Annotated in this window: 91 protein-coding genes and 1 pseudogene (2 of these 92 only partly in view); 49 read left to right on the top strand and 43 right to left on the bottom strand. The window is 71.5% G+C overall.

All coding sequences use genetic code 11. The annotated features are described in order from the left end of the window. A protein-coding gene (locus ACFC09_RS03165) for an FAD binding domain-containing protein (RefSeq protein ID WP_376523382.1) crosses the window boundary here: on the top strand, positions 1-328 show its 3' end. 398 nt of this gene lie to the left of the window's left edge; only the last 328 of its 726 coding nucleotides appear in the window; the start codon falls outside the window, past its left edge; its stop codon occupies positions 326-328. A 22-nt stretch (positions 329-350) separates the two neighbouring features. On the opposite strand, the gene ACFC09_RS03160 is transcribed toward ACFC09_RS03165, so the two are convergent. Further along, positions 351-560 (bottom strand): DUF397 domain-containing protein, encoded by a 210-nt coding sequence (locus tag ACFC09_RS03160; RefSeq protein ID WP_376523379.1) that lies wholly within the window; start codon positions 558-560, stop codon positions 351-353. Continuing rightward, the gene (locus ACFC09_RS03155; RefSeq protein ID WP_376523377.1) at positions 548-1,384 is read right to left on the bottom strand and encodes a helix-turn-helix domain-containing protein; all 837 of its coding nucleotides are present in this window, start codon (positions 1,382-1,384) and stop codon (positions 548-550) included. Before ACFC09_RS03155 ends, ACFC09_RS03160 begins: the two co-directional genes overlap by 13 nt. Before the next feature lie 195 nt (positions 1,385-1,579). Here ACFC09_RS03155 and ACFC09_RS03150 point away from each other — a divergent pair, with 195 nt between their 5' ends. Together ACFC09_RS03150 and ACFC09_RS03145 are read left to right on the top strand one after the other, a co-directional pair. Beyond that, the gene (locus tag ACFC09_RS03150; RefSeq protein ID WP_376523374.1) at positions 1,580-1,873 is read left to right on the top strand and encodes a hypothetical protein; all 294 of its coding nucleotides are present in this window, start codon (positions 1,580-1,582) and stop codon (positions 1,871-1,873) included. Continuing rightward, a complete protein-coding gene (locus ACFC09_RS03145; protein WP_376523371.1) occupies positions 1,870-2,094 on the top strand; it encodes a hypothetical protein in 225 nt (74 codons plus the stop codon). The genes ACFC09_RS03150 and ACFC09_RS03145 overlap by 4 nt, the downstream gene beginning before the upstream one ends. A 24-nt stretch (positions 2,095-2,118) precedes the next feature. On the opposite strand, the gene ACFC09_RS03140 is transcribed toward ACFC09_RS03145, so the two are convergent. Next, a complete protein-coding gene (locus tag ACFC09_RS03140) occupies positions 2,119-3,249 on the bottom strand; it encodes a fatty acid desaturase family protein (RefSeq protein ID WP_376523369.1) in 1,131 nt (376 codons plus the stop codon). A 476-nt stretch (positions 3,250-3,725) separates the two neighbouring features. Beyond that, positions 3,726-4,382: pseudogene (locus ACFC09_RS03135) on the bottom strand (HAMP domain-containing sensor histidine kinase); the annotation flags it as partial. Between the two features lie 277 nt (positions 4,383-4,659). On the opposite strand from ACFC09_RS03135, the gene ACFC09_RS03130 reads away from it, so the two are divergent. From ACFC09_RS03130 to ACFC09_RS03120, 3 genes are all read left to right on the top strand, one after another. After that, positions 4,660-4,962, top strand: coding sequence for a DUF3040 domain-containing protein (locus tag ACFC09_RS03130; protein WP_376523368.1), 303 nt, complete (start codon positions 4,660-4,662; stop codon positions 4,960-4,962). Between the two features lie 729 nt (positions 4,963-5,691). Further along, positions 5,692-6,906: a cation:proton antiporter gene (locus tag ACFC09_RS03125; protein WP_376523365.1), complete on the top strand. Its 1,215-nt coding sequence runs from the start codon at positions 5,692-5,694 to the stop codon at positions 6,904-6,906. A gap of 133 nt (positions 6,907-7,039) precedes the next feature. After that, positions 7,040-8,095 carry a PucR family transcriptional regulator gene (locus ACFC09_RS03120; RefSeq protein ID WP_376523631.1) on the top strand — a complete coding sequence of 352 codons (1,056 nt, stop codon included), beginning with the start codon at positions 7,040-7,042 and terminating at the stop codon, positions 8,093-8,095. A gap of 28 nt (positions 8,096-8,123) precedes the next feature. On the opposite strand, the gene ACFC09_RS03115 is transcribed toward ACFC09_RS03120, so the two are convergent. Next, a complete protein-coding gene (locus ACFC09_RS03115; protein WP_376523363.1) occupies positions 8,124-9,455 on the bottom strand; it encodes a cation:proton antiporter in 1,332 nt (443 codons plus the stop codon). Positions 9,456-9,461: 6 nt separating this feature from the next. Beyond that, complete coding sequence (locus ACFC09_RS03110) at positions 9,462-9,932, bottom strand: cation:proton antiporter regulatory subunit (RefSeq protein ID WP_376523362.1); 471 nt, start codon at positions 9,930-9,932, stop codon at positions 9,462-9,464. A gap of 146 nt (positions 9,933-10,078) precedes the next feature. Between ACFC09_RS03110 and ACFC09_RS03105 the strand changes: the two genes are divergently transcribed. After that, positions 10,079-10,558 (top strand): hypothetical protein, encoded by a 480-nt coding sequence (locus ACFC09_RS03105; protein ID WP_376523359.1) that lies wholly within the window; start codon positions 10,079-10,081, stop codon positions 10,556-10,558. Positions 10,559-10,890: 332 nt separating this feature from the next. Here the strand turns inward: ACFC09_RS03105 and meaB are convergent, their stop codons facing one another. The 4 genes from meaB to ACFC09_RS03085 form a co-directional block, all read right to left on the bottom strand. Then, positions 10,891-11,880 carry a methylmalonyl Co-A mutase-associated GTPase MeaB gene (gene meaB, locus ACFC09_RS03100; protein ID WP_376523357.1) on the bottom strand — a complete coding sequence of 330 codons (990 nt, stop codon included), beginning with the start codon at positions 11,878-11,880 and terminating at the stop codon, positions 10,891-10,893. 6 nt (positions 11,881-11,886) lie between these two features. Then, the gene (gene scpA, locus ACFC09_RS03095; protein ID WP_376523355.1) at positions 11,887-14,070 is read right to left on the bottom strand and encodes a methylmalonyl-CoA mutase; all 2,184 of its coding nucleotides are present in this window, start codon (positions 14,068-14,070) and stop codon (positions 11,887-11,889) included. Then, positions 14,070-15,878: a methylmalonyl-CoA mutase family protein gene (locus tag ACFC09_RS03090; RefSeq protein ID WP_376523353.1), complete on the bottom strand. Its 1,809-nt coding sequence runs from the start codon at positions 15,876-15,878 to the stop codon at positions 14,070-14,072. The genes scpA and ACFC09_RS03090 overlap by 1 nt, the downstream gene beginning before the upstream one ends. A gap of 503 nt (positions 15,879-16,381) precedes the next feature. Further along, complete coding sequence (locus ACFC09_RS03085) at positions 16,382-18,079, bottom strand: hypothetical protein (protein WP_376523628.1); 1,698 nt, start codon at positions 18,077-18,079, stop codon at positions 16,382-16,384. Positions 18,080-18,328: 249 nt separating this feature from the next. Here ACFC09_RS03085 and ACFC09_RS03080 point away from each other — a divergent pair, with 249 nt between their 5' ends. The 4 genes from ACFC09_RS03080 (at position 18,329) to ACFC09_RS03065 (ending at position 21,385) form a co-directional block, all read left to right on the top strand. Further along, on the top strand, positions 18,329-18,748 hold the full coding sequence (locus ACFC09_RS03080) for a cell division protein SepF (RefSeq protein ID WP_376523350.1): 420 nt from the start codon (positions 18,329-18,331) through the stop codon (positions 18,746-18,748). 74 nt (positions 18,749-18,822) lie between these two features. Next, a complete protein-coding gene (locus ACFC09_RS03075; protein WP_376523347.1) occupies positions 18,823-20,184 on the top strand; it encodes an AAA family ATPase in 1,362 nt (453 codons plus the stop codon). Then, positions 20,181-20,549, top strand: coding sequence for a nucleotide pyrophosphohydrolase (locus ACFC09_RS03070; RefSeq protein ID WP_376523344.1), 369 nt, complete (start codon positions 20,181-20,183; stop codon positions 20,547-20,549). Before ACFC09_RS03075 ends, ACFC09_RS03070 begins: the two co-directional genes overlap by 4 nt. A 365-nt stretch (positions 20,550-20,914) precedes the next feature. Then, positions 20,915-21,385, top strand: coding sequence for a DUF6099 family protein (locus ACFC09_RS03065; protein WP_376523342.1), 471 nt, complete (start codon positions 20,915-20,917; stop codon positions 21,383-21,385). Positions 21,386-21,417: 32 nt separating this feature from the next. On the opposite strand, the gene ACFC09_RS03060 is transcribed toward ACFC09_RS03065, so the two are convergent. After that, a complete protein-coding gene (locus ACFC09_RS03060) occupies positions 21,418-21,594 on the bottom strand; it encodes a hypothetical protein (protein ID WP_376523340.1) in 177 nt (58 codons plus the stop codon). 181 nt (positions 21,595-21,775) lie between these two features. On the opposite strand from ACFC09_RS03060, the gene ACFC09_RS03055 reads away from it, so the two are divergent. The 5 genes from ACFC09_RS03055 (at position 21,776) to argF (ending at position 29,851) form a co-directional block, all read left to right on the top strand. After that, positions 21,776-22,699 (top strand): LLM class F420-dependent oxidoreductase, encoded by a 924-nt coding sequence (locus ACFC09_RS03055; protein WP_376523338.1) that lies wholly within the window; start codon positions 21,776-21,778, stop codon positions 22,697-22,699. A gap of 309 nt (positions 22,700-23,008) precedes the next feature. Beyond that, positions 23,009-24,679: a 3' terminal RNA ribose 2'-O-methyltransferase Hen1 gene (locus ACFC09_RS03050; protein WP_376523335.1), complete on the top strand. Its 1,671-nt coding sequence runs from the start codon at positions 23,009-23,011 to the stop codon at positions 24,677-24,679. Further along, the gene (locus ACFC09_RS03045; RefSeq protein WP_376523333.1) at positions 24,676-27,267 is read left to right on the top strand and encodes a polynucleotide kinase-phosphatase; all 2,592 of its coding nucleotides are present in this window, start codon (positions 24,676-24,678) and stop codon (positions 27,265-27,267) included. Before ACFC09_RS03050 ends, ACFC09_RS03045 begins: the two co-directional genes overlap by 4 nt. A 245-nt stretch (positions 27,268-27,512) precedes the next feature. Next, the gene (locus tag ACFC09_RS03040; RefSeq protein ID WP_376523330.1) at positions 27,513-28,736 is read left to right on the top strand and encodes an arginine deiminase; all 1,224 of its coding nucleotides are present in this window, start codon (positions 27,513-27,515) and stop codon (positions 28,734-28,736) included. A 107-nt stretch (positions 28,737-28,843) separates the two neighbouring features. Further along, complete coding sequence (gene argF / locus ACFC09_RS03035; protein ID WP_376523327.1) at positions 28,844-29,851, top strand: ornithine carbamoyltransferase; 1,008 nt, start codon at positions 28,844-28,846, stop codon at positions 29,849-29,851. Positions 29,852-29,893: 42 nt separating this feature from the next. Here argF and ACFC09_RS03030 read toward each other — a convergent pair whose 3' ends face one another. Further along, on the bottom strand, positions 29,894-30,343 hold the full coding sequence (locus tag ACFC09_RS03030; RefSeq protein ID WP_376523325.1) for an ATP-binding protein: 450 nt from the start codon (positions 30,341-30,343) through the stop codon (positions 29,894-29,896). Positions 30,344-30,652: 309 nt separating this feature from the next. Here ACFC09_RS03030 and ACFC09_RS03025 point away from each other — a divergent pair, with 309 nt between their 5' ends. Together ACFC09_RS03025 and ACFC09_RS03020 are read left to right on the top strand one after the other, a co-directional pair. Further along, entirely contained in the window at positions 30,653-31,480 is an 828-nt protein-coding gene (locus tag ACFC09_RS03025) for an enoyl-CoA hydratase family protein (protein WP_376523322.1), read from the top strand. 2 nt (positions 31,481-31,482) lie between these two features. Further along, positions 31,483-33,864 (top strand): oxidoreductase, encoded by a 2,382-nt coding sequence (locus ACFC09_RS03020; RefSeq protein WP_376523320.1) that lies wholly within the window; start codon positions 31,483-31,485, stop codon positions 33,862-33,864. On the opposite strand, the gene ACFC09_RS03015 is transcribed toward ACFC09_RS03020, so the two are convergent. The 5 genes from ACFC09_RS03015 to ACFC09_RS02995 form a co-directional block, all read right to left on the bottom strand. Then, positions 33,848-35,065 carry a sulfate adenylyltransferase subunit 1 gene (locus ACFC09_RS03015; RefSeq protein WP_376523317.1) on the bottom strand — a complete coding sequence of 406 codons (1,218 nt, stop codon included), beginning with the start codon at positions 35,063-35,065 and terminating at the stop codon, positions 33,848-33,850. The genes ACFC09_RS03020 and ACFC09_RS03015 overlap by 17 nt on opposite strands. 2 nt (positions 35,066-35,067) lie before the next feature. Beyond that, positions 35,068-35,967: a sulfate adenylyltransferase subunit CysD gene (cysD, locus tag ACFC09_RS03010; RefSeq protein WP_376523314.1), complete on the bottom strand. Its 900-nt coding sequence runs from the start codon at positions 35,965-35,967 to the stop codon at positions 35,068-35,070. Further along, positions 35,964-36,515, bottom strand: coding sequence for an adenylyl-sulfate kinase (gene cysC, locus ACFC09_RS03005; protein WP_376523311.1), 552 nt, complete (start codon positions 36,513-36,515; stop codon positions 35,964-35,966). The genes cysD and cysC overlap by 4 nt, the downstream gene beginning before the upstream one ends. A gap of 361 nt (positions 36,516-36,876) precedes the next feature. Next, complete coding sequence (locus tag ACFC09_RS03000; RefSeq protein ID WP_376523309.1) at positions 36,877-37,689, bottom strand: PaaX family transcriptional regulator C-terminal domain-containing protein; 813 nt, start codon at positions 37,687-37,689, stop codon at positions 36,877-36,879. Positions 37,690-37,704: 15 nt separating this feature from the next. After that, positions 37,705-39,297 (bottom strand): AMP-binding protein, encoded by a 1,593-nt coding sequence (locus tag ACFC09_RS02995; protein WP_376523306.1) that lies wholly within the window; start codon positions 39,295-39,297, stop codon positions 37,705-37,707. Positions 39,298-39,430: 133 nt separating this feature from the next. Between ACFC09_RS02995 and ACFC09_RS02990 the strand changes: the two genes are divergently transcribed. Continuing rightward, positions 39,431-40,792 (top strand): acyl-CoA dehydrogenase family protein, encoded by a 1,362-nt coding sequence (locus ACFC09_RS02990; RefSeq protein ID WP_376523305.1) that lies wholly within the window; start codon positions 39,431-39,433, stop codon positions 40,790-40,792. Beyond that, on the top strand, positions 40,789-41,184 hold the full coding sequence (locus ACFC09_RS02985) for a RidA family protein (RefSeq protein ID WP_376523302.1): 396 nt from the start codon (positions 40,789-40,791) through the stop codon (positions 41,182-41,184). The genes ACFC09_RS02990 and ACFC09_RS02985 overlap by 4 nt, the downstream gene beginning before the upstream one ends. Before the next feature lie 170 nt (positions 41,185-41,354). Here the strand turns inward: ACFC09_RS02985 and ACFC09_RS02980 are convergent, their stop codons facing one another. Continuing rightward, complete coding sequence (locus tag ACFC09_RS02980) at positions 41,355-41,543, bottom strand: DUF5999 family protein (RefSeq protein WP_376523299.1); 189 nt, start codon at positions 41,541-41,543, stop codon at positions 41,355-41,357. Positions 41,544-41,796: 253 nt separating this feature from the next. On the opposite strand from ACFC09_RS02980, the gene ACFC09_RS02975 reads away from it, so the two are divergent. The 4 genes from ACFC09_RS02975 to ACFC09_RS02960 all read left to right on the top strand — a co-directional run bounded on the left by ACFC09_RS02975 (position 41,797) and on the right by ACFC09_RS02960 (position 47,805). Further along, a complete protein-coding gene (locus ACFC09_RS02975) occupies positions 41,797-42,228 on the top strand; it encodes a DUF6299 family protein (protein ID WP_376523296.1) in 432 nt (143 codons plus the stop codon). Between the two features lie 1,210 nt (positions 42,229-43,438). Continuing rightward, positions 43,439-44,896, top strand: a complete 1,458-nt coding sequence (locus tag ACFC09_RS02970; protein ID WP_376523293.1) for an FAD-binding oxidoreductase — start codon at positions 43,439-43,441, stop codon at positions 44,894-44,896. Beyond that, on the top strand, positions 44,893-46,137 hold the full coding sequence (locus ACFC09_RS02965; RefSeq protein ID WP_376523291.1) for an FAD-dependent oxidoreductase: 1,245 nt from the start codon (positions 44,893-44,895) through the stop codon (positions 46,135-46,137). The genes ACFC09_RS02970 and ACFC09_RS02965 overlap by 4 nt, the downstream gene beginning before the upstream one ends. A 153-nt stretch (positions 46,138-46,290) precedes the next feature. Beyond that, the gene (locus ACFC09_RS02960; protein ID WP_376523289.1) at positions 46,291-47,805 is read left to right on the top strand and encodes an MFS transporter; all 1,515 of its coding nucleotides are present in this window, start codon (positions 46,291-46,293) and stop codon (positions 47,803-47,805) included. A 295-nt stretch (positions 47,806-48,100) separates the two neighbouring features. Here ACFC09_RS02960 and ACFC09_RS02955 read toward each other — a convergent pair whose 3' ends face one another. The 4 genes from ACFC09_RS02955 to ACFC09_RS02940 form a co-directional block, all read right to left on the bottom strand. Beyond that, entirely contained in the window at positions 48,101-48,754 is a 654-nt protein-coding gene (locus tag ACFC09_RS02955; protein WP_376523287.1) for a response regulator, read from the bottom strand. Between the two features lie 4 nt (positions 48,755-48,758). After that, on the bottom strand, positions 48,759-50,243 hold the full coding sequence (locus tag ACFC09_RS02950; protein ID WP_376523284.1) for a sensor histidine kinase: 1,485 nt from the start codon (positions 50,241-50,243) through the stop codon (positions 48,759-48,761). Continuing rightward, complete coding sequence (locus ACFC09_RS02945; RefSeq protein ID WP_376523281.1) at positions 50,240-51,574, bottom strand: Clp protease N-terminal domain-containing protein; 1,335 nt, start codon at positions 51,572-51,574, stop codon at positions 50,240-50,242. The genes ACFC09_RS02950 and ACFC09_RS02945 overlap by 4 nt, the downstream gene beginning before the upstream one ends. 354 nt (positions 51,575-51,928) lie before the next feature. Then, on the bottom strand, positions 51,929-53,995 hold the full coding sequence (locus tag ACFC09_RS02940) for an acetoacetate--CoA ligase (protein ID WP_376523278.1): 2,067 nt from the start codon (positions 53,993-53,995) through the stop codon (positions 51,929-51,931). Positions 53,996-54,700: 705 nt separating this feature from the next. Here ACFC09_RS02940 and ACFC09_RS02935 point away from each other — a divergent pair. Next, positions 54,701-55,516 carry an IclR family transcriptional regulator gene (locus ACFC09_RS02935; RefSeq protein WP_376523276.1) on the top strand — a complete coding sequence of 272 codons (816 nt, stop codon included), beginning with the start codon at positions 54,701-54,703 and terminating at the stop codon, positions 55,514-55,516. Then, a complete protein-coding gene (locus ACFC09_RS02930) occupies positions 55,513-56,313 on the top strand; it encodes an IclR family transcriptional regulator (RefSeq protein WP_376523273.1) in 801 nt (266 codons plus the stop codon). Before ACFC09_RS02935 ends, ACFC09_RS02930 begins: the two co-directional genes overlap by 4 nt. 189 nt (positions 56,314-56,502) lie before the next feature. Here ACFC09_RS02930 and ACFC09_RS02925 read toward each other — a convergent pair whose 3' ends face one another. Beyond that, entirely contained in the window at positions 56,503-57,345 is an 843-nt protein-coding gene (locus tag ACFC09_RS02925; RefSeq protein ID WP_376523270.1) for a PaaX family transcriptional regulator C-terminal domain-containing protein, read from the bottom strand. Between the two features lie 298 nt (positions 57,346-57,643). Here ACFC09_RS02925 and ACFC09_RS02920 point away from each other — a divergent pair, with 298 nt between their 5' ends. After that, positions 57,644-59,065: an MFS transporter gene (locus ACFC09_RS02920; protein WP_376523269.1), complete on the top strand. Its 1,422-nt coding sequence runs from the start codon at positions 57,644-57,646 to the stop codon at positions 59,063-59,065. A 350-nt stretch (positions 59,066-59,415) separates the two neighbouring features. Here the strand turns inward: ACFC09_RS02920 and ACFC09_RS02915 are convergent, their stop codons facing one another. The 7 genes from ACFC09_RS02915 to ACFC09_RS02885 all read right to left on the bottom strand — a co-directional run bounded on the left by ACFC09_RS02915 (position 59,416) and on the right by ACFC09_RS02885 (position 66,614). After that, positions 59,416-60,423, bottom strand: a complete 1,008-nt coding sequence (locus tag ACFC09_RS02915; RefSeq protein ID WP_376523266.1) for a zinc-dependent alcohol dehydrogenase family protein — start codon at positions 60,421-60,423, stop codon at positions 59,416-59,418. 151 nt (positions 60,424-60,574) lie between these two features. Continuing rightward, complete coding sequence (locus ACFC09_RS02910) at positions 60,575-60,880, bottom strand: ArsR/SmtB family transcription factor (protein ID WP_376523626.1); 306 nt, start codon at positions 60,878-60,880, stop codon at positions 60,575-60,577. Positions 60,881-61,074: 194 nt separating this feature from the next. After that, a complete protein-coding gene (locus ACFC09_RS02905) occupies positions 61,075-61,539 on the bottom strand; it encodes a MaoC family dehydratase (protein ID WP_376523265.1) in 465 nt (154 codons plus the stop codon). A gap of 51 nt (positions 61,540-61,590) precedes the next feature. Continuing rightward, positions 61,591-63,075, bottom strand: coding sequence for an o-succinylbenzoate--CoA ligase (gene menE, locus ACFC09_RS02900; protein ID WP_376523263.1), 1,485 nt, complete (start codon positions 63,073-63,075; stop codon positions 61,591-61,593). Between the two features lie 241 nt (positions 63,076-63,316). Next, positions 63,317-64,189, bottom strand: a complete 873-nt coding sequence (locus ACFC09_RS02895) for an amidohydrolase family protein (protein ID WP_376523624.1) — start codon at positions 64,187-64,189, stop codon at positions 63,317-63,319. Positions 64,190-64,208: 19 nt separating this feature from the next. Further along, positions 64,209-65,123 (bottom strand): SDR family oxidoreductase, encoded by a 915-nt coding sequence (locus ACFC09_RS02890; RefSeq protein WP_376523260.1) that lies wholly within the window; start codon positions 65,121-65,123, stop codon positions 64,209-64,211. Between the two features lie 126 nt (positions 65,124-65,249). Further along, on the bottom strand, positions 65,250-66,614 hold the full coding sequence (locus ACFC09_RS02885) for an alpha/beta hydrolase family protein (protein WP_376523257.1): 1,365 nt from the start codon (positions 66,612-66,614) through the stop codon (positions 65,250-65,252). A gap of 375 nt (positions 66,615-66,989) precedes the next feature. On the opposite strand from ACFC09_RS02885, the gene ACFC09_RS02880 reads away from it, so the two are divergent. Further along, positions 66,990-67,409 carry a MarR family winged helix-turn-helix transcriptional regulator gene (locus ACFC09_RS02880; RefSeq protein ID WP_376523255.1) on the top strand — a complete coding sequence of 140 codons (420 nt, stop codon included), beginning with the start codon at positions 66,990-66,992 and terminating at the stop codon, positions 67,407-67,409. Between the two features lie 103 nt (positions 67,410-67,512). Here ACFC09_RS02880 and ACFC09_RS02875 read toward each other — a convergent pair whose 3' ends face one another. Then, positions 67,513-68,121, bottom strand: a complete 609-nt coding sequence (locus ACFC09_RS02875) for an alpha/beta hydrolase (protein ID WP_376523252.1) — start codon at positions 68,119-68,121, stop codon at positions 67,513-67,515. Between the two features lie 43 nt (positions 68,122-68,164). Beyond that, a complete protein-coding gene (locus ACFC09_RS02870) occupies positions 68,165-68,653 on the bottom strand; it encodes an ADP-ribosylglycohydrolase family protein (protein ID WP_376523250.1) in 489 nt (162 codons plus the stop codon). A 291-nt stretch (positions 68,654-68,944) separates the two neighbouring features. On the opposite strand from ACFC09_RS02870, the gene ACFC09_RS02865 reads away from it, so the two are divergent. Next, complete coding sequence (locus tag ACFC09_RS02865) at positions 68,945-69,094, top strand: hypothetical protein (protein ID WP_376523248.1); 150 nt, start codon at positions 68,945-68,947, stop codon at positions 69,092-69,094. Further along, positions 69,094-69,528, top strand: a complete 435-nt coding sequence (locus tag ACFC09_RS02860) for a heme-binding protein (RefSeq protein ID WP_376523246.1) — start codon at positions 69,094-69,096, stop codon at positions 69,526-69,528. The genes ACFC09_RS02865 and ACFC09_RS02860 overlap by 1 nt, the downstream gene beginning before the upstream one ends. 182 nt (positions 69,529-69,710) lie before the next feature. Here ACFC09_RS02860 and ACFC09_RS02855 read toward each other — a convergent pair whose 3' ends face one another. Continuing rightward, positions 69,711-71,240, bottom strand: a complete 1,530-nt coding sequence (locus ACFC09_RS02855; RefSeq protein WP_376523243.1) for a helix-turn-helix domain-containing protein — start codon at positions 71,238-71,240, stop codon at positions 69,711-69,713. 565 nt (positions 71,241-71,805) lie between these two features. On the opposite strand from ACFC09_RS02855, the gene acnA reads away from it, so the two are divergent. Together acnA and ACFC09_RS02845 are read left to right on the top strand one after the other, a co-directional pair. Further along, on the top strand, positions 71,806-74,523 hold the full coding sequence (gene acnA / locus ACFC09_RS02850) for an aconitate hydratase AcnA (RefSeq protein ID WP_376523240.1): 2,718 nt from the start codon (positions 71,806-71,808) through the stop codon (positions 74,521-74,523). Between the two features lie 282 nt (positions 74,524-74,805). Beyond that, entirely contained in the window at positions 74,806-76,515 is a 1,710-nt protein-coding gene (locus ACFC09_RS02845; RefSeq protein ID WP_376523238.1) for a sensor histidine kinase, read from the top strand. A 449-nt stretch (positions 76,516-76,964) separates the two neighbouring features. Here the strand turns inward: ACFC09_RS02845 and ACFC09_RS02840 are convergent, their stop codons facing one another. The 4 genes from ACFC09_RS02840 to ACFC09_RS02825 all read right to left on the bottom strand — a co-directional run bounded on the left by ACFC09_RS02840 (position 76,965) and on the right by ACFC09_RS02825 (position 80,335). After that, a complete protein-coding gene (locus ACFC09_RS02840) occupies positions 76,965-78,026 on the bottom strand; it encodes an aldo/keto reductase (RefSeq protein WP_376523233.1) in 1,062 nt (353 codons plus the stop codon). After that, positions 78,023-78,856 (bottom strand): amidohydrolase family protein, encoded by an 834-nt coding sequence (locus ACFC09_RS02835; protein WP_376523230.1) that lies wholly within the window; start codon positions 78,854-78,856, stop codon positions 78,023-78,025. Before ACFC09_RS02835 ends, ACFC09_RS02840 begins: the two co-directional genes overlap by 4 nt. Positions 78,857-79,018: 162 nt before the next feature. Next, positions 79,019-79,342: an L-rhamnose mutarotase gene (locus tag ACFC09_RS02830; protein WP_376523227.1), complete on the bottom strand. Its 324-nt coding sequence runs from the start codon at positions 79,340-79,342 to the stop codon at positions 79,019-79,021. A gap of 243 nt (positions 79,343-79,585) precedes the next feature. Further along, positions 79,586-80,335 (bottom strand): SDR family NAD(P)-dependent oxidoreductase, encoded by a 750-nt coding sequence (locus tag ACFC09_RS02825; RefSeq protein WP_376523225.1) that lies wholly within the window; start codon positions 80,333-80,335, stop codon positions 79,586-79,588. Between the two features lie 461 nt (positions 80,336-80,796). On the opposite strand from ACFC09_RS02825, the gene ACFC09_RS02820 reads away from it, so the two are divergent. The 6 genes from ACFC09_RS02820 to ACFC09_RS02795 all read left to right on the top strand — a co-directional run bounded on the left by ACFC09_RS02820 (position 80,797) and on the right by ACFC09_RS02795 (position 89,530). Then, complete coding sequence (locus ACFC09_RS02820) at positions 80,797-81,639, top strand: FadR/GntR family transcriptional regulator (RefSeq protein WP_376523222.1); 843 nt, start codon at positions 80,797-80,799, stop codon at positions 81,637-81,639. Between the two features lie 107 nt (positions 81,640-81,746). Beyond that, entirely contained in the window at positions 81,747-85,040 is a 3,294-nt protein-coding gene (locus tag ACFC09_RS02815; RefSeq protein ID WP_376523219.1) for a discoidin domain-containing protein, read from the top strand. Between the two features lie 92 nt (positions 85,041-85,132). Further along, on the top strand, positions 85,133-86,230 hold the full coding sequence (locus tag ACFC09_RS02810) for an enolase C-terminal domain-like protein (RefSeq protein ID WP_376523217.1): 1,098 nt from the start codon (positions 85,133-85,135) through the stop codon (positions 86,228-86,230). Between the two features lie 77 nt (positions 86,231-86,307). Next, positions 86,308-87,699, top strand: coding sequence for an ABC transporter substrate-binding protein (locus ACFC09_RS02805; protein WP_376523215.1), 1,392 nt, complete (start codon positions 86,308-86,310; stop codon positions 87,697-87,699). After that, positions 87,696-88,628: a carbohydrate ABC transporter permease gene (locus ACFC09_RS02800; protein WP_376523212.1), complete on the top strand. Its 933-nt coding sequence runs from the start codon at positions 87,696-87,698 to the stop codon at positions 88,626-88,628. Before ACFC09_RS02805 ends, ACFC09_RS02800 begins: the two co-directional genes overlap by 4 nt. Continuing rightward, positions 88,625-89,530: a carbohydrate ABC transporter permease gene (locus ACFC09_RS02795; protein ID WP_376523208.1), complete on the top strand. Its 906-nt coding sequence runs from the start codon at positions 88,625-88,627 to the stop codon at positions 89,528-89,530. The genes ACFC09_RS02800 and ACFC09_RS02795 overlap by 4 nt, the downstream gene beginning before the upstream one ends. Before the next feature lie 171 nt (positions 89,531-89,701). Here ACFC09_RS02795 and ACFC09_RS02790 read toward each other — a convergent pair whose 3' ends face one another. Next, positions 89,702-93,505 carry a GH92 family glycosyl hydrolase gene (locus ACFC09_RS02790; protein WP_376523205.1) on the bottom strand — a complete coding sequence of 1,268 codons (3,804 nt, stop codon included), beginning with the start codon at positions 93,503-93,505 and terminating at the stop codon, positions 89,702-89,704. Between the two features lie 338 nt (positions 93,506-93,843). Between ACFC09_RS02790 and ngcE the strand changes: the two genes are divergently transcribed. From ngcE to ACFC09_RS02740, 10 genes are all read left to right on the top strand, one after another. Continuing rightward, entirely contained in the window at positions 93,844-95,295 is a 1,452-nt protein-coding gene (gene ngcE, locus ACFC09_RS02785; protein ID WP_376523203.1) for an N-acetylglucosamine/diacetylchitobiose ABC transporter substrate-binding protein, read from the top strand. An 84-nt stretch (positions 95,296-95,379) separates the two neighbouring features. Beyond that, positions 95,380-96,306, top strand: a complete 927-nt coding sequence (locus ACFC09_RS02780) for a carbohydrate ABC transporter permease (RefSeq protein WP_376523200.1) — start codon at positions 95,380-95,382, stop codon at positions 96,304-96,306. A gap of 4 nt (positions 96,307-96,310) precedes the next feature. Further along, positions 96,311-97,234 (top strand): carbohydrate ABC transporter permease, encoded by a 924-nt coding sequence (locus ACFC09_RS02775; protein ID WP_376523198.1) that lies wholly within the window; start codon positions 96,311-96,313, stop codon positions 97,232-97,234. A gap of 675 nt (positions 97,235-97,909) precedes the next feature. Continuing rightward, on the top strand, positions 97,910-99,109 hold the full coding sequence (locus ACFC09_RS02770) for an ROK family protein (RefSeq protein WP_376523195.1): 1,200 nt from the start codon (positions 97,910-97,912) through the stop codon (positions 99,107-99,109). A 133-nt stretch (positions 99,110-99,242) separates the two neighbouring features. After that, on the top strand, positions 99,243-100,343 hold the full coding sequence (locus tag ACFC09_RS02765; RefSeq protein ID WP_376523621.1) for a substrate-binding domain-containing protein: 1,101 nt from the start codon (positions 99,243-99,245) through the stop codon (positions 100,341-100,343). A gap of 177 nt (positions 100,344-100,520) precedes the next feature. Next, positions 100,521-101,312, top strand: coding sequence for an ATP-binding cassette domain-containing protein (locus ACFC09_RS02760; RefSeq protein WP_376523619.1), 792 nt, complete (start codon positions 100,521-100,523; stop codon positions 101,310-101,312). After that, the gene (locus ACFC09_RS02755) at positions 101,309-102,604 is read left to right on the top strand and encodes a sugar ABC transporter permease (protein WP_376523192.1); all 1,296 of its coding nucleotides are present in this window, start codon (positions 101,309-101,311) and stop codon (positions 102,602-102,604) included. The genes ACFC09_RS02760 and ACFC09_RS02755 overlap by 4 nt, the downstream gene beginning before the upstream one ends. Before the next feature lie 246 nt (positions 102,605-102,850). Beyond that, positions 102,851-104,779, top strand: coding sequence for a 1-deoxy-D-xylulose-5-phosphate synthase (dxs, locus tag ACFC09_RS02750; RefSeq protein WP_376523189.1), 1,929 nt, complete (start codon positions 102,851-102,853; stop codon positions 104,777-104,779). Between the two features lie 136 nt (positions 104,780-104,915). Then, positions 104,916-106,430, top strand: a complete 1,515-nt coding sequence (locus ACFC09_RS02745) for an amino acid permease (protein ID WP_376523184.1) — start codon at positions 104,916-104,918, stop codon at positions 106,428-106,430. A gap of 132 nt (positions 106,431-106,562) precedes the next feature. After that, entirely contained in the window at positions 106,563-108,011 is a 1,449-nt protein-coding gene (locus ACFC09_RS02740; RefSeq protein WP_376523182.1) for an ArnT family glycosyltransferase, read from the top strand. 189 nt (positions 108,012-108,200) lie between these two features. Here ACFC09_RS02740 and ACFC09_RS02735 read toward each other — a convergent pair whose 3' ends face one another. Further along, complete coding sequence (locus ACFC09_RS02735) at positions 108,201-108,572, bottom strand: NTP pyrophosphohydrolase (RefSeq protein WP_376523179.1); 372 nt, start codon at positions 108,570-108,572, stop codon at positions 108,201-108,203. Between the two features lie 73 nt (positions 108,573-108,645). Here ACFC09_RS02735 and ACFC09_RS02730 point away from each other — a divergent pair, with 73 nt between their 5' ends. Continuing rightward, complete coding sequence (locus ACFC09_RS02730; protein ID WP_376523177.1) at positions 108,646-109,662, top strand: hypothetical protein; 1,017 nt, start codon at positions 108,646-108,648, stop codon at positions 109,660-109,662. A gap of 132 nt (positions 109,663-109,794) precedes the next feature. On the opposite strand, the gene ACFC09_RS02725 is transcribed toward ACFC09_RS02730, so the two are convergent. The 4 genes from ACFC09_RS02725 to ACFC09_RS02710 form a co-directional block, all read right to left on the bottom strand. Beyond that, positions 109,795-111,924 carry a 3-hydroxyacyl-CoA dehydrogenase NAD-binding domain-containing protein gene (locus tag ACFC09_RS02725; RefSeq protein WP_376523174.1) on the bottom strand — a complete coding sequence of 710 codons (2,130 nt, stop codon included), beginning with the start codon at positions 111,922-111,924 and terminating at the stop codon, positions 109,795-109,797. Continuing rightward, positions 111,921-113,138: a thiolase family protein gene (locus ACFC09_RS02720; RefSeq protein ID WP_376523172.1), complete on the bottom strand. Its 1,218-nt coding sequence runs from the start codon at positions 113,136-113,138 to the stop codon at positions 111,921-111,923. The genes ACFC09_RS02725 and ACFC09_RS02720 overlap by 4 nt, the downstream gene beginning before the upstream one ends. 519 nt (positions 113,139-113,657) lie before the next feature. Next, positions 113,658-114,971 (bottom strand): HRDC domain-containing protein, encoded by a 1,314-nt coding sequence (locus tag ACFC09_RS02715; RefSeq protein WP_376523169.1) that lies wholly within the window; start codon positions 114,969-114,971, stop codon positions 113,658-113,660. Positions 114,972-115,165: 194 nt separating this feature from the next. After that, positions 115,166-115,343: the 3' end of a response regulator transcription factor gene (locus tag ACFC09_RS02710; RefSeq protein WP_250401061.1), read on the bottom strand. Its footprint extends 482 nt past the window's final position; only the last 178 of its 660 coding nucleotides appear in the window; the start codon falls outside the window, past its right edge; it ends in the stop codon at positions 115,166-115,168.

The raw sequence follows: 115,343 nt of genomic DNA, 5'->3' as shown, positions 1-115,343 counted from the left end.
CACCGCCAAGCGCCCGCTGCTGCTCAGCCTGCACTGGCGCGAACCGGTCGCCAGCGCGTACCGCAAACTGCCGGGTGAGCCGGGCGGCCCGCCGCCGCTGGTCGTCGCCACGGCACTGCACGCCGACACCGGTACCGGCAGGCGGCTCCGGGTCGCCGTCCGTGACGGTTACGACGTGCTCGGCGGCAGCGCGGCGTGCGCCACCGACACCGACACGGCGGAGGTGCTGCGCGCACTGCGGAGGCAGCACTTCGGCGACCTTCCGGCCGACGCCTGGACGGCGATCGGCGACCAGGTCTCCGACCTCCTGAGCCGCCCGGCCGACTGAGCCCGCGTCGCCGCTCAGTCGCTCAGCCGCTCAACTCGCCACTTTTCACTGCCGTGATGAAGGCGGACCAACTGTCGTTGGGGATGACGAGCACCGGGCTGCGGGGGGTTTTGCTGTCGCGTACGGGGACGGCGGTGGCGTGGGCGTCGGAGATCTCGACGCACTCGCCGCCGTCAGAGTTGCTGTAGGAACTCTTACGCCAGCCAGCGGCAGTCGGGTCTATGCCTCGCACGGTGCTTCCTCCAAGAGGTCCAGGATGAACTTCCGCGACTCGGTCGGGGACAGTGCCAGGTCACGCATCGCATCGTACTTGCGCTGCAATCGCTCGACCGGCCCGTCCGCCTCGATGAGTTCGCCACGATGTGCATTTTCCGTATAGGCCACCGTAAGCCCGCCGGGTAGCCGCAGGAACATCAACGTGGTGCTGTCCAAGCCATGCATGCCCGCGCTCAGCGGAAGCACTTGCATCGTCACCTTCGGTCGCTCGGCCACCTCCATCACGTACTCCACCTGCTCACGCCAGTTTCCCGCGTCCCGCAATGGAGTGCGCAGCACCGCCTCCGACAGGATCGTCCGGAACGGCGGTGCGTCCTTCCCCTCCAGCAGTTCCCGCCGCCCCATCCGCGCATCGACCTGCTGCTCAAGTTCCTTGCCCAGCAGTCCGCCTGCCGCCAGTACCTCTCGCGCGTAGCCCGGTGTCTGCAACAACCCCGGCAGTACGCTCACCGCGAAGTGCCACAGGCTCACCGCCTCCGCCTCCAGCGTCATGTACCGCCGATACCGCTCCCGGAACTGCGTATGGTCCCCGGCGGCCAGTTCCCACAGGGCCAGTAGCAGGCCCGGTGTTCCGTAGTGCTGGTCGAGGGCCTGGGCGACCTCGGGGCTGCCCAGCGTCTCGCCCTTCTCCATCTTGCCGAACAGGGACCAGTCCCAGCCCAGCCGTTCGCCGAGTTGCCGCAGGCTCATCCCGCCGGCCGCCCGGAGGGTGCGCAGTTCTTCCGCGAACCGTTGGCGTGGTTCCTGGCTGCGTCCGGTGATGGCGCGTCGTTGCGGCATACCGCGTCCTCCGAGATGTGCGTTCGACCCTGTGGAAGATGTGGCACCTGCTCCGGGGGGCCGGGAAAGAGGGCCCGGCCACGGCGTGAGCCGGTCCTGTACGGGCGCATTCTCGTAACACCCGGACTACGCAGCGTAATCCAGGCCGCGTAGCCGCTTCAGGGATTCGCCGGAACCGTACCGACAAGGACGCTCATGACCCCCACACCTCGACGCACCGACGCAGCGACCACCCCGGAGCACACCACCATCGTCACCGGGCCCCCGGAACCCCGTGTGCCCAAGGTCCAGGAGGCGCTCGACGCCCGGGACACCCTCGCCTCGGCCCTGAGCCGGGCCGGTATCCAACTGCCCGCCATGGACATCCGTACCCCGTGGGCCGACGACCGCGAGGGCGAGGCCCGGTACGCGCTCGTCCACCTCGGGGTCTGCTCCGCCCCCGTGGCGCTGATGATCGCGGACGTGATCCTCAGGGGGGTCGCCTCATGACGGAGGAAGAGGTTCCCGGCGTCGGAGAGGCGGTTCACGACCGGGAGCACGGCCGTTCCGGGAGGGTCACGGGGCGGACGGGGCCGTATCTCCGGGTGTCCCCGTTCGGCGGTGGCCGGGCCTGGGACGCCGACCCGGAGCTGATCCGGCGGCTGACTCAGGACGAACTGCTGCGGGAACTGGTCGCCGAGGCAAACGCCCGTAGCAGGCACGTCACTTGACGCTCAGGGGCCAGGGCAGCGTCGTCAGGACGTCCGGCGCTGCCGCCTGATCGGTTCCCCGATGCGGTGCATGTGGGTGAGCGCTTCGCGGTAGGACCGCAACAGCCCGGTCTCGTGGTACGGGACGCCGATCTCCGCGCAGTACTCGCGCACGACGACCTGGGCCCGCCGCAGGTGGGGCGTGGGCATGCTGGGGAAGAGGTGGTGCTCGATCTGGTAGTTGAGGCCGCCGAGCATCACATCCGTGAGGAGGCCGCCGCGCACGTTGCGGGAAGTGAGGACCTGGCGGCGCAGGAAGTCGGGCCGCTCGTCACCCGTGAACGTGGGCATGCCCTTGTGGTTGGGGGCGAAGGTGCAGCCGAGGTAGACACCGAAGAGGCACTGGTGCACCGCGAGGAACGCCACCGCCTTGCCGGGCGAGAGCACCAGGAACAGCGCGGACAGATAGGCCGCGAGGTGCAGGAAGAGCAGGACGCCCTCCAGCAGCCGGTTCTTCATGGACGGCGAGCGCAGCGCCCGCGCGCTCGCCACATGCAGGTTGAAGCCCTCAAGCGTCAGCAGCGGGAAGAACAGGAACGCCTGGTGGCCGCCGATGATCCGGGCGATGCCCCGGCTGTTGCGGGCCTGCTCGGTGGACCACACCAGGATGTCCGGGGCCACGTCGGGGTCCAGTTCCTCGTGGTTGGGGTTGGCGTGGTGGCGGGTGTGCTTGTTCATCCACCAGCCGTAGCTCATGCCGATGCCGAGGTTGCCGAAGAGGCGGCCCCAGGTCTCGCTCGGCCGGCGCCGCCGGAACACCTGCCGGTGCGCCAGGTCGTGGGCGACCAGCGCGACCTGGCCGAATATCAGGGCCAGGAAGGCGGCGACCGCCAACTGCCACCAGGTGTCACCGAGTGCGAAGAAGGTTCCCCAGCCCGTCGCGAGCAGCGCGATCACCAGGCCGAGCCGCGCCGTGTAGTAGCCGGGGCGCCGCTTCAGCAGGCCCGCGTCGGTGATGCGCTGGGAGAGCCTGGCGAAGTCGCTGCCCGGCCCGGCGGCGGAGCCGGAGGCAGCCGTGCGGGGGCGGGCCACGGAAGCAGGCGCCGCGGCTGTCGCGGCTGTCGCGGGTGCTGCGGATCCTGCGGGTGCGACGGAGGAATCGGTCGAGATCGTCATGCTGTCGAGTCTCGGGACGGCGGTCCGGCCGAGACAGCCTGCCAGGCACCCGAAGCGGCCGGGGGCTGTCCCCAGCAACCTCAGGGGGCTGCCACCACCCCGGGCCTCTGACCTGGTCTTTCCCTGCTCGGACGGGTGTGGCGTGGGGGCGGGATGGGGGTCGGCCCGGGGGTGAAATGGGGGTCGGCACCGATGGCGGTCCGGGGCATCGGCGGGTGAGGGTGGGGGGTGTGCCGCTGGACGCGTGCGGGGACGACGAAAGACCGCCGCGGCAGTCCGTTTCCGGTCGGCGTTCCGGTCGGCGTTCTCGTCGTCGTCTCCGCCGTCGTCTCAGCCGTCGTTTCCGTCGTCGTTTCCGTCGTCGTTTTCAGTCGTCCCTAGCCCGTGGTGCGGAAGGCGGTGGCCTGTGGGACATGCCGGCACGCTGCTCGCCATGGGCGGTGCCTTCGTGGCCGCCGCGCTGCTCGTGCGCGGGGCAGGGGCGGCAGTTCGGCGTCGAGCCGGCACCGGACGGACAGGGCGGGCCCGGTGAACTCGGCGGCGAGCGCCTTCAGGGCGCGGGTCAGGCCGAGTTCCTCCAGGACACCGGGGCGCAGCCGGCGGGCGATGCGGCGTATCTCGTCCAGACTGCCGCGGGTGGTCTCCCGTACCTCGCGCAGTTCCGCGCGCAGACCGGGCGGGGCGTGCCGGGCGACGCTCTCCAGTTCCAGCAGGACCGCGGTGAGGGTCTGCCCCACCTCGTCGTGGAGTTCCCGGGCGATGCGCTGGCGTTCGGCCTCCTGGGCGGAGAGCGCTCGGGCGCTGCTGGCCGCCCGCTCCTCCTCCAGGCGGTCGAGCATGGTGTTGAACGCCGTGATCAGCTCGGCCACCTCGCCGTGCCCGTCGGCCGGCGGACGGCGGCCCGGGTGCAGCAGGTCGGCCGTGGTCATGGCGCGGGTGAGGCGTTGCAGCGGGGCCAGGCCGACGCGCAGCAGGAGTGCGTTGGCGACGAGCATGGCGGCCAGGCCGACGGCGAGGATCGCGGCCTCGGTGAGCAGGACGGGCGTGGACACGGTCACCGGGCCCAGCAGCAGAGCGGTGGCCACGACGAGTACGACGGCGTTCAGCAGAAAGATCCGCCAGAACAGGGGCACCGCGTTCCGCCTCCTCGACGTGGACTGCGCTGCCTTCAGGGTGGTCGTGTTCCGGCCCGGCCGCCATCCGTGGCGGCACCCATCTTCCGGTCCGGACGCCCGGTATGCGTGAGGGCTCCTGTGCGGGGCAACCACCAGGAAGATGAGGGCCGAACCTGATGGCGGCAGGCCGCGGGCGGGGGAGAGCCTGGAGGTCCGGACGGGCCGGTCGGGTCGGGAGTGACGGGCCGGCTCGCCGACCGTGTCGGGTTCGGGAGGGTTCGGGAGGGATGGAGCCGTGACCCAGTTCGACGAGGAACGTCTGCTCGACCTCGCCGCACGGCTGGAGCGTGATGACCCCCGCTTCGCCCGCGGGCTCGGGGCCGGGCGCCCCGCGCGGCCCCGCGAGTACCGGCGCACCGGCGCCTGGTGGGGGCTCGCGACCGGCGGCGCCGCGCTCGCCGCGGGCGTCTTCCTGCCCCACGGGCTGCTGATCGCCGCCGGGCTCGTGGTCATGGGCATCGCCGTGCAACTGCTCGACCCCGACCGGGCCCGCGGCGCGGACCGGGCCCGGGGCGGACACCGAGGGCCGCCGCGGTGAGGCCGTGCGCCTCACCGGTGACGTTCTCGGGTGGTCGGCGGTTGGGTGTGGCTGATGTCTTTGTGTGGTGGTCGGCGGTTGGGTGCGGCTGACGTCTCCGTGCGGTGGACGACGTCTGCGCGCGGAGGGCGGTGCGTTCGGGTGCCGACGCCGGAGTTCTCCTGAGGGCTCGTTCTGCCGTGCGATAGACTTCTTTACCGAGCCCTTACATTCTGTTGGGCGTTCGTGTGCTCGGTCGTTGGTGGTCGCCGGTTTCCGGCCGACGTGATGGGGGGCGTGAGATGGACCGAGCCGTCCGTGCGCGTGCCGCCGTTCCGGTCCGCGTCGACAACACCGCCCGCGACAGCGTTCCCGATACCGACAGCGCCGCCCTCAGCGACCACCGCTCGCGCTGACGCCCGTATCCGCAGCCCACCCGGATCCCCTTCCGCCCCGACGGGCCGCACCGCGGCTCGTACACCGCACCGCCCCGCACCACCTGCACCGGCCCGCCCGCCTCCGGCCCTCGCCAGGAGACGGCAACAGGCCGCGGGGTCGGCCGACGGACACGAGCACGCGCAACGGAACCGGAAGTGAGCACGCGCAACGGCACCGGACACGAGAACGCGCAACGGAACCCCGGTCACGCGACACGCGCATGCGCGACGGAACCGGCGCCCGCGTCCGGCGCCCGGTACCCGCGAAGGCACAGACGCCGCCACCGAACCGATCGACGGAGGTCAGACGCCCGTGCACGACACCACCGCCATGCTCATCGAACTCGGGGCGATCATCCTGGTCCTGGGCCTGCTGGGCCGTATCGCCGGGCGGGTGGGCTTCTCGCCCATACCCCTCTACCTGCTCGCCGGACTCGCCTTCGGGCAGGGCGGCATCCTGCCCCTGACGGCCAGTGAGGAGTTCGTCGCCACCGGCGCCGAGATCGGCGTGATCCTGCTGCTGCTCCTGCTCGGCCTGGAGTACAGCGCCTCCGAACTCGTCACCACCCTCCAGACCCAATTCCCCTCCGGGGCGGTCGACTTCGTCCTCAACGCGCTGCCCGGCGCGGCGATGGCGCTGCTGCTGGGCTGGGGCCCGGTCGCCGCAGTGGCGCTCGCCGGGGTCACCTGGATCTCCTCCTCCGGAGTGATCGCCAAGGTCCTCAGCGACCTGCGCCGGATCGGCAACCGGGAGACCCCCGTCATCCTCGGAGTACTCGTCCTGGAGGACCTGGCCATGGCGGTCTACCTGCCGATCCTCACCGCCCTGCTGGCCGGGGTGAGCCTGGCCCGCGGCACCCTCACCCTGCTGATCTCGCTGGCCACGGTCGGCGCCGTACTCTACGTCGCGCTGCGGCACGGCCGTACGGTCAGCCGCGCGGTCTCCTCCGACAACGCCGAGATGCTGCTGCTGGTGGTGTTGGGTCTGACGTTGCTGGTGGCCGGTCTCGCCCAGCAGCTCCAGGTCTCCGCGGCGGTCGGCGCGTTCCTGGTCGGGATCGCCCTGTCCGGAGAGGTCGCCGAGGGCGCGCACAATCTCCTGGCACCATTGCGGGATCTGTTCGCGGCGGTGTTCTTCGTGTTCTTCGGACTGCACACCAATCCGGCGGACATCCCGCCGGTACTGCTGCCCGCGCTCGCGCTGGCCGTGGTGACCTCGCTCACGAAGATCGCCACGGGGTACTGGGCCGCCCGGCGGGCCGGGATCTCCGTGAAGGGCCGCTGGCGGGCCGGCGGCACCCTCGTCGCCCGCGGCGAGTTCTCCATCGTCATCGCCGGACTCGCCGTCGCCGCCGAGCCGCGCGTGGGTCCCCTCGCCACCGCCTACGTGCTGATCCTGGTCGTCCTGGGACCGCTCGCGGCCCGCTGGACCGAACCCCTCGGCCGTCGGCTGTCCCCAGGATCACGGCGTGCGCTCGCCGGTGCCGCCACGACCGAGCAGGCGGAGGTGGCCCGTGCGAACGGCTGACCACGGCGGGCCCGGCGGGCCCGTGGACGCCAAGGGGAACAGTGCGCTTGGCTGGGGCGTGGACGTCGACGGGAACGGCGCGCCTGGCCGGGGCCGGGACGACGCCGGTGGCGCCGGAGCGCCGCGGCCCGCGCTGGTCGACGGCGCCACCCCGGACGTGTTCCTCGACGGCTTCGCGCGGATCCTGGCGGACGCCGCCGTCACCGGGCGTCGGCTGACCCGCGACGAGATCGAGTCCCGGCGGGCCCTCGGCGCCCGCGCGGCTCAGGCCGGGCACGGCTGGCGGGCGCTGGTGCGCGCGCACCTCGCGGCGAGCCGCGCCGGGCGGCCCGCCGGGGTCGACCCGGACAGTGTCCTCGCCGTGGTGGAGCAGGCGGTCGACGCCTTCGCCGACGGGTACGAGCGCGCGCAGCGGCACGTCGTACGCAGGGAGGAAGCCGCCCGCCGCGAGTTCATCGACGACCTGCTGCACGGACGCGGCGACCCGGGCCAACTCGCCTCGCGCTGCGAACGGTTCGGGCTGCGCCTGTCCCGTACCCACGCCGTCGCGGTGGCCGGCGGGCCCGAGGGCTACGACGAGTCCGACCCCGTGCCCCGGCAGGTCGCCGACGAGTTGTTCGCCCGCTTCGAGAACCGCCGCATCCTGTTCACCACCAAGGACGGGCGGATGGTGTGCATCGCCCCCGGCGACCAGGACGACGTACTGACCTGGTTCGGCAAGCTCGTCCACGCCCGGGTCGAAGGCAGCCAGGTCTCCGTGGGCCGGCCCCGGCCGGGCGCGGTCGGCATCGGGCACAGCTACGAGGAGGCGCTCAACGCCCTCGACGTCGCCCAGCGGATGGGCTTCGACGATCCGCTGCTGCGCGCCGCCGACCTGCTCGTCTTCCCGGTCCTGGCCCGGGACCGGCCGGCCCTGGTGGACCTGGTACGGCACACGCTGGGCCCGCTGGAGCACGCCCGGGGCGGTGCGCAGCCGCTGCTCGACACCCTCACGGCGTACTTCGACACCGGCTGTGTGGCCACCGCGGCGGCCCGTGAACTGTCGCTCAGCGTGCGCGCGCTGACCTACCGGCTGGCCCGGATCCACGACCTGACCGGCATCGATCCCGCCGATCCGAGCGACCGCTACACCCTACAGACCGCGGTCCTGGGCGCCCGGCTGCTGGCCTGGCCGGGCCGGCCCCTGTGACCGGGGCCGGCCGCCCGCCCGCGACGGCTCATGGCCGGCCGAACGCGTCCTGGTCCTCCGCGGCGTCCCGCGGTGTCACCACCGTGTCATCGGCCGGCGCCGCCACCGTGTCATCGGCCGGTGCCGCCGCTGTGCCCTTGGTCAGCGCCACCGCTGTCCCCTCGGCCGGTGCCTCCCCGGAAGCCGCGGGCGCCGGCTTGCCGAACCGCCGTACGAGGCCCCGGACGGCGGGTTCGGTCCAGCGGGCGCTGAGCGGCCCGAGGACGACCAGGATCAGCACGTAGGCCGTGGCGAGCGGGCCGAGGGAGGGCTCGATCCCGGAGGTCACGGCGAGTCCGGCGATGACGATGGAGAACTCGCCGCGGGCGACGAGGGTGCCGCCGGCCCGCCAGCGGCCCTTCACGGAGATCCCGGCCCGCCGGGCGGCCCAGTACCCCGTGGCGATCTTCGTGAGCGAGGTCACCACGGCCAGCGCGAGCGCGGGCAGCAGTACCGGCGGGATGTCCGCCGGATTGGTGTGCAGTCCGAAGAACACGAAGAACACCGCCGCGAACAGATCCCGCAATGGTGCCAGGAGATTGTGCGCGCCCTCGGCGACCTCTCCGGACAGGGCGATCCCGACCAGGAACGCGCCGACCGCCGCGGAGACCTGGAGCTGCTGGGCGAGACCGGCCACCAGCAACGTCAGACCCAACACCACCAGCAGCAGTTTCTCCGGGTCGTCGCTGGAGACGAAGCGGGAGATGTGCCGGCCGTAGCGCAGCGCGAGGAGCAGCACCAGACCGGCGACCCCGAGGGCGATGGCCAGCGTGACACTGCCCGCCGCCAGCCCGGTGCCGGCCAGCAGGGCGGTGAGGATCGGCAGGTAGACCGCCATGGAGAGGTCTTCGAGGACCAGGATGCTCAGGATCACCGGGGTCTCCCGGTTGCCCAGCCGTCCCAGGTCGCCGAGGACCTTGGCGATCACTCCGGAGGAGGAGATCCAGGTGACCCCGGCGAGCACCACGGCGGCGACCGGGCCCCAGCCCAGCAGCAGCGCCATCGCCGCGCCGGGCAGCGCGTTCAGCGCCGCGTCCACGAGGCCCGCCGGGTACTGGGTCTTGAGGTTGGAGACCAGATCGCTCGCCGTGTACTCCAGGCCCAGCATGAGCAGGAGCAGGATCACGCCGATCTCGGCGCCGGTGGCGACGAACTCCTCACTGGCGTCCAGCGGCAGCAGCCCGCCCTCGCCGAAGGCCAGTCCGGCCAGCAGATAGAGGGGAATCGGCGAGAACCGCAGCCGTCCGGCGAAACGGCCCAGCAGTCCGAGGCCCAGCAGGACCGCGCCGAACTCGATCAGAAAGGTTGCGTAGGAGTGCACAGGCGGTCACTCCCGGCCGAGGATCTCGGCTGCCGCGTCCACGCCCTCATGCGTACCGATCACGATCAGGGTGTCGCCGCCGGCCAGCCGGAAATCCGGGCCGGGGGAAGGTATCGCCTCGGCCCGCCGCATCACGGCCACGATCGAGACGCCGGTCTCCGTCCGCATCCTGGTCTCGCCCAGCAGCCGCCCGTTCCAGTGCGACGTGGCCGACAGCTCGACCCGCTCGGCCACCAGGCCCAGCTCGGTCGTCGACAGCAGGCTCGGACTGTGGTGCTTGGGCATCAGCGCGTCGATGAGCGCGTCCGCCTCCCCGGCGGCCAGCCGCACCGACAGCGCGCAGGCGTCCGGGTCGTCCGCGCGGTACGCGCTGAGCGTGCGGGAGCCGTCCCGGTGGGCCACCACCGAAAGACGGCGTTGCTCCCGTGTGGTCAAGTCGTAGCGCACCCCGATCCCTGGCAGCGGAGTCCTACTCATGCGTGCGGCGCCCACAGCGATCCCCTGTCTTGTTTGACTGTTCCTTTACAAAAGGGTTGGTGACACTCTAACCAGCACCCCGGAATCGCCGACGGAGCCCGGTACCACCTCTCGGCGCCGGGCCGGACCGGAAGGAAACGTTCAGCATGATCGAGTGGGTGTCATTCCGCTCAGGGGCCCGACCGGTGCCCCAGCCCGTCGCGACGCCGTTCGTGTGGGCCGGCGCTTTCGGCGGGGCGTTGGTGCTGGTGACCCTCCTCAACCACGTAGTGGGCCCCTACCGGCCCACGCTCGCGCTGACCGTGCTGTCCCTGCTCGCCGCCCTGCTGGGGCTGTGCGCCCGCTTCACGGCGGCACCCGGTACGGCCCTGCTGTGCTGGCTGCTCCTCAACGGCTTCGGGATACCGCCGGAGGGGACACTCACCTGGGCCGCTCCGCGTGACGCGTTCTGGCTGTCCTGTCTGTTCGGCGCCACGCTCGTCGGCACGGTGCTCGCCCGCCTGGTGAACGCCCACGGGGCCTACCGACGGTTGACCGCGTCGGGCCCCGTACCGCCCCGGCACGACGACGGCCGCTACGACGGCCGCTACGACGGCCGCTACGACGGTCCCTACGGCGGCGGCTGAGGACGGCGGCTGAGACCGACCGCCGCTACGGCTACCGGCCCTCCTCGGCGCGGCCCTGGTGCGAGGCGGTCCTGCCGCTGTGGTGAGTGATTCTTGTCACACATGGCTGGTTCCCGGCCCGCCACGGCCCCGTGGGTTGAGGGAGGGGGTGGGTGATGTGTCGTTGTCGGGTGCGGCTGCGTCGTGGCTGGTCGCGCAGTTCCCCGCGCCCCTTTGGGGGCGTTGCCGAGACGGTGTTGTCGGGGCGCTGTGGGGGTGGGTGGGGTGTGTTGCCGGGTGCGGCCTGTGTCGTGGCTGGTCGCGCAGTTCCCCGCGCCCCTTTGGGGGCGTTGTCAGGGGGCGGGGTTCTCGAAGGTCCTCAGGATTTCTTCCGCGGCCAGCGTTGCCGTCAGGGAGCCGTCCCTGACCCGCTGTTCCAGGGCGGGGGCCGCGGCGCGGACGGACGGGTCGGCGTGCAGGCGGCCGAGGAGTTCGTCGCGGACCATGGACCAGGTCCAGCCGACCTGCTGGTCGCGCCGCTTGGCGGTGAGCCGCCCGGTGGACTCCAGCAGCGTCCGGTGCTGTTCGAGCCGTTCCCACACCGTGTCGAGCCCGGTCGAGTCGCGGGCGCTGCAACTGAGCACGGGCGGCGTCCAGAACGCGTCCCTGCCGTGCATCAGCCGCAGCGCGCCCGCCAGTTCCCGCGCCGCCGTCCGGGCGTCCCGCTCGTGCGGGCCGTCCGCCTTGTTCACGGCGATCACGTCGGCCAGCTCCAGGACGCCCTTCTTGATGCCCTGCAACTGGTCGCCGGTGCGGGCCAGGGTGAGCAGCAGGAAGGAGTCGACCATGTCGGCCACCGCGGTCTCCGACTGGCCGACGCCCACCGTCTCCACGAGGACCACGTCGTAGCCCGCCGCCTCCATCACCACGATCGACTCGCGGGTGGCCTTCGCGACCCCGCCCAGCGTGCCCGCGCTGGGGGAGGGCCGTACGAACGCCGCCGGGTCCACCGCCAGCCGTTCCATCCGGGTCTTGTCACCCAGGATGGAACCGCCGGTACGGGTCGAGGACGGGTCGACGGCGAGCACCGCCACCCGGTGCCCGAGTGAGGTCAGCAGCGTGCCGAACGCGTCGATGAACGTCGACTTGCCGACACCCGGCACCCCGCTCACCCCGATCCGCCGGGCCCGGCCGCTGTGCGGGAGCAGCTCGGTGAGCACCTCCTGTGCCAGCGCCCGGTGCTGCGGCCGGGTGGATTCGACGAGCGTGATGGCGCGGGCCACGACGGCCCGCTTCCCGTCGAGCACACCCTTTACATACGTGTCGAGATCGATAGCCGCCATGGGGCCCTACAGGTCGTGGCCGAGGCCGGCCGAAAGCCGCCGCACCAGGTCGTACGCCGCGTCCGGGATCACCGTCCCCGGTGGGAAGACGGCCGTGGCGCCCATCTCCAGCAGGGTCGGCACGTCCTGCGGCGGGATCACCCCGCCGACCACGATCATGATGTCCTCCCGGCCCTCCGCGGCCAGCTGTTCGCGCAGCGCCGGTACGAGGGTGAGGTGCCCCGCGGCCAGCGAGGACACCCCGACCACGTGCACGTCGGCCTCGACGGCCTGCCGGGCGACCTCGTCCGGGGTCTGGAACAGGGGGCCGACGTCCACGTCGAAGCCGAGGTCGGCGAAGGCGGTGGCGATCACCTTCTGGCCGCGGTCGTGGCCGTCCTGGCCCATCTTGGCGACCAGGATGCGCGGCCGGCGCCCCTCGGCCTCCTCGAAGGCGTCCACCAGGGCGCGGGTGCGGTCCACGGAGGGGGACTCGCCGGTCTCGTTGCGGTACACGCCGGAGATCGTACGGATCTGGCCCGCGTGCCGGCCGTAGACCTTCTCCAGGGCGTCGGAGATCTCGCCGACGGTGGCCTTCGCGCGGGCCGCGCGCACGGCCAGCTCCAGCAGGTTGCCGTCGCCGTCCGCGGCCCGGGTGAGCGCGTCCAGCGCGTCCCGGCAGACGGTCTCGTCCCGCTCCTCCCGCAGCCTGCGCAGCTTCTCGATCTGCTGGGCCCGCACGGCGGAGTTGTCGACCTTCAGGACCTCGATCTGCTCGTCGCCATTGTCGTTGTACGCCCGGTACTTGTTCACGCCGATCACCGGCTGGCGGCCGGAGTCGATCCGGGCCTGGGTGCGGGCCGCCGCCTCCTCCACCCGCAGCTTCGGGATGCCGGCGTCGATGGCCCGCGCCATGCCGCCCGCCCGCTCGACCTCCTCGATGTGCTGCCAGGTCCTGCGAGCGAGGTCGTACGTCAGCCGCTCGACGTAGGCGCTGCCGCCCCACGGGTCGATGACCCGGGTGGTGCCGGACTCCTGCTGGATGAGCAACTGGGTGTTGCGGGCGATGCGCGCCGAGAAGTCGGTGGGCAGCGCCAGCGCCTCGTCGAGGGCGTTGGTGTGCAGGGACTGGGTGTGGCCCTGGGTGGCCGCCATCGCCTCCACACAGGTCCGCGTCACGTTGTTGAACACGTCCTGCGCGGTCAGCGACCAGCCGGAGGTCTGCGAATGCGTGCGCAGGGAGAGCGACTTGGTGTTCTTCGGCTCGAACTGCGCGACCAGCTTCGCCCACAGCAGACGCGCGGCGCGCAGCTTGGCGATCTCCATGAAGAAGTTCATGCCGATCGCCCAGAAGAAGGACAGCCGGGGCGCGAACGCGTCCACGTCCAGGCCCGCCTCCCGCCCGGCCCGGAGGTACTCCACGCCGTCCGCGAGCGTGTACGCCAGCTCCAGGTCGGCCGTGGCACCCGCCTCCTGGATGTGGTAGCCGGAGATCGAGATGGAGTTGTAGCGGGGCATCCGCTGCGAGGTGTACGCGAAGATGTCGGAGATGATCCGCATCGACGGCTTCGGCGGATAGATGTACGTGTTGCGGACCATGAACTCCTTGAGGATGTCGTTCTGGATGGTCCCGGCCAGCTTCTCGGGCGGTACGCCCTGTTCCTCGGCCGCCACGATGTACAGCGCGAGCACCGGCAGCACGGCGCCGTTCATCGTCATCGACACCGTCATCCGGTCCAGCGGGATGCCGTCGAACAGCTGCCGCATGTCGTAGATCGAGTCGATGGCCACGCCCGCCATGCCGACGTCACCGGTCACCCGCGGGTGGTCGCTGTCGTAGCCGCGGTGCGTCGGCAGGTCGAAGGCGACCGACAGGCCCTTCTGACCGGCCGCCAGATTGCGCCGGTAGAACGCGTTGGACTCCTCGGCGGTGGAGAAGCCGGCGTACTGGCGGATCGTCCAGGGCTGGTTGACGTACATCGTCGGGTACGGGCCGCGCAGATACGGCGCGATGCCCGGGTAGGTGTCCAGGAAGTCCAGGCCCTCCAGGTCACGGCCGGTGTACAGCGGTCTGACGCCGATGCCCTCGGGTGTCTCCCACACCGGTGCCTCGCCGCCGGTGGCCCACCGCACGGCCGTACCCCAGTCCGCGGCGGTGCCCGCCGGGTCCGGGGTGCCCAGTTCGATGCCGGAGAAGTCGGGGATTCCCATCAGGCCACTCCCATGCGGTCGAGGGTCGCGGACAGCACGGCGACGGCGTCGCAGCCCGCGAAGACGTACGAGTCGACGCCCGGACGGTCGGCCGGGCGGCCCGCCAGGGACACGTGCCGGGCGCCGGCCGCCCGCAGGTCCGCCGCGGCCTGTACGGCCTGTTCGGCGTAGAGCGCGTCGCTGGAACACAGCACGGCCTCCGGCGCGCCGCTGTCCGCGAAGCGGCCCTCGGTGACCGGCTCGACGCCGCCCGCCCGGAAGAGGTTGGCGGCGAACGTGGCGCGTGCGCTGTGCGCGGCGGCCGGGCCGAGCACGGCCAGGAAGATCCGCGGCCGGGCGCCGGTCGCCGCGAGGTGGGCGTCGGAACGGGCGCGCAGTGCCTCGAACGCCTCGTCGCGGCGGACCCGGGGCAGCCCGCCGGAGCGCGGCTCGGGGGCGGGCTCGCGCTCCAGGGGCCGCTCGGCCGGATCCGGGAACTCGCTGACCCCGGTGACGGGTTCGCGCCGGGTGGCGAGCCGCGCCGAGCGCTGCCGCCAGGTCCGCGCCAGATCGTCGCGGATCCGGCCCGAGCGCAGCACCGCCGCCTGGCCGCCGTCCCGCTCGATCGACCGGAAGAACTCCCAGCCCGCGTGGGCGAGTTCGTCGGTCAGCCGTTCCACGTACCAGGAGCCGCCCGCCGGGTCGATCACCCGGGCCAGCTGCGACTCCTCCAGCAGGATCGTGGACGTGTTGCGGGCGATGCGGCGGGCGAACGCGTCCGGCAGGCCGAGCGCGTGGTCGAACGGCAGCACCGTCACCGCGTCGGCGCCGCCGACCCCGGCGGCCAGCGTCGCCACCGTCGCCCGCAGCATGTTCACCCAGGGGTCGCGGCGGGTCGCCATCACCGGTGAGGTCACGGCGTGCTGGATCTGCGCGCCCGCGTCGGGCGCCCCGCACACCTCGGCGACCCGCGCCCACAGCCGGCGCGCCGCGCGCAGCTTGGCGACGGTCAGGAACTGGTCGGCGGTGGCCGCGTAGCGGAACTCCAGTTGCGCACAGCCCTGCTCGACCGTCAGTCCGGCCTCGGTCAGCTCCCGCAGGTAGGCGACGCCGGTGGCGAGGGAGGCGCCGAGTTCCTGCCCGGCGCTGCCGCCGGCCTCGTGGTACGGCAGTGCGTCCACGGTCAGCGCCCGCAGCGCCGGATACCCGCCGGCGCAGCGTTCGGCGAGCGCCGCGACCGGGGTGAAGTCCTGCCGTTCGCCGGTGCGGGCCTCGTACCCGAGCGGGTCAGCGCCCAGGTTGCCGCGCGTCGCCTCAGGCGCGACGCCCCGCTCCGCGTACAGCCGCAGCAACTCCTGTGCGGCGGCCGTCACGTCCCGGCCCGCGTCCAGGACCACCGGTGCCAGGTCGAGGTACACGCCGTCGAGCGCACGGCGCAGCTCCGGCACCGGGATCCCGCCCTCGCCCATGAGCAGCCAGAGCGAGGTCGCGCCGTTCTCCAGGTCGGTGAGGACCGCGCCGTCGGTGAGCGCCGCGTGCCGCTGCCGTACGTCCCAGCCGCCCACGGTGTTGCCCTGCGGGCGGCTGCCGCGGACGAAGGGGGCGAAGCCGGGCAGGCCGGGCTCGGGCGCGGTGTCGCGCGCGGTGTAGAGAGGGCGGGTGCGCAGCCCGTCCTCCAGTGTCGTGGACAGGGCTTCCTCAGCTGCGGCGCCCGAGACTTCCTTGCCCGACTTGCGCAGCACGCCCTCGACCAGGCGTTGCCACTGCTCGTGCGTCGCGTCAGGGAACTCGGCGGCCAGTGAGAGCCCGTCGTCAGGCAGGACCGTCATGGTCGGATGCTAGGACAGCCTGCTCACCCGGCAGCAGAGCACGCGCTGTGACGTTGCCCTCGCGGAGATTGTGACCTGCGCCTCTTCGGGGCGGCCCAGGTTTCTTCAGGGGTTCTTCAGGGGTTTCTCCCGGGCGAGTCGGGGCTCCGCAGGGGCTGCTGCGGGCTCGTCGGGCCCCTTCGGAGGGACGGCCCGGCGGCCGGCGGCCCGGCGCCCGCGACCGCCGCGCACACCCCGGTTCACCCGCACGGCGGTTCGCGTCGGCCGCGATCCCGCGTCGGCCGCGATCCCGCGTCGGCCGCGATCCCGCGTCGGCCGCGATCCCGCGTCGGCCACGACCCCGTGCCGGCCGCGAGACCGCGCCGGGGCGGTGCGCGTCGCGGCACCGTGCCGTGCGGGCGGGGCGCCCGCGAGCCGCCCGCGGGTCGTGTCCTCGGGGAGGCCGTGTCGCCCTGCGGACCCCTCGACGGCCGACGATGTCGAAGGTAACACCGCGTCGGCGGTCAGCCGGTGCCTCCGGGGACCCGCCGCAGATGGACGTCCTGACTCGACAGCGTCTGCGGCGTGGCCGTGAACGCGCGCAGCCGCACCCGTGCCTTCGCCTCGGGGAGGCCGTAGTGGCCGTCCGGCGGCCGTAGTTCCAGGGTCGTCGTGCTGTGCGCGGGCAGTGTCGCCGGACCCCGCACCAGGGACCAGTACTTGCTCATGCCCTGGCCCTGGGTGAGCGTGAAGTGCGGGGTGAGCGCGTCGCCCGCCGTGTTCGTCACCCGCAGGGTGAGCGCCGAGACGACGTTCGCCGAGGCGCGCCGCACCGCGGTGACCCGCATCCGCAGCGGCGGCGAGCCGGTCACCGCGAGGACCGCGCTCAGCAGCGCGGGCAGGACGAGCAGCGCGCTCACGGCGGCCAGCGCCGGCCGGCGGCGCACCCCGGCCAGCGGTCCGGGCCGCGGCTGCCAGGCGTGCTCGAACTCCGCCGCCGGAGCGGTGATCACGCCCACCAGCCACAGTGGCGTCATCAGCAGGTAGTAGCCGTCCTGGGAACGGGTCGCCAGGTAGAAGGCGCACCAGGGCAGCACCGTCGCCGCCGGGCCGAGCCGCCGCACGAACAGCACGAACAGCGCGAGCAGTCCTGCCGCCAGGAGCATGCTCGCGTGCGAGTACCAGTCGAGCCGGTCGCTGCCGTCGGTGAAGTACAGCGAGACGTCGTCCAGGCCCTGGCCGTGCAGCACCGCCCCCTGGGTGAGCGGCAGCGCGACCCCGTCCAGCCACGGTCCCGGTTCCTGCACCACGAAATAGGTGTTGATCAGCAGCCAGGTGGCGACCGCGATCCCCACCAGCCGCAGCACCACCAGCCCGGCCGCCCGGCCGCCCAGCTCACCACGGCGTACGGCGTAGATGCCGGCCAGCAGGAACGGTGCCACGAACCACGGCAGTTGCTGCGCCGCGCAGGCCGCCCCCAGGCAGACGGCTCGGGCGATCCCCGCGGCGCCCAGCCGTCCGCCGAGCCCGATCCGCGGCCAGCACACCACCACCGGCATCAGCAGGGCCAGGCCGAGGATCGCCGGATAGCCGAGCCGCGCGTACGTCGGCAGGAAGCCGAAGCCCAGGCAGGCCATGGTGACCGCCGGCCGCCAGGGCGCGGGCAGCATCCGCCACAGCACGACCGTGCCGACGAGCAGCGCGCCGGTGGTCACCGCCGTGGCGGGCGCGGCGCCGTGACCGAGCCACAGCAGCGCCGCGGTCAGCATCGGGGCGAGCGGCGGATAGCCGTACGTCAGGTCGTAGCCGCCGTTCGTCGTCGGCGTGAGGGCCACGCCCTTGCCGTGGAACAGCCAGGGCCAGGGCTGCCCGTAGACGGTGTGTCCGGCGGCGAGTTCCCGGGCGGCCTGGGCGGTGAGGGCGCCCTCGTCGCCGCCGCCGTGGTTCATCGCCCAGTTGCACAGGACCAGCGTCACCGCCGTCACCAGCACCACCAGATCGAGCCGGGCCAGCGATCCGGCCCGGTGGACCGTCAGGGCCAGCACGCCGGTGACCAGGATGGCGGCGTAGCACAGGGAGATGACGGCCGCGAGGACCAGGTGGTGCGTGGCCGCCTGGGTCCAGACCGACCGGGTGCCGATGAAGAGGCTCACGTCGGCGAGGACCGTGAGAACGCGATGCCACTGCGCGGGGGAGCCGGGGTTTCCCCGGGCGGCGGACACCACCGACTGTGTCCGCCACCGGGGTGTCACCAGCTGTGTGTCTGCCAAGTGCACGATTCGGCAAGGTAATAGCGGCCGGTGAGCGGGGTGTCGCAGGAGGTGAAGAGTCCGGTGTGAGGGCAGTAAGAAGCGGGCGTATTCGGACAAGTGCCTAGAGATCCACCCGGGGGTGAGCGGCCGTAACGGTGGCGCTTCGTGTCGCTGTTGGGCCGAACGGGTGACTTGGCGTAAGAATTGGCCGGTGAAGGCATGGAGAGCGAGTCAGATCGGGGGGAGCCGGTGAACCGTTACGACGCCACCGACGAACAGTGGGAGGGGCTCGCCCAGGTCGTGCCGTTGCGGGGCCGGGACGCCTGGCCGTCCGCGGTGGACCACCGCGCGCTGCCGGAGGCCGCGACCGAGGCGCGGCGCCGGTTGGTCGTCCTGCGGGTCAACGTGTTCGCGGACGCCCGCGAGGTCGCCGAGACCCTGATGGCCGGCATCCCCGTGCTGCTCGACCTCACCGGGGCCGAGACCGAGGTGGCCAAGCGCGTGCTCGACTTCAGTACGGGCGTGGTCTTCGGCCTGGCCAGCGGAATGCACCGCGTCGACCGCAATGTGTTCCTGCTCACACCGCCCGGCATAGAAGTCAGCGAGCTGATGGCCCAGGCGGGGGCGTCCGGCGGCTGAGGACGGTCCCCCGATCGTAGGAAAGCATGGGGGCGGAACGGTTCGCCTCGGCACCGCGGTCCTACGGTCCCGACATGGCCGAGCACCGCGCGTCCGCCGCGCCCGTCCCGCCCCCCGTGAGCCCCGCAGCCGACCGGCCGCCGTCGGTTCCACCGGCGGCATGCGTGCCGGCGGCGCGGTCCGCCCCACCGGCCCCACTGTCGCCCCGGACCCCACCGACGCCGACGGCCTCCCGGGACCGGTCGGACCCGCCGGACCGGTCGGACCCGCCGGACCTGCCCGGCCGATCGGACCTGCTCGGCCGATCGGACCGGCCGGAGGGGGTGGTGCGGCCGGGCCTGACCGAGTTACGGCTGTCCGCCTTCGCCGGGCACCGCCGGACCGGGTTCCCGCTCGGCCCGGTCACCCTCTTCGCGGGCCCCAGCGGGTCCGGGAAGACGACCGCGCTGCGGGCCTACGAGGCACTGGCCCGGCTCGCCGCCGGCGCCCCGCTCGCCGAGGTCTTCCCGGACCCCGCCGCCTGCGTGCCCGAGCGGGCCAGGCCCGACGCCCAACGCCGCCGCGGCTTCCGCATCGGCTGCACGGCGGACGGCCCCGAGGGCCCGGTCCGGCTCGACGTCGCCGTACAGGCCGAGCCGGAACTGCGCATCGTGGGCGAGCGGTTGACGGCGGGCGGCCGGGCCCTCCTGGAGACCGCGCTGCGCGATCCGGGCCGGCGCACCGTGCAGGCCGCCTGGCACACGGCCGGGTCGGCGCCGGTGACCCGCGCCCCGCTCCCGGACGACCGGCTCGGCACCGCGCTCCTGCCGCTGCGGGTGGCCGGCAAGACGGACGGACAGCGCCGGGTGCTCGCCGCCGCCGAGCAGACCGTGCTCGCCCTGCGCTCCGTCTTCGCCTGCGACCCGCGGCCCGACCGGATGCGGGCGCCGGTCCGCAGGGGCTCCGGACGGCTGCTGTCCGGCTGCGACAACCTTGCCGACGTCCTGTTGCGCACCAGGTCGGAGTGCGGACGCCGGTACGCGCACCTGGTCGCCGCGGTGCGCGACGGATGCCGCGGTCCGGTGACCGACGTGCTCGCCGAACCGCTGGGCGACGGCACCGTCCGCTCGATGCTCGACCGGGGCGACGGCATCCGCACCGACGCCGGCCGGCTCGGCGACGGCGAACTGCGCTACCTCGCGCTGGCCCTGGTGCTGCTCACCGGGCCGGGCGTGCTCGACGTCGACGCGCCCGGGGAGGTGCCCGACGCCATGCGGGGCCTGACCGTCCTCGCCGACGGCTTCGACCGCGCCCTGGACCCCCGCCAGCGCGGCGGACTGCTGCGGCTCGCGGCGCGGATGTGCGCGCTCGGGCACATCCGGTTCGTCGGGGCGGTCGCCGACGCCTCATGGGCCGCCGGGGCGGCCGGAGTCACAGTGGTAGACCTGGACCCGTGACGGAACACCTGGACGTGGCGAAACTACAGCGCCGACTGGCCGACTTCGCGGCCGCCCGGAACTGGCAGCCCTACCACAACCCGAAGAACCTGGCGACCGCCCTCAGCGTGGAGGCGTCGGAACTGGTCGAGATCTTCCAGTGGTTGACACCCGAGGAGTCGGCCCGCGTCATGGACGCGCCGGACTCGGCGCACCGGGTCGAGGACGAGATCGCCGACGTCCTCGCCTATCTGCTCCAGTTGTGCGAGGTGCTGGGCGTCGACCCGCTGTCCGCACTGGACGCGAAGATCGACCGGAACGAACGGCGGTTCCCGGCGCCGGGCGCCGCCGCGGGGGAGGGCACCGGGGATCCGGCCGGGGGATGACACCGCCGTGGGCCCGGGGGAGCGTGCGGGGCGGAGCGCGGGACGGGGCGGCACGGGCGGTGCATGGGGCGGGGCACTGCGGAGAGAGCCGCAGGTGAAGGTCCTGGGAGAGGGCGCGCGGTGGCCCGCGGCGGGGCGTCGGGGGCGGTGCGGCGCGGGGCAGCGCGGACGGCGCGCGGGGCGGAGCCACGAAACCTCACGCTCCATTTTTACTCTCCGTAGTCAAAATAGCTGTCGAATCCGAATTGTTGTCCGCAGATTTCCGTCTTCCTCTGGCTTTTCGTCCCACGGACCTTCACTCTGGGTAGTGGACAGTGGAGTCAGGCCGGACGTGCGGAGAGCACGTCGGAGGGACGGGGCAGCGCATGGATGCTGTGCGGCTCATCGTGACGAGCAGACGCGCCCTCGCCGCGAGCGGGGACGCGCCTGGGACCCTGACCGAGGTGTGGCAGGCCCAGGCCCTGGCCCAGGCGATCGGCAGCCGTCTGGCGGTCTCCGGACCACCGGAGTTGCGCGGCGAGGCGCTGGGCCTGACCGAGCTGGCCGGCCGGGGCTGTGGTGTCCTGGCCGCCCCGGACCTCGACACCTCGGACCTGCGCGCGGCCCAGCTCACCGAACTGGACGACGCCCGCCACACCCTCCTCTGCCTGGGCGGTCTGCTCGCCGAGGTCGGTATCGCCCTGATCGGCATGGCCAGCGCCGCCGACGAGACGACGTACTGGCAGTGCATGGAGGCGATCGACGCGGCGGACGAGTCCCGTGACCGGGTGCGGGAAATGCTGCGCAAGCTGGCCGCCAGAGAGGAGGCGGCGATGCCGGAGACGGAGGTGGGCTAGCCCCACCCGGTCAGGCTTCCGGCGGCCTGGCCTCAGGCGGCGTCGCCCCCGTCGGCGGGCCCGCGCCCCAGCCCCCCGGCCGACTGAAGATCCGCGCCCAAAGCGGACAGGTCCGCGTTCAGCGCGGCCATCAACTCCTCCATCTGCTCCAGCAACCCCTTCGGCTGCCCGGTCCCCGCTGGGAGCGGCACGGAATCTTCTTCGGACACGACGGCCTCCTCGCGGACACCGGACGGTCCGGCCCCGCCCGCCCAACGATCACCACGGGGACCGGTCACTGCTCCGGCGGCATCCCGTGTGCGCGGTTGACGTGATTTCACCCGACCGGGGACGGCTGTGACAGGGGGTGCCGGTGGGGTCGAAGGGGCACGCGGCGTGCAGGATGGATGTATGGACCTGCGCATCTTCACCGAGCCCCAGCAAGGGGCGACCTATGACACCCTGCTCGCCGTGGCGAAGGCCACGGAGGACCTCGGCTTCGACGCCTTCTTCCGTTCGGACCACTACCTCCACATGGGCAACGTGGACGGGCTGCCCGGCCCCACCGACGCCTGGATCACCCTCGCCGGCCTGGCCCGCGAGACCAAGCGCATCCGGCTCGGCACACTGATGACCGCGGCCACCTTCCGACTGCCCGGCGTCCTCGCCATCCAGGTCGCCCAGGTCGACCAGATGTCCGGCGGCCGGATCGAACTGGGCCTGGGCTCGGGCTGGTTCGAGGAGGAGCACAAGGCGTACGGGATTCCGTTCCCGAAGGAGAAGTTCGGCCGCCTGGAGGAACAGCTGGCCATCGTCACCGGCCTGTGGCAGACCAAGATCGGTGACACCTTCGACTTCCACGGCACCTACTACGACCTGACCGGCTCGCCCGCGCTGCCCAAGCCCGCCCAGGCGAAGATCCCGGTGCTGATCGGCGGTTACGGCGCCACCCGCACGCCGCGACTGACCGCGCGCTACGCCGACGAGTTCAACATCCCGTTCGCCTCGGTCGAGGACAGCGAGCGGCAGTTCGGCCGGGTCCGCGCCGCGGCCGAGGCGGTGGGTCGCCCCGCGGACGAGATCACGTACTCCAACGCCCTCGTCGTCTGCGTGGGCAGCGACGAGAAGGAGGTCGCCCGCCGGGCCGCCGCGATCGGCCGCGACGTCGACGACCTGAAGGCCAACGGCCTGGCCGGCTCCCCGGCGGAGGTCGTCGACAAGATCGGCAAGTACGCGGAGACCGGCTCCGAGCGGATCTACCTCCAGGTCCTCGACCTCTCCGACCTGGACCACCTGGAACTGATCTCCTCCCAGGTCCAGACCCAGCTGTCGTAACACCCTGGCCCTGCCGCGCCCGGCCCTGTCGCGCTCGGCCCTGCCGCGCTCGGCCCCACCGCGCCAGGACCCTGCCGAACCCGCCCCGGCCGCTCCCGCCGCCCGCTCGCGCCCCGCGCACCCGCTTCTGCGGCCGGTACCCGCCGGAGAAGGGCGGCCGGTACCCGCCGGAGAAGGACGGTCGGTCTCCGCCCGTGGCCGCCGGGCGGGCGCGGCGGCCCGGCGGGCCCGGCGCACGGGACCCGGAGCCTCCCGGGCCCGCGGGAAAACCGCTGGTCGTCGTGGGGTGTCGGCGGGGAGACTCGGGGCATGTTCCTGACCCTCACGACCACCGGCACCCCGGAGCGCCCGGCCACCGATCTCGGGTTCCTGCTGCACAAGCATCCCGACCGGGCACAGGCGTTCTCCACCTCCTACGGCACCGCCCACGTCTTCTACCCCGAGGCGGACGTCCCGCGCTGCACGGCGGCGCTGCTGCTTGAGGTGGATACGGTGGCGCTGGTGCGGCGCGGAAAGGGGAAGGGCCGCGGGGGTGCGCCGGACGCGGCGCTCGCGCAGTACGTCAACGACCGCCCGTACGCGGCCTCCTCGCTGCTCGCCGTGGCACTCGGCAACGTCTTCTCCAGCGCCATGCGGGGCGTCTGCAACGCTCGGCCGGGGCGGGCCGCGGAACCGCTGCCGCTGCGCGTCGAGGTGCCCGCGCTGCCCGCCCGCGGCGGCGCGCGCAGCGGCCCCGACCTGGTCCGGGACCTGTTCGAGCCGCTCGGCTGGACGGTGGCCGCCGAACCCGTACCGCTCGACGCCGAGTTCCCCGAGTGGGGCGACTCGCGCTACGTGCGGCTCGTCCTGGAGTCGGAGCGGCTCACCCTCGCGCAGGCGCTGCGGCACCTGTACGTACTGCTGCCGGTCCTCGACGACGCCAAGCACTACTGGGTGGCGCCCGACGAGGTCGACAAGCTGCTGCGGGTCGGCGAGGGCTGGCTGGCCGACCACCCCGAGCAGCGGCTCATCACCAGCCGGTACCTGTCCCGCCGCTGGTCCCTGACCCGGCAGGCGAGCGAGCGGCTGGAACTGGTGCGGCTCGCCGAGACCGACGACAGCGAGGTCGAGGAGATCGACAACGCAGTCGAGGACGAGACCGGGACCGAGACCGGGAGCGAGGACGGGAGCGACGAGGGGAACGGGAGCGAGGACGGGACCGGGAACGGGACCGGGAGCGAGGACGGGACCGGGGCCGGGAAGGGGGCCGCGGTCGAGACCGGGAACGAGGGGGAGGCGAGGGCCGGGAACCAGGCCGGGGCCGGGAATCAGGCAGAGGCCGGTACCGGGGCCGAGGAGAAGCCGACGCCGCTCGCCGTGCGGCGCCGTGACGCGCTCGTCGACGCGCTCAAGCGGGCCGGCGCCGGCCGGGTGCTCGACCTCGGCTGCGGCCAGGGACAGCTGGTGCAGACCCTCCTGAAGGACCCCGCGTTCACCGAGATCGTCGGCGTCGACGTGTCCGTGCGGGCGCTCGCCGTCGCCGCCCGGCGGCTCAGGCTGGACCGCATGGGCGAGCGGCAGGCCGCGCGCGTCAAGCTCCTCCAGGGCTCGCTCGCCTACACCGACGACCGGTTGCGGGGCTACGACGCCGCCGTGCTCTGCGAGGTCGTCGAGCACATCGACCCACCGCGGCTGCCCGCCCTGGAGTACGCGGTGTTCGGCGCCGCCCGCCCGCGCACCGTCCTGGTGACGACACCGAACGCCGAGTACAACGTCCGCTGGGAGACCCTGCCGGCCGGACGGCTGCGCCACCGGGACCACCGGTTCGAGTGGACGCGGGAGGAGTTCCGGGCCTGGGCCCGGACGGTGGCCGAACGGCACGGGTACGACGTGGAGTTCGTGCCCGTCGGACCGGACGACCCCGAGGTGGGGCCGCCCACGCAGCTGGCCGTGTTCGGCCTCGTACCCACTGGCGAGAAGAAGGAGGCGAAGGCCGCATGACCGCGATACCGGGACAGGCACAGGAACCGGGCACGGCTCCGGCGCGGGCACGGACACCGCGCGCGGAGCGGGTGCTGCCGGTCACCGATCTCTCCCTCGTGGTGCTGGTCGGTGCCTCCGGCTCCGGCAAGTCGACCTTCGCCCGCAGGCACTTCAAGCCCACCGAGATCATCTCCTCGGACTTCTGCCGCGGCCTGGTCAGCGACGACGAGAACGACCAGAGCGCCACCCGGGACGCCTTCGACGTCCTGCACTACATCGCCGGGAAGCGGCTGGCCGCCGGCCGCCGCACCGTCGTCGACGCCACCAGCGTGCAGGAGGACAGCAGGCGGCAGCTGATCGAGCTGGCCAGGAAGCACGACGTACTGCCGATCGCCATCGTGCTCGACGTGCCCGAGGAGGTGTGCGCCGAACGCAACGCCGCCCGCCCCGACCGGGCCGACATGCCGCGCCGGGTGATCCGCCGGCACACCCGCGAACTCCGCCGCTCCCTCCGGCACCTGGAGCGCGAGGGCTTCCGCAAGGTGCACGTCCTGCGCGGGACGGACGAGATCGAGCGGGCGAGCGTCGTCACGGAGAAGCGGTTCAACGACCTCACCCACCTCACCGGCCCCTTCGACATCATCGGCGACGTGCACGGCTGCTCGGCCGAACTCGAAGCGCTGCTCGGCAAGTTGGGCTACCAGGACGGGGCGCACCCGGACGGCCGTACCGCCGTCTTCGTCGGCGACCTGGTCGACCGCGGGCCGGACAGCCCCGGTGTGCTGCGCCGGGTGATGTCGATGGCCGCCGCGGGCCACGCGCTGTGCGTGCCCGGCAACCACGAGAACAAGTACGGCCGGTACCTCAAGGGCCGCAAGGTCCAGCTCACCCATGGGCTCGCCGAGACCGTCGAGCAGATGGCGAAGGAGAGCGAGGAGTTCAGGGAGCGGGTGGGGGAGTTCATCGACGGACTCGTCAGCCACTACGTGCTGGACGGCGGCCGGCTCGTCGTCTGCCACGCGGGACTGCCCGAGAAGTACCACGGGCGGACGTCGGGGCGGGTCCGCTCGCACGCGCTGTACGGCGACACCACCGGCGAGACCGACGAGTTCGGGCTGCCGGTGCGCTACCCGTGGGCGGAGGACTACCGGGGCCGGGCGGCCGTGGTCTACGGGCACACGCCGGTCCCCGCGGCGAGCTGGCTGAACAACACCATCTGCCTGGACACCGGCGCCGTCTTCGGCGGCAGGCTGACCGCGCTGCGCTGGCCGGAGCGCGAACTGGTCGACGTACCCGCCGAGCGGATGTGGTACGAGCCGGTGAAACCGCTGCGCGACGAGGCGCCCGGCGGCCGGGAGGGACGGCCGCTCGACCTCGGCGACGTGCACGGCCGCCGGGTCGTCGAGACCCGGCACGCGGGCCGGGTCGCGGTGCGCGAGGCGAACGCCGCGGCGGCGCTGGAGGTCATGAGCCGGTTCGCGATCGACCCGCGGCTGCTGCCGTACCTCCCGCCGACCATGGCGCCGACGGCCACGAGCCGGGTCGAGGGCTATCTGGAGCACCCGGCCGAAGCCTTCGCGCAGTACGCCGAGGACGGTGTCGCGCGGGTCGTGTGCGAGGAGAAGCACATGGGCTCGCGGGCCGTGGCCCTGGTGTGCCGGGACGCGGCGGCGGCCCGCGAGCGGTTCGGGGCGGACCGGGTGACCGGGGCGCTGTACACCCGCACGGGGCGGCCGTTCTTCGACGACGAGGCCGTGACCGAGGAGATCCTCGGGCGGCTGCGGTCGGCGGCCGGTGCGGCCGGGCTGTGGGACGAGCTGGACACCGACTGGCTGCTGCTGGACGCGGAGCTGATGCCGTGGTCGCTGAAGGCGTCGGGGCTGCTGCGCAGCCAGTACGCGGCCGTGGGCGCCGCGGCCGGGGCGGTGTTCCCGGACGTGCTGACGGCGGTGGAGGGCGCGGCGGCGCGCGGGGCCGACGTGGCCGGGCTCCTCGCCCGGCAGCGTGAACGGTCCGTCGACGCCGCCGCGTTCACGGAGGCGTACCGGCGCTACTGCTGGCCCACCGAGGGCCTGGCCGGGGTACGGCTGGCCCCGTTCCAGCTGCTCGCCGTGGGCGGGCGCAGCCTGGCCGGGTTGCCGCACGACGAGCAGCTGGCCCTGATCGACCGGCTCGTCGAGCACGACGAGAGCGGGCTGCTGCACACCACGCGCCGGCTGTACGTCGACACCGGGGACCCGGAGTCGGTCCAGGCCGGTGTCCAGTGGTGGCTGGAGCTGACCGGGCGGGGCGGTGAGGGCATGGTCGTCAAGCCGCTGACCGCGCAGGCCCGCGACCCGCAGGGCCGGCTGGTCCAGCCCGGCATCAAGTGCCGGGGCCGCGAGTACCTGCGGATCATCTACGGCCCCGAGTACACCCGCCCGGACAACCTCGCCCGGCTGCGGCAGCGGTTCCTGAACCACAAGCGGTCGCTGGCGCTGCGCGAGTACGCGCTCGGTCTGGAGGCCCTGGACCGGCTGGCGGAGTCGGAGCCGCTGTGGCGGGTGCACGAGGCGGTGTTCGCGGTACTGGCCCTGGAGTCGGAGCCGGTCGACCCGCGCCTGTGAGCCGTGTCACGAGAGCTACGGTCGCCGGCCCTGCCCCGTCCTGCCCCGCCCCGCCCCGCGCCCGGCCGGGGGGCGGGGCGGGGCGGGGCAGGGCGCTGCCGCCCAGGTGGCGGGGGCCGGCGGCCGGTGCGGCGTGCCCGGCCGGTCCGTCCGGTCGGCCCACTCCGTCGGTCCGCCGGGGGCGAGAACGGGCGGAAAGCGCGGGGGCGAGGATGAACGCGGTCCACTGCGGCGAGGATGGAGGCATGGGATTCCACGTCGACTCCGAGGCCGGGCGGCTGCGCCGCGTCATCCTGCACCGGCCTGATCTGGAGCTCAAAAGGCTCACCCCCAGCAACAAGGACGCCCTCCTCTTCGACGACGTGCTGTGGGTGCGTCGGGCGCGCGCCGAGCACGACGGGTTCGCCGACGTGCTGCGCGACCGCGGGGTCACCGTTCACCTCTTCGGCGACCTGCTCACCGAGACCCTGGAGATCCCCGAGGCCAGGGCCCTCGTCCTGGACCGGGTCTTCGACGAGAAGGAGTACGGTCCGCTCGCCACCGACCACCTGCGGGCCGCCTTCGAGACCCTGCCCGCGTACGACCTGGCAGAGGTCCTGGTCGGCGGCATGACCAAGCGGGAGTTCCTGGACGCGCACGCGGAGCCCGCCTCCGTCCGCTTCCATGTGATGGACCTCGACGAGTTCCTGCTCGACCCGCTGCCCAACCACCTCTTCACCCGTGACACCTCCGCCTGGATCTACGACGGCGTCTCCATCAACGCCATGCGCTGGCCGGCGCGGCAGCGGGAGACCGTGCACTTCGAGGCGATCTACCGGCACCACCCCCTCTTCAAGGGCGAGGGGTTCCACATCTGGTCCGAGGGGCAGGCCGACTACCCGTCCACCATCGAGGGCGGCGACGTCCTGGTCATCGGCAACGGCGCCGTCCTCATCGGCATGAGCGAGCGCACCACCCCGCAGGCCGTGGAGATGCTCGCGCACAAGATCTTCGCCGCCGGGTCGGCCCGGACCATCGTGGCCCTCGACATGCCCAAGCGGCGTGCCCTGATGCACCTCGACACCGTGATGACGATGGTCGACGGCGACGTCTTCACCCAGTACGGCGGGCTCGGCATGCTCCGTTCGTACACCATCGAACCGGGCGCCGCCGACCGGGAACTCAAGGTCACCGACCATCCGCCGGAGCACATGCACCGGGCGATCGCCGCCGCACTCGGCCTCAGCGAGATCCGGGTGCTGACCGCCACCCAGGACGTGCACGCGGCCGAGCGGGAGCAGTGGGACGACGGCTGCAACGTCCTCGCCGTCGAACCCGGCGTCGTCGTCGCCTACGAGCGGAACTCGACCACCAACACACATCTGCGCAAACAGGGCATCGAGGTGATCGAGATCCCGGGCAGCGAACTGGGCCGCGGCCGGGGCGGGCCCCGCTGCATGAGCTGCCCGGTGGAGCGGTCCGCCGTGTGACGACCGGACAGGAACACCCGGGTCTTGTATAGAAATGCTGTCTATCGTATAGACTTCCATGGTCTTTCCGTAGCGTCCCCGTTCTCGCGATCCCTGGAGCGCCCCCCATGGCGACAGTCCCGACCGCCCTCGCCGGCCGTCACTTCCTCAAGGAGCTGGACTTCACCGAGGAGGAGTTCCGCGGTCTGATCGAGCTGGCCGCCGAACTGAAGGCGGCCAAGCGGGCCGGGACCGAGACACGGCACCTGAGCGGCAAGAACATCGCCCTGGTCTTCGAGAAGACCTCGACGCGCACACGCTGCGCCTTCGAGGTCGCGGCGGCCGACCAGGGGGCGCACACCACCTACCTGGACCCGGCCGGCTCGCAGATCGGGCACAAGGAGTCCGTCAAGGACACCGCCCGGGTGCTCGGCCGGATGTACGACGCCATCGAGTACCGCGGCCACGGCCAGGGCGTCGTCGAGGAACTGGCCGCGTACGCCGGGGTCCCCGTCTACAACGGCCTCACCGACGAGTGGCACCCCACCCAGATGCTCGCCGACGTGCTCACCATGACCGAGCACAGCGACAAGCCGCTGACCGGGATCGCCTTCGCCTACCTCGGCGACGCCCGCTACAACATGGGCAACTCCTACCTGGTCACCGGCGCCCTGCTCGGCATGGACGTCCGCATCGTCGCGCCGCGGCTGCTGTGGCCGGACGAGACGATCGTCGAGCTGGCCCGGCAGCTGGCCGGGACCTCCGGCGCCCGGATCACGCTCACCGAGGACGTGGAACAGGGCGTGCGCGGCGCCGACTTCGTCGCCACCGACGTATGGGTGTCGATGGGCGAGCCCAAGCAGGTCTGGGACGAGCGCATAGCGCTGCTCGGCCCGTACGCCGTGACCATGGACGTGCTGCGCGCCACCGGCAATCCCGGCGTGAAGTTCCTGCACTGCCTGCCGGCCTTCCACGACCTCGGCACCGATGTCGGCCGGGAGATCCACGAGCGGCACGGGCTGACCGAGCTGGAGGTCACCGACGAGGTCTTCGAGTCCGAGCACTCCGTCGTCTTCGACGAGGCGGAGAACCGGATGCACACCATCAAGGCGGTCCTGGTCGCGACCCTGGCCTGAGCCCCGCTGCGCGGTCCGGCCCAGAACGGCCCTGAGCCGAGGTCAGGCCGGGCGGCACTGACGGGGCGCCGGGAGGCGGAACCACACCGCCTTGCCCGACTCGGTGGGCCGGTGGCCGCAGGACGAACTGAGGGTCCGGATCAGCAGCAGCCCGCGCCCGCCCTCCTGCCAGACGTCCGGCTGCTCGACGGCCGGGTGCGTGAGGTCGCCCGGCGGCTCCGGATCCGAGTCGTGCACCTCCACCTGACAGCCGGTCGGCCGCACGTCCACCACCAGCTCGATCGGCCCGCGCCCGGCGGTGTGCTCCACCGCGTTGGCGACCAGCTCCGCCGTGAGCAGCTCCGCGGTGTCGCGGTCGGCCGCGTGCCCCAGCGCGGTCAGGGCCGTTCGGACCAGGGCGCGGGCCACCGGCACCGCCGCGGTGGTGTGCGGCAGCGCGATGCGCCAAGAGGCCGATGCCGGCGGGCGTTCGTACACGGCGGTTCCGTTCATGGAGCAGGATGTCCTGCTTTCAACCGTAGAAAGGGTACGGGGCCCGCCGGACGAGGTTCCGCACGGGTACCGCTCGGGGTCTTCGGCCCCGGTACGAGGCGGCATACCCGGGCCGGCCGCCCCCCTCGCACCTCCGGCCACGTTGTTACCGCGCTATTGACGAGTCGTGACCGTCGTGACCGTTGTGACCGGATCCGTCCTTCTTCTGCGGCCCGCGATGTTGCGCCATCCTGACGACAGTCAGAATTCAGTGATAGCTTCGAGGGTAGAGATACGTGAGGAACCGCCCGCCCGAGGAGGCCGCACCTCATGAGTCCCTTCACCGGCTCCGCCGCCCGCACCCCGACCTGGGACCACCTCCGGGTCGAGCGCGCCGAGGGCGTCGCCACCGTCACCCTCGCCCGCCCCGAGAAGCTGAACGCGCTCACCTTCGGCGCCTACGCCGACCTGCGCGACCTGCTCGCCGAGCTGTCCCGCGAACGGTCCGTGCGGGCCCTGGTACTGGCCGGCGCGGGACGCGGCTTCTGCTCCGGCGGCGACGTCGACGAGATCATCGGTGCGACCCTCGCCCTGGACACCGCCCAACTCCTCGACTTCAACCGGATGACCGGCCAGGTCGTGCGAGCCGTACGGGAGTGCCCGTTCCCGGTGATCGCGGCGGTGCACGGGGTCGCGGCGGGCGCCGGGGCCGTCCTGGCGCTCGCGGCCGACTTCCGCGTGGCCGACCCGAGCGCCCGCTTCGCCTTCCTGTTCACCCGCGTCGGGCTGTCCGGCGGCGACATGGGCGCCGCCTATCTGCTGCCCCGGGTCGTCGGCCTCGGCCACGCCACCCGGCTGCTCATGCTCGGCGAACCGGTGCGCGCCGCCGAGGCCGAGCGGATCGGGCTGATCAGCGAACTGACCGAGGAGGGCCGCGCCGACGAGGCGGCCGAGGCCCTCGCCCGGCGGCTCGCCGACGGCCCGGCCCTGGCCCACGCACAGACCAAGGCGCTGCTCACCGCCGAACTGGACATGCCGCTGGCGGCATCGGTGGAACTGGACGCGTCGACCCAGGCGCTGCTGATGAACAGCGCGGACTACGCCGAGTTCCACGCGGCCTTCACCGAGAAGCGCCCCCCGAAATGGCAGGGACGGTGACCATGCGGACCGAAGGCGCGCGGGGAACCGCGGGCCACCCCCGACGCATCGCGGTCATCGGCGGCGGCCCCGGTGGCCTCTACTCCGCCGCCCTGCTCAAACGCCTCGACCCGACCCGCGAGATCACCGTCTGGGAACGCAACGCCCCCGACGACACCTTCGGCTTCGGCGTCGTCCTCTCCGACGAGACCCTCGGCGGCATCGAACACGCCGACCCGGTGGTCTACGAGGCCCTGCAACAGGAGTTCGTCCGCTGGGACGACATCGACATCGTCCACCGAAACAACCGCCACACCTCCTCGGGACACGGCTTCGCCGCCCTCGGCAGACGACGGCTCCTGGAGATCCTGCACCAACGGTGCCGCTGCCTCGGCATCGACCTGCGCTTCGGCAGCGAGGCACCGTACCCGGCCTGGCTCGCCGAGACCTACGACCTGGTCATCGCCGCCGACGGTGTGCACAGCACCACCCGCGAGGCGTACGCCCATGTGTTCCGCCCCCGGGTGACCGCCCACCGGTGCCGCTACATCTGGCTCGCCGCCGACTTCGCCTTCGACGCCTTCCGCTTCGAGATCGCCGAGACCGAACACGGCGTGATGCAACTGCACGGCTACCCCTATGCCCGCCCCGGGCAGAACCGCCCTGATCCGTCATCCGGCCACGACGCTTCGACGGAACCCTCCGCGTCGCAGGACCGCTCCGGTGCCTCCACCGTGATCGTCGAGATGCGCGAGGAGGTGTGGGAGGCCGCCGGATTCGCTGAACTCGGCGAGCAGGAGTCCGTCGCACGCTGCGCCAAGATCTTCGCGGACGCGCTCGGCGGACGGCCGCTGCGCTCCAACAAGTCCGCCTGGACCACCTTCCGCACGGTCGTCAACGAACGCTGGTCGCACGAGAACGTCGTCCTCCTCGGCGACGCCGCCCACACCGCCCACTTCTCCATCGGTTCCGGCACCAAGCTCGCCGTCGAGGACGCCCTGGCCCTGGCCGCCTGCCTGACCGAACACCCCACGACGGCCGGGGCGCTCGCGGCCTACGAGGCGGAGCGCAGACCCGTCGTCGCCTCCACCCAGCGGGCCGCTCGGGCCAGCCTGGAGTGGTTCGAGGACCTCGGCCGCTACCTCGACCAGCGGCCCCGGCAGTTCGCCTTCAACCTGCTCACCCGCAGTCGCCGCGTCACCCACGACAACCTGCGGCTGCGCGACGCACGCTTCACCGAGTCCGTGGAGCGCGAGTTCGGCTGCCCGCCGGGCACGCCCCCGATGTTCACCCCGTTCCGGCTGCGCGGGCTGACCCTGCGCAACCGGGTCGTCGTCTCACCCATGGACATGTACTCGGCCACCGACGGCGTCCCCGGCGACTTCCACCTCGTCCACCTGGGCGCCCGTGCCCTCGGCGGCGCCGGCCTGCTGATGACCGAGATGGTGTGCGTCAGCGCCGAAGGGCGGATCACCCCCGGCTGCACCGGCCTCTACACCGGCAGACAGGCCGAGAGCTGGCGCCGGATCACCGACTTCGTGCACACACAGGCACCGGGCACCGCGATCGGCCTACAACTCGGCCACAGCGGACGCAAGGGCTCCACCAAGCTGATGTGGCAGGGCATCGACGAGCCGCTGCCCACCGGGAACTGGCCGCTCGTGGCCGCCTCCCCACTGCCGTACAAGCCGGGCAGCCAGACGCCGCACCGGCTCACCCGTGCCCAGCTCACCGACCTCCGCGAGCAGTTCACGGCCGCCGCCCGGCGGGCCGCCCGGGCCGGCTTCGACCTGCTCGAACTGCACTGCGCGCACGGCTACCTGCTCTCCGGTTTCCTCTCCCCGCTCACCAACCGGCGCACCGACGCCTACGGCGGCTCGCTCCCCGACCGGCTGCGCTTCCCGCTGGAGGTCTTCGACGCCGTCCGCGCGGCGTGGCCCGAGGAGCGGCCGATGACCGTACGGATCTCCGCCACCGACTGGGCGGAGGGCGGGACCACGGCCGAGGAGGCGGTGGAGATCGCCCGTGCCTTCGCCGCGCACGGCGTCGACGCGATCGACGTGTCGACCGGACAGGTGGTGGCCGAGGAGCAGCCCGAGTTCGGACGGTCCTACCAGACGCCGTTCGCCGACCGGATCCGGCACGAGACCGGCGTACCGGTGATCGCGGTCGGCGCGATCACCTCCTGGGACGACGTCAACTCGCTGATCCTGGCCGGGCGCACCGACCTGTGCGCGCTGGGCCGCCCGCACCTCTACGACCCGCACTGGACCCTGCACGCGGCGGCCGAGCAGGAGTACGAGGGGCCGGGCACCGGCTGGCCCGTCCCCTACCGCGCGGGCAGCAGGCGCCCGCGGACCGGACGCACCGACGCCCCCAAGCCCCGGCTCACACTGGAGCGCTGACCCGCGCCATGCCCGCGGTCAGCGTGGCGCCGTCCGCCGGGTCGATCAGGATGAACGCGCCGGTGCGCCGGGAGACGGCGTAGTCGTCGAGGGCGACCGGCTCCGCCGTGCGCAGGGTGATCCGGCCCAGGTCGTTCGCCGTCAGCTCGGCCGTCTCCCCGAGGGACCTGACGATCGCCCGTACGGTCCTGGTGGTGTGCTTGAGCAGTACGCGGTCGCCGGGGCGCAGCGGACGGTCGGCGAGGTGGCAGACGTCCGCCGTGACGTCCTGGGTGAGCACGGGTGCGGCGGCACCCGCGGTGATCATGTCGCCGCGGGAGACGTCCCGCTGGTCGGCCAGGCGCAGCGCGATGGACCGCGGGGCGTGGGCCGCGGACACCGGCTCGCCCAGCGCGTCGATCCCGGCGATCTCGGAGGTGGCGCCCGAGGGATGGACCGTCACGCGGTCGCCCACCCGCAGCGCGCCGGAGACCAGTTGCCCGGCGTAGTGGCGGACGTCGCCGTGCCGGATGACGTACTGGACGGGGAAGCGGGCCGGGGCGTCGGCGGGGTCCGCGGCCACCGGGACGCCCTCCAGGAACTCCAGCAGCGCCGGACCGGCGTACCAGTCCATGGCGGCGGAGCGCTCCACCACGTTGTCGCCGGCCAGCGCCGACACCGGGATCGCGGTGAACGACCCGAGGCCCAGCCCGGCCGCGTGGCCCGCGAAGTCCGCGACGATGCGGTCGAACTCCTCCTCCGCGTAGCCGACGAGGTCCATCTTGTTGACGGCGAGGACGACGTGGGGGACGCGGAGGAGGGCGGCGATGGCGGCGTGGCGGCGGGTCTGTTCGACGACTCCGTTGCGGGCGTCGACGAGGACGACGGTGAGTTCGGCGGTGGAGGCGCCGGTGACCATGTTGCGGGTGTACTGCACGTGGCCGGGGGTGTCGGCGAGGATGAAGCGGCGGCGGGGGGTGGCGAAGTAGCGGTAGGCGACGTCGATGGTGATGCCCTGTTCGCGTTCGGCGCGTAGTCCGTCGGTGAGGAGGGCGAGGTCGGGGGTGTCCTTGCCGCGGCTGAGGGAGGCGTGTTCGACGGCTTCGAGCTGGTCGGTGAGGACCGATTTGGAGTCGTGGAGGAGGCGTCCGACCAGGGTGGACTTGCCGTCGTCGACCGAACCGGCCGTCGCGAAGCGCAGGGTGTCGATGGTCGTGCTCATGTCTAGAAGTACCCCTCGCGCTTGCGGTCTTCCATCGCGGCTTCGGAGAGTTTGTCGTCGGCGCGGGTGGCGCCGCGTTCGGTGAGCCGGGAGGCGGTGATCTCGGCGATGACCTTGTCGATGGTGTCGGCGTCGGAGTCGACGGCGCCGGTGCAGGACATGTCGCCGACGGTGCGGTAGCGGACCTGGCGCTTCTCGACCGTCTCGTCGTCCCTCGGGCCGCCCCAGTCGCCGGCGGTCAGCCACATCCCGTCCCGCCGGAACACCTCGCGGTGGTGGGCGTAGTAGATGGCCGGCAACTCGATCTCCTCGCGGGCGATGTACTGCCAGACGTCGAGTTCGGTCCAGTTGGAGAGGGGGAAGACGCGGACGTGTTCGCCGGGGGCGTGGCGGCCGTTGTAGAGGTTCCAGAGTTCGGGGCGTTGGCGGCGGGGGTCCCATTGGGAGAATTCGTCGCGGAGGGAGAAGACGCGTTCTTTGGCGCGGGCTTTTTCTTCGTCGCGGCGTCCGCCGCCGAAGACGGCGTCGAATTTCTCGTGCTGGATCTTTTCGGTGAGGGGGAGGGTCTGGAGGGGGTTGCGGGTGCCGTCGGGGCGTTCTTTGAGGGTGCCGCGGTCGATGTAGTCCTGGACGGAGGCGATGTGCAGGCGCAGGTTGTGGGTGTGGGCGGTGTGGTCGCGGTGGTGGAGGACTTCGGGGAAGTTGTGGCCGGTGTCGACGTGGAGGAGGGCGAAGGGTACGGGGGCGGGGGTGAAGGCTTTGAGGGCGAGGTGGAGCATGACGATGGAGTCCTTGCCGCCGGAGAAGAGGATCACCGGTCGTTCGAACTCGCCCGCGACCTCGCGGACGATGTGCACCGCCTCCGACTCCAGCGCGTCCAGATGCGAGAGCGTGCCGCTCACACCAGCCCCCGCTCCGTCAGCAGCGCGTGCACCGCGTCCGCCGACTCCCGGGGGGTCTGCTCCTCGGTCCGCAGCACCAGCGCCGGTTCGGCCGGCGGCTCGTACGGGTCGTCGACCCCCGTCAGACCGGACAGCTCGCCCGCCGCCTGCCTGGCGTACAGGCCCTTCACGTCCCGCTCGGTGCACACCTCGACCGGGGTGGCGACATGCACTTCGAGATAGGGCGTCGCACTCTTCTCGTGCCGGGCCCGCACCGCGTCACGGCTGTCGGCGTACGGGGCGATCACCGGGACCAGGGACAGCACGCCGTTGCGCGCGAGCACCTCGGAGACCAGCCCGATGCGCTGCACGTTGGTGTTGCGGTCCGCCCGGGAGAAACCGAGGCCGGAGGAGAGGAAGCGGCGTATCTCGTCGCCGTCGAGGACCTCCACCCTGCGTCCCTCGCCGGCCAGCCGGTCAGCGAGGAGACGGGCGATGGTGGTCTTGCCCGCGCTCGGCAGCCCCGTGAGCCAGACGGTGGCTCCCTGGGCCCTTGCCGTGGTGGTCATGCGTAACAGTCCTCTTCTTCTAACCAAGGCGTACCGGACGATCAGACTGTAGGTAAGAAACCTGAGAAGAGGTAAGGAGGGGGCTGAGGGTTCCATGAGTGGCGCAAGATGTGTGTGGGATCACACAAAGGGGCGGTCGCCGGGCCGGTGCGCCGGGTCCGCCGGGCGACGGACACCGGCGCCGGGACGGCATGCGGTGCGGTGGTGTCCGTCCGCGGTGGCGGCGTGGTGCCCCGCCCGGTTCCCGCCGCCGCTTGCGGGGCGCCCCCTCCCCGGGGCGCCGTCGCGGTCCGCGGTCCGTGCGGTCCGTGCGGTCTGCGTGGTCCGCGTGGTCCGCGTGGTCCGCGTGGTCCGCCCAGGATCACTCCCCGACGAACTCGGCCCCCGCGTCCCGCAGTCGCGCGTGCAGCGCGCGGAAGACCTCCGCCGAACGGGCGCCCGGCCAGTTCGCGGGCAGCAGGTGCGGCGGCAGCCCGGGGTCGGCGTACGGCAGGTGGCGCCAGGAGTCCAGGGCCAGCAGGTAGTCGTGGTACGCCTGCTCGGGCGCGGTGTCCGCCCGCCGCTGCCAGGCGTGCAGCACGGGCGCGTGCGCGTCCAGGAACACCTCGTGCTGCTTGGCGATGGCGGCCAGGTCCCACCAGCGCGCTACCGCCTCGGCGGTGGGCGCGAAACCGAGGTGCTCACCGCGGAAGAAGTCCACGTACGGGTCGAGCGCCAGCCGCTGGAGGGTGTGCCGGGTCTCCTCGTGCAGCCGCGCCGGAGCGATCCACACCCCGGGTGCGGCCGTGCCGAAGCCCAGCCCCGCGAGCCGGGAGCGCAGCACGTGCCGCTTCTGCCGCTCCGATTCCGGCACCGAGAACACGGCGAGCACCCAGCCCTCGTCCTCGGGCGGCACGGACGCGTAGATGCGCAGATCGCCGTCGTCGAGCAACTGCCGGGCGTCCGAGGACAGTCCGTATCCGGCCGCGCCCCGCTCCGTGCGGGCGGGCAGCAGCAGTCCGCGCCGCTTCAGACGGGACACCGACGACCGCACGGACGGCGCGTCCACGCCGACCGCGGCCAGGAGCCGGATCAGTTCCGCGACGGGTACCGGACCGGGCATGAAGCGGCCGTACGCGCCGTAGAGAGTGATGATGAGGGACCGGGGGGCGTGCTGCTCGGACACGTTGATCATCTTAGGTCTTCGTGATCATGGCTGGTCACCTCGGGTGCGGAGGCGAAAACGCTGGAGCTTGCCGGTCGCCGTGCGTGGCAGCGCGTCCAGGAAGACGATCTCCCGCGGGCACTTGTACGGCGCCAGTTCGGACTTGACGAAGTCGCGCAGGGCGTCGGCGTCCCGCTCGGCGCCCTCCGCCAGCACCGCGTACGCCACCACGATCTGGCCGCGCGCCTCGTCGGGCCGTCCGATCACCGCGGCCTCGATCACGTCCGGATGGCGCAGCAGCGCGTCCTCGACCTCGGGGCCCGCGATGTTGTACCCGGCCGAGATGATCATGTCGTCGGCGCGTGCGACGTACCGGAAGTAGCCGTCGGCCTCGCGGACATAGGTGTCGCCGGTGACGTTCCAGCCGCCGCGCACGTAGACCTGCTGCCGCGGGTCGGCGAGGTAGCGGCAGCCGACCGGGCCGCGCACGGCCAGCAGGCCCGGTTCGCCGTCGGGCACGGGATCCCCGTTCTCGTCCTGCACGCGCGCGTGCCACCCCGGTACGGGAACGCCCGTGGTGCCGGGTCTGATGTGCTCGTCGGCGGCGGAGATGAAGATGTGCAGCAGTTCGGTGGCGCCGATCCCGTTGATGATGCGCAGCCCGGTGCGCTCCCGCCAGGCCCGCCAGGTCGCGGCGGGCAGGTTCTCGCCCGCGGAGACACAGCGCCGCAGCGACGAGGTGTCGTGTCCGTCCAGGTGGTCGAGCATCGTGCGGTAGGCGGTCGGCGCGGTGAACAGCACGGAGACCCCGTGCCGGGCGATGGCAGGCAGCAACTGCCGGGGCCCGGCCTGTTCGAGCAGGAGCGCGCTGGCGCCGGCGCGCATCGGGAAGACCACGAGACCGCCCAGGCCGAAGGTGAAGCCGAGCGGGGGACTGCCCGCGAAGACATCGCCGGGACGGGGCCCGAGCACATGTCTGGAGAAGGTGTCCGCGATGGCGAGCACGTCCCGGTGGAAGTGCATGCACCCCTTCGGACGACCGGTGGTGCCGGAGGTGAACGCGATCAGCGCGATGTCGTCGGCCGCGGTCCGCACCGCCGGGTACGGGGTGCCCGGCGCGGGGCGGCCGAGCAGGTCGTCCGGCGCGTCACCGCCGTACGTCGTGACGCGCAGCCCGGGGATCCGGGCCTTCGTGAGATCGCCGACGGACCGCGCGTCGCACAGGGCGTGGCTCACCCGGGCGATCTCGCAGATGGTGGCCAGTTCGTGCGGGCGCTGCTGGGCCAGCACGGTGACGGCGACGGCGCCCGCCTTCAGCACCGCGAGCCAACAGGCCGCCAGCCACGGTGTGGTCGGGCCGCGCAGCAGGACCCGGTTGCCGGGCACCACGCCGAGGTCACCGGTGAGGACGTGGGCGAGGCGGTCGACGAGCATGCGCAACTCGCCGTAGGTCCAGGAACCGCCGGTGGGCGTGTGGAACACCGGGCGCGCCGGGTCGGCGTGGTCCAGGAGTTCGGCCGCGCAGTTCAGCCGGTCGGGGTAGCGCAGCTCCGGCAGGTCGAAGTGGAGTTCGGGCCACTGGTCGGGCGGCGGGAGGTGGTCGCGCGCGAAGGTGTCGACGTGCGCCGAGACGTTCAAGCCGGTTCGCCCCCTTGCCGGTCGGCTCGTGGTGGGCTCGCGCAACGAGCGTATCGTGTTGATGACGACAGTCAATGGTCCGCGATACCGTCGGGTGGGGTCCTGACGACCCGCCATGGAGGGAGGAACGGCAGTGCCCGCATTCTCACTCGAACCCGAGCAAATCGCCTGGAGCGCCCAGGTGCGTTCACTCGCCGCGCAGCGGCTGCGCCCACTCGCCGAAAAGGGTGAGCCCGGTCGGGTCAATCGCCCGCTCGTCGCCGAACTCGGCCGACTGGGCCTGCTCACCCGACTGTTCGACTCCGGCGCCCTCGACCTCTGTCTGATGCGGGAGTCCCTGGCCCAGGCATGTACGGAGGCGGAGACGGCCCTCGCCCTCCAGGGCCTGGGCGCCCACCCGGTGCACGCCTACGGCACCCCGGCCCAGCGCGACCGCTGGTTGCCCCGCGTCGTCGACGGCACGGCGGTCGCGGCCTTCGCGCTGAGCGAGCCGGGGGCGGGTTCGGACGCCGCGGCGCTGGCCCTGCGGGCGGATGCGGAGCGGGACGCGGTCGCGCGCGGTGGTGACCTGGCAGCCGCTTCCGCCGCCGCTGCCGGGTCGGGGAGCCTGGCGGACGCCGGGGACGGGGGCAGCGGGGACGGTTTCGGGGGTGAGGGCCGCGGGGGTGTGGCGGGCGACGGCCGGGTGCGACGTGGCGTGCGGGGCGTCGGTCCGGATGCCGTGCTCGGTGCCGCGCCGGCGGCCGAACGGGACGGCCCGCGCCGCTGGCGGCTCACCGGCGAGAAGTGCTGGATCTCCAACGCCCCCGAAGCCGACTTCTACACGGTGTTCGCCCGCACCACCCCGGGCGCGGGCGCCCGCGGCGTGACCGCCTTCCTCGTGCCCGCCGACCGGCCGGGCCTCACCGGAAGCGCCCTGGACATGCTCTCCCCGCACCCCGTCGGCGCCCTGCGGTTCGATGCCGTACCCGTCACCGCGGACGACGTGCTCGGCGAGATCGACCGCGGCTTCCGCGTCGCGATGGGCACCCTGAACCTGTTCCGCCCGAGCGTCGGCGCCTTCGCGGTCGGCATGGCGCAGGCCGCGCTCGACGCCACCCTCCACCACACCTGCGGACGGGACGCCTTCGGCGGCAAGCTGATGGACCTGCAGACCGTCGCCCACCAGGTCGCCGAGATGGCCCTGCGGACGGACGCGGCCCGGCTGATGGTGTACGCGGCGGCGACGGCCCACGACGAGTCCGCGCCGGACGTCCCCATGCGCGCCGCGATGGCCAAGCTGCTCGCCACCGAGACCGCCCAGTACGTCGTCGACACCGCCGTCCAACTGCACGGTGCCCGTGCGCTGCGCCGCGGCCATCTGCTCGAACACCTCTACCGCGAGGTGCGCGCCCCGCGCATCTACGAGGGTGCGAGCGAGGTCCAGCGCGGCATCATCGCCAAGGAGCTGTACGCCACGTACGCCGCACCGCACACTCCGCAGGAGGCCCCGTGACGGCCGAGCGCGTCAACCCGCCCGATCTCTCCCCGCCCGTCGGCTTCTCCCACGCCGTGGTCGCCACCGGCACCCGGTTGGTCTTCCTGGCGGGCCAGACCGCCCTCGACGCCGACGGCAAGATCACCGGCGACACCCTGCCCGAGCAGTTCGAGCGGGCCCTCGGCAACCTGCTCGCCGCCCTGCACGCGGCCGGCGGCGCCCCCGGTGACCTCGCACGGGTCACCGTCTACGCCACGGATGTCTCCGACTATCGCGACCGTGCTCGTGAACTCGGCCGTATCTGGCGGAGGCTGACCGGGCGGACGTATCCGGCGATGGCGGTCGTCGGGGTCGTACGGCTCTGGGACGAGCGGGCGATGGTGGAGCTGGACGGGTTTGCCGTGCTTTAGCGCTCCGCTTGAGGGGCAGGGGCAGGGGCAGGGGCTGGGGCTGTGGGTGGGGGTGTGGGTGGGGGGTGTCGGATGCTGGGTGAGTGCGGGTGCGTTGGGGTTGGTCGCGCAGTTCCCCGCGCCCCTGGGTGGGTGGGGGGTGTTGGTTGTTGGGTGGGTGCGGGTGGGGTTCAGGCGGCTGGGGTCAGGTGGGCGGTCGGGGGGCGGTGGGGTGGGACGACGCTGCCGTCGGGGTGCAGTTCGCCTGTGTCGTCGAAGTGGATCGTGCCGTCGCACAGCAGGTTCCAGCCCTGTTCGGGGCGGGCGGCGACGACGTGCGGGGCGCCGCCGGGGTGGCACGGGGAGAGCTGGGGACACATGGCGGACCTCCGCGACGGACGGGACGACTGCCCCGCGGCCTGGCTGCCGCACGGCATACCCAGACCATGCGCCGTCCGTGAACGCCCCGGAACGGCTCGTCGCGAGATGTGACAACACGCGGACAACTCCCCGACCGCTCCATGACGGTCATGACGCGCCACCGATGGGGTGACGGTCACGGACCGGGCTCGGGCCAGCCGGTAAGTACCTGGCGTGACCCCCGCCCACCCCCATGATTCCGGGAGATACCCCATGCTCGTACGCCCCGTGCTCGGCACGGCCGCCGGCGCCGCCGCGCTGCTGCTCGGCGTGGTCGCGCCGGCGACCGCGGCCGACAACCCGACCGAGACCATCACCGTCGACAAGACCGGCCGCGTCGCGACGGACGGCACCGTCTTCCTCACCGGCACCTATCGCTGCAACAAGGGCACTGGACAGGTGTTCGTCAGCTCCTCGGTCAGTCAGAATTCCGACTCGGTCCGGTACGGCGTCGGCGGCACCCTGGCCCAGTGCGACGGTGCCGAACACCGCTGGGAGAACTCCAGCAAGGTGTCGTCGGAACGGATCGCCCCCGGCGCCGCCCGCGTCGAGGCCACCCTCCTGGAACTGCGCCCGCAGGGCGGCCTGCCACTGCCGTACTTCCGCGCCACCGGGCACCAGGACGTGACCCTCGCCGCGAAGTGACCGCTGGTTTCGTGGTGGCCGCGGGGGCGGCCGGGACCCGACAGCCCCCGCGGCCACCACGAAACCGGCCGGCATGCCGGGCCGGACGGACCCGGCAGCCGGGGGAGTCCGTGGCGCGCCCGGGGCCGCAACTGGGCGGCGTAGGTGCGTTCGGTGTGCTGGGACAGCACCAGCACGCCGGTCGCCGGGGCCGCCGGTCGGGTACGGCGGAATGGCCGGGTACGGCGGTAGCCGGGGTACGGCGGGCGGTACGGCCGTGTCGTGCGACGTGCCCGGGTGCCGGCCGGTCCGAGTGCCGCCTCCGGGGTGACCACCGCGGCGGGCGGACGGTGGGCGCGCCGGCGGCGGGCAACTCTCGTTCCGTTCAGCGCGGTTCGGGGGCGGCATCGGCTGACGCCCGGTCAGAAGTGGGTGGCGGTGCCGATGGTCCGACCGCAGGGCTATGTACAGTGCACCTATTTCTGAATACGATACTCGTCATGAACCTGATCAACCCCAGTTGTTCACCCATGGCCGTCAGCCTCCAGGCATGGCCCACATTCGTATTGCACTCGGCCAGGTCGGCGTAACCGTCGGGGACCTGGCCGGCAACGCGGACCTCATCCTCGAAGAGTGCGGCGTGCCGCCGAGCGAGGCGCGTACGTCGTCGCTCTGCCTGAAACGGCGTTACCCGGCCGCCCGGTCGAGGATCCGGCCCTGCCTGGGTCTTTCGTCGAGGCGTGCCCGATCGCGGCGTTCTCGACGAGCAATCGGAATGTCGTTCCCGGCAACGAGTCGACTGCCGTACGCATGCGTGGAATAGGTGTCGCCGTCGCGATCTGCGAGGACCTGTAGCAGGACGGCGGGTCGGTGGCTGCTGCCGGCGCCATTCCCTGGATATCCCGTGCCGGACATCGGCTTGAATGGCTACGTCGAACAGGACAGGACAGGAATTCAACGGAGATCGTCATGGTCGGATCCGACCCGCCCTGATCGAGTGCCGGCACCGCCGGGTCGGCCGTTGGCACGCCGTGAGCGTGCCGCGCCCGAAAACCCGGTCCGCGGTCTCGCGTAAAAAGTGGAAACAACCTCACTGCGGCGCGCGCCGCGCCGCACACATATGTCCCCGTCAATTGGCGTGCGACACATTTTGATCGCGCTGGGGGATGCGTGAAAACGGGGATCATGAACACGTGGAATTCGACAGGTGAGCGCGTTGAATAAAAATGACATGGCCGCAGCCGATAAAACCTCGGCAAGAGAACTGTGGCAGAAGCTCTTTGAAGTCGGCCGAATACTGAAGGTCGACCATGGCATCCATCCGGGTGACATCGGCGGCCACCGTCCGCGTGAGGTGGTGGCCACTGTGTCGGTGGACTCTGTCGAACAGGTCCAGGACGTGGTGCGTGCCGCGACGCAGATCGGTGCGAGGCTGTACCCGCTGAGCACCGGCGCCAACTGGGGCATGGGGTCACGGTTTCCGGTGGTCGAAGGATGCACCGTGCTCGATCTGAGCGCGATGACCCGCATCCGCGAACTGGACCTGGAACACGGGTACGCGGTGATCGAACCGGGTGTGACGCAGGCTCAACTCGCCAAGGCCCTGGAGGGTTCCGAGTGGGTGCTCAACGTCACTTCCTCCTGCGCCGACACCAGCATGGTGGGCAACGCCCTCGAACGCGGAGACGGCATCATCCGTTCCCGAGTCCAGGACACCCTCGCCGTCGAGGTGGTGTTGGGCAATGGTGAGCTGTTGACCACCGGCGGTCTGGACGGGCGCAGCCGGTACCACGGCAGGGTCGCCGGCCCCGATCTCACCGCCGCCTTCGTGGAGTCCAACCTGGGCGTGGTCACCGCGATGGTGGTCAGCCTGGTCCGCCGGCCGGAGACCACGGAGTTGGTGTACGCCTGTTTCCGGCCCGAGGCGTTCCCCGAAGTCGCCGACGCCGTGGCGCGGCTGGGCCGCGCCGGACTGCCGACGGACGGACTGCTGCGGCTGCGGGGCTCGGTCGTGCCGGCCGGCCCCCACGCACTGCCCGACACCCCGGACTCCGGGCTGCTCTCCATGACGGTGCCGCTGCTGGGGCGGAAGGAGACCGTGCAGCTCAGCCGACGGCTGATACGGGAAGCGCTGGAGTCCGTCCCGGACGTGGTGTCCTTCCGGAGCGTGGACGCCGCGACCGTCGAGGAAGACGACGCGTTGTACTTCCGGGCACGGATGGCACTCGGCATCCCCACCTGCGCTTCGCTGCGGCGCGGTCTGGGCGTGCCGAACTGCGACGTGGAGGACACCGAGCTGGCGTGGCTGATGTTCCTGCCTCTGGTGCCCCTTGACCGGGAACACATGGTGCGCGCGGTGGACGTCCTGCGCCGGGCGGTCGACCGGCACACGACGGCACTGACGGCCGAGTTCAACATCGTCTCCCCGCACATCGCCAACATGGTCGTCCAGATTGCGTTCAGCAGGACCCCGGAGTCGACTGCCCGGGCCCACGCCCTGCGTGACGAGATCCGGACGCACTTCGCCGACGAGGGCTTTCCGGCGTACCGCTCCAACATCGACCACATGGGCACCGAGCTGGCACTCAGGCGAGACGCCCTGATCGCGCCGCTGGCGGACCTCAAGCAACTGTTCGACCCGAGCGGTGTGATCTCTCCGGGCCGCTACCTGAACGGATCCGCGAAATGACAGGCGGCCCGGCCTCGTCCGGCACCCTTGACGCCCGCGGCGGATCCGGACCGGTGTTCGCCACCGCCAGGGACACGTCCGACGGCGGGACGCCGCACAGCGATGTGGTCATCGTCGGAGCCGGCGTCGGCGGCTCCTTCCTGGCGCTGCTCCTGGGACAGCGCGGACTCCGTGTGACGGTGGTGGAGCGCGCTGAGCGCATCGCGGCGCACGGCGCGGACTTCCTCAAGCCCCGCGGTCTCCGGTTGCTCTCGGAACAGGGACTGCTGCCCGAGTTGCTGAGCCGGGGCGCGCTGCGGCGCGACACGATCAGCTACTACCACGACGGGGATCTGCTACAGGACTACAGCTACCTCGATCACACCGGCCTCGGGTACTTCCTGATCCTGCCGTACCGGGAGATCGTCACTCCCATCGTGGAACGCGCCCAGCGCCTGCTGAACGTGGAGTTCGCCTTCGGCACGACCGTCGCCGCCGTCGAGACCCGGCCCCTCGTCGGCCGGGACGGCGAGTTCGGCGGGGAGGAGTTCGCGGGCGTGGAGGCCGTGGTTCTCAGCGACGGCAGAAGACTGAGCACGCGGGCGGTGGTCGATGCCGGCGGTCCGACCTCACCGGTGCGAGCGTTCGTGGGTGCCCGGCAGGAGAGCTACGGATACGAGCACGAAGTGCGGATGGTCACCATCCCGGTCACGCCCAGCATCGCCGAGCGCAACCGGATGTACTTCGACTCCACAGGCTGGTTCGCCTACTTCTACCCGGTGGACGCCGAGCAGGCACGGGTATTCGTGGGAGTGCCGCGGCACGAGGACGCCGCGGTCTTCGAGGAGCGCACGGAGAAGCTGACCGAGCGGCTGCGCGGCTTCGTCACGGACAGCGCCGACGCGCTGGACGCGCTGGACCCCTCCGCATTCCTGCGCGCCCCCGTCAAGGCGCTGCGCACGGCGCACTACCACCGGGGCAACGTGGCCCTGCTGGGTGGCACGGCGTTCAGTTGCCACCCGATGACCGGACAGGGCATGAGCTACACCCTGGAGGACGCCTCGCTGCTCGCCGACCTCATCGCCCGGTCCGCCGCCGACGGCGGACCCGAGCTGGAGTCGTTGCTGGCAGAGGAGTACGAGTCGCGCCGCGAGGTGCACGCGCGGCTGGTCGACTACGGAGACGACCTGGCCGGCTCCTACCCGAACCGGGAGCTCTACCAGAAGAGTTTCCGGCCCGGGATGCACGGTGGTGACGTGTAGAGCCCGAAGCAGGGGCGCCCTGCCGCGGTGATCGCTGCCGCGTCCGCCGAAGTCGAGCCACCACCACCGCAACCACCACCGCAACCACCGGTGTTCCGCCGTGCCTTACGCGTACCTCCGCCGCCCGGCGGCAATGAGAAAGGAAAATCTGTCATGGCGTCGACCGTCGCCGGGGAGCGGGGAAAGGAACAGCAGCCTCCCGCACCGGCAGCCAGGCTGCCCCGTCCGCAGCTCACCCTGACCGTGCTGCTGTGTGCGACCTTCATGCAGTTCCTGGACGTCTCCATCGTGAATGTCGCGGTGCCCTCGATACAGCGCGATCTGCACGCTGGCTCCGGCACGGTGGAGCTGGTGGCTTCCGGATACACCCTGGCGTACGCCTGTGTGCTCATCACCGCCGGCCGGCTCGGTGACCGCTACGGCTACCGGCGCCTGTTCGTCACCGGAATGGCGGTCTTCACCCTCGCGTCACTGGCCTGCGTCGTCGCACCGGACAGCGCGACCCTCGTGCTCGCCCGTGTCGTGCAGGGACTGGGCAGCGGGCTGATGGCTCCCCAGGTGCTGTCCGTCATCCAGGTCGAGTTCCCCCCGAGCAGCCGGGGCAAGGTCTTCGGCAGCTACGGTACGGCCATCGGCACGGCCACCGTGGTGGGTCCGGTGCTGGCCGGGCTGCTGATCGCGCTGCGGCTGCCCGGTCTCGACTGGCGGCTGGTCTTCGCCATCAACATCCCCGTCGGTCTCGCCGCGATGGCCGCCTTCCGTCTGATCCCGCCCAGCGTTCGGCAGGTCCGCGAGCGGCTCGACCCGGTGGGCGTCGCGCTGGTCGTGGCCGGCCTCGCCCTGCTGATCTATCCGCTGGCCGTGGGCCGGCAGCAGGGCTGGCCGGCCTGGTCCTGGGGGTCGCTGGGAGCGGCGGTGGTCGTGCTGGCGCTGTTCGCCCGGACGCAGTTCCGCCGTGAACGCCGGGGCCTGGACCCGTTGCTGCACCTGCGTCTGCTGGGCGACCGCACGGTCCGCCTCGGCCTGTTGGTGGTCCTGGCGTTCTTCGCCGGTGTGCCGCCGTTCTTCTTCCTGCTCTCGGTCTACCTCCAGGCCGGCTTCGGGCACTCGGCACTCGTCGCGGGCCTCACACAGCTGCCCTTCGCGGTCGCGACCGCTGTCGGCTCCCGCGCCGCGGGATCACTGGCCCGCCGGTACGGGACTGTCGTGCTGGTCTGCGCCACCGGGGCGCTGGCGGTCGCGATGGCCGCCCTGGCACTGATCGTCGAGTTCGCCGGAGCGCGGGCCACGCCATGGGAGCTGGCGGCACCGATGCTGGTGGGCGGTACGGCCTTCGGAGTCTTCACCGCGTCGGCGTTCACCGTCCTACTGGCTCAGGTACCGGCATCGGCGGCCGGCTCGGCCTCCGGCATGTTGACGACGGTCCAGCAGGTCGCCGGGTCGCTGGGGCTGACCATCGGCGCTGTGGTGTTCTTCGCCTCCCAACCCCTGGTCGTCCACCAGGCCGGTCCGGCGGCACTGCGGCACACCGCGGCGACCTCGTTCTTCCACACCCTGCTCTACGAGACCGCGGTGTTCGCGCTCGCCTGTGTGGGCACAGTGGTGCTGCACCGCAGGCCACGCGACGGGTCCCCGGTGTCCGCGCCGGCCAGTCCCTCCGAGGGGTGAAGCCACCCCGTGACCCTGGACCCTCGACGGTTGTGCCGCGAGGGCGCGTCGATGCCGCTGTCCGGTCCCGGATCCCCCGACTCCCGTATTCGGAGGCGGAACTGCGCCGGGCTGTACGTGCTGGGTGACTCCGGCCTGGAGGGCCGCACGGTCAGGTCCACCGGGCGGGTACGGCCGTTGTCGGCGACGTACTCCGTGGCGCGGATTCTCAAGATCGCCGACAGGGTCCCCCAACGGTTCCCGACAGGGTCCCCCAACCCCGACAGGGACCCTCAACGGTTCCCGGCAGGGTCCCTCAACGGTCCCCGAGGAGGCCCGCGTCGTGCGCCAGGACCGCTGCCTGGACGCGGTTCGCGCAGTTCGTGCGGGTGAGGATGCGGCTGATGTGGGCCTTGACCGTGCCCGCGCTCAGATACAACTCGTCGGCGATCTCGGCGTTGGAGAGGCCGGTGCCGAGGAGGCGCAGGACATCGCGTTCCGCCGCGGTCAGGTCTTCGGTGCGGCGCAGGGCGGCCTCGGTGTCGCGGCCGGAGCGGACGTGGCGGTCGAGGAGGTCGCGGGTGATCCGGGGGGCCAGGACCGGCTCGCCCCGGGCCGCGAGCTGTACCGCGCGAATCAGGTCCATCGGGCCGGTGTCCTTCAGGAGGAAACCGCTCGCCCCGGCGCGCAGCGCACGGGTCACGCTCGCCTCCTCGCCGAACGCCGTCAGCATCACGACGCAGGTACGGGGCGAGAGCCGCGCGATGTCCTCGGCGGCGGCGATACCGTCCCTGACCGGCATCTGGATGTCGAGCAGTGCCACGTCGACGGGCCGGGCCCGGCACGCGGCGGCCGCCTCCTTGCCGTCGCCCGCCTCGGCGACGACCTCGATGTCCTCGGCGTTCTCAAGGATCAACCGTATTCCGGCGCGCATCAGCGCTTCGTCGTCGGCGATCAGGACTCGGATCACCCGATCATCCTACGGCCGCCAGGATCAGCAGCAGGGCGACGAAGCCGACCGTCGGAAGGATCACGAGGAGTGCCGCGCAGCCCGAGCCCAGGACACGCGGCCAGGTCAGGATCTCGTCGGGCAGGGGGGCGCGGGCTCCCTTCTCGGTGACGTCCGATGTGCCGCCTTGTGCCGACGCGCCCACGCTCGCCGGGGCCCGGGGGATCTCCGCTCCCCGCTCTGGGGTTCCCACGCTCGCCGGGTTCCCCGGGTTCCTGTGCTCCGGCAGCCAGGCCCCCACCCGGAAGCCGCCGTTCAGCAAGGGGCCCGCCTCGAACGTGCCGCCCAGCAGCGTGATCCGTTCCTGACAGCCTGCCAGCCCGCTGCGATTGCCCCCGTGGGAGCGGCTTCCCGCATCCGGCGCCCGATTCGTGACGGACACCTCGATCCCGTCGCCCGCGCCCCTGACCGCCACCCGTGTGGGCGCGCCGGACGCGTGTTTCAGTACGTTCGTCAGCCCCTCCCGGACCACCCGGTGGATCGCCTGACGCGTGGCGAACCCCGGCTCGGCCGTCTCCGGAACGGACCACTCCAGCTCGACGTCGCTGCCCGTCCGCCGGGACTCCTCGACCAGGGCGGCGATGTCCGCGCGTGTCCCCCGCTCGTCCCCGGCTCGGTCCGCACGCCCCCTCGGGTCCGCCGGCTCCGTCAGGTCCTCGCGCCGCAGCACACCGAGGATTTCCCGGAGTTCCCCCATGGCCGTACCGGCGGTCGTCCGCAGCAGTTCGGCCTGTCCGGCGAGCGCCGGCACCTGCTGCGCCACACCCAGCTCAAGCGCCCCGGCGTGCACCGAGATCAGGCTCAGCCGATGGCCGAGCAGGTCATGCATCTCGCCCGCGATACGCTGCCGCTCCTCCAGCCGCGCCGCGGCAGCCGTCAGCGTACGGGTCTGTTCGAGATAGGCGTTGCGTTCCCGCAGCAGGGCGGCCAGGGGACGGCGCCGCCCCAGCAGCGTCCCGGCCAGGGCCGGAAGCAGCAGGAGCAGGACCGCCGAACCCGCGTTCGCGGCCAGCGTCAGCAGCAGGCCGTCGGTCTCGGCGTCGGGCAGCACCAGGACCCGGACGACGGTCAGGACACCGACGGCGGCGCAGCCCAGGCCGACGACCCGCCACGCGTGGCGGGTCGGTGCGATACGCCGGGTGGCGGCCAGCACGATCAGCGGCACCACCGCGAGTGTCCACACGTTGTCGCCGACGAGCAGCAAGGAGGCGCCGAGGACGGCGGCGACCGGTCGGCCGCGTCGGGCGGGGAGGAGCAGCGCGGCCCACAACGCCGCCAGGACGGCCGAGGCCGACCGGTCCGGGGGGAGCAGGAGGAGCGGTACGAGGCAGAAGACGGCCGCCAGGGCGGAGAGCACCGCCTCCGTGACGAGCGTACGGCGCGGGGCGGCCCGTACCGCGGCCCGGCACTCGGCCACGTGACGGCGCGGCCACGTAGGCGTTCGGCTCACGATTCCCCTTGCCTCAGGCGCAGTTCCGCCCGGAGCGCGGGCACGTCCACGTGGGCGGCTGCCAGGAGGCGTACGACGGCATCGGTGCCGGTGCCGGTATCGGTGTCGGTGTCGGCCTTTGAGTCCGGGCCCGGGTCCGGGTCGGCGCCCACCCTCGTCGTCCGCTCGTCGAGCAGCGCCGCGAGCAGATGGACCGTTCCGACCGTGGGTGAACCGTGTTCGGCGGCGGAGAGGCGTGCGATCGCCACGACCCGGTCGGCGGCGGACAGCGGGCTGCCCTGACCGTCGTCGCCCTGGTGGTCGCCGCCGCCCTCGGGAAGCGCGGCGAACGGGATCTCCGCGACGGCGGCGACGAGGGACACCTGCGGCACCCCGTGCGCGCGCAGCACCTCCGGCGCCGCGTTGGCGTACGCCAGGTTCCCGGGCAGCGAGCGCCCGACGACGGACAGGGCCCGGTCCAGGGCGAGTATCCCGAGCAGGAGGTCCACCGGTTCCGGCTTGGCCCGCCCGTGGCGCGCCGCCCACCGACCGGCCTCGATGGTCACCGCGACCACGACCGGCGAACCGTTGGCGGAGCTCTGCGCGGTCCAGGAGTACAGCGCTCGGGACAGCCGGTTGCCGCTCCTGCCGAGCGTCCCGGACCGGCGCAGCACGGTGACGCCCCGGGACTCCGGCCGCTCGGTCTCCACCGAGGCGCCCGCGTCCAGCGTGTCGAGCGCGGTCGCCGCGGCGGCCGTGTCCAGCTTCTCCAGGACCAGGGCTTCGCGCGCCCTGGTGCCGGGCAGTTCCAGCAGGGCGCGGGCGACATGGCGGCAGCGGACCGCGACCGTCCCTTCGGCGCGGGCCGACCGGAGCGCGAGCAGCAGGCACGCGCGGAGCCCACCCGTCATTCCGGGCAACTCCCGGCCGCCGTCCTGGTCCGACCGGCGCGTGGCGAGGCCGTGACGCCACCGGGCCTCCCGCCAGGCGGCGCCGACCTCCCGCCGGTCGGCCTCCGCGTCCGCTTCGTCATACGCCCTCTCGCCCGTGCGGGCCGAAGCCACCGCCGCGTCGCGCGCCGCGTCACCGTGCACCTCGTCGTCGCTCACCCACCCGCGCCCCGCCCGCGCGGCGATCAGGCCGCTGAGCGAACCGGCCTTCCGCATCCCCGGGGCGATCGTCTCACCGGCCTCCCAGTCCCCGAGGACGAGTTCTCCCAGCAGGGTGTCCGTCCCGACGACCTGTTCCTCGCGCCGGACCGCGCGCCGCAGTGTCTCCACGAGCAGATCCATCACGTCCTGCTCGAACTCGGTGGCGTATATCGCGGTTTCGGTCGTACCCCGCTGCCCCATCGACGTTCCCCTCGAAGTGCGATGCCTGTCCTGTCCTGTCCACCGCTACGCTAGAGGCACGCCCACACCCCCCGCGTCGGCCGACCGGCCAGACCCCCGATCCGATCGGCACCCCGCCCGACGCCCCCGGAATCCGATCGGCACACCTGGTACGACCCGCAGGTGACGGGTGCCGGCCGCCGTCCGGGCCGTATGCGGTGCGAGGCTGCGGAGCCGGACGTGCCGAGGAGGACGAGGCGGCGGCGGGGAGTCAACCCGTCGCTGAGGGACTTCAGTTGCGAGTACGTTCTCGATCGCGGCCCGAGGCTCCTCGTCCGCGGAGAACGCCCGCCGGTCCGGTGCCGCGAGGTCCTCTCAGTTCGCGCCGGACGCGGGACGGCCCTCGGTGCGCAGCCGCCGGGCTTGTTCCACGTACCAGTCGATCGCCTCGGGATTGGCCAGGGAGCCACGGTTGACGGCGGTGTCCGGGTCGTGTCCGGCGAAGAGTCTCTTGACCGGGACCTCGGTCTTCTTCAGCGCGTGGGTGACCGGTACGGCGGGCGCGGCGATGATGTCGTCCGGGACGTGCCGGTGCGAGGTGCGCTCCCGGATCGTGGCTCTGACCCTGGCCCTGAGTTCGTCGGTGAGCCGGATGCCGTCGTCGAGGACCACGAAAAGCGGCATCCAGTAGCCGCCGTCCGGCTCCTCCACTCCGATGACCAGGCAGTCGCGGATCTCGGGTACATGCCGCAGCGCGGCGTAGATGTCGCCGCTGCCGAGGCGGACCCCGAACCGGTTGAGGGTGGCGTCCGACCGTCCGTGCACGATGAACTCGCCTTCGGGGGTCTCGGTGATCCAGTCGCCCTGGGTCCAGGTGCCCGGGAACTTCTCGAAGTACGAGCCTCGGTACCTGGTGCCGCCCTCGTCCCCCCAGAAGTACAACGGCATCGACGGCATGGGGCGGGTGACGACCATCTCGCCCACCTCGCCGACGACCCGTTCCCCTGCCTCGGACCAGGCCTCGACCGCCACACCGAGTTGGGGCCCTTGCAGCCTGCCCAGGTGCACCGGCTCCAGCGGGTTCGAGCCGATGAACCCGCTGCAGATGTCGGTGCCGCCCGTGTCGGAGCCGAGGTGGACATCGCGCTTGACGTGCTCGTGGACCCATCGCCAGGTCGAGTCCGGCAGCGGCGAACCGGTGGAGAGGATGGAGCGGAGCCGGGACAGGTCCCACTCCCTGCCCGGCTCCGCAGCGGCCTTCTCCACCAGGGACAGATAGGCCGCGCCGGTGGCGAACATCGTGCTGCCGGTCAGCGCGACGACCTCGAACTGCCGGTCCTTGCGCCGGTGGGTGGGCGACCCCGCGCAGGTGACGACACCGGCGCCGGACATGAGGGTGTTGACCAGGGTGTTCCAGACCATCCAGGAGGTGTTGGCGGCGACGTAGTAGCGGTCGCCAGGGCCCATGTCCTGGTTCAGGCCGGTCTGTTTGAGAGCCTCCAGGGTCATGCCGCCGTGCCCGTGGACGATCCCCTTGGGCGTGCCGGTGGTGCCGGAGGAGAAGAGGATCCAGAGCGGATGGTCGAAGGGCAGCCGCAGACAGGCGGGTTCGGCGTCGTCCGCCACCAGGGCGGCGAAGTCCAGACGGCCGGAGGTCGCAGGTCCGGCTCCCGGTTGCGGGACCGGCTCCAGGTGGCGGACGAGAAGGGTGTGCCGCAGGCCCGGCAGGCCGGCCTCCACCTCGGCCAGATGGTCCAGCCGGTGGAATTCCCTGCCGTTGAACCGGTAGCCGTCCACACCGATCAGGATCTTCGGTTCGAGCCGGCGCAGCCGGTCCAGAGTGGCCGGGACGGACAGGTCGGGCGAGTTGATCGTCCAGACCGCGCCGACGCTCGCGGCCGCGAGCATCCCGATCACGGCCTCGGGCAGGTTCGGCAGTACGGCCGCCACCCGGTCCCCCGGTTCGACGCCCAGACGCCTCAGGTGGGCCGCGAGCGACGCGACCCGGGCCGCGAGGTGCCGCCAGGTGAGTTCGGAGGTGGTGTCGTCCTCGCCGACGGAGACCACCGCGGTGGTGTCCGCGAGCCGTGGATCTCGCGCGTGGCGCAGCACGTTCTCGGCGAAGTTCAGCCGGGCGTGCGGGTACCAGACCGCTCCGGGCATGCGCTCCTCGGCCAGCGCGGGCCCCTGGAAGCCCTCGCCGATCACGCCGAAGTACTCCCGCACCGCGTCCCAGAACTCGGCCGGCTCCCGCACCGACCAGCGCCAGACCTCGCGGTAGTCCGTCGCCCGGACGTTCCGGTGCCGGGCCGCCCAGGACATGAAGTCCCACAGGCGGGACGCCTCCCGCTGCCCCGCGGTGGGCCGCCACGTCATCTGCCGGCCCTCAGCCGTACCGTCGTGGTCCCCGCTGCCGTGCGTCGCGCTGCCGTGAGCAGGCATTGTCGCCGTCCTTTCCTCTGCCGATCTGCTGATCTGCCCTCCCGCGTCCGCCGTTCCCGGTGCGCCTCGGCACCGGGCCGCGCCCGTCCCGGTGCCGTCGGCCGACGCGGACCGCGGTCGCCCGGAAGGGCGGGGCACCCCGGGGTCCTCGGTCGGCCGGAGGGCGACCGCACACGGTGCCGGTGGCGCCGGTACCGGATCCCGCGGCGGCCGCCCGGTCGACGGGGTGGGAGACCTTCGGCGGTGTGCGGCCGGTCCCGGAACCAGAACTTCGTGGTGTCCTCCGGATGCCCGGTGTCCGGGAACCGGCCGGGGCGGGCGGGCGTACAACTCCTGCCGGCGCTGGGCTCCTTGCGCAGGGGTGGTCCCGTAGGGGCCGGGGAGCCGCACTCTGCGGGGGCCGCGCAGCAGGGTGGAGTCCGGCTCCTTTCTCCGTCCGTCGTGGTCACGCCGCCTCTTCGGGTCCGCGGGGCCGTGCGGGCGGAACCACCATGGGGCTCGCGGACCGGATCACCAAGGGACTCTTCCGCTCAGTGAAAAGAAATGATCCCGGGGCCCTTGAACCAAGGGCCCTTGGGCGTGACCGCCTGCCGGACTTTTCCGTTCAGTGAAGTGCTGGCTAGGCTGCACCCGCAGGGCCGTGCCGCCGCAGGCCGCTCCGCCACGAAGCCACCGCGGGAACGAGTGAGCCGCCGGGGAGAAACGATGACAGCTGAGCACGGCAACCCCGGCAGGTCGGTGATCCACCGGGCCTTCGCCGTCCTGCTGTCCTTCGACAGCGCCCACCGGTACCTGACGCTGTCTCAGCTGTCGCGCCGCAGCGACCTCCCGGTGGCCACCACCTTTCGGCTGCTCGGACATCTGGAGGCGATCGGCGCCGTCGAGCGCGACACGGCGGGGCGCTACACCATCGGCCCCAGGATCTGGGAACTCGGCATCCTGGCCCCCGCCCATGACGTGATCGGCAAGGGCACCCGGCCGCTGCTGGCCCGGCTGGCGGCCAGGACCGGCATGCTGGTGCGGGTCTTCACCTTCAACGGACACAGCGCGCTGTGCCTGGAGGAAGTCCTGGCCAACGGCGCAAGTGCCCCTGGCAGTGGGCCGGGGCTGACCCTGCCCTTGGCCGACTCGGCTGCCGGGTGGGTCCTCCTGGGCCGCATGACGCCCGCGGCCAGGAAGTCGCTGCCGATGCCCCGAACTCAGTCCGACCGGGTGGAAAAGGGCATCGCCGACTACGGGACGCAGGGCTGGGTCCGGATCGTGCGCTGCGACGGGCAGGCCGAATACGCCGTGGCCGTCGATGCCCTGGGCCGTCCGCCCATGGCGCTTTCCGTCAGCCCGTCGCCGACCCGGAGCGCGGAGGCCGAGGCCGACTCCGTGCCCGTCGCCGTCAACAGCCTGATATCCGAGCTGCACAGCGTCGCCCGTGCCCTCGCCGCCGTCCTGGCCAGACACGCCGAGGTCTTCGAAACATGCGAGTCCACCCCCCTGCGTCGGGGAGAAGGGCACCACCGACCATGACCGGTGAACCGTCCAGCAGTCCCCCGAAGTCCGTCACCGCCAGGGCGCTCGCCGTGCTGGCGGCGTTCGACATCGAGCATCCGCTGCTCACCCTCAGCCAACTCGCCCGGCGCTCGGGACTGCCGGTGGCCACCGTGTACCGGCTCGCCGGTGAGCTGGAGGACGGCCGCTTCCTCGACCGGGACGGCTCCGGCCGGTACGGGCTCGGCGTACGGCTGTGGGAGATGGGGGTGCTCACGCCCATCCACGGCCGGCTGCGCGAAGCGGCCCTGCCCTTCCTGCTCAACCTCCAGTACGACTGCCGGGAGACCGTGCAACTCGCCGTCTGCGACGGTACGGCCGCCATCTACATCGAAAAGCTCACCTCCGAGGTGTCCGTCCCGGCGGAGAGCCGCATCGGTGCCCGGATCCCCCTGCACGCGACCGGCATCGGCAAGACGCTGCTGGCCTTCGGCCCCGAGGCCTTCGCGGAGGCGATCCTGGCCATGCCGTTGCAGCGGTACTCACCGGACACCATCACGGACCGCCGGAAACTGGCCCGCCAGCTCGCGCACATCAGACAGCAGGGCTACGCCGAAAGCCGCCAGGAGTACCACCTGGGCTCCACCTCCATCGCCGCGCCGGTACTGGTCGGCGGGACCGCCAAGGCCGCCATCGGCATCCTCAGCTACACGTTGCGGGACGATCTGGACCAGTACGCGACCGCCCTGCTGCACGCGGCGGAGAACCTGGCCAGGCGACTGGAGGAGACAGCAGGCACCGCCTACCCGAGCCTGAGCGGCCTGGGCCAGGAATGAGCGGCGCACGGCCCGGCCGCACCGGATCGGCCGCAGGCGCCGACCCGGGCAGGGCCGCCCGGCGCCGTCCGCCCGCCGCACCGCGGATCGGGGCAGCCCCCGACGGCATCACCCGGCTGATCCTCCTTCAGCGGGCGCTACGGCGGCCGAAGCCGGGCCCGGCCGCGAGGAACACGCCACCCACCGCACTCACAGGCTGATTTCGTCCAGCAGCGCTGCCGCCAGCTTGGCCGCACCCGGGGCGATCCTGTGGTCGAGCAGGCGGAAGACCTGCTCGGCGCGGATCGCCGGCCACTGTTCCGGCAGATGCTCGGCCGGCAGATACGGATCCCATCGGACGGCCTGCAACCAGTCGGTGTGCAGGCGGATCTGGCAGGCGAGATCGTCATCTGCGGCGGCCGGGGACGCGCCGGTGTCCCACTGGCCCAGGAACTCTCGGTAGCGGGCGGCGATGCCCTCGATGTCGAAGGCGCGGCGGATCAGGTCGGCGGAGTCGGTCGGATCCATGGGCCGGGCCTGCAACGTGGTGACGTGGTCACCCAGTTCGAGGGGCGCGAGGGACTCCGCCAGGTTCTTGGTGCCCGGAGCGATCCACAGGCCGGACTGGAGAGAGGCGAAGCCGGCCCAGGCGAGCCGGGAGCGCAGGTCGTGGCGTGTGCTCACCCGGTCGTTGGGGAGTGAGAAAGCGACCACGGTCCAGGTGCCGTCCCAGTCCTCGTTGACCGCACCGGTGTCACGGACCCGGCGGCGCCCGTCCCGCAGTACCCGGATGGCGCGCTCGGTGAGACCGAAATACGCCTTGCGTCCCCTGCGATGACGCGTCAGCAGGTCACGCCTGGCCATGCGGGACAACGTGGAGCGCACCGCGTCCTCCGACACGCCCAGGCGGCCCAGGACGTCGATGATGCTTCCCGAGTAGAGAGCGACGTCGCGGTCCAGCACGTAGATGCCCAGGAAGCTGAACATCAGTGATTGCGGCCGGGCCGAAGTCGCCATCGCCACGGTCTGCTCGTCCTCGTTTTCGAACGCCACGCCACGAGGGTAGACGAGAACGCCAATGTTGGTCACAATCTCGACGCTGAGAAAAAACCTGCCCTACTTCTTGCCCTGCTTCGAACGGCCGGGCCGACTGGACACCGGTGGCGGTTCCGGGGGACGGCCGGACACGGCCGGCACCGGCCGGCCGACGGCGGTCCCGGACATCCACCGGGCGCGCCTCGCTGCTTCCCGCCGCGAGCAGGCCGTACAGGACGGGCAGCCACGTCATCCACCGCTGAAGCCACGCCGCTCTGCGGGCTGTTCCACCTCAGCGAGCAAGGGAGCTCACGACATGCAGGCCGCTTCTCCCCCTCAGGCGACGCACGATCCACTCCAGTTGCGCCGGGCGGTGACCTCCAGCTTCCTGGGGAGCGTCATCGAGTACTACGACTTCCTCCTGTACTCCACCGCGTCGGCGGTGGTCTTCGCCCACGTCTTCTTCTCCGATCTCAGTCCCGTGGCGGGCACCCTCGCCAGCTTCACCACCTTCGCCACGGGCTACCTGGCCCGGCCGCTGGGCGGGATCGTCTTCGGGCACTTCGGGGACCGGCTCGGGCGCAAGCGGATGCTGGTGCTGACGATGTCCCTCATGGGTGCCGCCAGCTTCCTCATCGGCGTCCTGCCCACCTACGGCCAGGCGGGCACCCTGGCGCCGGTCGCGCTGCTGCTCCTGCGGATCATCCAGGGAGTGGCGGTGGGCGGCGAGTGGGGCGGCGCCGTGCTCCTGTCCGCCGAGCACGCCACCCGGCGGCGGGGACTGTGGGCGAGCTTCACCAACGCCGGCGCCCCCTTCGGCATGGCGGTCTCCACCGTCGTCCTGTCGGCGACATCGGCCGCGGTCGGCGAGGACGCCTTCCTCTCCTGGGGCTGGCGCATCCCCTTCCTGCTCAGCGTGGTGCTGCTGGCCGTCGGCCTGTTCATCCGGGTGCGGGTCGCCGAGACACCGGTGTTCGCCGAGGCGGAGAAGAACGAGGCGGAGAAGATCGAGGCGGAGAAGAACGAGGCGGAGAAGAGGCGGGAACCGACGCCCCGCCGGCCCCTCCCGCTGTGGGACGTGCTGCGCCATCACCCCCGGGTGCTGCTGCTGGGCATCGGGGTCGGCCTCTCCGCCTTCGTCTTCCAGGGCACCGTGACCACGTACATCATTTCCTACGCGGTCCAGGACGGCTTCGCACGGCAGACGGTGCTCAACAGCCTGGCGGTGTCCTCCACGCTGGCCGTGGCCGGCATCGTCGGCTGGTCGGCGCTCTCCGATCGCGTGGGACGGCGTCCGGTGGTGATGGCGGGCGCGCTCGGGGTGGGCGGCTTCTCCTTCGCCCTGTTCCCGCTCGTCGACACGGGAAGCGTCGCGTTGCTCGTGCTGGCGCTGGTGATCGGGCAGTCGCTGGTGCATCCGATGATGTACGGGCCGCTCGCCGCGCTGTACACGGAACTGTTCTCCACCCGCAGCCGTTACACCGGCGCTTCCCTCGGTTACCAGATCGCGGGGCTGGGAGCCGGCTTCGCCCCGCTGGTCTTCACCGAGGTGCGGGCCGACGCCGGCGGGCAGGCGACGCTGATCATCTCTGCGATCATCGCCGCGTTCTGCCTGGGGACGGTGGTCTGCCTCGCCCTGCTCGGGGAGACCAGCCGCACGGATCTCGCCGACGTGGCCGCACAGACCCCGGCACGGCTGCCCGCCGACGACCGGACGGAGCCCGCTCAGACTTCCTGAGCCGCGGCAGGCGCCGTCCGACCAGGGCCGGCCCGCGGTCCGTGCGGCGGAAGGCTTCCGGGCGGCCGGGGATCCGGTCGCTCGCCCTACTGCCCTCGGTGCCGCGGAACGGGCAGGGCCGGTGCGGCCGTTGAGGGGGGCGACGCACGACTTCCCCGGGGAGCGTCCCGGGGAAGCCGCGCGTCCGAAGGGGCGCCAGCCGCTACGGCGCTGCCGCAGCCGACGCCGGAGAACGTCCCGACTGGCCGGCGGCCCCGACGCGACGGTCGGGGGCGCGGTGCCCGCCGCGGCGGGGTCCGTGTCCTTGGCGACCGCGTCCCCGCAGACCGTGTCCTGTGCGGACCGGCGGCTCAGGCAACGGCGGCGTCATGGGTGACCGTGACGACGATCTTGCCGACGTGGCCGCCGGCCGCCATGTAGCGGTGGGCTTCGGCGATGTCGGCGAGGTCGAAGGTCCGGTCGACGACCGGGGCGAAGGAGCCCGAGGCCAGGCCCGCGTTGACGAACGCGACCGCTCGGCGCAGCCGTTCGGGGACCCCGGTGATCTCGAACAGTGTGTAGGTGCGGCTGGTCAGCGCCGGGTAGGACTGCGCGTTCGGCAGCGGGGTGGTCCGCGGGTCGAGCGCGCCGTAGACGACCAGCGTGCCCCCGGGGGCGATGCCCTGGGCGATGGTCTCGACGCCGGGGCCCGCGATCGGGTCGAGGGCGAGCCGGACGCCGTCGCCGCCGGTGATCTCCTTGACGCGGGCGGGCAGGTCCTCGTCGCCGGTGACGATGACATGGGCCGCGCCGGCCTCCAGGAGACGCTGCTTCTTGCCGGCGCCGCGGGTGGTGGCGATCGGGATCGCGCCGAGGTGCCGGGCGATCTGGATGGCGGCCAGTCCGACGCTGCTGGAGGCCGCGGTGATCAGGACGTGGTCGCCCGGACGCACCTGGCCGGACTCGACGAGCGGTCCGTAAGCGGTGACGTAGGCCATCCAGACGGCCGCGGCCCGGACGGGGTCCATGGTGGCGGGGCGGGGCACGACGGCGGCGGCAGGGACGATGACGTGGTCGCCGTAGGTGCCGTACTCGCTCTGCAGGAACGCGGGCACGACGGCGACCGGGTCGCCCTCGGCGAAGCCGTCCACTCCGTCGCCGACCGCGTCGACCGTACCCGCGGCCTCATAGCCGAGCGTGGACGGGAAGACCGGCTGGTCGAAGTAGCTGCCCTCGCGGAACATGATCTCGGCCCGGTTGAGGCCGATCGCGTCGACGCGGATCCGTACCTCTCCCGCTCCGGGAGCACCCGTCTCCACCTCGCGGAGGGTCAGGACCTCGGGACCGCCGAGCCGGTCGAACTGTACGAGCCTTGTCATGGTGGATCCGTTCTGGGAGCAGGATTCGCCGAAGTGCACCGCGTCAGCCCGGTGCCCGCACCCACCCTGCCCAAAATTTCGACTAGCGTCAAAATTTGACGACGATCGAAGTGTCGCCCCCGGTCGCCGGTGTACTCGTGACCCCGCCGGTTCAGGAACGCTCCGTCTCCCGCTCCGTGACGGAGGCGGCCACCACGGACGACAGCAGACCGGGAAACCGCTCCTCCAGCTCCTGTCCGCGCAGCGTGTTCATCTTCGTCGCCCCCACGTAGTACTGCCGGATCACGCCCGCCTCCCGCAGCACGTTGAAGTGGTGCGTCAGGGTCGAAGGCGAAACCGGCGCGTCGAAGGTGCCGCAGCTCAGGTCCTCACCCGCCCGGGTCAACTGGTACACCACCCCGCGCCGCACCGGATCCACCAGTGCCTCCAGCACCTGTTGCAGCGAGACCGCCGACATGTCGGGGTGCTCCACCGTCCGTGCGGCGGTACGAGGGCGGGCCACGGTGACTCCTTGAGATGGCTCCAAAAGGTCAGGCCATCGTACGACCACCATCGGATCCTGCCGCGGTCACGACAGGTCCGGGAACGGCCGGGCCCGGCCCGGCCCGGGATCTGGGCGGGCGGCCGTCCGCCGTCGCGGGGTGGTGATCGTCAGGCGTAGTGGCGGTAGATCGCGTGCGCGGCGCAGGCGGGCTTGTCGCAGCCCTCGATCTCCACGGTGAAGGCGAGCCGCATCTCGACACCGTTGCCGTGGACCTCCTCCGCGGACTCCACCACGCCGTGCAGGCGGATCTTCGCGCCGACCCGCACCGGATGGGGGAAACGGACCTTGTCCAGGCCGTAGTTGAGGCTCATGGAGGCGCCCTCCACGGAAAGCAACTGGTTGAAGAGGGGGATGATCAGGGACAGGGTCAGATACCCGTGGGCGATCGCCGCGCCGAACGGACCGGCGGCGGCGCGTTCGGGGTCGACGTGGAGCCACTGGTGGTCGTCGGTGGCGTCGGCGAAGGTGTGCACCCGGTCCTGGGTGACCTCCACCCAGTCGGTACGGCCGAGGTCCGTCCCGGCGAGGGCCCTGATCTCGTCGAGTCCGGTGACGGTACGGGATGCGGTCATGGCGGGTCTCCTTCAGGTGGTGGTACCGAAGTTCAGGTGGGGTACCGACGTTCAAGTGGTGGTACCGAAGCTCTCGCGGATGCGGGGCTTGAGCAGCTTCCCGGCGCCGCTGCGCGGCAGCGCGTCGGTGAAGACGAGCGACTTGGGGATCTTGTAACGGGCCAGGCGCCCTTCCAAAGAGGCGAGGATGTCCTCGGCGCTCGCCCGCGCGCCGGGTGCCAGGACCACGACGGCACGGGGGACCTCGCCCCACTTCTCGTCCCTGACACCGATGACGGCGCAGTCGCCCACGGCCGGATGCTCGTACAGGACGTTCTCGATCTCGGCCGGGTAGATGTTCTCCCCGCCGGAGATGATCATGTCCTTGGCCCGGTCGACGATGGAGACGTACCCGTCCTCGTCGGCACGGGCGATGTCCCCGGAGCGGAACCAGCCGTCGTGGAGCGCGGCGGCCGTCTCCTCGGGGAGGTTCCAGTACCCGCTCATGACGTTCGGGCCCTCCACGAGGAGTTCGCCGTGCGCGGCGGCTTCGCCCGCGGGGTCGACGATGCGGATGTCGCTGAAGAACTGGGGGAGACCGGCGCTGCCGGGTTTGTCGAGGGCGTGCTCGGCGTCGAGCAGGCACACGCCGGGGGACGCCTCGGTCATGCCGTAGCCCTGGATGAAGCTCAGCCCGCGCTGCTGGTAGGCGCGGATCAGCGGTTCGGGCACCGGCGCACCCCCGCACAGCAGCATCCGCAGCGACGACAGGTCGGCGTCGGCGAACCGGGGCTCCGCGACGACCTCCTGGAACATGGCCGGCACCCCGAACATCACCGTGACCCGGAAGCGCTCGACCAGGTCGAGGGTGCGGGCGGGCGAGAACGATTCCTCGACGACGAGTGTGCCGCCCTTGAGGACGGCCGGCAGACAGGTCATGTTCAGCGTGGCCGTGTGGAACAGGGGCGCGGACAGCAGGATCACGTCACCGGCGGCGAACTCCGCGTCGACCAGGACGTTCAGGCTGTTCCAGATGAGGTTGCCGTGGGTGAGCACGGCACCCTTGGCCCGTCCGGTCGTCCCGGAGGTGTACATGATGACGGCGGTGTCGGTGTGCGTCACCGGGGTGTCGAGAGCCGCCGGTGTGCAGGCGGCGAGGTCCATGTCCAGCCGTTCCCCCACGGCGACCAGGCGGGGGGTGGGGCAGGAGAGGGCGAAGCGCTCGAAGGCCGCGGTGTGCACCAGCACGCTCGCCCCGGAGTCCTGGAGGCAGTGCCGCAGCTCGGGTTCGGCGAGCCGGGTGTTGAGCGGCACGAAGATGGCCCCGAGCTGACCGGCCGCGAAGAAGGTCTCCAGGAAGGAGGGGTGGTTGGGGCCGAGGAAGGCGATGCGGCCGCCGGGTCGCACTCCGAGGCGGCGCAGGTGGTGGGCCAGGCGTGTGGTGCGGTCGTGCAGCTGCGCGTAGGTGATCCGGACATCGCCGTGGACGATGGCGGGGCGGTGCGGGTTCTTGCGGGCGCGCCTCGCGGTCCAGGAGCCGACGCCGTGGTTGCGCATGCGGATGCCGTGCCTTTCGGATGGGGAGCCCGGCCTTCACCGGGGCGGCCGGACTCGCGGCTGACGGGAGGGTGGTCCGACGGGTGCGGGAACCGGCGTACACGGGGCGCGGGGCCCGCCGGTGTGCCGGTGTCGGACACGGGCACTTCGGGTTCCGGTGCGCACCGGAACCGGGCGCGGCAGCGGCGGCCGGGTACCGTTCCTCGGTTTCCCCTGGCACCGGTTCAGGGACCGCCGGTCGTCACTTCTTGCCGAGTCCGAGCAGGCGCAGTGCGTTCTCCTTGAGGATGCGCGGCCTGACCTCGGGTCTGATGTCCAGTTTCGCGAAGTCGTCCAGCCAGCGGTCAGGGGTGATGACCGGGTAGTCCGAGCCGAAGAGCACCTTGTCCTTGAGCAGTGTGTTGGCGTAATGGACGAGCTGCGGCGGGAAGTACTTGGGGGACCAGCCGGACAGGTCGATGTACACGCTCGGCTTGTGGGTCGCCACCGCCAGCGCCTCGTCCTGCCAGGGGAAGGACGGGTGGGCCAGGATGATCGGCAGGTCGGGGAAGTCCGCGGCCACGTCGTCGATCAGCAGGGGGTTGGAGTACTTCAGGCGGATGCCCGCGCCGCCCGGCACACCGGCGCCGATGCCGCTCTGCCCGGTGTGGAAGAGGGCCGGCACACCGAGTTCCTCGATGGCTTCGTAGAGCGGATACGCCATCCGGTCGTCGGGCGAGAACGCCTGCAGACTGGGGTGGAACTTGAAGCCCTTGACGCCGTACTCCTCCACCAGTCGACGGGCCTGGCGTACGGCCGCCCGCCCGCGCCACGGGTCGAGCGAGGCGAAGGGGATCAGGACGTCGGCGTGGGCGGCGCAGTCCTCGGCGATCTCCTCGTTCGGGATGGGCGGGTGGCCGAGGGCGTGTTCGGCGTCGACGGTGAAGACGACGGCGGCCATACGGCGCCGGCGGTAGTGGTCGGCCGTCTCGTCGATCGTGGGCCGGCGGTGGCCGTGCGCGGCGAAGTACTTCTCCGAGGCGGCCATCAGCTCCGCGCTGAGGGAGCTGTGGCCGGTGCGGGACACCTCCGCGTGCGTGTGCATGTCGATCGCGGTCAGCCGGTCCGGGTCCATGGGGGCGGGGGCGGTCATCTCAGTCTCCCTTCGGCGGCTGGGGCGCGGGGATGCCGAACGTCTCGGCCCGCGTGCCGACACCGGTGCTCCAGGCGGCGGCGATCTCGTCGGCGCTCCAGCCGCCGTCACGGAAGTCGGTCTTCTTCTCCTGCGGATGGGACCACAGCGCCAGCCGGTCCCCGCCGATGCCGATCGCCTGACCGGTGACGTCGGCCGAGGCGTCGGATCCGAGGAAGACGACCAGGCCGGCGGCGTCCTCCACGGTGCCCAGCCCCTCCTGCTTGCGCATCCAGTCCGGGAGCGGGGCACCGGTGCGCCCGGCCTCGTCGATGGCGGGCGTGAACGCCGGGATCGTCCTGGTCATCTCGGTGGCTGCCACGGGGATGACGGCGTTCACCGTGATCCGCGCCCTGGCCAGCTCCAGGGCCCAGGTGCGGGCCATGGACACGATGCCGGCCTTGGCCGCCGCGTAGTTCGTCTGCCCGAAGTTTCCGCGCTGCCCGGCCGGCGACCCGATCAGGACGATGCGTCCGCCCTCGCCCTGCTCGCGCATCCGCACCGCGGCGGCTCGGGCGCAGGTGAACGTGCCGCGCAGATGGACACGGACCACGTCGTCGAAGTCGTCGTCGGTCATCTTCCACAGGACCTTGTCCCGCAGGACGCCGGCGTTGGCCACCAGTACGTCGAGCCGCCCGAAGCGCTCCACCGCCGCCGAGATCAGCTCCTCGGCCGCGGCGGTGGCGCCGACCGCGGCGGTCACTCCGAACGCCTTGCCGCCGACCGACTCCACGCTCTGGACCGCCGCGTCGACGACCCGCTGTTCCACATCGTTGACCACGACGGACGCTCCGGCCGCGGCGAGTGCGCGGGCGTAGGCGAGCCCCAGACCGCGGCCACTGCCGGTGACGACGGCCACCTTCCCGGTCAGATCCATGGAACTCCACCCTCCATTGACAGGATTCCTGGTATTGCTGGACAGTCTTGCGACCAACAGGAATCCTGTCAATGGCGTGCGCGGGGCCGGCCGGGCGTCGCGGGGGAGCCGGCACCGCCGGGGTCGTCAGGGCCGCAGGCCGTCCGGGTGCGCCGAGTCGTACGGGCGCGGGTAGGGGCCGGGCCGGTAGGCCGCATAGCGTGGCTCGCTCGCCGGATCCGCCTGCCGGGCGCGGGAGTTGAGCGTGGCCGGCGAGGTGTCCCACCTGCCCGTGTCCAGGCGGTGCTCCAGGGTCTCCAGGGCGCCGATCATCTCGCCCGACGTGAAGGTGCAGTGCCCGGGGCCGTCGACGTACGCCTGGCTCAGCCGGGCGCCCGAGCCGGCCGCGTCGGCGGCCCGGCGGTAGGCGCTCTCCGCCTGGACGGGGATCAGCGGGTCGCCGGTCGTGTGGATGTCGAGCTGGGGGTCGGTCAGCCGGCCGCCGAGAACGCTGGTGTTCTTCATCCACCGTACGGCGGCGGGGTCGGCGGAGACGCGGGGTGCGCGGTTGAGCACCGCGAGGTCGGAGTCCAGTGCGAGACCCGATGCCTTGTACAGCTCCGTCACTTCCTTGAACAGCGGGGAGCGGTGGAGCATCGCGGTGTAGTCGACGCCCGTGTTCCAGGACATGTTGCCCCCGGCGCGGCTCTCGGCCTCCTGCCGCCAGCCGAAGGCGGGCAGTTGGAGGAGTCCCGTGACGGCGGCGTACTGGTTGGCCTGCTGGGCGTCCCAGTCGGTGGGGCCCGGCTCGGTCTGCGTGGTGCTGTTGTAGCCGGGGATGTCGTTCAGGGCCGCGGCGAGGGCGATGCGGGCCCGGCCCCCGGCGGTCAGCTGGGCCGCGGTGGTCCGGGCGGTCAGGTCCGTGGCGGCGCTCTGCGCCTGCGCCCGGTCGGCGAATCCGGTGAGCGGGATGTCCGCGTCCGGTGCCAGCAGCGTCTTGAGCGCGAACACCGAGTCCAGCGTGCTGTTCCAGTTCGCCACGCCGCCCTGCACCAGACCGCACATGGCGAGCGAGCCGTCGAGGCGGTCGGCATGCTGTTCGGCCAGCGTCGTCGTGACGAATCCCCCGTACGAGACGCCCCAGGCGATGGTCCGCCTCGCCGTGCCGAACTGGTCGGTGAACAGGTCCAGGGTGGCGAGCTGGTCGGGTACGGCGTCCGTGACCGCCCAGCCGTTCGTCGCGTACGAGGACCCGATGAGTGCGTAACCCTGGTCGAGGAGGGAGTCCAGGGTGGCCGTACCGGGCGCGTTCTGGGCGGGGTTGGGCAGTCCGGCGGGGACGTAGCCGTGGCTGTAGAGCAGGACGGTGCCGTTCCAGGCGGCGGGGACGTCCATCACGTAGGCGGCGCCGGAGGAGAGGCGGCCTTCCAGATGGGTGTCCGTTGCGGCCTGTGCGGGCAGGGGGGTGAGGGCACACAGGGTGAGGGCCAGCAGGGCGACTGGAGTTCTCATGGGGGTCCCTTCCGATGTCGGGGTGACGGAGCGGGGGTGCCGAAGGGCGTTCGTGCGTGTCGCCCGCAGCCGCCGCACGGCGGGCGTGACGAGCGTCGCGCCGCCGCGCGGCGGCAGGGGTAGCGGGATGCCGCCATCGCCACGCCGGGCGAGCAGGCTGCTCGCAATCAGCGGGCAAACCGGCGCAGTCCCCGGTGGCCCCCCGCATTGACAGGATTCCTGGTGATGGGCGCCAGTCTCACGACCGGCAGGAATCCTGTCAACGGGGTAGGATGGATCCATCATGTGCAGGGCACGCGGCCGCGGCGTGCCCGCCCGGACAGCCGAACGGAGGGCGCCGTGCCGGAAGCCGCCGCACAGCCGGCCGGTCGAGGTGTGAAGACACCTCCCTCACTGCTGTACCTGGTCAAACGCGTCGAACTCGTCGTACGGGCCCGGCTCGACGAACTGCTCAAGCCGTCGGGGGTGACCGCCCTTCAGTACACGGCGCTGACCGTGCTGGAGCGGCATGACGGTCTCACCGCCGCACAGCTCGCCCGTGACTCCTTCGTCACCGCCCAGTCGATGGCCGACATGGTCCGCACGCTGGAGACCCGGGGCTATGTCGTCCGACGCCCCAACCCGGTCAACCGGCGCGAACTCCTCATCGCACTGACCGACCTCGGACACCGGCTCCTCACCGAGTACGCGCAGCCCGTACGCGACCTGGAGAGGCACATGACCGACGGACTCACCGCCGACCGGACCGCCCAGTTGCGCGCCGCGCTCGACCACGCCTGGCGGCAGCTCTCCTGACCCGGCCCGGACCGCCCGGCCGTCGACGGTGCACGACGGCCGCGCTCGGCCCGGTCGGTATCGGCCCGGTCGGTATCGCCCCGCGGCGAGCGCGGTTCGGGGACTACCGAGAGGCACCGGCCCCGACGTACTTCTGGAGCCAGGGCAGCATCAGCGCCCGGGTGGCACTCGTACCGATGTTGAGCGACGACGAGTCGTAGGCGTGGTCCAGGAACGGGATCTCGACGTATCGGTTCGTGATGCCGGCCGCCGTCAGCTTGTCGGCGAACGCCTTCGTGTGGTCCGCGTGGACGAGATGGTCACGGGAGCCCTGGAACATCAGGGTGGGCGGCGCTGCCGGGGTGATCTGGTCGGCGGTGTTCCAGGTATGCGCGCTCGCGCTGCCGAGCCGGTAGTCGACGTCGAGGACGGCATAGCCGTTGTCGGCCAGCCAGCTCGTGTACGGCGTGCGGCCACGGCTGCCGCTGATGAAGCCGCCGCCGTGGATGCTGACGACCAGGGGGGCCGCCGGCGACGCCTTCGGCAGGTAGAGGTCCGCCTTCAGTTGCTCACCGCCGAGCGTGGCGTAGGTGACGGTCCTGTCCGGGCCCCGGCCGAGCGCGCCGCCCGGGGCGGCCGGTGAGAGCGCGAACCACCGGCCGGTCGCCCCGTGCACGGTGAACACCTGCACGGCGGTGGTGATCACGACCAGCAGCAGCGCCGTTCCGCTCATCGCCGAGACGGCGACCGGCAGTCGGCGCCGGCCGCGCCGCCGGCTATCCACGGCCGGCGCATGCCGAACCGCGAGGTCGTACGGTCCGAGAGGCGTCCGGCGAGCGGGCCGCAGATGATCGTGCCAGGGGCACCTCGCGAAGAAGGTTCTGGTAGGCCGCGCGTTCGGCGGTGAAGAGTTGGTACACGGGGAAGCGGGACAGCCACTCCGCCGCCACGTCGCGCGAGGTGTAGCCGGTGCCGTAGGTCTCCAGCAGATGCAGGCCCAGCATCGTGTAGTCGATGTCGTCGTCGCGGACCGATCCGTGGATGCGGCCGGCCGTGATGCCCTCGAAGCCCCACCGGCCGAGCCGGTCCCGCTCGGCGGGATCGTCGAAGGGCACGTACCCCGTGAGCGGGTAGGCGTTCTTCGACGCCAGGTAGTCGCGGATCGACTCCCGGGTGGGGCCGAACTCGAAGGGCTTGCCCATCGTGTTGCCGATGATCCGGCCGTACCAGGCGCCCTGGATCCGGTCGGCGAGCCCGGTGGGCACGGGGCTTCGGACCCGGCGTCCTCTTGCTGATCCCGCTGTGCTGGCTCCTCGCGGACGTCCAGGTCGAGTTCGCCGTCGAGTTGAGTGGCGGGCGCCTGGCCGAATGGCGACGGGTCACCGGCGGGCTGCACGCGCACCGGCTCGCGATCGTCGAGGCCGTGGAGGCGCGCTCCCCGGAGCAGGCCGCCGCCGTCGACGCGCATTCCGCGCACGCGACGAGCCTGATCCTGTCGACACCGCAGGCACGCAGGATCGAACGTTCGGACCCCGGTTACGCGCGGCAGGAATCCGATGAACGGCATGGCGCCGGGCGAGCCGCTCGGCCTGACCCTGCAGTTCGGCGGCTCGTCCGGGTACGGCTTCATGAGCATCGAGCAGCGCCGCCGGGCGAGGGAGGAGTTCCCCGCGGAGGACCGCGCACCGGCGGGGCAGCCGGCCTGATGCTGTCGCTGGATCGAGCCTCGGCGATGGTCGACGCGGCACTCCGCCACGGCACCGCGCTCGGATGCGAACCGCTCACGGTGGCCGTGCTCGACCCCGGTGGGCATCTGCTGGTGCTCAAACGCCAGGACGGCAGCGCGTACCTGCGTCCGCAGATCACCCAGGCCAAGGCGTGGGGAGCCCTGGGCATGGGGCGCGGCACCCGCGCGGTGGCCGAACGCGCGGCCGTTGCGCCGGCGTTCTACACCGCGCCGGCAGGCATGTCCGACGGCCGTGTCGTACCGGTGCCGGGCGGGGTGCTCGTCCGCGACGCCGACGGCACCGTCTCGGCGGCGGTCGGCGTCAGCGGTGACGAACCCGGCAAGGACGAGGCCCGCGCGGTCTTCGGCATCGAGCACGGCGGCTTCGTCGCCGATACGGGGGAGAGGCCATGACCCAGGTCCGTGTCGAGCAGGGCGTTCTCGACGGCAACCGGAAGAACGGCGTGTTCCGGTTCCGGGGTGTCCCCTATGCCGCCCCGCCCGTCGGGGGGACCTGCGCTGGGCCCCGCCGCACCCCTCCGGACCCGCATCAGCGCAGGTCAACAGGGTGCGGCGGCTGCGGCGGCCTCCGTCGGTCAGATGTCGCGGAATGTCTCGATCTGGGCCCCGATCGAGTTGAGGCGTTCCGCCAGGTCCTCGTAGCCGCGGTTGATGACGTAGACGTTGCGCAGCACGGACGTGCCCTCGGCGGCCATCATCGCCAGCAGGACGACCACGGCCGGGCGGAGGGCGGGCGGGCACATCATCTCGGCGGCGCGCCAGCGGGTGGGGCCCTCGACCAGGACGCGGTGCGGGTCGAGCAACTGCAGTCGGCCGCCGAGGCGGTTGAGGTCCGTGAGGTAGATCGCGCGGTTGTCGTAGACCCAGTCGTGGATCAGTGACTGGCCCTGGGCGACCGCCGCGATGGCCGCGAAGAAGGGGACGTTGTCGATGTTCAGGCCGGGGAACGGCATCGGGTGGATCTTGTCGATGGGCGCCTCCAGCTTGGAGGGCCGCACGGTCAGGTCCACCAGGCGGGTACGGCCGTTGTCGGCGACGTACTCCGTGGTGCGGTCGTGGTCGAGGCCCATCTCCTCCAGGACCGCGAGTTCGATCTCCAGGAACTCGATCGGCACCCGGCGCACGGTCAGCTCCGACTCGGTGACCACGGCGGCGGCCAGCAGGCTCATCGCCTCTACCGGGTCCTCGGAGGGCGAGTAGTCCACGTCGACGTCGATGACGGGCACGCCGTGCACGGTGAGCGTGGTGGAGCCGATGCCCTCGACCCGTACGCCCAGCGTCTCCAGGAAGAAGCACAGGTCCTGGACCATGTAGTTGGAGGAGGCGTTGCGGATCGTGGTGACGCCGTCGTAGCGGGCCGCGGCGAGCAGCGCGTTCTCGGTGACCGTGTCCCCGCGCTCGGTCAGGACGATCGGGCGGCCGGGGCGCACGGCCCGGTCCACCGTGGCGTGGTACTGCCCCTCGGTCGCGGCGACTTCCAGACCGAACCGGCGCAGCGCGATCATGTGCGGTTCGATGGTGCGCGTGCCGAGATCACAGCCGCCGGCGTACGGCAACTTGAAGGCGTCCATCCGGTGCAGCAGCGGGCCGAGGAACATGATGATGGAGCGGGTGCGGACGGCCGCCTCCGCGTCGATGGCGTCCAGCTCCAGCTCGGCCGGCGGCACGATCTCCAGGTCGACCCCGTCGTTGACCCAGCGGGTCCGTACGCCGATGGAGTTGAGCACCTCCAGCAGGCGGTACACCTCTTCGATCCGGGCCACCCGGCGCAGCAGGGTGCGCCCCTTGTTCAGCAGCGACGCGCACAGCAGGGCGACACAGGCGTTCTTGCTCGTCTTCACGTCGATGGCGCCGGACAGGCGACGACCGCCGACCACCCTGAGGTGCATGGGGCCCGCGTACCCCAGCGACACGATCTCGCTGTCCAGGGCTTCGCCGATGCGGGCAATCATCTCAAGGCTGATGTTCTGGTTGCCGCGCTCGATGCGGTTGACGGCGCTCTGGCTGGTTCCGAGCGCCTCCGCGAGCTGTGTCTGTGTCCAGCCGCGGTGTTGCCGGGCGTCACGGATGAGCTTGCCGATGCGTACGAGGTAGTCGTCTGCCATGGGGTTGAGGTTATCTCAGATATGAGATGGTGCCCGTTGGGGGGTCCATTCGAGTGACGGGACGTCAGTGGCCCCTGGAGGTACGGCGAGGGGATGGTCCGGGGGGTAACCGGCTGACGTAATAGGTGTTATGTGGCGACATTGTCCGATAAGGGGAGGTTGTGACGAGGTGCTGGCCTCGGCGTGTCGCGCCCGCGGTCACGCGTGGCCGGTGCCGGGGTCCGTCCGGGTCCGCGCCGGGTGGCTCGGTGGCTCGGTGGATCGGTGGTGGAGGGGTGGAGGCCGGGCCCGGCCTGTGCGGCAGGCATCGACTGTGATCGCGGCGTCACCGAACGTGCCGAGGCGGGGGCCCGCACCGGTTCGGTCGAGGCCGGACGGCCGGTCCGGGCATGACCATTCGGGCCCCATGTACTAGAGTTATCTCGACATCGAGATATCTGCCGAGGGGCACCACAGCCGCCACCCCGGTAAGGGCTACCTAACTTAGCCTTACCTTAGCGGAACGGCCCGCGGGCCGTGGCGGCAGGATCGTGGTGGTACGCGCACATCAATGAAGGAGACTGTCGTGTCGGCGAACAGCTTCGACGCCCGCAGCACGCTGCAGGTGGGCGACGAGTCGTACGAGATCTTCCGGCTGGACAAGGTGGAGGGCTCGGCCCGCCTGCCGTACAGCCTCAAGGTCCTGCTGGAGAACCTGCTCCGCACCGAGGACGGCGCGAACATCACCGCCGACCACATCCGCGCCCTCGGCGACTGGGACTCCCAGGCCCAGCCGTCGCAGGAGATCCAGTTCACGCCGGCCCGTGTGATCATGCAGGACTTCACCGGTGTCCCGTGCGTCGTGGACCTCGCCACCATGCGCGAGGCCGTGAAGGAGCTGGGCGGCGACGCCGCCAAGATCAACCCGCTGGCCCCGGCCGAGCTGGTCATCGACCACTCGGTCATCGCCGACAAGTTCGGCACCAACGACGCCTTCAAGGTGAACGTCGACCTGGAGTACGGCCGCAACAAGGAGCGCTACCAGTTCCTGCGCTGGGGCCAGACCGCGTTCGACGAGTTCAAGGTCGTCCCGCCCGGCACCGGCATCGTCCACCAGGTCAACATCGAGCACCTGGCCCGCGTCGTGATGGTTCGCGACGGCAAGGCGTACCCGGACACCCTGGTCGGCACCGACTCGCACACCACGATGGTCAACGGCCTCGGCGTCCTCGGCTGGGGCGTCGGCGGCATCGAGGCCGAGGCCGCCATGCTCGGCCAGCCCGTCTCGATGCTCATCCCGCGCGTCGTCGGCTTCAAGCTCACCGGCCAGCTCCGGCCCGGCACCACCGCCACCGACCTCGTGCTCACCATCACCGAGATGCTGCGCAGGCACGGCGTCGTCGGCAAGTTCGTCGAGTTCTACGGCGAGGGCGTCGCCGCCACCTCCCTCGCCAACCGCGCCACCATCGGCAACATGTCCCCGGAGTTCGGCTCCACCGCCGCGATCTTCCCGATCGACGACGAGACCCTCAGCTACCTGCGGCTGACCGGCCGCAGCGACCACCAGGTCGCGCTGGTCGAGGCGTACGCCAAGCAGCAGGGCCTCTGGCTGGACCCGAAGGCCGAGCCCGACTTCTCCGAGAAGCTGGAGCTGGACCTGTCGACGGTCGTCCCGTCGATCGCCGGACCGAAGCGCCCGCAGGACCGCATCGTCCTCGCGAACGCCGCCCAGCAGTTCAAGTCGGACGTGCTCAACTACGTGGACGCGGGCGACGAGCCGGGCAAGGAGTCCTTCCCGGCCTCCGACTCCCCGGCGGTCGCCCCCAACGGCGCCCCGTCCAACCCGGTCCAGGTCACCGCCCCCGACGGCACCACCTACACCCTGGACCACGGTGCGGTCACGGTCGCCGCCATCACCTCCTGCACCAACACCTCCAACCCGTACGTCATGGTCGCCGCCGCCCTGGTGGCCAAGAAGGCGGTCGAGAAGGGCCTGACCCGCAAGCCCTGGGTCAAGACCACCCTCGCGCCGGGCTCCAAGGTCGTCACCGACTACTTCGACAAGGCGGGCCTGACCCCGTACCTGGACAAGGTCGGCTTCAACCTCGTCGGCTACGGCTGCACCACCTGCATCGGCAACTCCGGCCCGCTGCCGGACGAGGTCTCCAAGGCCGTCAACGACCACGACCTCGCCGTCACCTCGGTCCTGTCCGGCAACCGGAACTTCGAGGGCCGGATCAACCCCGACGTCAAGATGAACTACCTGGCCTCCCCGCCGCTGGTCGTCGCGTACGCCCTCGCGGGCTCCATGAAGGTGGACATCACGCGTGACGCCCTGGGCACCGACCAGGACGGCAACCCGGTCCACCTGAAGGACATCTGGCCGAGCGAGGCCGAGGTCAACGACGTCGTCGCGGGCGCCATCGGCGAGGACATGTTCAACAAGTCCTACCAGGACGTGTTCGCGGGCGACGCCCAGTGGCAGGCGTTGCCGATCCCGACCGGCAACACCTTCGACTGGGACGCCGAGTCGACCTACGTCCGCAAGCCCCCGTACTTCGACGGCATGACCATGGAGCCGGCCCCGGTCGAGGACATCGCCGGCGCGCGCGTCCTGGCCAAGCTCGGCGACTCGGTCACCACCGACCACATCTCCCCGGCCGGTGCCATCAAGGCCGACACCCCGGCGGGCAAGTACCTCACCGAGCACGGGGTGGGGCGCCGCGACTTCAACAGCTACGGCTCGCGCCGCGGCAACCACGAGGTCATGATCCGCGGCACGTTCGCCAACATCCGGCTGCGCAACCAGATCGCGCCGGGCACCGAGGGCGGCTACACCCGCGACTTCACGCAGGACGGCGGACCGGTCTCCTTCATCTACGACGCCTCGCAGAACTACCAGGCCGCCGGTACCGCGCTGGTCGTCCTGGCCGGCAAGGAGTACGGCTCCGGCTCGTCCCGCGACTGGGCGGCCAAGGGCACGGCCCTGCTGGGCGTCAAGGCCGTCATCGCCGAGTCCTACGAGCGCATCCACCGCTCCAACCTCATCGGCATGGGTGTGCTGCCGTTGCAGTACCCGGAGGGCGCCTCCGCCGAGTCGCTCGGCCTGACCGGCGAGGAGACCTTCTCCGTCTCCGGCGTCACCGCGCTCAACGACGGCACCACGCCGCGCACGGTCAAGGTCACCACCGACACGGGCGTCGAGTTCGACGCGGTCGTCCGCATCGACACCCCCGGTGAGGCCGACTACTACCGCAACGGCGGGATCATGCAGTACGTGCTGCGCAACCTGATCCGCAAGTAACCGGCAGCGGCCGAGCCCCGGGCTCGGAGCGCCGCCGCCCAGGGCCGCATCCCCGATGACGGGGGTGCGGCCCTTCGCCGGTCACGTCCCGGGGCAGCCGGGTCATCCGAGTCATCCGGGGCATCCGGGTCATGACCGACCCTCAGCCTGGACACAGGGTCCGCTCAGCGGACCGGGACAGGATCGGGACATGACTGGAACCCCAGGGCCGCGCACCGGCCGTACCCACGGGCCGATCGTCCGCCGCCCCGGCCACGCCGCCCGGCGCGGGGAGTGTCGGAGATGACCGCCGTGCCGGACCCGCCGAGGGGCCGTTCCCTGGGCACGCGGCTGCTGACCGTCGTCGTCGCCGCGCTCGTGGGTCTGAGCGCCGCACTGGCCGTCGGCACCGTGATCGTGCAACGCGCCTACGTCCTGGGGCACCTCGACGACCGGGTGACCGACGCCGCCGAGTGGGGCGCGGACGGTGCGGCCCGCCACCCGGAACTCGCCGCGGACCTCTCCTTCCTCGGCGACGCAGCCGGTCCGGCGGGCCTGCTCGCGGCCCGGCTCGACGGGAACGGGAAGGTCCTGAGCGCGGCGGTGTTCGACGGGCCCGCCGCCGGCTCCACGGACGGGTCCGGCGACGGGGCCACGGACGGGTCCGGCGACAGCGGCACGGACGGGTCCGGCGACGGCCACGGGGACGGCGGGGCCGACCGGAGCGGAGGGAGCGCGGGGCCGCGCGACCTCACCGGCGTCCAGCGCGCCGCCCTCGGGGGCATCGCCGCCGACGGCTCCGCGCACACCCGGACGGTCCCCGGACTCGGCACCTACCGCCTCCTCGCCCTCGACCGGGCGGGGATCCACCTCCTGACCGGCCTCCCCATGGACGACGTACTGGCCGGTCTCGGCGGGCTGGCGACCGCGGAGACCGCGATCGCCGGGGCCGGACTGGCCGTGGCGTGCGGCGTGTGCGCGACCCTCGTACGGCGTCGGCTGCGCCCGCTGCGACACGTCGCCGCCACGGCCGAGGCGATCTCCCGTACACCGTTCGGCACCGGCCGGACGACCGACCTCGCCCGGGTACGGCTGCCGGAGCGGGACACCGGGCCCGGCGGCGAGGTCGCCCGGATCGGCGCCGCCCTGAACCGCCTCGCCGACCAGGCCGCGACCGCGCACGCCGACCGGGTGCGGGCCGAGGAGCGGGTGCGGCGCGGCGAGGAGCGGATGCGGCGGTTCCTGGCCGACGCCAGCCACGAACTCCGCACGCCGCTCGCGGCCATCGCCGGTTACGCGGAGCTGATGAACCACGGCTCCGGCCGCGTCGCCCCGGAGCTTGCCTGGCGGCGGGTCACGGCGGAATCGGCCCGGATGACGGGGCTGGTCGAGGACCTTCTGCTGCTCGCCCGCCTCGACGAGGGCCGTCCGCTGCCATCGGCCGAGGTGGACCTCGCCTGCCTGGTCACCGAGGCGGTGTGGGCGGCGCGGGCCGCCGGTGACGGGCACGTCTGGCGGCTCGAACTCCCGCCGGACGCCCCCGCCCTGGTGGTCGGCGACGAGGCGCGGCTGGGTCAGGTGGTGGCCCGCCTGCTGGCCAACGCGCGCGGGCACACCCCCGTGGGGACGACGGTGGTCGCCACCGTCGAGACCACCCCCACCCATGGCGTCGTCCGCGTCCGCGACGACGGTCCCGGCATCCCGTCCGATCTCCTCCCGGTGGTCTTCGAGCCGTTCACCCGCGCGGACACCTCCCGCGCCCGGTCCGGTGGTGCGGAGGGCGGCGGCTCGGGGCTCGGACTGGCCGTCGCGGCGGCGGTGGTGGCGGCGCACGGGGGCCGGATCGCGGTGGAGAGCGCACCGGGGCGTACGGAGTTCGTGGCGCGGGTGCCGCGCTCCGGCCGGGCAGGACCGGTGGGCGAACTCGGCCGGACGGGGCCGGTGACCGGGGACGCGCTCCGGCCGGAGGAGGACCGGGTGACCGGGGCGGGGCGGACGGCGGAGGCGGTGTAGGCGAGCGGAAGCCGCTCCGGGCGGACCCGGTGGCGGTGCGCACCGGGTCCGCGGGCCGGACGGGCGAGGGGGGATCGACCTGTCCGGGTGGGGCGTGGCTCGTGTCGGACGGAGATGCGACAACGTTGTCGACTCGCCGTCACATGACTTTACCGCCTCAACCGACAACGATGTCAACCCAGTTGGGGTACCCCCGTCGGATGACGCCCGCGGATCCGGAGTGGACTGACGCGACGTCACCGACGGCTGCCGGGCACGAACGCGGCGGCCGGTACCACCGCGCCCGCGGCGTCCGCCGGTCCAGCGCTCGAGGCCGCCGCCGAGGGGGCGACGGCGGTGGTCAGAGCGCCGGATCCCCGGCCTCCGGCTGCCGGATCCCCGGCCTCCGGCGGCTGTCGGATCCCCGGCCTCCGGCCGCCGGTTCCCGGACTGCCGTGACCGCACCGGCATCAAGACGCCGTGTTCTCGCCCGCCTGTTCATCCGCGGGCTCCGCCGCCTGTTCATCCGCGGGCTCCGCCGAGGGCTTCGCCGCGGGCTCCGGCGCCTCACCGGTGACGACGGCCTCCAGTTCCTCCCAGGCCCGGGAGGGCAGGTCCCGTGCCGCCCACCTGGCCGCGGAGCGGACTTCCTCCGGCGTACGGAAGCCGGCCACGACACTTGCCACGACCGGGTGCCGCAGCGGGAAGCGGATGGCCGCGTGGGGCAGAACCGTGCCGTGCCGGCGGCAGACACCGGCCAGGGCGCGGGCCCGCGCGAGCAGATCGGCGGGGGCCGGCCGGTAGTCGAAGTACGCCCCGTCCGCGGGGGAGGGGCTGCTGAGGAGCCCGGAGTTGAAGGGCGCCGCGGCGACCGCGGACACCCCTCGGTCCGCGCACGCGGCCAGGAGCGGCAGCGCGCTCCGGTCGGCGAGGGTCCAGCGGCCGGCCACCATCACCACGTCCACGTCCGTCTCGGCGACGAAGCGCAGCAGTGGCGGGACGGAGTTCATGCCGACGCCGACGGCACCGACGACTCCCTGCTCGCGCAGTTCGACCAGAGCGGGGACGGCCTGGTCGACCGCGGTGTCCATGTGCTCGTCCGGGTCATGGACGTAGACGATGTCGATGCGGTCCACGCCGAGCCGCGCCCGGCTCGCCTCCAGGCTGCGCAGGACGCCGTCCCGGGAGTAGTCGGGCCGCCGGACCGAGGTGTCGGGGACGTCGAAGCCGCCCGCCGCGAGATCGGACCCGGTGGGGTGCGGGTTCGTCACCAGGAGCCGGCCGACCTTGGTGGAGAGCGTGAACCGGTCGCGCGGCCGTCCCGCGAGTGCCCGGCCCAGCCGGCGTTCGGACAGGCCCAGGCCGTAGTGCGGAGCGGTGTCGAAGTGGCGTACTCCCGCCGCCCACGCGGCCTCGATGGTGGCGCCGGCCGTGGCGTCGTCGACGGCGGAGTAGAGGTTGCCCAACGGGGCGGCGCCGAAGCCGAGTTCACCGACGCGCACCGGGGTGCGGCCGATCGTGCGCAGGTTCATGCGACCAGTCCGTACCAGCGTGCCGCGGTCCCGCCGTACACCTCGGCGCTCTCGTCGGGGCTGAGTGCCGCCGTGAGGGTCTGGGCGACCGCGAGGGTGTCGCCGTAGTCGGCGGCGAGCAGGCAGACCGGCCAGTCGGATCCGAACATCAGCCGGTCCGGGCCCAGTTTCTCCAGGAGCACGTCGGCGTGGCGGCGCAGGGCGGGTGCGTGGGGCGCGGGGGCGCGGGTGACCAGTCCGGAGAGCTTGACGGCGACGTTGTCGCAGTGGCCGAGCCGGGTCATGAGGGCCGTCCAGGGTTCCAGGCCGCCCGGTTCGACCTCCGGGTTGCCCGCGTGGTCCAGGACGAAGCGCACCTCGGGCAGCTGGGTCACGGTCCGTACGGCCGCGCTCAGTTGGTCGGGGCGGACGAGCAGGTCGTAGACGAGGCCGGCCGCGCCGACGGCCGCCAGGCCGCGCCGGGCGTCCGTACGGTCCAGCCACCGTGGGTCCGGTTCGTCCTGGACGCCGTGGCGGATGCCGGCGAGGGCCGCGCCGCCCGGATGTTCGCGCAGTTCGGCGAGGCGGTCGGGGATCGCGGGGTCGGTCAGGTCGGTCCAGCCGACGACGGCCCTCACGTGCGGGTCCCGCGCGGCCAGCGCGAGGAGTTCGGGGGTCTCCTCCGCGACCGGGACGGTCTGCACGACCACGGTGGCGTCGATGGCCGCCCGGTGCAGCAGGGGGCGTAGGTCGTCCATGGTGAAGCTGCGGTGCAGGACGGGGATCGGGTGGGTCCACGGCTGGTCGCGTACGTCGAGGTCCCACAGGTGGTGATGAGCGTCGATGCGCACACTCGGTCCCTTGTGTCTTGGGCGGGTCGGACTGGGGCGTGTTTCGAAAGTGGCGTGGGCCCCGGCGGGACTTCGGAAACACGCCCGGTGGCCGGCGGGCCGGTGCCGTCCGGGCGGCCCGCGGCTGTCGGGTCCGCCGGTCCCGGCACGGCGGCGTCCGCGTCAGTCGAGGTGGAAGACCTCCTCCGCCGGGACCCACCACTCGCCCTCGGCGGCGCTGTCCAGGGGCTGCTGGCAGGGATCGGTGAGGGCCCACCAGGCACGGGTGTCCGGGTCCTCGGCGATGGCGGCGGTGTCCTCGGCGTAGTCGTCGCCGCTGTACTCCAGGTAGCTGAACAGCAGGCCGTCCCTCAGGAAGATGGAGTAGTTGCCGATGTGGGCCCGTTTGAGGGCCGCCAGCACTCCGGGCCAGGCGGCGGCGTGCAGACGGCGGTATTCCTCTTCCTTCTCCGGCTTCAGCCGGATGACCGTCGCGAAGCGTTGCATGTCCTCACTCCTCAGTTCTCGGCCGCCAGTTCTCGGCCCTCGGTTCCCGGTCCCCGTTCCTCGGCTTCCGTCCCAGGGGATCGGTCCTCGGCTCCCGGTCCTCGGGTCTCGGTCCTCGGGTCTCGGTCCTCGGCTCCCGGTCCTCGGGTCTCGGTCCCCGGGTCTCGATTCCCGTTCCCGGTCCCCGTTCCTCGGCCCTCGGTTCTCGGTTCTGGTCGATCCTTGTCAGTCCGCCGGTTTTTGTCAGCCCCTCACGCGCAGCCTCAAGCCGGCCATGCCGCCGTCCACGGCCAGTGCCGTGCCGGTGACGGAGGAGGCCCCCGGGGAGGCGAGGGCGCAGATGGCGTCGGCGACCTCGTCCGCGGTCACCAGCCGTCCGTGCGGCTGCCGCGCGGACAGGGCGGCGCGCTCCCGCTCCGGATCGTCCGCCGTCTCCAGCAACCGGGTCACCCAAGGGGTGTCGACCGTCCCCGGGTTCACGGCGTTGACCCGGATCCCGTCGGCCACCAGGTCGGCCGCCATGGCGAGGGTCAGTGACAGCACCGCGCCCTTGCTGGCCGAGTACAGGGCGCGGCCGGGCAGACCGGCCGTCGCCGCGATGGAGGCGACGTTGACGACGGCCGCGTGCCGGGAGGCGCGCAACTGGGGCAGCACGGCCCGGGTGACCCGCACCAGGCCGACCACGTTGACGTCCAGCACCCGGTGCCATTCGTCGTCCGGGTTGTCGTCCACGCGGCCCTGGGCCCCGATGCCGGCGTTGTTGACCAGGATGTCCAGCCCGCCGAGCGACTTCAGGGCCGATCCGGTGGCTGCGGTCACCGAGGCGTCGTCGCACACATCGCCCCGTACGTGGACCATCCCGTCGACCGGTGGCGCCTGCGGGTCCAGTACGGCGACGCGCGCGCCCTCGGCCAGCAGCCGGCGTGCGGTGGCGAGTCCGATGCCGGAGGCGCCGCCGGTGACCAGTGCGGTCAGGCCGTCGAAGGCTGCCATGTCAGATCCGCCCGGTCGGGGCCGGTCGCCGGACGGGGATGTCGTACTCCAACTGCACGGTGGCTCCTCACACGGGGCGGGTTCGGCAAGGTCGTCAGGGCGCGGGACCGCGGCGGGACGGGGCCCGGCCGAGTCCGGGAGCACGGGTCCGTCCCGCCGGTCTTGTCCTGCCGCCGTCTCGCTGTCGGGCGGCCAGAAGCGGCCAGAACACGCCTCAAGTAATCAGACTCATTTGACGTCCGGGGTTGACCGGATCGGACGGACCATAGGCAGCTCTCGCCGCTGTGTGCAAGACAAGAGCACGCGGGATGCCCTGTTTTATCGGCAAAGTCTCCCCGTGCTCGCCCACCGTGCAGGAGTCGCGGCGATGTCGATGAGTCAGACTCTTGCCCGGTGACCACCGCAGTGTCATAGTGACCCCGCAAATGAGTCTGATTCATCACTCCCGGAGGTCGGTTCCCGTGTCAGAACAGCGCAAGGTCTCGGCCAAAGACGGCGGAGCGACCAGGCGTTACCGGCCGGGATACGAACTGGTCGCCGAGCAACTCCTCGGTTACATCGGCGAGCAGGACCTGCACCCCGGTGACCGCCTGCCCACGGAAGCCGGGCTCGCGGAGATCCTCGGCACCTCGCGCAACGTCACCCGTGAAGCGGTCAAGGTGCTGGCGGCTCTCGGGCGGTTGAGCGTGCGGCGGGGCGCCGGCATCTTCGTCGCCGAGTCACCCGGCGGCCTGGCCGACGACCATCTGACACACTTCCAGCCGACCAGCATGGAGCACGTGCTGATGCTCCTCGACTACCGCACGCTGATCGAATCGGAGACCGCGCGCCGGGCCGCGGGGCAGGCGACCCCCATCGAGGTGCGGGACATCCGGGACGGCGCCGAACGCTCCCTGGAGGCGGGCCGGGGAGGCGACGCCGACGCCTTCGCCGCGGCCGACAAACTGTTCCACGACGCCGTCGGCGTCGCCGCCCACAACGTCTTCCTGCGGTCCAGCGTCGCCAACGTCCGGCGCCTGGCCGCCCAGTCCGACGTGCTCCTCTTCCACGGTGACACACCCGGTTCCCTCGAAGTGGCGGGCCGCCAGCACCTGGCCATCGCCGAAGCCATCGCCTCCGGGGACCCGGACCGGGCCGCCGAGCTGATGAACGAGCACATCGCCACCACCCGGCACCAGTTCGAGCGGCGGATCCGCGACCGGCTGTTCAACGTCACCCCCCACGTCGACGCCCCCGGCACGTCCGGTCCCTCGGACGGCGTCGGCCCCACCGAGACCACCCCGCCGGCGACCTCCGCCTCCTGAACGAGGCCACCGGCGGGGTGTCCGAGGAATGAGCCGTCCATTGCCTGGACGGCCCGGTGAAGTCCCGGGCCGTCCACTCCCTTCATCGCACAGGCGATTGGATTCCCATGTCCATGTCTCCACCCCGTCCCCGTCGCGCACGACGCGGAAGCGTGCTCGCGGTCCTCTCGCTGGCCGCGGCCGCGCTGCCGCTGAGCGGCCTCCAGGCCCAGGCAGCCGCCGACCAGGGCCCGCCCCCGCTGAAGCTCTACGTCTCGCCCGACCACGGCCGGGACAGCGGACCGGGCAGCGCCAAGCAGCCGTTCCGGACGCTTGAGCACGCCCGCGACCACGTCCGGGGCATCAACCGCGACATGCACCGCGACATCCACGTCGAGCTGCTGTCCGGCACCTACCGGCTGACCGACACCTTCACCCTGACCGCCCGCGACTCGGGGACGAACGGCCACCGCATCGTCTACGAGGCGGCACCCGGCGCCCGTCCCGTGGTCAGCGGCGGCGAGCAGGTCACCGGCTGGACCCCCCTCGACGCCTCCCACCAGGTGTACAAGGCGCACGTGGGCGATCTCGACACCCGCCAGCTCTACGTCGACGGAGAGCTGGAGACCCGCGCCCGCGGGCAGCAGAATCCGCCCGGCTTCACCAAGACCGCCACCGGTTACAAGATCACCGACACCAGTCTGGACGCGTACAAGAACCAGTCCGACATGGAGGTCGTCAGCAGCTGGGGCTGGATGCTGATGCGCTGCCCCGTGCAGTCCATATCCGGCACCACCATGACCATCCAGCAGCCCTGCTTCCACAACGCCAACCTCCACGAGGGCCAGGAGATCCAGAACCCGACCTGGCTGGAGAACGCCCGGGAACTGATGGACACCCCGGGGGAGTGGTACCTCGACAAGAGCGCGGGCGACCTCTACTACATGCCCAAGCAGGGCCAGGACCTCTCGAAGGCGACCGTCACGGTGCCGAGGGTCCAGGACCTCGTGGACCTGAACGGGACCAAGGACCACCCGGTCACCGACGTCTCCTTCCAGGGCATCACCTTCTCCTACTCGACCTGGCTCGCGCCGAGTTCGAGCGACGGGCTGATCGAGGGACAGGCCGGCTTCCGCATCGTCGGCGACGACAACCCGACCTTCGACTCCACCCGGCTGAAGTGGGTCAAGACGCCCGGCGCCGTCAACGTCAGCCACGGCCACGACATCGGCTTCGCGGGCAACACCTTCACCCACCTCGGCGCGGTCGGCCTCAACCTGAACACCGGCACCCAGCGCACCGACATCACCGGCAACGTGTTCCAGCAGATCGCGTCGACCGGCATCCAGGTCGGCGGCACCGACGTCATCGACGCGCACCCGGACGACCCGCGCGACATCACCAAGGACAACACGGTCGACAACAACGTGGTCACCCACGTCGCCGACCAGTACAACGGGTCGCTCGGCATCTTCGCCGGGTACACCGACCACACCGTCATCACCCACAACAAGGTCTACGACCTGCCCTACAGCGGCATCTCCGTCGGCTGGGGCTGGGGTCTGACCGACAAGGGCGGCGACAGCAACTACCCCGGCAACTCGGGCGTACCGGTCTGGGACACCCCGACCACCGCACGCGACAACGAGATCAGCGACAACGAGATCAGCGACATCATGAAGTCGCAGGCCGACGGCGGCGCGATCTACACCCTCAGCGCCAACCCGGGCGGTGTCGTCTCCGGCAACTACATCCGCAAGGTCCCCGAGCACGCCTACGGCGCGATCTACCAGGACGAGGGCAGCCGCTACTGGCACACCACGAACAACGCCTTCTGCGACGTCGCCTACCAGTGGCTGCTGCTCAACCACGGCATGGACATCACCGCCGACTACAACTTCACGACGACGCCGAAGTTCAGCGCCCAGTTCAACAGCACCGACGACACGATCCTGAACAACACCACCGTCGACGGCTGTGAGCAACTGCCCGCGTCGATCGTCGACAACGCCGGCCTCCAGCCGCGGTACCGGCATCTCGACCCCGACCCGCAGCCCGGCGACCGCACCGCGCCGAGCGCCCCCGGCAAGCCCGGCGCCGTCACCGACTTCCCCACCGTGGCGGACCTGACCTGGCCCGCGGCCAGCGACGACACCGGTGTCACCGGCTACGCGGTGTACCAGGACGGCAAGCTCGCCAGTGCCGCCAAGGGCACCTCGGCGCGCATCCCGAACCTGACTCCCGGCCGGACGTACACCTTCACCGTGACCGCCCGCGACGCCGCGGGCAACGAGTCACCGGCCAGTGCGCCGGTGACGGTCACCATGCCGTCCGGCGCCGACCTGGCGCTGCACAAGCCGGTGACGGTGTCCTCCCACTCCGACCCGAACACCCCCGAACTGGCCGTGGACGGCGACCTGTCCACCCGCTGGGCGCAGGGTCTCGGGCTGCCCGACCCGTCCTGGATCCAGGTCGACCTCGGCGCGCAGTACGACGTCTCCGGCGCGATCACCACCTTCGAGAAGGCCAGCGGCTACAAGTACCGCGTCGAGGTGTCCCCCGACGAGGTGCACTGGACCACGCTGGACGACCACACCGGCAGCGACACCACCGCGCAGACCACCTACTCCCCCGCCGAGCGGGAGACCGACGGCCGCTACGTCCGGCTGACCGTCACCGGCTCCAGCGGCAACGGCGGCAGCCTCTACGAACTCCAGGTCTACGGCACCGCCCTGCCGCCGAGCGGCGACCACACCGCGCCGGACGCGCCGGGGCAGCCCACCGCCACCGCGCTGCTGCCCGGCATGGCCGACGTGAGCTGGCCGGCCGCGCCGGACGACCAGGGCGTCACCAGCTACGCCGTCTACCAGGACGGCAAGCGGATCGCCGTCACCGACAGGACCCGGCTGCGGGTCGGCGACCTGTCCCCGCAGAAGGAGTACACGTTCACCGTCGTGGCGAGGGACGCGGCGCTCAACGCCTCCGAGCCCAGCCCCGCGGCCACGATCACCATGCCGGCCGACGACGACCTGGCGCTGCACAAGCCGGTGACGGTGTCCTCCTACTCCGACCCGAACACCCCCGAACTGGCCGTGGACGGCGACCTGTCCACCCGCTGGGCGCAGGGTCTCGGGCTGCCCGACCCGTCCTGGATCCAGGTCGACCTGGGCAAGGTGACGTCCGTCTCCAGCGTGGCGACGACGTTCGAGAAGCCCAGCGGCTACCAGTACCTCCTGGAGTACTCGGCCGACGGCGTCGCCTGGTCGACGTTCGACGACCACACGGCCGCCCGCACCACCGCGCAGACCGCCTACTCCTTCGCCGACACCCCCCTCGACGCCCGCTACCTGCGGCTGACCGTCACGGGTTCGAGCTGGAACGGCGGCAGCGTCTACGAGCTGCGGGCCTACGGCGGCTTCTAGCGCCCCGACAGGCAACGTCCGCCTCGTCGCGACGCCGGCGCACGGGCCTTCTCCCGGCCGGGCCCGCTCCACCACAGGAACAGAAAGCGATCATGAAGATCACACATGTCGAAGTCCATCCGATCGACGTCCCCGCGGCCGAACCGCCCTTCTTCTGGCGGGACGGGCTGAGCGGCAGCCCATCGGTGGGCGACGGCGCGGTCCTGCACATCGGCACCGACGAAGGTGCCGAGGGGGTGGCGGTGTTCGCCCGGCCGGGAGCGGCCGTCACCCTGCGGGACCTGGTCGACCGCGTCTTCCGGGACGAACTCCTCGGAGCCGACCCCTTCCGGCGCGAATGGCTCTGGCACCGCGTCTGGGAACTCGACCGCATCCACGAACTGCCCCTGCCCACCCTGGGCCTGATCGACGTGGCGCTGTGGGACCTGGCGGGGCGGGTGCACGACCGGCCGGTGTGGCAACTGCTCGGCGGTTTCCGCGACGCCATCCCCGCCTACGCCTCCACCTCCACCTTCGCCACCACCGAGGAGTTCCTCTCCGTCGCCGACCAGAGCCTGGCACTCGGCTACCGCGGCATCAAACTGCACGCCTGGGGCGACGCCCGCCGGGACGCCGCCCTGTGCCAGGCCCTGCGCGACCACGTCGGCCCGGACGTCCCGCTGATGTACGACGGCTCGGCCGGCTTCGACCTGCCCGACGCCATCTACCTGGGCCGCGCCCTGTCCGAGGCGGACTACCTCTGGTACGAGGAGCCGATGCGCGAGTTCAGCATCAGCGCCTACCAGCGGCTCGCCGAAGCCGTCTCCGTACCGCTGCTGGTCGCCGAGACCTCCGACGGCGCCCACATGAACTCCGCCGACTTCATCAAGGCCGGTGCCGCCACCTTCGGAGTGCGGGCCGGCACCACGCTGCGCGGCGGCATCACCGGAGCCATGCGCACCGCCCATCTGGCCGACGCCTTCCGGCTGCGCGCCGAGGTGCACGGCTCCGACATCCCCAACCAGCACCTGTGCATGGCCATCTCCAACACCACCTACTACGAGTCCCTGGTCACCGCCACCACCGTCGTCCGTGAGCGGCACGTCGACGAGCACGGACTGGTGCACGCACCCACCGGGCCGGGCATCGCCCTGCCCCTCGACTTCGGCTACGGCGACGCACTCAAGAGGTTCGTGGAACAGCCCCGCTGACCCGCGCCGACCCCCACTGACCCCCACTGACCCCCCGCGCCCCACCCGCACCATCCCGAACCACGAAAGGCAAGACGATGACGTCTTCCCGCTTCTCCAGAACCGGCCCGGGTGCCCGAACGGTACGCGCCCTGGCCGCGGGGGCGGCCCTGACGGCCGTCACCCTGCTGGCCGGCTGCGCCAGCGCCGACCCGACCGGCGGACCGGCCGCCAAGAGCGGTACCGCCGAGTTCAAGCCCGTCGGCCAGAAGGCCGGCTCGCAGATCACCGTCTGGACCGACTCCACGCGGCTGCCCTCGGTGCAGGCGTACCAGAAGTCCCACCCGGACGTGCAGATGAAGATCGTCACCTACGACGGCGGCGCCGACGGCTCGACCTACCTCCAGTCGAAGGTGCAGCTGTTCGACCGCACCGGCGAGGGCTGGCCCGACGTCGTCTTCGGCTCGCCCACCGACGTCACCTGGGCGTCCGCCCCCACCAAGCCCGGCGCCACCCCCTTCGCCGCGCCGCTGGACGACAAGCTGGTCCCCGGGAGCACCCTGGGCGGCTTCGCCAAGGGTTCGCTCGCGCCGTGCCAGTTCAACGGGCACACCTACTGCCTGCGCAACGACATCGCGCAGGTCGTCCTCTGGTACAACAAGCCCCTCATGGACAAGTGGGGCTACCAGCCCCCCACCACCTGGGCCGAGTACGAGGCCCTCGGCCTGAAGGTAGCCAAGGAGCACCCCGGCTACCTCGTCGGCTCCGTCGGCGACACCAACTCCCACGAGTCCTACTTCTGGTCCGGCCAGTGCCCGGCCTTCAGCCTGACCGAACCGGACACGCTGCGGGTGGACCTGAAGGACCCCAAGTGCACCCGGATGGCGACCCTCCTGGACAAGCTGATCTCCGCGAAGGCCGTCACCACCCAGGGCTTCTTCAGCCAGGGCTTCGCCAAGAACAGCGGCTCGAAGGTCCTGATGGCCTACGGCCCGTCCTGGTACGGCCAGTACCTGTTCAAGACCGCCTTCCACACGCCCGCCCGGCAGATCGCCGCGGCGGCGCCGCTGACCTGGCCCGGTGAGACCACCGCGAGCACCGGCAACGTGGGCGGCGGCGTCTGGATGGTCTCCTCGCACAGCACCAACCTCAAGGCGTCGACCGACCTGGTGACCTGGCTGACCACATCGGACGAGAACCAGGCCAAGGCCCCCACCTACCCGGCCTACGCGCCCGCCGCCAAGGCATGGCTCGCCAACCCGGCCAACAACAGCTACTTCGCCGAAGACGTCAGCGGCCCCTTCCAGCAGGCGGCCGACGAGGTGTGGACGGGCTGGTCCAACACCAGGTTCTCCGACGCGACGTCCTGGTCCAGCGTCGTCCTGCCGGCCCTGACCGGCGGCAAGACGCTCACGGCCACCCTGCCGGCCTGGCAGAAGGCCATCGGCGACCAGGCCAAGGCCAACGGATACCAGGTGACCGACCGATGACGCTGCTGGACACCCGGCCCGTCGCCGTCGCCGCCCCGCTCCGCCGCGGTGGCACGCCGCGGCGGCGGGCCGGCCGCGCGGGCTACCTCTTCGTCGCCGGGTACACGCTGCTGCTGCTCGCCTTCGGCGTGTTCCCCACCTGCTACGCCTTCTACCTGGCCGTCACCAACGACCGGGGCCAGTTCACCGGACTCAACCAGTTCACCAGGGTCGTGCAGGACTACCGGTTCCTGCCGGCGTTCGGCCACATCCTGGTGTACCTGGTGCTCTGGCTGGTGACCCTCGTGGTGCTGACGGTCCTGACGGCCGTCGTCCTGCGCAGCCGCCTGCGGACCTCGGTCTCGGCGCTGCTGCGGTTCCTGTACTACATCCCCGGCGCGCTCGCGGGCGTGGCGAGCGTGCTGGTCTGGCTGTTCATGCTCGACCCGGACGTGAGCCCGGTCTCCTGGCTGCTGAAGGCACTGGGCATGGACAGCTTCGCCGCCGTCCTGGCCCCCGGCAACCTCCCGATGATCTTCATGCTCATCGCCTTCTGGACCGGAGCCGGGGGCTGGATGGTCGTCATGTACGGGGCGCTGAACAACATCCCCGACGAGGTGATCGAGGCGGCCCGGATCGACGGGGCGGGCCCCTGGCGCATCGCCTGGTCCATCCAGATCCCGATGATCCGGCAGTGGATCGCCTACATGACCATCCTCGCCTTCGCCGCCGGCACCCAGCTGTTCGTCGAGCCGCAACTCCTGCAGACCGCCAGCCTGGGCAGGGTCAGCCCGACCTGGTCACCCAACCAGCTCGCCTACGTCTACGCCTTCCAGCAGGGCGACTTCAACGGCGCCGCCGCGATCTCCGTCTTCCTCCTGGCGCTCGGCCTGCTCTGCGCGGGCCTCCTGGTGTGGCGCTCGAACATGTTCACGTTGGATGAGAAATGACCTTGCCCTCCGCGCTTCCGCGCTCCCGTACCGCGCCCTCGCGGGCCGTCTCCGCACTCGTCGTCGGCCTGCTGCTCGCCGCCCTGCTGGTGTTCTTCGTGCTGCCCGTCGTCTGGCTGCTGCTGGCCCCGAGCAAGACGGCCGGGCAGATCGTCCACGACAACCCGCTGTCCTTCGGCTCCTTCGGCCGGATCGGCGACGCCTGGCGGCACCTGTTCTCCTTCGAGGACGGCGCCGTCCTGGTCTGGCTGCGCAACTCGGCCGTCTACTCGGGCGGTTCCCTGGTGCTGACCCTCCTCACCAGTGTCCCGGCCGGTTACGCGCTGGCCCTGACCAAGTTCCGCGGCCGCAAGACGCTGCTCGCGGTCACCCTCGTGACGATGATCATGCCGTCGGCCACGCTGGTCCTGCCGGTCTTCCTCGAACTGAACAAGTTCCACCTGATCGGCACGGTCTGGTCGGTGATCCTGCCGTTCTCGTTCTACCCGTTCGGGGTGTACCTGGTGTACATCTACTTCGCCACGAGCCTGCCCCGCGACCTGCTCGCCGCGGCCCGCATCGACGGCTGCACCGAATGGCAGCTGTTCCTGCGGATCGCGCTTCCGCTGGCCAAGCCGGTCATCGGACTCGTCGCCTTCTTCAGCTTCGTAGGGAACTGGAACAACTTCTTCCTGCCCTACCTGGTGCTGCCGAACAGCGACGAGTTCCCCATCCAGGTCGGTCTGAACCAGCTCCTGACGTCCACGCCGTCGTTCAACCCGGTGGCGGGCGCGGGCCTGAACATCACCATTCCGGAGCTGGCCCTCGCCATCGTCATCGCCATCCTGCCCGTCCTGGTCCTCTTCCTCTTCTCCCAGCGCACCCTGGTCTCCGGGATGCTCGCCGGCGCGACCAAGGAGTGAGCGGGGGGCCTGCGACGCCGGAACGGACCGTCAGGGCGCAGAGACCGTGCTCGGAACTGCGCTCGGAACCGTGCTCGGGATTGGACAAGAGGGCCCGCCGGACAAGACCGGCGGGCCCTCTCGGTTCGTCGTCGTGCTCACGGGATCAGTCCCGGGTGACGAGCACGTCCGTCACGCCAGCAGTTCCACCTCCGCCAGCGTCGACTCGCCGTCCAGGACCAGGCGGTACTGGGTGTACGAGCCCGGCGCGGAGATCGTGAACGGCCGGGTCTGCCGGTCCCAGGAGAACGACTCGCCGGACCGCTTGTCCAGGGTCTGCCACGTCGTGCCGTCCGTGGAGCCCTGGAGGGTCCAGCCGGTCGGCGCCTTCGTGCGGTCCTTGGACGAGGTCAGCGTGTACTGGACCGCCTTGGTGGCGCCGTCGACCGGCAGGTCCACGGAGCTGACCGCCGCCTCCGTCGCCGACGTGTTGTCGAACAGCGGGCCCACGCCCTTCAGCACGTCCGCGTGCGGCGTCGGCACCTTGTCGTCCTTGGTGATGGAGACCGGGGCCGCGTCCTTGCCCGTACCCCACGAGGACGGCTTGGAGCCCATGTCGAAGGTGACCACGCCGCCCTTCTGCAGCACCGAGTTCGGCAGCGACGTCGACGTCCAGTTCTTTCCGTTGACCTTGACGCCCTGGACGTAGACGTTCTTCGAGCTGTTCTTCGGGGCGTTGACCACCAGGTCCCGGCCGTTGTCCAGGTGGACCGTGACCTTCTTGAACAGCGGGGAGCCGATGCTGTAGTCGCCGCTGCCCATGACCAGCGGGTAGAAGCCGAGCGCCGAGAAGAAGTACCAGCCGGACATCTCGCCGTTGTCCTCGTCGCCCGGGTAGCCCTGCCCGATCTCGCTGCCGGTGTACAGGCGGGAGAGCGCCTCACGGACGTTCTGCTGGGTCTTCCAGGGCTGCCCGGCCGCGTCGTACATGTAGATGGCGTGGTGGGCGACCTGGTTGGAGTGCCCGTACTCACCCATCCGCACGTCCCGGGCCTCGGTCATCTCGTGGATGACACCGCCGTAGGAGCCGACGACGTCGGACGAGGCGGTCTCCGGGGTGGAGAAGTACTCGTCGAGCTTGTCCCCGAGCCCCTTCTGGCCGCCGTACAGGTTCGCCAGGCCCTTGCTGTCCTGCGGGGCGGTGAAGGCGTAGCCCCAGCCGTTGGTCTCCGTGTAGTCGTAGCCCCACACGCGCGGGTCGTACTTGGACGGGTCCAAGCGCCAGTTGCCCTTGGCGTCCTTGCCCTGGAAGAAGTCCACCCGGGGGTCGAAGAGGTTCACGTAGTCCTGGGCGCGGTTGAGGAAGTACTCGGACTCCTCCTTGTAGTGCTTCTCGCCCGTCTTCTTGTACAGGGCCTGGCCCATCTGGGCGATGCCGTAGTCGTTGACGTAGCCCTCCATCGCCCAGGACAGGCCCTCACCGGTGTCGGTGCTGGTGTACCCGAGGAACGGCGAGGTCGCCATGCCCTTGCGGCCGACGCCGGAGGACGGCGGCACCACCGTCGCGTTCTTCACGGCCGCGTCGTAGGCGGCCTTGGCGTCGAAGTCGACGCCCTTGACCATCGCGTCCGCGAAGGCCACGTCCGAGGAGGTGCCGGTCATCAGGTCCGCGTAGCCGGGGGAGGACCAGCGGGACGTCCAGCCGCCGTCCTTGTACTGCTGCACGAACCCGTCGACCATCTCGCCCGCCTTGCCGGGCGTCAGGAAGGAGTACGCGGGCCAGGTCGTCCGGTAGGTGTCCCAGAAGCCGTTGTTGACGTACACCTTGCCGTCGACGATCTTCGCGCCGGTCCGGGTCGGGGTGTCCTGGCCCGTCTTGGCGGAGAAGGGGGAGGCGTACTGGTACTTCGAACCGACCTTCTCGAAGGCCGAGTTGGGGTACAGGTACAGCCGGTACAGGCTGGAGTACAGCGTCGTCAGCTGGTCGGGCGTGGCGCCCTCGACCTCGACCTTGCCGAGCACCTTGTCCCAGGCCTGCTGGGCCTGGCGCTTGACGGTGTCGAAGGACGCGCCGGCCGGGATCTCCTGGCGCAGGTTGTCCTTGGCCTGGTCGACGCTGATCAGCGAGGTGGCGATGCGGAGGGTGACGGTGCGGTCGGCACCCGCGTCGAACTTCAGGTAGCCCTTGACGCCGCTCGACGAGCCGTCCGTCACCGGCTTGTCGAACTCGCCGTACACGAACATCCTGGTGGCGCCGGCCGACAGCCCGGACTTGACGTCCGAGTAGCCGCTGAAGGTCCCGCTCGCCTTGTCGAGCGTGAGGCCCGCCTGGTCCGTCACGTTGTCGAACAGCACGCTCGCGTCGTCACCGGGGAAGGTGAAGCGCATCGTCGCCGCGTGGTCGGTCGGGGCCATCTCGGCCTTCAGGCCGTTCTCGAACTTGACCCCGTAGTAGTACGGCCGGGCGGTCTCGTTCTCGTGCCGGAAGGCCAGCTCGCGCGCCTCGCGGCCGGTGTCCGGGGTGCCGGACGCGGCGGACGGCATCACCTGGAAGGTCTGCCGGTCACCCATCCAGGGGCTCGGCTCGTGGCTCGCGCTGAACGCCTGGATCGTCGGCAGGTTGTCCGCGTTGTTGGCCTTCGCGTACTCGTACAGCCAGCTGAGCGAGGACGCGTTGGTCACCGGGGTCCAGAAGTTGAAGCCGTTCGGGACCGCGGTCGCGGGGAAGTTGTTGCCGCGCGAGAAGCTGCCGCTGGAGTTGGTGCCGCGGGTGGTCAACGCGTAGTCGGACAGGTGCGCCTTGGGCTTCTCGGGGGCCACCTGCTTGACCGAGACGTCGTCCAGCCAGCCGCGGAACTTCGCCGGGCCCTTGGGGGAGTCGTAGGCCAGCACTATGCGGTCGATGGTCTTGCCCGCCGCGACCGAACCGATCCGCGACTCCACGTTGTTCCACTGGTTGACGTACAGCGCCTTGGAGGCGCCCTGCGCCTGCGGCGTGAGACCGAAGCCGTGCTGGTCGATCGCGCCCAGGTCGCTCAGGTAGGTGCCGTCGGTGAAGGCCAGGTCGACGGAGACGTTGGTGGCGTCGTAGTCGCGGTCGCCGTCGGCCATGGACGGGAAGATCCGGTACGACAGCTGGGTGTCGCGGTCGACCTTCGTGTTCACGTCGAAGATCTTGTTGTACGAGTAACCGCGTCCGTCCGCGGTGTGCCGGCCCGCGTACCTGAGGGCCCGCGTGCCGGTGAAGCCCGCGCCCGCCTTCGCGGTCGGCGAGCTGGTCGGGCCGCGGTCGACCAGCGTGACCATGTCCTGCGGCACCGGGGCTCCGCTGTCACCGGTCGAGAACTGGACGTCCGCCAGTTGCAGGATGCCCGAAGCGCCGTTGTTCTTCGTCACGTCGAGCCGGAAGTGCTGGTACTCGGCCGGCTCGGCGAGGTCGTACGACTTGGTCTGGAACCGCTGCGGGAACGTCTCGCCGGAGCGGGTGTCGAGCGTCTTCCAGTCCTTGCCGTCGGTGGAACCCTGGAGGGTCCAGTCCTTCGGGTCGCGTTCGGCGGAGTCGTTCGCCGACGTGAGGGCGTAGGTCACCAGCTTGATCGGCTTGTCCAGGTCGAACTCGACCCAGCCGGTCGGCTCGAAGGCCAGCCACTTGGTGCTCGGGTCGCCGTCGGCGAGGTTCTCCTTGACTTCACCGCCGTCGGTGTTCTCGGCGCTCGCGCGTACGCCGGTGACGTGGTCGTTGACGTTGCCGGGGATGCCGGTGGTGTAGCCGCCGTCGACGCCCGAGGCGCGCTTGGCGCCGCCCGGTGTCGTGTCGACCGTGCTCAGCCAGTCCGGCGCCGGATCGTTCGCCTCGAACGAGGATGCGAACTCCCGGTCTGCTGCCGGTGCCTTGGCGGGCAGGGCGACCGCGGCCCCCTGCGAACCCGCGGCCAGAACGAAGGCGGTCGTGATCACGACCGCCGGGCCCCATCTGTGTCGAACTCTCCGCTGCATGTGCGAAAACCCTCCCTGCGCATCAGACAACGTTGTCAAAATCGCTGCGCAGGAACCAGTAGGGAGTCAAGTGACCGATGATGTCAAGGGTGTTGCCTGCGGCATTCGGGGCTGTATGTCGTGGATTTTTCGGGCAAGACGCTCACAGTGGGCCCATATTTCCGGGAGGTCTCAACTCGGAAAAGACCCATGGTCAACCTTGCGCATGATGTTGCTCGGCCGCCGGGAACTGGACTATACCTGTCGGCATTTCCTGCACGAACCAGCGCTACCCGACGAGCGGTGCCGGGGAGGATCCGGTTCACCGCCTGAGTCCTGGAGAAGGCGAGGACTTGAGCATGGGATCCACTTCCGCAGCGAATCACGGTGGCGATGGCCTCGGCCGTCGTGATCTTATCAGACGCTCCGCAGCCCTCGGCCTGTTCACCCTTCCCGCGGCGGGTTTCCTGTCCGCCTGTGCGAGCAGCGGTGGGGACAGCCAGGACAAGGCCGCCGCGGGCAAGAAGACGGCGAAGAACCCGCTCGCGGTCAACGAGAGCGCGCAGATGGAGTTCGTCCTGTTCGACGGCGGCTACGGCAAGGAGTACGGCCAGGACGCCGTCAAGGTCTACGAGAAGGACTTCCCGAAGGCGACGGTGAAGTTCTCCACCACCCAGAAGATCCAGTCGACGCTCCAGCCCCGCTTCAACCAGGGCAACCCGCCGGACCTCATCGACAACTCCGGTGCCGAGCAGATGGACATGGGCGTCCTGGTCGGCAAGAAGCAGCTCGCCGACCTCACCCCGCTGCTCGACGCCCCCTCGTTCGACGACCCGGCCAAGAAGGTCCGCGACACGCTGCGCCCCGGCATCGTCGAGATGGGCCAGTTCGACGGCGAGCAGGTCTGGATCCTCTACTACGCCTACACGGTGTACGGCGTCTGGTACTCGCAGAAGGCCCTGAGCGCGCTCGACGAGCAGTACCCGCAGACCTGGGACCAGATGCTCGCGGTCTGCGAGAAGGCCAAGAAGAAGGGCATGGCGGGCTGGACGTACGCCGGCAAGTACCCGTACTACCTGCCCTTCTCGCTCTACCCGATGATCGGCAAGGTCGGCGGCCGGGAAGTGCTCGACGCCATCGACAACCTGGAACCGAACGCCTGGAAGCACCCGGCGGTCAAGACCTGTTTCGAGGCGTACTACGAGCTGTACAAGAAGGGCTACGTCCTCAAGGGCACCCCCGGCCTCGACCACATCCAGTCGCAGACCGCCTGGGCCGAGGGCAAGGCGCTGTTCATCCCGAACGGCTCCTGGGTGGAGAACGAGTCGGCGAACGTCATCCCCGCGGACTTCGACCTCGCCGTCTCCGCGCCCTCCGGCATCGACGGCTCCGACAAGCTGCCCTTCGGCACCATCTGGGCCTCCGGCGGTGAGCCCTACATCGTCCCGGCCCACGCGAAGAACGGCGTGGGCGGCATGGAGCAGCTGCGCATCATGCTCGGTGAGGCCGCGTCGAAGAACTTCACCGTCAAGGCGAGGTCGCTGAGCGCGTACAACGGCGGCACCACCGGGATCACCCTGACCCCGGGTCTCAAGTCCGGTGTCGCCGCGCTGGAGAAGGCGGGCCAGAACGTGGTCAACCCGCGGCTCCAGGACTGGTACGTGCAACTGGAGAAGGAAAAGATCGGCGTCGCCGGTCTGGGGGAGATGATGGCCGGCCGGCTCACTCCGGCGGAGGCCGTCAAGAAGATCCAGGGTTTCGCCGACGAGGCCGCCAAGGACACGTCGATCAAGCACTACAAGCACCAGTGACGATCCGTCACCAGGGTCCGCCTCGCCGAGCGCGCGGGGCGGACCCTGGTGACGGCACTCGCGGGGAGATCGAGGGCGGCAGTCATGCAGCACGGTAAGTACCGGTTCATCGCGGGGTTCTTGGTGGTGCCCCTGGGGCTCTACGCCCTCTTCGTCGTCTGGCCCTTCATCCAGTCCATCTACTACTCGTTCACGGACTGGACCGGGCTGAGCCCCGACTTCAAGATGGTGGGCCTCGACAACTACACGAGGATGGTCCACGACGACATCTTCTGGAAGTCGTTGCGGCACAGCCTGCTGTTCGCGGTGGTGCTCCCACTGGTGACGATCAGTCTGGCGCTGTTCCTCTCCTTCATGATCAACGTGGGCGGCCGGCACCGGAGGGGCGGACCGGTGGTCACCGGCGTCCGGGGCTCCTCCTTCTACAAGATCGTTTACTTCTTCCCCCAGGTGCTGTCGATCGCGATCGTCGCCCTGTTGTTCGCTTTCGCGTACAACCCGGACAGCGGTGCCATCAACTCGGTGCTGCGCGGCATCGGCCTCGACAGCCTCCAGCCGCTGTGGCTGGGCGACCCCGGCCTCGCCCTGTGGTGTGTGATGGCGGTCCTGGTCTGGTCGACCACCGGCTTCTTCGTGGTCCTGTTCTCGGCGGGCATGGCGTCGATCCCCGCCGACCTGTACGAGGCGGCCCTGCTGGACGGCGCGAGCCGCTTCACCACCTTCTTCCGCATCACCCTGCCCCTGCTGTGGGACACCGTGCAGTCGGGCTGGGTCTACATGGGCATCCTCGCCCTGGGCGCCGAGTCGTTCGCGGTCGTGCAGATCATGACGACCGGACCGGGTGGCCCCGACTACTCGACCACGGTGCTGGTCCTGTACGTGTACCAGAAGGCGTTCCGGGACGGTCAGGCCGCCTACGCCACCACCATCGGCGTCGCCCTGCTGGTCGTCACGCTCGCGTTCGCGGCGATCGTGATGCGGCTGGGCCGTCGCGAGCGGCTGGAGTTCTGATCCGATGAAGACGACCGAGACCCCCGCTCCCGTGCCGGCCGAGTCCGGCGCGCCGGTGACCAGGACGGACCCGTCCGCCGCGCGGCGGCCCGGACGGAAGAAGGAGGGCCAGGCGCTCAACGCCTTCTCGCACGGATTCCTGGTCATCTGGGCGATCATGGTGGTCACACCGCTGCTGTGGGCGGTGATGACCTCCTTCAAGGACGACCGGTCCATCTTCTCCTCGCCCTGGTCGCTGCCGGACAAGCTGCACTTCGACAACTGGTCGCGGGCCTGGACCCAGGCCAACATGAGCGACTACTTCCTCAACACCGTCCTGGTGGTGGCCGGCTCGCTGATCGGCACGCTGGTGCTCGGCTCGATGGCGGCCTACGTCCTGGCCCGCTTCGACTTCCCCGGCAACCGCTTCATCTACTACCTGTTCATCGGCGGCATGAGCTTCCCGATCATGCTGGCGCTGGTCCCGCTGTTCTACGTCGTGAACAACATGGGGCTGCTGAACACGATCCACGGCCTGATCCTGGTCTACATCGCGTATTCGCTGCCGTTCACGGTGTTCTTCCTGACGGCGTTCTTCCGGACGCTGCCGACCTCGGTGGCGGAGGCGGCCTTCGTGGACGGCGCGTCCCACTCCCGGACGTTCTTCCAGATCATGCTGCCCATGGCCAAGCCCGGACTGATCAGCGTGGGCATCTTCAATTTCCTGGGCCAGTGGAACCAGTACATGCTGCCGACGGTGCTGAACACCGATCCGGACAAACGCGTCCTGACCCAGGGCCTGGTCCAGCTCGCGGTGAGCCAGGGATACAAGGGCGACTGGTCCGGACTGTTCGCGGGGCTGGTGATGGCGATGCTGCCGGTACTGGCCGCATACATGGTCTTCCAGCGCCAGGTGGTGCAGGGTCTGACGGCAGGCGCGCTGAAATAGGGCGGGGCCCGGCCGGACCGGTCTCCCGGGGCGACACCGCGCCGCCCGGCCGCCTCCACCGGGCGGGCGGTGCGGTGCCGCCCCGTACGGTGCGGTCGGCGCGGCGCGGCGCGGCGTCGTGCTGGGTGGTGCCCTGTTCGTCCGTGTCGTGCTGTGCGTGCTGTGCATGCATGTTCCGGCGTGGCGTGGCGTGGTGTGGCGTGGAGGGGAGGGGAGGGGCTTCGGGCCGCCTCGGGGTGGCCGATCCCGTACGGGAACCCCCTCGGGGTACTGCCGCGCCTCCGCCGGACCGGTCGCGGATTCGCGGGTGTGATTCGCACACAGGTTCCCTCGACGGCGGTGGGGCCGGGGTGAGAGGGGTGGTCCGGGTTCCGCGGCTGAAGGGGCGGGGAGGCGTCGTGGGCGGGTCGGACTGGGGCTCGCAGCGGTCGGCGGCAGGTCCGTGGGACGCGCCACGAGGCCGCTGCCGCCCTGCTGGAGTGGCGTGGGCGGGTCCGTCGGGTGTCCTCGGCGTGACCGACGAAGTGACAGCGATTTACGTCAAGGACTTGACTGCGGCAACCCCTTCAGCAGAGCTTGGAGTTCATAACTTGTAAGTGGCCCGGTTCCGCAGATGTGACCTGGGCCACGGGCGGCGCAGGGGCCGCCCGGCCGATGGCGGGAGTGGATGAGTCGATGGAGACTCCGGGGTCGCAGTCGTCGCTGCACCGAGCCAACCTGGAACGAGTCGTACGGGCCGTGCGGCTGGCCGGGTCGCTCACGCAGGCGGAGATCGCGCGGACGACCGGCCTGTCCGCGGCGACGGTCTCCAACATCGTGCGAGAACTCAAGGACGGCGGAACCGTCCAGGTGACGCCCACCTCGGCGGGTGGCAGGCGGGCCCGGAGCGTTTCGCTGAGCGGAGACGCCGGGATCGTCATAGGCGTCGACTTCGGCCACGCCCACCTGCGCGTCGCGATCGGGAACCTGGCGCACCAGGTGCTGGCGGAGGAGTCCGAGCCGCTGGACGTCGACGCGTCCGCCGCGCAGGGCTTCGACCGGGCGGAGGAACTGGTCAACCGGCTGATCGACGCGACCGGCGTGGACCGGGCGAAGGTCGCGGGCGTGGGCCTCGGCGTGCCCGGCCCCATCGACGTCGAGTCGGGCACCCTCGGCTCCACCGCCATCCTGCCGGGCTGGTCCGGCACCAGGCCCGCCGAGGAGCTGCGGGGGCGGCTCGGCGTTCCGGTGCACGTCGACAACGACGCCAACCTGGGTGCCCTCGGCGAGCTGGTCTGGGGCAGCGGCCGGGGCGTGCGCGACCTGGCGTACATCAAGGTCGCCAGCGGTGTCGGCGCCGGTCTGGTGATCAACGGCAAGATCTACCGGGGCCCCGGCGGCACGGCGGGTGAGATCGGCCACATCACGCTCGACGAGTCCGGCCCGGTCTGCCGCTGCGGCAACCGCGGCTGCCTGGAGACCTTCACGGCCGCGCGCTACGTGCTCCCGCTGCTCCAGCCGAGCCACGGCGCCGACCTGACCATGGAGGCCGTCGTACGGATGGCCCGGGACGGCGACCCGGGCTGCCGCCGGGTGGTCGCCGACGTCGGCCGGCACGTCGGCAGCGGTGTGGCCAACCTGTGCAATCTGCTCAACCCCAGCCGGGTGGTCCTCGGCGGGGACCTCGCCGAGGCCGGAGAGCTGGTGCTCGGCCCCATCCGGGAGTCGGTCGGGCGCTATGCCATCCCCAGTGCCGCGCGCCAGCTCTCCATCCTTCCCGGGGCGCTCGGCGGCCGTGCCGAGGTGCTGGGGGCGCTCGCCCTGGCGCTCAGCGAGATGGGTGATTCAACCCTTTTGGACGGCACCCTGCCCACCGCGACACCCGCCTTCACTTAGAGAACGGCTGACACCGTTGCCATCTCGTTAAGGATTTACTTCTTGACGTCGCACGTGTGGCCGAGTTGACTTCCAGCCACCTCGGCCGCAACGACGCGGCCTCGTCAGGGAGGTTTCTGAAGTGAACACGCGTATGCGTCGTGCCGCCGTTGCTGTTGCCGCAGGTGCGATGGCCGTTTCGCTTGCCGCCTGTGGAAGCGCCAAGAACTCGGGCAACAACGACTCTTCCTCGTCCTCGCCCAAGAAGGGCGACGACATCAAGGTCGGCCTGCTGCTGCCGGAGAACAAGACCGCGCGCTACGAGAAGTTCGACCGCCCGTTGATCGAGAAGAAGATCAAGGAGCTGACGAACAACAAGGCGGAGATCCAGTACAACAACGCACGCCAGGACGCGAATCTCCAGGCGCAGCAGGTCGACACGATGATCACCAACAAGGTGGACGTGCTCATCGTGGACGCCGTGGACGCCAAGGCCATCCAGAACTCGATCCAGAAGGCCGCGGACGCCGGCATCAAGGTCGTCGCCTACGACCGTCTGGCCGAGGGACCGATCAGCGCCTACACCTCGTTCGACAACGTCGAGGTGGGCAAGACCCAGGGCGAGGCCCTCCTGAAGGCCCTGGGCAGCAAGGCCACCAAGTCCTCCAAGATCATTATGGTCAACGGCTCGGTCACCGACCCGAACGCCAAGCAGTTCAAGGAAGGCGCCCACTCCGTCCTCGACGGCAAGGTCACCATCGCCAAGGAGTACGACACCCCGGAGTGGTCGGCGGACAACGCCAACTCCGAGGTGGAGACGGCGATCTCGTCGATCGGCGGGAAGAACATCGCGGGCGTCTACTCCGCCAACGACAGCATGGCCGGCGGTATCATCACCGCCCTCAAGGCGGCCGGCCTCACCGTGCCGGTCACCGGCCAGGACGCCGAACTCGCGGGCGTGCAGCGGATCGTCACCGGCGAGCAGTACATGAGCGTCTACAAGTCCTACCCGGAGGAGGCGGCCACGGCCGCCGAGATGGCCGTCGCGCTCGCCAAGGGCGAGAGCCTCGACTCCGTCGCCAAGACCAAGGTCTCCAGCGGCAGCGCGAAGGACGTCCCGTCCACGCTGGTCCCGGTCGTCTCGCTGACCCAGGCCAACATCAACGACACCGTCATCAAGGACGGCATCTACACCGTCTCCGAGATCTGCTCGGGCAAGTACAAGACGGCCTGCGACAAGATCGGCCTCAAGTAGGCGGTCACGGTCCCTCCAGACACGGTGATCCACCCTTGAATCCCCGTGTGGGACACGACTGCCCCCGGCTCCACCGGTGCCCCGCGCATCAGTCAGCCCCGCAAGCTCGGCGCGGGGCGCCGGATGGATTTCCCCCAACTTCTGCACAACCTCCCGCCGGGTCAGGCGGCGAAGGAGATGGTTCACGTGTCCGCTACGCCCGTGCTGGCGTTGCGCGGGGTCTCCAAGCGGTTCGGTGCCGTTCAGGCGCTCACCGACGTAGAGCTTGAGGTCCACGCCGGTGAAGTGGTCGCCCTGGTGGGTGACAACGGCGCCGGAAAGTCCACGCTGGTCAAGACGATCGCCGGCGTGCACCCCATCGACGAGGGCGTCATCGAATGGGAAGGCAGGCCGGTCCAGATCGGCCGGCCGCACGAGGCCCAGAACCTGGGCATCGCGACGGTGTACCAGGACCTCGCGCTGTGCGACAACATCGACGTCGTCGGCAACCTCTTCCTGGGCCGTGAGCTGAAGCGGCGCGGCATCCTCGACGAGGTCGAGATGGAGCGCCGCTCCCGCGAACTGCTCACCACCCTGTCGATCCGCATCCCCAGCGTCCGCATCCCGATCGCCTCGCTCTCCGGCGGTCAGCGCCAGACCGTGGCGATCGCCCGTTCCATGCTCGGCGAGCCCAAGCTGGTCATCCTCGACGAGCCCACCGCCGCCCTCGGTGTCGAGCAGACCGCCCAGGTCCTCGACCTGGTGGAGCGGCTGCGTGAGCGCGGCCTCGCCGTGATGCTCATCAGCCACAACATGGCCGACGTCAAGGCCGTGGCGGACAAGGTCGCCGTGCTGCGCCTGGGCCGCAACAACGGCGTGTTCGAGGTCAAGACGACCTCGCAGGAAGAGATCATCTCCGCCATCACCGGAGCCACCGACAACGCCGTGACCCGTCGTGCGGCGCGCTCGAACGGGGAGGTTTCCCAGTGAGCATCGACAAGACCTCCGCGGCCACGCAGGACGAGACCGTCGTGGAGAACCCCGAGGCGGCGGCCGCCGCGGTGACCGCGGTCGACCCGCGCCTGCTCGTGCGCGAGCAGGGCCTGACGGGCTACCTCGGCGAGTTCAAGCGCAAGCTGAAGGCCGGTGAGCTGGGCTCCCTCCCGGTCGTCCTCGGCCTGATCATCATCTGCATCGTCTTCCAGAGCCTGAACTCCAACTTCCTGTCCGCGCAGAACCTGAGCGACATCACCGTCACGATGGTCGGCACGGGCATGATCTCCGTCGGCATCGTCTTCGTGCTGCTGCTCGGTGAGATCGATCTGTCGGTCGGTTCGGTCAGCGGCGCGGCCAGCGCCCTCGCGGCCGTCCTCGCCGTCAACCAGGGCTGGCCCGAGTGGCTGGCCGTGGTCATCGCCATCGTGGCGGGCGTCGCCATCGGCGCGCTGCACGGCTTCTTCTTCGCGGTGCTCGGCGCCCCCGCCTTCGCCGTGACCCTGGCCGGCCTGCTGTTCTGGCTCGGCTTCATGCTCAAGGTGCTGGGTGAGAACGGCACGATCAACCTCGACGGCGACGGACTGATCGGCAAGCTCACCACGTACTTCTTCTCCGACGTGGCCGCCGCCTACGGGCTGGCCCTCGTCGTGGTCGTCGTGTTCTTCGTCACGTCGTTCCTGGGCAACCGCCGCCGCGAGGCCGCGGGCATCCCGTCCCGGCCGCTCAGCGACACGCTGGTCCGCACGATCCTGCTGGCGGTCGTCTCGTTCGCCGCCGCCTACATGTACAACCAGTACAAGGGTCTGCCGCTGGCCACGGTGATCTTCGTGGCCTTCCTGGTGGGCACGGACTTCGTGCTGCGCCGCACCGCCTACGGCCGCAAGGTCTTCGCGCTCGGCGGCAGCGTGGAGGCGTCCCGCCGCGCGGGCATCAACGTCACCGCGGTGCGGATCTCCGTCTTCGCCATCTCCGGCGGCTTCGCAGCCGTCGGTGGTCTGTTCCTGGCCTCGAAGATCGCCTCGGCCAACCAGAGCGCCGGCACCGGTGACCTGCTGATGAACTCGATCGCCGCGGCCGTCATCGGCGGCACCAGCCTCTTCGGCGGCCGGGGCCGCACCTGGAACGCGCTGCTCGGCGTCCTGGTCATCGTGTCCATCCAGTACGGGCTCCAGCTGGAGTCCATCGCCGAGCCGGTGAAGTACATGATCACCGCGGCGGTGCTGCTGATCACCGTGGTCGTCGACTCCATCACACGCAAGACGCAGAAGACCGCGGGCCGCGCGTAGGCGCTCCGCTCAGGGTCGGCCACAATACGTCGTTGCTCGGCTGCGGCGGCGTCGTGGCTGGTCGCTCCCCCGAGTTCTCGGCTTCGCTCGAACAGGGGGGACCCCCAGTTCCCCGCGCCCCTTTCGGGGCGCTGATGGTGCCCGGTGCCTTTGAGGTGCCGGGCACTGTCGTGTCAGGAGGAAGGTGAACATTAGACTGCCTCGGGCCTGACTACGCTCGATCAGCTCTACTGCAAGGAGGCACTGGTGTCGCTGCTGACCCGCATCAGGGGACCGCGCGATCTGGACCGGCTCAGTCTTGAGGAGCTGAACCAGCTGGCGGAGGAGATCCGGACCTTCCTCGTGGACGCCGTCGCCAAGACCGGCGGCCACCTCGGGCCCAACCTCGGAGTGGTCGAGCTGACCATCGCCCTGCACCGGGTCTTCGAGTCCCCGAAGGACAAGGTGCTGTGGGACACGGGCCACCAGTCGTACGTGCACAAACTGCTCACCGGTCGGCACGACTTCTCGAAGCTGAAGATGAAGGGCGGCCTCTCCGGCTACCCCTCGCAGGCCGAGTCCGAGCACGACGTCATCGAGAACTCGCACGCCTCCACCGTCCTCGGCTGGGCCGACGGCATCGCCAAGGCCAACCAACTGCTGCGCCGCGACAGCCACGTCGCCGCCGTCATCGGTGACGGCGCCCTCACCGGCGGCATGGCCTGGGAGGCCCTGAACAACATCGCCGCCGCCAAGGACCGCCCGCTGGTCATCGTCGTCAACGACAACGAGCGGTCGTACGCGCCGACCATCGGCGGACTCGCCAACCACCTGGCCACGCTGCGCACGACGGACGGCTACGAGCGTTTCCTCGCCCGCACCAAGGACCTCCTCGGGCGCACCCCGGTCGTCGGCAAGCCGCTCTACGACACGCTCCACGGCGCCAAGAAGGGCTTCAAGGACTTCATCGCGCCGCAGGGCCTGTTCGAGGACCTGGGCCTGAAGTACGTCGGCCCGATCGACGGCCACGACATCGAGGCCCTGGAGTCGGCGCTGGCGCGGGCCAAGCGGTTCGGCGGGCCGGTCATCGTGCACTGCCTCACCGAGAAGGGCCGCGGCTACCAGCCCGCCCTCCAGGACGAGGCCGACCGCTTCCACGGCATCGGCCCCATCCACCCCGACAGCGGCCTGCCGGTCAAGGCGTCGGGCGCCGACTGGACCTCCGTCTTCGGCGACGAGATGGTGAAGCTCGGCCGGGAGCGCGCGGACGTCGTGGCCATCACGGCGGCGATGCTCCAGCCGGTCGGCCTGAAGAAGTTCGCGGACGCCTTCCCGGACCGGATCCACGACGTCGGCATCGCCGAGCAGCACGGCGCCACTTCGGCGGCGGGCCTGGCGCACGCCGGACTGCACCCCGTCTTCGCCGTCTACGCCACCTTCCTCAACCGCGCCTTCGACCAGGTGCTGATGGACGTGGCCCTGCACCGGTGCGGGGTCACCTTCGTCCTGGACCGGGCCGGTGTCACCGGCAGCGACGGCGCCTCCCACAACGGCATGTGGGACATGTCCATCCTCCAGGTCGTGCCCGGACTCAGGCTCGCCGCGCCGCGCGACGCCGAACAGGTGCGCGCCCAGTTGCGGGAGGCCGTCGCGGTCGAGGACGCGCCGACCGTCGTGCGCTTCTCCAAGGGCGCCGTCGGCCCCGCTGTACCGGCCGTGGACCGCGTCGGCGGCATGGACGTGCTGCGCAGGCCCGGCACCGACACCCCGGACGTGCTGCTGGTCTCCGTGGGCGCGCTCGCGCCGATGTGCCTGGAGATCGCCGACCTGCTGGACAAACAGGGCATCTCCACCACTGTCGTCGACCCGCGCTGGGTCAAACCGGTGGACGAGGCCATGGCACCCCTCGCCGAGCGGCACCGGGTGGTCGTCACGGTCGAGGACAACTCCCGGGTCGGCGGCGTCGGCTCGGCCGTCGCCCAGGCCCTGCGGGACGCGGAAGTCGACGTACCGCTGCGCGACTTCGGCATCCCGCCGCGCTTCCTCGACCACGCCTCGCGTGCCGAGGTCCTCGCCGAGATCGGCCTGACCGCACCGGACGTCGCCCGCCAGGTCACCGGCGTCGTCGCCCGGCTGGACGGCCGCTTCGACCCGCCCACGGCCGAGATCGACCCCGTGGAGCGGGCCCGCGACTGAACGCCCGGACGGGCCGGTTCCGTCACCGACGACGAGTGACGCGACCGGCCCGTTTGCGTGAACACGTCCGCGCCGGGGCATAGCTTCCACGCCCCCTCTCGATCATGTCGAGAACGCCGAGCGCGGGAGGTACCTCGTGACCAGCAGCCTCTTCAGGACGAAGCAGGTCGAGCAGTCCATCCTCGACACCGAGGATCCGGAGCACGCGCTCAAGAAATCCCTGTCGGCGCTGGACCTGACCGTCTTCGGCATCGGCGTCGTCATCGGCACCGGCATCTTCGTGCTGACCGGCAAGGCCGCCAAGGAGAACGCCGGTCCCGCGGTCGCCCTGTCCTTCGTCGTCGCCGCCGTCGTCTGCGCCCTCGCGGCGCTCTGCTACGCCGAGTTCGCCTCCACCCTCCCGGTGGCGGGATCCGCGTACACCTTCTCGTACGCCTCCCTGGGCGAGCTGCCCGCCTGGATCATCGGCTGGGACCTGGTCCTGGAGTTCGCGCTCGGCACGGCGGTGGTCGCCGTCGGCTGGTCCGGGTACATCCGGTCGCTGCTGGACAACGCGGGCTGGCACCTGCCGGCCTACCTGGGCAGCCGGGACGGGGCGCACGGGTTCGGCTTCGACATCCTGGCCGCCGCGCTGATCCTGGTCCTCACCTGCATCCTCGTGCTCGGCATGAAGCTCTCTGCCCGGGTCACCTCGATCGTCGTCGCCGTCAAGGTGGCCGTCGTCCTCATCGTGATCGTCGCCGGTGCCTTCTTCGTCACCGCCGGCAACTACAAGCCGTTCGTCCCGCCCACGCAGCCGGTCGAGGCGGGCGGCAGCCTGCACGCGCCCCTCTTCCAACTGCTGGCGGGCTGGGCACCGTCCAACTTCGGAGTGATGGGCATCTTCACCGCCGCCTCCGTCGTCTTCTTCGCGTTCATCGGTTTCGACGTCGTGGCCACCGCCGCCGAGGAGACCAGGAACCCGCAGCGGGACATGCCGCGCGGCATCCTCGGCTCGCTGCTCGTGTGCACCGTGCTGTACGTGGCGGTGTCCGCCGTCGTCACCGGCATGCAGCGCTACACCCAGCTCTCCATCGACGCCCCGCTGGCGGACGCCTTCAAGGCCACCGGGCACCCCTGGTTCGCCGGCGTGATCAGCTTCGGCGCCGCCGTCGGCCTGACGACCGTCTGCATGATCCTGCTGCTCGGCCAGACCCGGGTGTTCTTCGCGATGAGCCGCGACGGGCTTCTGCCGCGCTTCTTCTCCCACGTCCACCCGCGTTTCCGCACCCCGCACCGGCCGACCATCCTGCTCGGCGTCGTCATCGCGGTCATCGCGGGGTTCACCAGCCTCAGTGAACTGGCCGAGTTGGTGAACATCGGCACGCTGTTCGCCTTCGTCGTCGTCGCCGTCGGGGTGCTCATCCTCCGGCGGACCCGCCCGGACCTGCCGCGGGCCTTCCGCACCCCATGGGTGCCGGTCGTCCCCGTGGTGTCCGTCGCGGCCACCCTGTGGCTGATGCTGAACCTGCCCGCCGAGACCTGGCTGCGGTTCGCCGTCTGGATGGTGATCGGCTTCGTCGTCTACTTCCTGTACGGCCGCACGCACAGCCGACTGGCCCCCGGCGGGCAGACCCCGGCCCCGTCCCCGTCGCAGGGCCCGCGCGCCTGAGCGGGCACGACGAGGTCCGGTGGGCGGCGCCCCGAACGGACGCGGGCAACCGCGGCGCCCCTGTTCGAGCGAAGCCCCCGCCCCGTATGTCCCGCTTCGGTGGAGGCTCCGGGTCCGGATAGCGTGCTCACCATGCTCGCCGCGCCTCCCGCCCCACCACGGTCCGTCGCCGCAGGGACGGCGTACTGGGCGCGGCTGCTGCCCCTGCTGGCGGTACTGGCCTGCGTCACCCGGCTGCCGTCCTTCGCCCGGCCGCTGTGGAACCCGGACGAGGGCTATCTCGCCGTACAGGCGCGGATGCTGGCCCACGGCGGACGGCTGTACGAGACGGTCGTGGACCGCAAGCCACCGCTCGTGCCCTGGCTGTACGAGGGCGCGTTCGCGGTGTTCGGATCGGGCTCGCTCACCCCGGTGCGGGTGCTGGCGATCCTCGCGCACCTGTGCACCGCGCTGCTGCTGGCCTCCCTGGCCAGGCGCCGCTGGGGCGACACCGCGGGCCGCACGGCCGGCGTGCTGTACCTGCTGGTGTCCGTCGGACTCAACCCCGAGGACGCGCAGGCCGCCACCTTCGAGGTGTTCATACTGCCCAGCACGGCCGCCGCGATGTGGTGCGCGGACCGACGCCGCTGGGGCGCCGCCGGGGCCGCCGTCGCCTGCGCCTTCCTCGCCAAACAGACCGGCGGGGCGGTGCTGGTGCCGGTGGTGTGGCTGCTGTACCGGCACGGCGCACCGCCGGGCGGGGTGCTGCGGCTGGCGGCCGGGACGGCCGTGCCAGTGCTGTGCGCGGCCCTGGTCACGGACCCGGCGGGCTTCGTCTTCTGGACCGTCACCGGCTCCGGCGCGTACGCCTCCTTCACCGGCTCCGAACTGCACGTCCTCATCCGGGCCCTGACCAACACGGCGATCCTCGCGGTGGCCTCGGCCGGCCTGGTCCCGCCAGTGCTCCGGGCGCTGCGGGTGGCCCGCACGGGCGTGCCGGACCTGTGGCTGTGGCTGGGTGCCTCGGCCGCCGCCGTCACCGTCGGCTTCCACTTCTTCGGCCACTACTACCTGCAACTCACCCCGGCCATCACCCTGTTGGCGACCGCCGCGACGCAGGTCCTGCCCCGGGAACGGCTCACGGCCGCGGTCCGCACCACCGCCTGCTGCTGCGCCCTGTTCCTGGCCTGGGGGCTGCTGGCGCCCCGCACCGACCTGGGGCACGCCCAGCGGCTCGCCGCCGCGGTCGGCGACCGCACGGCGCCCGGTGACCGCGTCCTCGTCTGGGGCATGCACCCGGAGACGTACTGGCTCGCCGCACGCACCCCCGCCAGCCGCTATCTCACCGCGGGCCTGCTGACCAACTACAGCGGCGGACGCAACGGACCCCAGGTGGGCGAGAAGTACGCCGTACGGGGCGCCTGGCCGGTCTTCCGCGCGGAACTGGCCGCGCACGCCCCGGCCCTGGTGGTCGACGACTCCCGGGGCGGACCGTACGCCCCCGACCGGGTACCGAGCCTGCGGCGGCTGCTGACGGCCGGTTACCAGGAGGTCGGGGAGGTGGACGGGGCGGTGCTGTACGGGCGGGTCGCGGGGGAGTAGCCGTACGTTCAGCCGTACGCACGGGTCGCGGGGGAGCAGCCGTACGCACGGGGCCCGGGGTAGTAGCCGTACGCACGGGCCGCAAGGGAGCAGCCGTACGTTCGATTCGCGGGGAACCGCCGCGGCTCCGCTCGCTCCGCCCCACCGGGGGACGCGGTCCGCGGGCTGTCTCCGGCGCGGCCCGGCCGGTCACCCCAGCGCGGCACGCGGGCCGGTGACCTCCGCTCCCAGCTCCGTGACCCTGCGGCGCAGTTCACGGTCGGCCGTGACGACGAGCCGGCGCCGGTCCGGATGCCCGGCGACCAGCTCGACGACCCGGTCGTCGCCGCTGCCCGGCGCCGGCTCCACCCGCACACCGGGCACGGACGTCACCGCACGCGCGCCGCCCTCGACGACGAGCACGATCTCGGCGGGCGCCGCACGGCCGGGCAGCCCGTCGGCGGCGAGCCGGTCGCGCAGCCGCTCCGCGGCGCCCTTCCGGTCCCGCCACCACCCGTCGGGCACCGACCCGACCACGTTGGCGGCGTCGACGATCACGAGCAGCGGGGATTCCACGTCCATGCCGCCAGGGTCGCACGGCGCCGCGGACCGGGGCGCTCCGGCCGCCGCCCGGGGCGCCGCTTAGAGTGAGGTGGTGAACGGCGATTGGCTCATACGCGGCCGAGACGGCCGGCTCAGTGTGTACCTGCTGTCGGACGACGCCGTCCTGTGCCGGGCGGAGCGCGGGCCGGACGGCACCTGGGACGCCCCGCGCAAGGTGGGCGGCGAACAGCGGCTGCACCCCGTCCTCGCCGTCGGACAGGGCGCCGACGGCTACGCCCACCTGGTGTCCTGGCGGCCCACCGTCTCCGGCGAGGCCGGTCTCGTGCACTCCACCCACTTCCGCCCCAGGCTCGCCGCACTCGACTGGGCCGCGATCGGCCACCCCAACAAGAAGGGCGCGCGCACCGGTACACCGGCCGTCGCGGTCGACGCCCAGGGACGCGCCCACGTCTTCGTCCGCAACGGCGGCGGCGGTGTGAGCATGGTCGCCCAGAAGGTGAAGGGCGGCTGGGAACCCTGGCGCGACCTCAAGGGGCGTGACGTGCAGGAGGAACTGGCGGCGGTGACGGGAGAGTCGGGACGGGTGGAGCTCTACGCCGCGGTCCCCGACGGCATCCTGTACTGGCGGCAGGAGAAACCGGGCGCGCAGCCGGCCCTGGCGGAGACGCTGGAGGCACCGGTCCGCCCGGGGACCCTCCACGCCGTCGCCACCTCGCCCGCAAGGACGACCCTCTTCTTCACCGACAACGCGGGCTATCTGTGCGCCTGGCGTCCCGGCGGGCCGCCGGTCACCCTGCTGCCCGCCGCGGGTCCCGGCGCGGTGTCCGCCGTGCGCTGTGAACTCGACGGCCACGACTGCACGTTGCTCGCCCAGCGCGCGGCGAGCGGCCGGGTCGCCTTCGCGGCCTACCCCACCGAGCAGGAGTCGGCGGGCGCCTGGTGGACCGAGTCGGGCCCGGTGCTCCCCGCGGACGCCGGGGTCTCGCTGGCCGTCGACGCGGACGACGAGGTGGTGGCGGCGACGTCCGCCCCGTCCACCGGACGGCTCCTGCTCACCCGCCGCAAGGACGAACCCGGGCTGGCGCTGGTCGCGTGGCGGGAGGTCTGAGACCGCCGGCCCGGCGGCCGACGCCCCCCGTCCGCGATCCGCGCCGAGCAGCGCCGCGGCACGACGGAGCACCGCCCCGACAGGCCAGTGGGCCTCCGCCACCCGGGCGGAGGCCCACTGGCGCGACGGCTGTCACACCGGGACGCTCGCCACGCCCGGAGAAAGGAACAGCTTGCCGTTCACGCGCTCGGAGACGCCCTCACGGTCCAGGTACGGCGTGACGCCGCCCAGGTGGAAGGGCCAGCCGGCGCCGGTGATGAGGCAGAGGTCGATGTCCTGGGCCTCGGCGACGACACCCTCGTCGAGCATGAGCCCGATCTCCTGCGCCACCGCGTCCAGCACCCGCGCCCGCACCTGCTCCTCGGTCAGCACGGTGTCGCCCTGCTTCAGGAGCGCGGCCACCTCCGGGTCGAGCTCCGGCTTGCCGCTGTCGTACACGTAGAAGCCGCGCTTGCCCGCCTCGACGACCGCCTTGAGGTTGGGGGAGACCGTGAAGCGGTCCGGGAAGGCCCGGTTCAGGGTCTGGGAGACGTGCAGGCCGATGGCCGGGCCGACCAGCTCCAGCAGGACCAGCGGCGACATCGGCAGCCCCAGGGGCTCCACCGCCTTCTCCGCGACCTCGACGGGCGTGCCCTCGTCGATGACGTTCTGCACCTCGCCCATGAAGCGGGTGAGGACCCGGTTCACGACGAACGCCGGGGCGTCCTTGACCAGGACCGCCGTCTTCTTCAGCTTCTTGGCCACGGCGAACGCGGTCGCCAGCGACGCGTCGTCCGTCCGCTCGCCGCGCACGATCTCAAGGAGCGGCAGCACCGCGACCGGGTTGAAGAAGTGGAAGCCCACGACCCGCTCGGGGTTCTTGAGCTTCGACGCCATCTCCGTCACCGACAGGGAGGAGGTGTTGGTGGCGAGGATCGCGTGCGCCGGGGCGACCGCCTCGACCTCCGCGAACACCTGCTGCTTGACGCCGATCTCCTCGAACACGGCCTCGATGACGAAGTCCGCGTCCGCGAAGCCCTCGGCCTTGTCCAGGACGCCCGTCACCAGCGCCTTGAGGCGATTGGCCTTGTCCTGGTTGATCCGGCCCTTGCCGAGCAGCTTGTCGATCTCGCCGTGGACGTAGCCCACGCCCTTGTCGACGCGTGCCTGGTCGATGTCGGTGAGCACGACGGGAACTTCGAGGCGGCGCAGGAAGAGCAGGGCGAGCTGCGAGGCCATCAGACCGGCGCCGACCACGCCGACCTTGGTGACCGGACGGGCCAGGTTCTTGTCCGGGGCGCCCGCCGGTCGCTTGCCGCGCTTCTGGACCAGGTTGAACGCGTAGATGCCGGCGCGCAGTTCGCCGCTCATGATCAGGTCGGCGAGCGCCGCGTCCTCGGCGTCGTAGCCCTGCTGGAGGTCGCCGTTCTTGGCGGCGGCGATGATGTCGAGGGCGCGGTAGGCGGCCGGGGCCGCGCCGTGCACCTTGCCGTCCGCGAGGAAACGGCCCTTGGCGACGGCCTGGTCCCACGCCTCGCCGCGGTCGATCACCGGGCGCTCGACCTCGATGTCGCCCCTCAGCACCTGGGCGGTCCACAGGAGCGACTGCTCCAGGAAGTCGGCGCCGTCGAAGACCGCGTCGGCGATGCCCAGGTCGAAGACCTGCTCGCCCTTGAGCTGCTTGTTCTGGTTCAGGCTGTTCTCGATGATGACCGAGACCGCCTTGTCGGCGCCGATCAGGTTCGGCAGCAGGGTGCAGCCGCCCCAGCCCGGCACCAGGCCGAGGAACACCTCGGGCAGGGAGAACGCCGGGACGGCCCGGGAGACCGTGCGGTAGGCGCAGTGCAGGCCGACCTCGACGCCGCCGCCCATGGCGGCGCCGTTGTAGTAGGCGAAGGTCGGCACGGCGAGGCCGGCGAGGCGCTTGAACACCTCGTGGCCGCCCTTGCCGATGGCCAGCGCGTCCTCGTGGTTCGTCAGCAGTTCGACGCCCTTGAGGTCGGCGCCGACCGCGAAGACGAACGGCTTGCCGGTGATGCCCGCGCCGACGATCTCACCCGCCGCCGCCTCGGCCTCGATCTGGTCGATCGCGGTGTTCAGGTTCGCCAGCGAGGCCGGTCCGAAGGTGGTCGGCTTGGTGTGGTCGAAGCCGTTGTCGAGGGTGACCAGCGCGAACCGGCCCGCCCCGAACGGCAGGTCGAGGTGGCGTACGTGCGCCTGCGTGACGACCTCGTCGGGAAACAGCGCGGCCGCATCCTTCAACAGATCAGCGGTGGTGCTCACTTGTCCCCCTCGAAGTGCGGGTTCTCCCAGATGACCGTCGCGCCCATGCCGAAGCCGACGCACATGGTGGTCACGCCGTAGCGGACCTCGGGCTGCTCCTCGAACTGGCGGGCCAGCTGTGTCATCAGCCGGACGCCGGAGGAGGCCAGCGGATGCCCGAAGGCGATGGCGCCGCCGTACTGGTTGACGCGCTCGTCGTCGTCCGCGATGCCGTAGTGGTCGAGGAAGGCCAGGACCTGGACGGCGAACGCCTCGTTGATCTCGAACAGGCCGATGTCGGAGATGGACAGGCCCGCCTTGGCGAGGGCCTTCTCCGTGGCCGGGATCGGACCGTAGCCCATGACCTCCGGCTCCACGCCCGCGAAGGCGTACGAGACGAGGCGCATCCTGACCGGCAGGCCGTTCGCGCGGGCGAAGTCCTCGCTCGCGACGATCGAGGCGGTGGCGCCGTCGTTCAGACCGGCCGCGTTGCCCGCGGTGACCCGGCCGTGCACCCGGAACGGCGTCTTCAGGCCCGCCAGGTTCTCCAGCGTGGTGCCCGGACGCATCGGCTCGTCGGCGGTGACCAGACCCCAGCCGGTCTCGCCGGCCTCCGGGTCGGTACGGCGCACCGAGATCGGCACCAGGTCCTGCTGGATCTTGCCGTTCGCGTACGCCTTGGCGGCCTTCTCCTGCGAGCGCACCGCGTACGCGTCGGCGCGCAGCTTGGTGATGTGCGGGTAGCGGTCGTGCAGGTTCTCCGCGGTCATGCCCATGAACAGGGCGGACTCGTCGACCAGCTTCTCGCTCACGAACCGCGGGTTCGGGTCCACGCCCTCGCCCATCGGGTGGCGGCCCATGTGCTCGACGCCACCGGCGATGACGGCGTCGTAGGCGCCGAAGGCGATCGAACCGGCGGTGGTCGTGACGGCGGTCAGCGCGCCCGCGCACATCCGGTCGATCGAGTAGCCCGGTACGGACTGCGGGAGACCGGCGAGGATGCCCGCCGTGCGACCCAGGGTCAGGCCCTGGTCGCCGATCTGTGTGGTGGCGGCGATGGCGACCTCGTCGATCTGCTGCGGGTCCAGACCGGGGTTGCGGCGCAGCAGCTCCCGGATCGCCTTCACGACGAGGTCGTCGGCACGGGTCTCGTGGTAGATGCCCTTCGGGCCCGCCTTGCCGAACGGGGTACGGACGCCGTCCACGAAAACGACGTCCCTGACGGTACGAGGCACGATGGCTCTCCTCCACGGTGCGGGATGGCACTGCCGCGCTGCGCTGAGCGCGCGCTCAGACTCTATGCTACTTATCGGTAACGTAGCTGCCCACCCCTCGGAGCGGGAGCGGTGAACGTCACACCTTCGGCGGCACCGCGTACCGGTTCTTCCGGCGCGGCCCGCGGGCCTTCCACGCGGGGCGGCGTGCGGGCCGGGCATGGCGGCCGGTCGCTGCGGGCCCGGCCCTGAGCGGCGGCGAGGTGCGGGGCTGGGGGCTTCGGAACAACCGGGCTTCGGAATACGCGGGCTTCGCAACAGGTGGGCTTCGGAACGCTTCGGATCACGGCGAGGGGCGGCCGACTGCGGTGTGCGGGCCGTCCCAGGATCTTGGCGTGATTTCGACGTCCGTTTTCCGCTTCCGTCGGCCTGCGACGCCCATGGGGTGATCGTCTTCGGGCGCTTCGGCGCGTTGACGCCGCCGACCTGACGCCCGCCGGCCCGCTGCCCGCCGTGGTCCGGGCCCGTGCCCGGCGACGGCTACGAGGGTTCCTGGTCCGCCTTGGCCTTCGCCGTCGCCGACAGCGCGGTCACGAGCGCCGGGGCGACCTGTTCGATCTGCCAGGGTCTCGCCCCGTACCCGGCGAGGGCGGCGGTCACCGAGTCGGCGTCGGCCGGCTTCGGCGGTTCCCAGCACAGCCGGCGCACGGTGTCCGGCGCGATCAGGTTCTCCTGCGGCAGGACGAGTTCCTCGGCCAGCGCCGTGACCGCGGCGCGGGCCGCCGACAGCCGGGCGGCGGCGGCCGGGTCCTTGTCGGCCCAGGCACGCGGCGGGGGCGGCCCGGTGACCGGCTGGCCCGGCTGCGGCAGCGCGGAATCGGGCAGTGCCTTGGCCCGGTCCACCGCGGCCTGCCACTGCTCCAGCTGGCGCCGTCCGGTCCGGTGGCCGAATCCGTTCAGCGCGGCGAGCGCGTGCACGGTGCCCGGAAGGGCGAGCGCCGCCTCGACGATGGCCGCGTCGCTGAGCACCTTGCCCGGCGACACGTCCCGCCGCTGGGCGATCCGGTCCCGGGTCTGCCACAGCTCGCGCACCACGGCGAGCTGACGCCGCCGCCGCACCTTGTGCATGCCCGACGTGCGCCGCCAGGGGTCCTTGCGGGGCTCGGGCGGCGGGGCCGCGGCGATGGCGGCGAACTCCTGTAGCGCCCAGTCCAGTTTGCCCTGCCGGTCCAGCTCCTTCTCCAGCGCGTCGCGCAGGTCGACGAGGAGTTCCACGTCCAGGGCGGCGTACCGCAGCCAGGGCTCGGGCAGCGGCCGGGTCGACCAGTCGACGGCGGAGTGGCCCTTCTCCAGGACGTAGCCCAGGACGCCCTCGACCATCGCGCCGAGACCGACCCGCGGGAACCCGGCGAGCCGGCCCGCCAGCTCCGTGTCGAACAGCCGGCTGGGCACCATGCCTATGTCGCGCAGGCACGGCAGGTCCTGGGTGGCCGCGTGCAGCACCCACTCGACCCCGGACAGCGCCTCGCCGAGGGCGGACAGGTCGGGGCAGGCGACCGGGTCGATCAGCGCGGTCCCGGCGCCCTCGCGGCGCAGCTGCACCAGGTAGGCGCGCTGGCCGTAGCGGTAGCCGGAGGCGCGTTCGGCGTCGACCGCGAGGGGGCCGGTGCCCGCGGCGAAGGCCGCGACGGTCTCGGCCAGCGCGGCCTCGTCGGTGATCACGGGCGGAATGCCCTCACGCGGTTCGAGCAAAGGGACCGGCGTCCCCACCGCAGAAGATCCGCCGTCGTCCGGAGGGGTACCCCCGGTGGTGCGCAGTGGCATGTCTGCTGCGGTCTCTTGGGCGTCGGTCACCTGTCAAGAGTATCCGTGGATGGACGGCACCCGTCGACGGAACGTTCCGTCGACGGGCGCCGAGGGGGCGTAAACCAGTCAGGTCGGTGAAACATCGGGGACACGGTCGGCGGGGGAGGTGGCCGGGAACCGCCCGGCCGATCCGGTTCACATCAGTGAACGGCCGGAGTGAAAAACCGGCCGTCGCCGTGGGGTCAGTGGATGATTCCGGTGCGCAGGGCCACGGCGACCATGCCGGCCCGGTCACCGGTGCCCAGTTTGCGGGCGATGCGGGCGAGGTGGCTCTTGACGGTCAGCGCGGACAGGCCCATGGAGACGCCGATCGCCTTGTTCGACTGGCCCTCCGCGACCAGGCGCAGCACCTCGACCTCG

The organism is Streptomyces sp. NPDC056161 (assembly GCF_042268025.1).
GTDB lineage: Bacteria > Actinomycetota > Actinomycetes > Streptomycetales > Streptomycetaceae > Streptomyces.
This window is presented reverse-complemented; position numbering and strand designations above follow the sequence as displayed.

Coding starts and splice junctions, on each gene's coding strand:
- ACFC09_RS02810 (WP_376523217.1), top strand. CDS start 85,133: ATGAAGATCACACATGTCGAAGTCCATCCGATCGACGTCCCCGCGGCC.
- ACFC09_RS03055 (WP_376523338.1), top strand. CDS start 21,776: ATGGACCTGCGCATCTTCACCGAGCCCCAGCAAGGGGCGACCTATGAC.
- ACFC09_RS03140 (WP_376523369.1), bottom strand. CDS start 3,249: ATGACGATCTCGACCGATTCCTCCGTCGCACCCGCAGGATCCGCAGCA.
- ACFC09_RS03045 (WP_376523333.1), top strand. CDS start 24,676: ATGACCGCGATACCGGGACAGGCACAGGAACCGGGCACGGCTCCGGCG.
- meaB (WP_376523357.1), bottom strand. CDS start 11,880: ATGGCGGCTATCGATCTCGACACGTATGTAAAGGGTGTGCTCGACGGG.
- ACFC09_RS02940 (WP_376523278.1), bottom strand. CDS start 53,995: ATGCCTGCTCACGGCAGCGCGACGCACGGCAGCGGGGACCACGACGGT.
- ACFC09_RS03020 (WP_376523320.1), top strand. CDS start 31,483: ATGCGGACCGAAGGCGCGCGGGGAACCGCGGGCCACCCCCGACGCATC.
- ACFC09_RS03030 (WP_376523325.1), bottom strand. CDS start 30,343: ATGAACGGAACCGCCGTGTACGAACGCCCGCCGGCATCGGCCTCTTGG.
- ACFC09_RS03050 (WP_376523335.1), top strand. CDS start 23,009: ATGTTCCTGACCCTCACGACCACCGGCACCCCGGAGCGCCCGGCCACC.
- ACFC09_RS02890 (WP_376523260.1), bottom strand. CDS start 65,123: ATGGATCTGACCGGGAAGGTGGCCGTCGTCACCGGCAGTGGCCGCGGT.
- ACFC09_RS02895 (WP_376523624.1), bottom strand. CDS start 64,189: ATGGACCCGGACCGGCTGACCGCGATCGACATGCACACGCACGCGGAG.
- ACFC09_RS02865 (WP_376523248.1), top strand. CDS start 68,945: ATGAACGGCATGGCGCCGGGCGAGCCGCTCGGCCTGACCCTGCAGTTC.
- ACFC09_RS03090 (WP_376523353.1), bottom strand. CDS start 15,878: ATGACGGTCCTGCCTGACGACGGGCTCTCACTGGCCGCCGAGTTCCCT.
- ACFC09_RS02815 (WP_376523219.1), top strand. CDS start 81,747: ATGTCCATGTCTCCACCCCGTCCCCGTCGCGCACGACGCGGAAGCGTG.
- ngcE (WP_376523203.1), top strand. CDS start 93,844: ATGGGATCCACTTCCGCAGCGAATCACGGTGGCGATGGCCTCGGCCGT.
- ACFC09_RS02805 (WP_376523215.1), top strand. CDS start 86,308: ATGACGTCTTCCCGCTTCTCCAGAACCGGCCCGGGTGCCCGAACGGTA.
- ACFC09_RS02795 (WP_376523208.1), top strand. CDS start 88,625: ATGACCTTGCCCTCCGCGCTTCCGCGCTCCCGTACCGCGCCCTCGCGG.
- ACFC09_RS02780 (WP_376523200.1), top strand. CDS start 95,380: ATGCAGCACGGTAAGTACCGGTTCATCGCGGGGTTCTTGGTGGTGCCC.
- ACFC09_RS03150 (WP_376523374.1), top strand. CDS start 1,580: ATGACCCCCACACCTCGACGCACCGACGCAGCGACCACCCCGGAGCAC.
- ACFC09_RS02790 (WP_376523205.1), bottom strand. CDS start 93,505: ATGCAGCGGAGAGTTCGACACAGATGGGGCCCGGCGGTCGTGATCACG.
- ACFC09_RS03110 (WP_376523362.1), bottom strand. CDS start 9,932: ATGAGTAGGACTCCGCTGCCAGGGATCGGGGTGCGCTACGACTTGACC.
- ACFC09_RS02855 (WP_376523243.1), bottom strand. CDS start 71,240: ATGGCAGACGACTACCTCGTACGCATCGGCAAGCTCATCCGTGACGCC.
- ACFC09_RS02775 (WP_376523198.1), top strand. CDS start 96,311: ATGAAGACGACCGAGACCCCCGCTCCCGTGCCGGCCGAGTCCGGCGCG.
- ACFC09_RS02845 (WP_376523238.1), top strand. CDS start 74,806: ATGACCGCCGTGCCGGACCCGCCGAGGGGCCGTTCCCTGGGCACGCGG.
- ACFC09_RS03080 (WP_376523350.1), top strand. CDS start 18,329: ATGGAGAGCGAGTCAGATCGGGGGGAGCCGGTGAACCGTTACGACGCC.
- ACFC09_RS03155 (WP_376523377.1), bottom strand. CDS start 1,384: ATGCCGCAACGACGCGCCATCACCGGACGCAGCCAGGAACCACGCCAA.
- ACFC09_RS02975 (WP_376523296.1), top strand. CDS start 41,797: ATGCTCGTACGCCCCGTGCTCGGCACGGCCGCCGGCGCCGCCGCGCTG.
- ACFC09_RS02885 (WP_376523257.1), bottom strand. CDS start 66,614: ATGAGAACTCCAGTCGCCCTGCTGGCCCTCACCCTGTGTGCCCTCACC.
- ACFC09_RS03145 (WP_376523371.1), top strand. CDS start 1,870: ATGACGGAGGAAGAGGTTCCCGGCGTCGGAGAGGCGGTTCACGACCGG.
- ACFC09_RS02970 (WP_376523293.1), top strand. CDS start 43,439: ATGGCCGCAGCCGATAAAACCTCGGCAAGAGAACTGTGGCAGAAGCTC.
- ACFC09_RS02860 (WP_376523246.1), top strand. CDS start 69,094: ATGCTGTCGCTGGATCGAGCCTCGGCGATGGTCGACGCGGCACTCCGC.
- ACFC09_RS02935 (WP_376523276.1), top strand. CDS start 54,701: ATGACAGCTGAGCACGGCAACCCCGGCAGGTCGGTGATCCACCGGGCC.
- ACFC09_RS03015 (WP_376523317.1), bottom strand. CDS start 35,065: ATGAGCACGACCATCGACACCCTGCGCTTCGCGACGGCCGGTTCGGTC.
- ACFC09_RS02960 (WP_376523289.1), top strand. CDS start 46,291: ATGGCGTCGACCGTCGCCGGGGAGCGGGGAAAGGAACAGCAGCCTCCC.
- ACFC09_RS03025 (WP_376523322.1), top strand. CDS start 30,653: ATGAGTCCCTTCACCGGCTCCGCCGCCCGCACCCCGACCTGGGACCAC.
- ACFC09_RS02910 (WP_376523626.1), bottom strand. CDS start 60,880: ATGTCGGCGGTCTCGCTGCAACAGGTGCTGGAGGCACTGGTGGATCCG.
- ACFC09_RS03105 (WP_376523359.1), top strand. CDS start 10,079: ATGATCGAGTGGGTGTCATTCCGCTCAGGGGCCCGACCGGTGCCCCAG.
- ACFC09_RS02915 (WP_376523266.1), bottom strand. CDS start 60,423: ATGACAAGGCTCGTACAGTTCGACCGGCTCGGCGGTCCCGAGGTCCTG.
- ACFC09_RS02840 (WP_376523233.1), bottom strand. CDS start 78,026: ATGAACCTGCGCACGATCGGCCGCACCCCGGTGCGCGTCGGTGAACTC.
- ACFC09_RS02765 (WP_376523621.1), top strand. CDS start 99,243: ATGCGTCGTGCCGCCGTTGCTGTTGCCGCAGGTGCGATGGCCGTTTCG.
- ACFC09_RS02740 (WP_376523182.1), top strand. CDS start 106,563: ATGCTCGCCGCGCCTCCCGCCCCACCACGGTCCGTCGCCGCAGGGACG.
- argF (WP_376523327.1), top strand. CDS start 28,844: ATGGCGACAGTCCCGACCGCCCTCGCCGGCCGTCACTTCCTCAAGGAG.
- ACFC09_RS02735 (WP_376523179.1), bottom strand. CDS start 108,572: ATGGACGTGGAATCCCCGCTGCTCGTGATCGTCGACGCCGCCAACGTG.
- ACFC09_RS02930 (WP_376523273.1), top strand. CDS start 55,513: ATGACCGGTGAACCGTCCAGCAGTCCCCCGAAGTCCGTCACCGCCAGG.
- ACFC09_RS02830 (WP_376523227.1), bottom strand. CDS start 79,342: ATGCAACGCTTCGCGACGGTCATCCGGCTGAAGCCGGAGAAGGAAGAG.
- ACFC09_RS02875 (WP_376523252.1), bottom strand. CDS start 68,121: ATGAGCGGAACGGCGCTGCTGCTGGTCGTGATCACCACCGCCGTGCAG.
- ACFC09_RS02920 (WP_376523269.1), top strand. CDS start 57,644: ATGCAGGCCGCTTCTCCCCCTCAGGCGACGCACGATCCACTCCAGTTG.
- ACFC09_RS03000 (WP_376523309.1), bottom strand. CDS start 37,689: ATGATCAACGTGTCCGAGCAGCACGCCCCCCGGTCCCTCATCATCACT.
- ACFC09_RS03065 (WP_376523342.1), top strand. CDS start 20,915: ATGGATGCTGTGCGGCTCATCGTGACGAGCAGACGCGCCCTCGCCGCG.
- scpA (WP_376523355.1), bottom strand. CDS start 14,070: ATGGGAATCCCCGACTTCTCCGGCATCGAACTGGGCACCCCGGACCCG.
- ACFC09_RS02980 (WP_376523299.1), bottom strand. CDS start 41,543: ATGTGTCCCCAGCTCTCCCCGTGCCACCCCGGCGGCGCCCCGCACGTC.
- ACFC09_RS02905 (WP_376523265.1), bottom strand. CDS start 61,539: ATGACCGCATCCCGTACCGTCACCGGACTCGACGAGATCAGGGCCCTC.
- ACFC09_RS03040 (WP_376523330.1), top strand. CDS start 27,513: ATGGGATTCCACGTCGACTCCGAGGCCGGGCGGCTGCGCCGCGTCATC.
- cysC (WP_376523311.1), bottom strand. CDS start 36,515: ATGACCACCACGGCAAGGGCCCAGGGAGCCACCGTCTGGCTCACGGGG.
- ACFC09_RS02760 (WP_376523619.1), top strand. CDS start 100,521: ATGGTTCACGTGTCCGCTACGCCCGTGCTGGCGTTGCGCGGGGTCTCC.
- ACFC09_RS03075 (WP_376523347.1), top strand. CDS start 18,823: ATGGCCGAGCACCGCGCGTCCGCCGCGCCCGTCCCGCCCCCCGTGAGC.
- ACFC09_RS02825 (WP_376523225.1), bottom strand. CDS start 80,335: ATGGCAGCCTTCGACGGCCTGACCGCACTGGTCACCGGCGGCGCCTCC.
- ACFC09_RS02945 (WP_376523281.1), bottom strand. CDS start 51,574: ATGGGGCAGCGGGGTACGACCGAAACCGCGATATACGCCACCGAGTTC.
- ACFC09_RS02800 (WP_376523212.1), top strand. CDS start 87,696: ATGACGCTGCTGGACACCCGGCCCGTCGCCGTCGCCGCCCCGCTCCGC.
- ACFC09_RS02965 (WP_376523291.1), top strand. CDS start 44,893: ATGACAGGCGGCCCGGCCTCGTCCGGCACCCTTGACGCCCGCGGCGGA.
- ACFC09_RS02770 (WP_376523195.1), top strand. CDS start 97,910: ATGGAGACTCCGGGGTCGCAGTCGTCGCTGCACCGAGCCAACCTGGAA.
- menE (WP_376523263.1), bottom strand. CDS start 63,075: ATGCGCAACCACGGCGTCGGCTCCTGGACCGCGAGGCGCGCCCGCAAG.